Source organism: Streptomyces sp. NBC_00631, assembly GCF_045206895.1.
Lineage (GTDB): Bacteria > Actinomycetota > Actinomycetes > Streptomycetales > Streptomycetaceae > Streptomyces.
In genome coordinates this window covers 7,866,319-7,981,661 of record NZ_CP107734.1, presented here as the reverse complement: position 1 = coordinate 7,981,661, position 115,343 = coordinate 7,866,319, and the positions used below count along the sequence as shown (strand labels likewise).

At 70.9% G+C, this 115,343-nt stretch carries 93 protein-coding genes, 1 tRNA gene, 3 rRNA genes and 3 pseudogenes (1 of these 100 running past the window's edge); 38 read left to right on the top strand and 62 right to left on the bottom strand.

From position 1 onward, the window contains the following. Positions 1-69 precede the first annotated feature (69 nt). Positions 70-1,008, bottom strand: a complete 939-nt coding sequence (gene miaA / locus OHB00_RS36710; RefSeq protein ID WP_406441322.1) for a tRNA (adenosine(37)-N6)-dimethylallyltransferase MiaA — start codon at positions 1,006-1,008, stop codon at positions 70-72. A gap of 180 nt (positions 1,009-1,188) precedes the next feature. On the opposite strand from miaA, the gene OHB00_RS36705 reads away from it, so the two are divergent. Beyond that, complete coding sequence (locus tag OHB00_RS36705) at positions 1,189-1,488, top strand: hypothetical protein (protein WP_406441320.1); 300 nt, start codon at positions 1,189-1,191, stop codon at positions 1,486-1,488. Between the two features lie 33 nt (positions 1,489-1,521). Beyond that, a complete protein-coding gene (locus OHB00_RS36700; RefSeq protein ID WP_406441318.1) occupies positions 1,522-1,809 on the top strand; it encodes an antitoxin in 288 nt (95 codons plus the stop codon). Between the two features lie 107 nt (positions 1,810-1,916). On the opposite strand, the gene OHB00_RS36695 is transcribed toward OHB00_RS36700, so the two are convergent. The 4 genes from OHB00_RS36695 to OHB00_RS36680 form a co-directional block, all read right to left on the bottom strand. Next, positions 1,917-2,696: a class III extradiol dioxygenase subunit B-like domain-containing protein gene (locus OHB00_RS36695; protein ID WP_406441316.1), complete on the bottom strand. Its 780-nt coding sequence runs from the start codon at positions 2,694-2,696 to the stop codon at positions 1,917-1,919. A 10-nt stretch (positions 2,697-2,706) separates the two neighbouring features. Next, positions 2,707-2,997 carry a hypothetical protein gene (locus OHB00_RS36690; protein ID WP_406441314.1) on the bottom strand — a complete coding sequence of 97 codons (291 nt, stop codon included), beginning with the start codon at positions 2,995-2,997 and terminating at the stop codon, positions 2,707-2,709. 46 nt (positions 2,998-3,043) lie between these two features. Further along, positions 3,044-4,570, bottom strand: coding sequence for a tRNA (N6-isopentenyl adenosine(37)-C2)-methylthiotransferase MiaB (gene miaB / locus OHB00_RS36685; protein WP_406441313.1), 1,527 nt, complete (start codon positions 4,568-4,570; stop codon positions 3,044-3,046). 61 nt (positions 4,571-4,631) lie between these two features. Then, positions 4,632-5,684 (bottom strand): serine hydrolase domain-containing protein, encoded by a 1,053-nt coding sequence (locus OHB00_RS36680; RefSeq protein ID WP_406441312.1) that lies wholly within the window; start codon positions 5,682-5,684, stop codon positions 4,632-4,634. Positions 5,685-5,949: 265 nt separating this feature from the next. Here OHB00_RS36680 and OHB00_RS36675 point away from each other — a divergent pair, with 265 nt between their 5' ends. The 6 genes from OHB00_RS36675 to OHB00_RS36650 all read left to right on the top strand — a co-directional run bounded on the left by OHB00_RS36675 (position 5,950) and on the right by OHB00_RS36650 (position 11,402). Then, positions 5,950-6,618 carry a response regulator gene (locus OHB00_RS36675; protein WP_406441311.1) on the top strand — a complete coding sequence of 223 codons (669 nt, stop codon included), beginning with the start codon at positions 5,950-5,952 and terminating at the stop codon, positions 6,616-6,618. Further along, entirely contained in the window at positions 6,615-7,727 is a 1,113-nt protein-coding gene (locus OHB00_RS36670; RefSeq protein WP_406441309.1) for a sensor histidine kinase, read from the top strand. Before OHB00_RS36675 ends, OHB00_RS36670 begins: the two co-directional genes overlap by 4 nt. A gap of 185 nt (positions 7,728-7,912) precedes the next feature. Continuing rightward, positions 7,913-8,611 (top strand): histidine phosphatase family protein, encoded by a 699-nt coding sequence (locus OHB00_RS36665; RefSeq protein WP_406441307.1) that lies wholly within the window; start codon positions 7,913-7,915, stop codon positions 8,609-8,611. Between the two features lie 552 nt (positions 8,612-9,163). Then, on the top strand, positions 9,164-10,204 hold the full coding sequence (locus OHB00_RS36660; RefSeq protein WP_406441305.1) for a glycoside hydrolase family 25 protein: 1,041 nt from the start codon (positions 9,164-9,166) through the stop codon (positions 10,202-10,204). 221 nt (positions 10,205-10,425) lie between these two features. Continuing rightward, a complete protein-coding gene (locus OHB00_RS36655) occupies positions 10,426-10,977 on the top strand; it encodes a histidine phosphatase family protein (RefSeq protein ID WP_406441303.1) in 552 nt (183 codons plus the stop codon). A 65-nt stretch (positions 10,978-11,042) separates the two neighbouring features. After that, complete coding sequence (locus OHB00_RS36650; RefSeq protein WP_406441301.1) at positions 11,043-11,402, top strand: DUF6204 family protein; 360 nt, start codon at positions 11,043-11,045, stop codon at positions 11,400-11,402. 55 nt (positions 11,403-11,457) lie between these two features. On the opposite strand, the gene OHB00_RS36645 is transcribed toward OHB00_RS36650, so the two are convergent. Beyond that, positions 11,458-11,892 carry a MazG nucleotide pyrophosphohydrolase domain-containing protein gene (locus OHB00_RS36645; RefSeq protein WP_406441299.1) on the bottom strand — a complete coding sequence of 145 codons (435 nt, stop codon included), beginning with the start codon at positions 11,890-11,892 and terminating at the stop codon, positions 11,458-11,460. A 106-nt stretch (positions 11,893-11,998) separates the two neighbouring features. Here OHB00_RS36645 and OHB00_RS36640 point away from each other — a divergent pair, with 106 nt between their 5' ends. After that, positions 11,999-12,997 (top strand): TAXI family TRAP transporter solute-binding subunit, encoded by a 999-nt coding sequence (locus tag OHB00_RS36640; RefSeq protein ID WP_406441297.1) that lies wholly within the window; start codon positions 11,999-12,001, stop codon positions 12,995-12,997. A gap of 165 nt (positions 12,998-13,162) precedes the next feature. On the opposite strand, the gene OHB00_RS36635 is transcribed toward OHB00_RS36640, so the two are convergent. Next, positions 13,163-14,560 (bottom strand): ATP-binding protein, encoded by a 1,398-nt coding sequence (locus OHB00_RS36635; protein WP_406441295.1) that lies wholly within the window; start codon positions 14,558-14,560, stop codon positions 13,163-13,165. 9 nt (positions 14,561-14,569) lie between these two features. After that, a complete protein-coding gene (locus OHB00_RS36630; protein WP_406441293.1) occupies positions 14,570-15,262 on the bottom strand; it encodes a response regulator transcription factor in 693 nt (230 codons plus the stop codon). 315 nt (positions 15,263-15,577) lie between these two features. On the opposite strand from OHB00_RS36630, the gene OHB00_RS36625 reads away from it, so the two are divergent. The 8 genes from OHB00_RS36625 to OHB00_RS36590 all read left to right on the top strand — a co-directional run bounded on the left by OHB00_RS36625 (position 15,578) and on the right by OHB00_RS36590 (position 22,096). Continuing rightward, complete coding sequence (locus tag OHB00_RS36625) at positions 15,578-16,354, top strand: amino acid ABC transporter ATP-binding protein (RefSeq protein ID WP_406441291.1); 777 nt, start codon at positions 15,578-15,580, stop codon at positions 16,352-16,354. 131 nt (positions 16,355-16,485) lie between these two features. After that, complete coding sequence (locus tag OHB00_RS36620) at positions 16,486-17,322, top strand: glutamate ABC transporter substrate-binding protein (RefSeq protein ID WP_406441289.1); 837 nt, start codon at positions 16,486-16,488, stop codon at positions 17,320-17,322. Between the two features lie 109 nt (positions 17,323-17,431). Continuing rightward, positions 17,432-18,097, top strand: a complete 666-nt coding sequence (locus OHB00_RS36615; protein ID WP_406441288.1) for an amino acid ABC transporter permease — start codon at positions 17,432-17,434, stop codon at positions 18,095-18,097. Next, positions 18,094-18,996 (top strand): amino acid ABC transporter permease, encoded by a 903-nt coding sequence (locus OHB00_RS36610; RefSeq protein WP_406441286.1) that lies wholly within the window; start codon positions 18,094-18,096, stop codon positions 18,994-18,996. The genes OHB00_RS36615 and OHB00_RS36610 overlap by 4 nt, the downstream gene beginning before the upstream one ends. Positions 18,997-19,232: 236 nt before the next feature. After that, the gene (locus tag OHB00_RS36605; protein ID WP_406441285.1) at positions 19,233-20,900 is read left to right on the top strand and encodes an FAD-dependent monooxygenase; all 1,668 of its coding nucleotides are present in this window, start codon (positions 19,233-19,235) and stop codon (positions 20,898-20,900) included. A 63-nt stretch (positions 20,901-20,963) separates the two neighbouring features. Then, entirely contained in the window at positions 20,964-21,050 is an 87-nt protein-coding gene (locus tag OHB00_RS36600; protein WP_350779852.1) for a putative leader peptide, read from the top strand. Between the two features lie 72 nt (positions 21,051-21,122). Next, positions 21,123-21,671: a cysteine dioxygenase gene (locus tag OHB00_RS36595; protein WP_406441283.1), complete on the top strand. Its 549-nt coding sequence runs from the start codon at positions 21,123-21,125 to the stop codon at positions 21,669-21,671. Then, complete coding sequence (locus OHB00_RS36590) at positions 21,668-22,096, top strand: rhodanese-like domain-containing protein (protein ID WP_406441281.1); 429 nt, start codon at positions 21,668-21,670, stop codon at positions 22,094-22,096. The genes OHB00_RS36595 and OHB00_RS36590 overlap by 4 nt, the downstream gene beginning before the upstream one ends. A 52-nt stretch (positions 22,097-22,148) precedes the next feature. Here OHB00_RS36590 and OHB00_RS36585 read toward each other — a convergent pair whose 3' ends face one another. The 4 genes from OHB00_RS36585 to recA all read right to left on the bottom strand — a co-directional run bounded on the left by OHB00_RS36585 (position 22,149) and on the right by recA (position 27,914). Beyond that, on the bottom strand, positions 22,149-23,108 hold the full coding sequence (locus OHB00_RS36585; RefSeq protein ID WP_406441279.1) for a sugar ABC transporter substrate-binding protein: 960 nt from the start codon (positions 23,106-23,108) through the stop codon (positions 22,149-22,151). A gap of 226 nt (positions 23,109-23,334) precedes the next feature. After that, positions 23,335-25,863, bottom strand: coding sequence for an ABC transporter permease (locus tag OHB00_RS36580; RefSeq protein ID WP_406446153.1), 2,529 nt, complete (start codon positions 25,861-25,863; stop codon positions 23,335-23,337). 100 nt (positions 25,864-25,963) lie between these two features. Beyond that, positions 25,964-26,776, bottom strand: a complete 813-nt coding sequence (gene recX, locus OHB00_RS36575; RefSeq protein ID WP_406441278.1) for a recombination regulator RecX — start codon at positions 26,774-26,776, stop codon at positions 25,964-25,966. A gap of 4 nt (positions 26,777-26,780) precedes the next feature. Further along, positions 26,781-27,914, bottom strand: a complete 1,134-nt coding sequence (recA, locus tag OHB00_RS36570; RefSeq protein ID WP_406441276.1) for a recombinase RecA — start codon at positions 27,912-27,914, stop codon at positions 26,781-26,783. A gap of 597 nt (positions 27,915-28,511) precedes the next feature. Here recA and OHB00_RS36565 point away from each other — a divergent pair. The 4 genes from OHB00_RS36565 to OHB00_RS36550 all read left to right on the top strand — a co-directional run bounded on the left by OHB00_RS36565 (position 28,512) and on the right by OHB00_RS36550 (position 31,942). After that, entirely contained in the window at positions 28,512-28,784 is a 273-nt protein-coding gene (locus tag OHB00_RS36565; RefSeq protein WP_406441274.1) for a polyprenyl synthetase, read from the top strand. Then, positions 28,781-29,833, top strand: coding sequence for a polyprenyl synthetase family protein (locus OHB00_RS36560; RefSeq protein WP_406441272.1), 1,053 nt, complete (start codon positions 28,781-28,783; stop codon positions 29,831-29,833). Before OHB00_RS36565 ends, OHB00_RS36560 begins: the two co-directional genes overlap by 4 nt. 48 nt (positions 29,834-29,881) lie before the next feature. Next, positions 29,882-31,042 carry an oxygenase MpaB family protein gene (locus OHB00_RS36555; protein WP_406441270.1) on the top strand — a complete coding sequence of 387 codons (1,161 nt, stop codon included), beginning with the start codon at positions 29,882-29,884 and terminating at the stop codon, positions 31,040-31,042. A gap of 105 nt (positions 31,043-31,147) precedes the next feature. Beyond that, on the top strand, positions 31,148-31,942 hold the full coding sequence (locus OHB00_RS36550; RefSeq protein ID WP_406441268.1) for a hypothetical protein: 795 nt from the start codon (positions 31,148-31,150) through the stop codon (positions 31,940-31,942). 9 nt (positions 31,943-31,951) lie between these two features. On the opposite strand, the gene OHB00_RS36545 is transcribed toward OHB00_RS36550, so the two are convergent. Then, complete coding sequence (locus OHB00_RS36545) at positions 31,952-33,205, bottom strand: AI-2E family transporter (RefSeq protein ID WP_406441267.1); 1,254 nt, start codon at positions 33,203-33,205, stop codon at positions 31,952-31,954. A gap of 60 nt (positions 33,206-33,265) precedes the next feature. After that, positions 33,266-33,460, bottom strand: coding sequence for a DUF3046 domain-containing protein (locus tag OHB00_RS36540; RefSeq protein ID WP_355721338.1), 195 nt, complete (start codon positions 33,458-33,460; stop codon positions 33,266-33,268). An 80-nt stretch (positions 33,461-33,540) separates the two neighbouring features. Here OHB00_RS36540 and OHB00_RS36535 point away from each other — a divergent pair, with 80 nt between their 5' ends. After that, positions 33,541-34,485, top strand: a complete 945-nt coding sequence (locus OHB00_RS36535) for a hypothetical protein (RefSeq protein WP_406441264.1) — start codon at positions 33,541-33,543, stop codon at positions 34,483-34,485. Between the two features lie 36 nt (positions 34,486-34,521). Here the strand turns inward: OHB00_RS36535 and OHB00_RS36530 are convergent. Then, a pseudogene (locus OHB00_RS36530) lies at positions 34,522-34,840 on the bottom strand (AzlD domain-containing protein). A 256-nt stretch (positions 34,841-35,096) separates the two neighbouring features. Between OHB00_RS36530 and OHB00_RS36525 the strand changes: the two are divergent. From OHB00_RS36525 to OHB00_RS36515, 3 genes are all read left to right on the top strand, one after another. After that, positions 35,097-40,052: an ATP-dependent helicase gene (locus OHB00_RS36525; protein WP_406441262.1), complete on the top strand. Its 4,956-nt coding sequence runs from the start codon at positions 35,097-35,099 to the stop codon at positions 40,050-40,052. A gap of 107 nt (positions 40,053-40,159) precedes the next feature. After that, positions 40,160-41,002 (top strand): Fpg/Nei family DNA glycosylase, encoded by an 843-nt coding sequence (locus OHB00_RS36520; RefSeq protein ID WP_406441260.1) that lies wholly within the window; start codon positions 40,160-40,162, stop codon positions 41,000-41,002. A 32-nt stretch (positions 41,003-41,034) separates the two neighbouring features. Then, positions 41,035-41,799 (top strand): SDR family NAD(P)-dependent oxidoreductase, encoded by a 765-nt coding sequence (locus OHB00_RS36515; RefSeq protein ID WP_406441258.1) that lies wholly within the window; start codon positions 41,035-41,037, stop codon positions 41,797-41,799. A 327-nt stretch (positions 41,800-42,126) separates the two neighbouring features. On the opposite strand, the gene OHB00_RS36510 is transcribed toward OHB00_RS36515, so the two are convergent. The 9 genes from OHB00_RS36510 to OHB00_RS36470 form a co-directional block, all read right to left on the bottom strand. Then, entirely contained in the window at positions 42,127-42,597 is a 471-nt protein-coding gene (locus tag OHB00_RS36510; RefSeq protein ID WP_406441256.1) for a Dps family protein, read from the bottom strand. Between the two features lie 204 nt (positions 42,598-42,801). Continuing rightward, the gene (locus tag OHB00_RS36505; RefSeq protein WP_132894382.1) at positions 42,802-43,176 is read right to left on the bottom strand and encodes a helix-turn-helix transcriptional regulator; all 375 of its coding nucleotides are present in this window, start codon (positions 43,174-43,176) and stop codon (positions 42,802-42,804) included. 109 nt (positions 43,177-43,285) lie between these two features. Beyond that, positions 43,286-43,831: a CinA family protein gene (locus OHB00_RS36500; RefSeq protein WP_406441255.1), complete on the bottom strand. Its 546-nt coding sequence runs from the start codon at positions 43,829-43,831 to the stop codon at positions 43,286-43,288. Continuing rightward, positions 43,828-44,643 (bottom strand): CDP-diacylglycerol--glycerol-3-phosphate 3-phosphatidyltransferase, encoded by an 816-nt coding sequence (gene pgsA / locus OHB00_RS36495; RefSeq protein WP_406441254.1) that lies wholly within the window; start codon positions 44,641-44,643, stop codon positions 43,828-43,830. Before pgsA ends, OHB00_RS36500 begins: the two co-directional genes overlap by 4 nt. Continuing rightward, positions 44,640-46,112, bottom strand: coding sequence for a 30S ribosomal protein S12 methylthiotransferase RimO (gene rimO, locus OHB00_RS36490; protein WP_406441252.1), 1,473 nt, complete (start codon positions 46,110-46,112; stop codon positions 44,640-44,642). The genes pgsA and rimO overlap by 4 nt, the downstream gene beginning before the upstream one ends. A 92-nt stretch (positions 46,113-46,204) precedes the next feature. Beyond that, the gene (locus tag OHB00_RS36485) at positions 46,205-47,047 is read right to left on the bottom strand and encodes a RodZ domain-containing protein (protein ID WP_406441250.1); all 843 of its coding nucleotides are present in this window, start codon (positions 47,045-47,047) and stop codon (positions 46,205-46,207) included. 277 nt (positions 47,048-47,324) lie between these two features. Further along, a complete protein-coding gene (locus tag OHB00_RS36480; protein WP_406441249.1) occupies positions 47,325-50,069 on the bottom strand; it encodes a DNA translocase FtsK in 2,745 nt (914 codons plus the stop codon). A 124-nt stretch (positions 50,070-50,193) separates the two neighbouring features. After that, entirely contained in the window at positions 50,194-50,874 is a 681-nt protein-coding gene (locus OHB00_RS36475; RefSeq protein ID WP_406441247.1) for a two-component system response regulator, read from the bottom strand. 274 nt (positions 50,875-51,148) lie between these two features. Next, complete coding sequence (locus OHB00_RS36470) at positions 51,149-56,608, bottom strand: HAMP domain-containing protein (protein ID WP_406441245.1); 5,460 nt, start codon at positions 56,606-56,608, stop codon at positions 51,149-51,151. A gap of 397 nt (positions 56,609-57,005) precedes the next feature. On the opposite strand from OHB00_RS36470, the gene OHB00_RS36465 reads away from it, so the two are divergent. Further along, positions 57,006-59,762, top strand: coding sequence for a SpoIIE family protein phosphatase (locus OHB00_RS36465; RefSeq protein WP_406441243.1), 2,757 nt, complete (start codon positions 57,006-57,008; stop codon positions 59,760-59,762). Between the two features lie 60 nt (positions 59,763-59,822). Here OHB00_RS36465 and OHB00_RS36460 read toward each other — a convergent pair. The 8 genes from OHB00_RS36460 to thyX form a co-directional block, all read right to left on the bottom strand. Then, positions 59,823-59,898 (bottom strand) — tRNA-Thr (locus tag OHB00_RS36460). Between the two features lie 76 nt (positions 59,899-59,974). Beyond that, positions 59,975-60,637, bottom strand: coding sequence for a DegT/DnrJ/EryC1/StrS family aminotransferase (locus tag OHB00_RS36455; RefSeq protein ID WP_406446151.1), 663 nt, complete (start codon positions 60,635-60,637; stop codon positions 59,975-59,977). A 113-nt stretch (positions 60,638-60,750) separates the two neighbouring features. Next, positions 60,751-60,867: ribosomal RNA gene (gene rrf, locus OHB00_RS36450) — 5S ribosomal RNA — on the bottom strand. Between the two features lie 93 nt (positions 60,868-60,960). Beyond that, positions 60,961-64,067 (bottom strand): 23S ribosomal RNA (locus tag OHB00_RS36445). A gap of 290 nt (positions 64,068-64,357) precedes the next feature. Further along, positions 64,358-65,882: ribosomal RNA gene (locus OHB00_RS36440) — 16S ribosomal RNA — on the bottom strand. The 16S, 23S and 5S rRNA genes sit together here, the layout of an rRNA operon. A 478-nt stretch (positions 65,883-66,360) precedes the next feature. Continuing rightward, the gene (locus tag OHB00_RS36435) at positions 66,361-68,046 is read right to left on the bottom strand and encodes a ribonuclease J (protein WP_406441241.1); all 1,686 of its coding nucleotides are present in this window, start codon (positions 68,044-68,046) and stop codon (positions 66,361-66,363) included. A gap of 163 nt (positions 68,047-68,209) precedes the next feature. Continuing rightward, complete coding sequence (gene dapA, locus OHB00_RS36430) at positions 68,210-69,109, bottom strand: 4-hydroxy-tetrahydrodipicolinate synthase (protein WP_406441239.1); 900 nt, start codon at positions 69,107-69,109, stop codon at positions 68,210-68,212. Between the two features lie 243 nt (positions 69,110-69,352). Next, positions 69,353-70,093 carry an FAD-dependent thymidylate synthase gene (gene thyX / locus OHB00_RS36425; RefSeq protein ID WP_406441237.1) on the bottom strand — a complete coding sequence of 247 codons (741 nt, stop codon included), beginning with the start codon at positions 70,091-70,093 and terminating at the stop codon, positions 69,353-69,355. Positions 70,094-70,294: 201 nt separating this feature from the next. Here thyX and OHB00_RS36420 point away from each other — a divergent pair, with 201 nt between their 5' ends. Together OHB00_RS36420 and OHB00_RS36415 are read left to right on the top strand one after the other, a co-directional pair. Further along, on the top strand, positions 70,295-70,531 hold the full coding sequence (locus tag OHB00_RS36420; protein WP_406441236.1) for a hypothetical protein: 237 nt from the start codon (positions 70,295-70,297) through the stop codon (positions 70,529-70,531). A gap of 91 nt (positions 70,532-70,622) precedes the next feature. Further along, positions 70,623-71,177 carry a phage holin family protein gene (locus tag OHB00_RS36415; RefSeq protein WP_406441234.1) on the top strand — a complete coding sequence of 185 codons (555 nt, stop codon included), beginning with the start codon at positions 70,623-70,625 and terminating at the stop codon, positions 71,175-71,177. A gap of 65 nt (positions 71,178-71,242) precedes the next feature. Here the strand turns inward: OHB00_RS36415 and OHB00_RS36410 are convergent, their stop codons facing one another. From OHB00_RS36410 to rpsO, 5 genes are all read right to left on the bottom strand, one after another. Then, complete coding sequence (locus tag OHB00_RS36410) at positions 71,243-71,695, bottom strand: hypothetical protein (RefSeq protein WP_406441232.1); 453 nt, start codon at positions 71,693-71,695, stop codon at positions 71,243-71,245. Positions 71,696-71,709: 14 nt separating this feature from the next. Further along, the gene (gene dapB / locus OHB00_RS36405) at positions 71,710-72,462 is read right to left on the bottom strand and encodes a 4-hydroxy-tetrahydrodipicolinate reductase (protein ID WP_406441231.1); all 753 of its coding nucleotides are present in this window, start codon (positions 72,460-72,462) and stop codon (positions 71,710-71,712) included. A gap of 26 nt (positions 72,463-72,488) precedes the next feature. Next, positions 72,489-73,868 carry a pitrilysin family protein gene (locus OHB00_RS36400; RefSeq protein WP_362583131.1) on the bottom strand — a complete coding sequence of 460 codons (1,380 nt, stop codon included), beginning with the start codon at positions 73,866-73,868 and terminating at the stop codon, positions 72,489-72,491. Further along, a complete protein-coding gene (locus tag OHB00_RS36395; protein WP_406441229.1) occupies positions 73,865-76,090 on the bottom strand; it encodes a polyribonucleotide nucleotidyltransferase in 2,226 nt (741 codons plus the stop codon). The genes OHB00_RS36400 and OHB00_RS36395 overlap by 4 nt, the downstream gene beginning before the upstream one ends. Before the next feature lie 323 nt (positions 76,091-76,413). Next, on the bottom strand, positions 76,414-76,701 hold the full coding sequence (rpsO, locus tag OHB00_RS36390) for a 30S ribosomal protein S15 (protein WP_030177470.1): 288 nt from the start codon (positions 76,699-76,701) through the stop codon (positions 76,414-76,416). A gap of 270 nt (positions 76,702-76,971) precedes the next feature. Between rpsO and OHB00_RS36385 the strand changes: the two genes are divergently transcribed. After that, complete coding sequence (locus OHB00_RS36385) at positions 76,972-77,265, top strand: DUF397 domain-containing protein (protein ID WP_189263948.1); 294 nt, start codon at positions 76,972-76,974, stop codon at positions 77,263-77,265. 57 nt (positions 77,266-77,322) lie between these two features. On the opposite strand, the gene OHB00_RS36380 is transcribed toward OHB00_RS36385, so the two are convergent. Both OHB00_RS36380 and OHB00_RS36375 read right to left on the bottom strand, forming a co-directional pair. After that, complete coding sequence (locus OHB00_RS36380; RefSeq protein ID WP_406441227.1) at positions 77,323-77,601, bottom strand: hypothetical protein; 279 nt, start codon at positions 77,599-77,601, stop codon at positions 77,323-77,325. After that, positions 77,598-77,759, bottom strand: a complete 162-nt coding sequence (locus tag OHB00_RS36375; RefSeq protein ID WP_406441225.1) for a hypothetical protein — start codon at positions 77,757-77,759, stop codon at positions 77,598-77,600. Before OHB00_RS36375 ends, OHB00_RS36380 begins: the two co-directional genes overlap by 4 nt. Before the next feature lie 570 nt (positions 77,760-78,329). Between OHB00_RS36375 and OHB00_RS36370 the strand changes: the two are divergent. Beyond that, positions 78,330-78,458 (top strand): annotated as a pseudogene (locus tag OHB00_RS36370) (SCO5717 family growth-regulating ATPase); the annotation flags it as partial. A gap of 789 nt (positions 78,459-79,247) precedes the next feature. Then, positions 79,248-81,749 (top strand): MinD/ParA family protein, encoded by a 2,502-nt coding sequence (locus tag OHB00_RS36365; RefSeq protein ID WP_406446149.1) that lies wholly within the window; start codon positions 79,248-79,250, stop codon positions 81,747-81,749. An 89-nt stretch (positions 81,750-81,838) separates the two neighbouring features. Here OHB00_RS36365 and OHB00_RS36360 read toward each other — a convergent pair whose 3' ends face one another. The 9 genes from OHB00_RS36360 to rimP all read right to left on the bottom strand — a co-directional run bounded on the left by OHB00_RS36360 (position 81,839) and on the right by rimP (position 94,060). Continuing rightward, the gene (locus OHB00_RS36360) at positions 81,839-82,789 is read right to left on the bottom strand and encodes a bifunctional riboflavin kinase/FAD synthetase (RefSeq protein ID WP_406441223.1); all 951 of its coding nucleotides are present in this window, start codon (positions 82,787-82,789) and stop codon (positions 81,839-81,841) included. Between the two features lie 118 nt (positions 82,790-82,907). Further along, positions 82,908-86,660: a trypsin-like peptidase domain-containing protein gene (locus OHB00_RS36355; RefSeq protein ID WP_406441221.1), complete on the bottom strand. Its 3,753-nt coding sequence runs from the start codon at positions 86,658-86,660 to the stop codon at positions 82,908-82,910. 251 nt (positions 86,661-86,911) lie between these two features. Next, complete coding sequence (gene truB, locus OHB00_RS36350) at positions 86,912-87,817, bottom strand: tRNA pseudouridine(55) synthase TruB (protein ID WP_406441219.1); 906 nt, start codon at positions 87,815-87,817, stop codon at positions 86,912-86,914. Beyond that, positions 87,814-88,272 (bottom strand): 30S ribosome-binding factor RbfA, encoded by a 459-nt coding sequence (gene rbfA, locus OHB00_RS36345; RefSeq protein WP_351719886.1) that lies wholly within the window; start codon positions 88,270-88,272, stop codon positions 87,814-87,816. The genes truB and rbfA overlap by 4 nt, the downstream gene beginning before the upstream one ends. A gap of 39 nt (positions 88,273-88,311) precedes the next feature. After that, entirely contained in the window at positions 88,312-88,605 is a 294-nt protein-coding gene (locus OHB00_RS36340; RefSeq protein WP_406441217.1) for a DUF503 domain-containing protein, read from the bottom strand. Positions 88,606-88,853: 248 nt separating this feature from the next. Beyond that, positions 88,854-91,991: a translation initiation factor IF-2 gene (gene infB / locus OHB00_RS36335; protein ID WP_406441215.1), complete on the bottom strand. Its 3,138-nt coding sequence runs from the start codon at positions 91,989-91,991 to the stop codon at positions 88,854-88,856. Positions 91,992-92,145: 154 nt separating this feature from the next. Further along, positions 92,146-92,415 carry a YlxR family protein gene (locus tag OHB00_RS36330; RefSeq protein WP_406441214.1) on the bottom strand — a complete coding sequence of 90 codons (270 nt, stop codon included), beginning with the start codon at positions 92,413-92,415 and terminating at the stop codon, positions 92,146-92,148. A 146-nt stretch (positions 92,416-92,561) separates the two neighbouring features. Further along, on the bottom strand, positions 92,562-93,548 hold the full coding sequence (gene nusA / locus OHB00_RS36325) for a transcription termination factor NusA (protein ID WP_217554880.1): 987 nt from the start codon (positions 93,546-93,548) through the stop codon (positions 92,562-92,564). 2 nt (positions 93,549-93,550) lie between these two features. Beyond that, positions 93,551-94,060 (bottom strand): ribosome maturation factor RimP, encoded by a 510-nt coding sequence (gene rimP / locus OHB00_RS36320; protein WP_406441212.1) that lies wholly within the window; start codon positions 94,058-94,060, stop codon positions 93,551-93,553. A gap of 405 nt (positions 94,061-94,465) precedes the next feature. Here rimP and OHB00_RS36315 point away from each other — a divergent pair, with 405 nt between their 5' ends. The 3 genes from OHB00_RS36315 to OHB00_RS36305 are packed head-to-tail and all read left to right on the top strand — an operon-like array spanning position 94,466 to position 96,326. Continuing rightward, positions 94,466-94,909, top strand: a complete 444-nt coding sequence (locus OHB00_RS36315) for a hypothetical protein (protein ID WP_406446147.1) — start codon at positions 94,466-94,468, stop codon at positions 94,907-94,909. Continuing rightward, a complete protein-coding gene (locus OHB00_RS36310) occupies positions 94,906-95,406 on the top strand; it encodes a ferritin-like domain-containing protein (RefSeq protein ID WP_406441210.1) in 501 nt (166 codons plus the stop codon). The genes OHB00_RS36315 and OHB00_RS36310 overlap by 4 nt, the downstream gene beginning before the upstream one ends. Before the next feature lie 23 nt (positions 95,407-95,429). After that, positions 95,430-96,326, top strand: coding sequence for an aminoglycoside phosphotransferase family protein (locus OHB00_RS36305; RefSeq protein WP_406441208.1), 897 nt, complete (start codon positions 95,430-95,432; stop codon positions 96,324-96,326). 84 nt (positions 96,327-96,410) lie between these two features. Here OHB00_RS36305 and OHB00_RS36300 read toward each other — a convergent pair whose 3' ends face one another. From OHB00_RS36300 to dxr, 12 genes and pseudogenes are all read right to left on the bottom strand, one after another. Next, positions 96,411-96,611: a ferredoxin gene (locus OHB00_RS36300; protein WP_406441206.1), complete on the bottom strand. Its 201-nt coding sequence runs from the start codon at positions 96,609-96,611 to the stop codon at positions 96,411-96,413. A gap of 1 nt (position 96,612) precedes the next feature. Beyond that, on the bottom strand, positions 96,613-97,830 hold the full coding sequence (locus OHB00_RS36295) for an NADH-ubiquinone oxidoreductase-F iron-sulfur binding region domain-containing protein (RefSeq protein ID WP_406441205.1): 1,218 nt from the start codon (positions 97,828-97,830) through the stop codon (positions 96,613-96,615). Next, on the bottom strand, positions 97,830-98,405 hold the full coding sequence (locus OHB00_RS36290; protein ID WP_406441203.1) for a ferric reductase-like transmembrane domain-containing protein: 576 nt from the start codon (positions 98,403-98,405) through the stop codon (positions 97,830-97,832). The genes OHB00_RS36295 and OHB00_RS36290 overlap by 1 nt, the downstream gene beginning before the upstream one ends. Then, the gene (locus OHB00_RS36285) at positions 98,402-99,373 is read right to left on the bottom strand and encodes an FAD:protein FMN transferase (protein WP_406441201.1); all 972 of its coding nucleotides are present in this window, start codon (positions 99,371-99,373) and stop codon (positions 98,402-98,404) included. Before OHB00_RS36285 ends, OHB00_RS36290 begins: the two co-directional genes overlap by 4 nt. Then, positions 99,370-99,738 (bottom strand): hypothetical protein, encoded by a 369-nt coding sequence (locus tag OHB00_RS36280; RefSeq protein ID WP_406441199.1) that lies wholly within the window; start codon positions 99,736-99,738, stop codon positions 99,370-99,372. The genes OHB00_RS36285 and OHB00_RS36280 overlap by 4 nt, the downstream gene beginning before the upstream one ends. 123 nt (positions 99,739-99,861) lie before the next feature. Continuing rightward, positions 99,862-100,545, bottom strand: a pseudogene (locus OHB00_RS36275) (RNA-guided endonuclease InsQ/TnpB family protein); the annotation flags it as partial. Between the two features lie 56 nt (positions 100,546-100,601). Then, positions 100,602-102,308, bottom strand: coding sequence for a proline--tRNA ligase (locus tag OHB00_RS36270; protein WP_406441197.1), 1,707 nt, complete (start codon positions 102,306-102,308; stop codon positions 100,602-100,604). An 88-nt stretch (positions 102,309-102,396) separates the two neighbouring features. Then, a complete protein-coding gene (locus OHB00_RS36265) occupies positions 102,397-102,927 on the bottom strand; it encodes a GNAT family N-acetyltransferase (protein WP_406441195.1) in 531 nt (176 codons plus the stop codon). Positions 102,928-103,061: 134 nt separating this feature from the next. After that, positions 103,062-103,910 carry a GNAT family N-acetyltransferase gene (locus tag OHB00_RS36260; RefSeq protein WP_406441194.1) on the bottom strand — a complete coding sequence of 283 codons (849 nt, stop codon included), beginning with the start codon at positions 103,908-103,910 and terminating at the stop codon, positions 103,062-103,064. Positions 103,911-104,134: 224 nt separating this feature from the next. Continuing rightward, complete coding sequence (gene ispG / locus OHB00_RS36255; protein WP_406441192.1) at positions 104,135-105,292, bottom strand: flavodoxin-dependent (E)-4-hydroxy-3-methylbut-2-enyl-diphosphate synthase; 1,158 nt, start codon at positions 105,290-105,292, stop codon at positions 104,135-104,137. 183 nt (positions 105,293-105,475) lie between these two features. After that, positions 105,476-106,768: a M50 family metallopeptidase gene (locus OHB00_RS36250; RefSeq protein ID WP_406446145.1), complete on the bottom strand. Its 1,293-nt coding sequence runs from the start codon at positions 106,766-106,768 to the stop codon at positions 105,476-105,478. A gap of 8 nt (positions 106,769-106,776) precedes the next feature. Continuing rightward, positions 106,777-108,048, bottom strand: coding sequence for a 1-deoxy-D-xylulose-5-phosphate reductoisomerase (gene dxr, locus OHB00_RS36245; protein ID WP_406441191.1), 1,272 nt, complete (start codon positions 108,046-108,048; stop codon positions 106,777-106,779). 190 nt (positions 108,049-108,238) lie between these two features. Between dxr and OHB00_RS36240 the strand changes: the two genes are divergently transcribed. Further along, positions 108,239-108,697 (top strand): lamin tail domain-containing protein, encoded by a 459-nt coding sequence (locus OHB00_RS36240; RefSeq protein WP_406441189.1) that lies wholly within the window; start codon positions 108,239-108,241, stop codon positions 108,695-108,697. Positions 108,698-108,769: 72 nt separating this feature from the next. Here the strand turns inward: OHB00_RS36240 and OHB00_RS36235 are convergent, their stop codons facing one another. Beyond that, positions 108,770-110,704 (bottom strand): acyl-CoA dehydrogenase family protein, encoded by a 1,935-nt coding sequence (locus tag OHB00_RS36235; protein ID WP_406441187.1) that lies wholly within the window; start codon positions 110,702-110,704, stop codon positions 108,770-108,772. Between the two features lie 43 nt (positions 110,705-110,747). Further along, positions 110,748-111,338: a hypothetical protein gene (locus OHB00_RS36230; RefSeq protein WP_406441185.1), complete on the bottom strand. Its 591-nt coding sequence runs from the start codon at positions 111,336-111,338 to the stop codon at positions 110,748-110,750. Between the two features lie 230 nt (positions 111,339-111,568). Between OHB00_RS36230 and OHB00_RS36225 the strand changes: the two genes are divergently transcribed. The 3 genes from OHB00_RS36225 to OHB00_RS36215 form a co-directional block, all read left to right on the top strand. After that, positions 111,569-112,582: a LacI family DNA-binding transcriptional regulator gene (locus tag OHB00_RS36225; protein WP_406441183.1), complete on the top strand. Its 1,014-nt coding sequence runs from the start codon at positions 111,569-111,571 to the stop codon at positions 112,580-112,582. A gap of 65 nt (positions 112,583-112,647) precedes the next feature. Then, positions 112,648-114,708, top strand: coding sequence for a TIM-barrel domain-containing protein (locus OHB00_RS36220; RefSeq protein WP_406441181.1), 2,061 nt, complete (start codon positions 112,648-112,650; stop codon positions 114,706-114,708). A 132-nt stretch (positions 114,709-114,840) separates the two neighbouring features. Further along, positions 114,841-115,343, top strand: the beginning of a protein-coding gene (locus OHB00_RS36215; RefSeq protein WP_406441180.1) for a sulfotransferase family protein. The gene runs 679 nt beyond the window's last position; 503 of the gene's 1,182 nt are visible here — the first part of the coding sequence; the start codon lies at positions 114,841-114,843; its stop codon lies beyond the right edge, outside the window.

Genomic DNA, 115,343 nt, shown 5'->3' with positions numbered 1-115,343 from the left:
CGAAGCTCGATGATGGCACGGCACCGCAGGCCTCGATGACCGGTGGCGCATCCCGATGCCATGACGTGATCAGGCTGTGACCGGTCGTTCGACCAACGCCAGGGCCAGCCGCGGAAGTTCTTCGCGGTCCGCCGCGGCCCCACTCAACCAGTGCACCCGGGGGTCGCGCCTGAACCACGAATCCTGGCGGCGCGCGAAGCGCTTGGTGGCACGGACGGTCTCGGCCCGCGCTTCCGCTTCCGTGCATTCGCCGGCGAGCGCCGACAGGACCTGCTGGTAGCCGAGCGCGCGCGACGCCGTGCGGCCCTCGCGCAGCCCGTGCGCCTCCAGCGCGCGCACCTCCGCCACGAGACCGGCCTCCCACATCCGGTCGACGCGCAGCGCGATGCGCTCGTCGAGCTCGGGCCGGGCCACGTCGACGCCGATCTGGACGGTGTCGTAGACCGAGTCGTGGCCGGGCAGGTTGGCGGTGAAGGGGCGCCCGGTGATCTCGATCACCTCCAGCGCGCGGACGATACGGCGGCCGTTGCTCGGCAGGATCGCGCGGCCCGCCTCGGGGTCGGCCGCGCACAGCCGGGCGTGCAGGGCGCCGGAGCCGCGCAGGACGAGCTCCTCCTCCAGACGGGCCCTGACCTCGGGGTCGGTGCCGGGGAACTCCAGGTTGTCGACGGCGCCGCGGACGTACAGCCCGCTGCCGCCGACCAGGATCGGCCAGCGGCCCGCGGCGAGCAGGGCGTCGATCCGGGCGCGGGCGAGCCGCTGGTACTCGGCGACGGAGGCGGTGACGGTCACGTCCCAGATGTCGAGCAGGTGGTGCGGGACGCCGGCGCGCTCCTCGGGCGTCAGCTTGGCGGTGCCGATGTCCATCCCCCGGTACAGCTGCATGGAGTCGGCGTTGACGACCTCCCCGCCGAGCCGTTGAGCCAGGAAGACGCCCAGATCGGACTTTCCGGCCGCGGTGGGGCCGACGACGGCGATGACACGGGGGGCGGGGGGTGCGCTGCTCACCGCACCAGTCTCGCAAACCTCGGGAGCAGGTCTCGAACGAGTTACGTGACGGAGCGTGGCCGGCTTCGTTGCCCGTTGCGAGGTTCCCGCCGCCGACGAGAGGCGGCGACCGGTCCGACGCAATCGGACGCACCGGGGTCACGCGGGATTTCGCTCGCACGAGTAACGTATGGAGTGGATATGGGCGTTTTTGCACGGTTCCTTGGCAAGAAGCCGAAGACGTCGGAAGAGCCGACGACGTCGCAAGAGCCGGAGGCCAAGGCGCCGGCCGATGCCGAGCCTGACGGGCCCGGACCGGACGACGCCACGGAGGGGGCGGCCGAGGCGGCGGCGAAGGACTCGGGCGAGGACGGCCGGAGCGCGGACGCGAGGACGGAGCCGGAGCGCACCGCGGTCGCCGCCGAGAGCACCGAGATCCCCAAGCAGCAGTCCGCCAAGGAGGCCGCCGACAACGAGGCAGGCGAGGGCGCCCGCACGTAACGGCCCGCGAGGGAAGCCACAGGGAAGGTCACCATGGGTCTTTTGAACAATTTGAAGGCCAAGCTCGCCCCGGCCAAGGACAAGGCCTCTCACCTCGCGCAGCAGCACGAGGACAAGATCGACAAGCTCCAGCACGGCATCGACAAGGCCGCGCAGGTCGTCGACGAGAAGACCAAGGGCAAGTACAGCGACAAGATCCATACAGGCACCGGCAAGGCCAAGGGCGCCATGGACCGGTTTGTGCACCCGGACGCCATGGGCGGTACGGCACCCGGCCCCACCACCCCGACCCGGCCGGAGGGGCCGCCGCCGGCTTCCTGAGCCGGGCGGGACCCGGAGAAGATCGGCGGACGGCCGAGAGTCACCCGACTCCCGGCCGTCCGCCGTTTGGCACGCGTTCCGGAACCGGGGCGCGGTGCGGCCGGTGCTCAGGACCAGGTCGCCACCAGATAGCAGACGCCGTACGGGGCGTCGTCGTGGAGGAGGGCGCCGGCAAGGTCCGTGTCCTGGGCCGCGCCGGCCAGCACCTGCCAGGGGGCGCGGCCGGCGGCCTTGAGCTGGTACGCCAGGTCGGCGTCGAGTGCCTTGATCGCGGCGATGTCGGCCGCGCCGAGCGCCCGGGCGACCTCGGCGTCGAAGGGGGCCGCCCGTTCGTCGAGGTAGCCCGGCGCCTTGAGGGTGCGGCAGGCGCTGGCGTCGCCCATGACCAGCATCGCCACCCGCGCGGCCCGGCCGGCGATCTCCCGGCCGGCCCGGAGACACCGCTCGGCCTCCAGGGACTCGCCGACGCCTAGTCCCTCGATGGGGGCGTCGGCCCAGCCGGTGCGCTCCAGCAGCCAGGCGCCGACGGTGAGCGAGGGCGGCAGCTCCCGCTCCCCGGCCGCGTCCCGCTCCCCTGCCTCGTTCCGCTCCCCGGCCGCGTCCCGGCCACCGGCTGCGCCGCTGCCACTGACCGCGCCGCTGCCCAGCCGTACGTCGACCGCGGCCCCGAAGCCCCGGAAGGTGCCCCGGCTGCCCTGCGGGAACACGCCCCGCCCCGGCTGTTCGGCGGGCCCCACCACCACCAGGAGATCGGGCCGGGCAGCGGCGAGCACCCCGAGCGCGTCGGCGCAGGCGGCACGCGCGGCGTCCAGCTCCGGCGCGGCTCCCGCGGCGAGCTCGGGCACGAGCACGGGCGGGCAGGGGCAGACAGCGGCTGCGACAAGCATGATCGGCAGCCTACTGCGGGTACACGGGGGCGGCACCGGTGCTCCACGCCAGTTCCGCCAGCCGGTAGAACACGCGGTGCGTGGACACCATGCCGTCGATGTGGACGTAGTACGCGTCCCCGTCCCCCATCCGGAACACCTCGCGGCGCTGCTGGCGCAGACCGGTGCGCGGGCGGTGGGTACAGGCGACCTCGTACAGGGTGGCCCGGGCCTGCTCCGGGGTGCTCTCGAAGCGGGTGACCTCCTCGACCCTGTAGTACTCCCCGTTCCCGAACTGCACGACAACCACCCAGCGCGCCATGCTCCGCCCCCCGGCTCCTGATCGACGTGAGGAGTATGGCGCCGGTTCAGTGCGCCGCGCAGCCCCCGGTCGCCACCGGCAACGGCTCCGGGACCCCGATCTTCGGCAGCCCCAGCAGCACGCCCGCCGGCTTGGCCGCCTCGGCCGCGTTCCGCTTCTCCCAGGCGTCGCCGGCGCGGGTGCGCCGGACGGCGAGCGCCGGGCCCTCGGCGAGGAGGTGGTGCGGGGCGGCGTAGGTGATCCCGACCGTGACCACGTCGCCGGGGCGGACCTCCTGGTCCGGCTTGGTGAAGTGGACGAGCCGGTTGTCGGGGGCGCGCCCGGACAGGCGGTGGGTGGCGCCGTCCTTGCGGCCCTCCCCCTCGGCGACCATCAGGTCGAGCGTGCGGCCGACCTGCTTCTTGTTCTCCTCCCAGGAGATCTCCTCCTGAAGGGCGACGAGACGCTCGTAGCGCGCCTGGACGACCTCCTTGGGGATCTGGTTCTCCATGGTCGCGGCGGGGGTACCGGGCCGCTTGGAGTACTGGAAGGTGAAGGCCTGGGTGAAACGGGCCTCGCGCACGGCGTGCATCGTCTGCTCGAAGTCCGCCTCGGTCTCGCCGGGGAAGCCCACGATGATGTCGGTGGTGATCGCCGCGTGCGGGATCGCGGCCCGCACCTTCTCGATGATCCCGAGGTAGCGCTCCTGCCGGTACGAGCGGCGCATCGCCTTCAGGACCGTGTCCGAGCCGGACTGCAGCGGCATGTGCAGCTGCGGCATCACGTTCGGGGTCTCGGCCATGGCCGCGATCACGTCGTCCGTGAAGTCCCGGGGGTGCGGGGAGGTGAACCGGACCCGCTCCAGACCCTCGATGTTGCCGCAGGCCCGCAGCAGCTTGCTGAAGGCCTCGCGGTCGCCGATGTCGGAGCCGTACGCGTTGACGTTCTGTCCGAGGAGGGTGATCTCGGAGACGCCCTCGGCGACCAGGGCCTCGATCTCGGCGAGGATGTCGCCGGTGCGGCGGTCCTTCTCCTTGCCGCGCAGGGCCGGGACGATACAGAACGTGCAGGTGTTGTTGCAGCCGACGGAGATCGAGACCCAGGCGGCGTAGGCGCTCTCGCGGCGGGTCGGCAGGGTGGAGGGGAACGCCTCCAGCGACTCGGCGATCTCGACCTGGGCCTCTTCCTGGACCCGGGCGCGCTCCAGCAGGACCGGCAGCTTGCCGATGTTGTGCGTGCCGAAGACGACGTCGACCCAGGGGGCCTTGCGCACGATGGTGTCGCGGTCCTTCTGCGCGAGGCAGCCGCCGACCGCGATCTGCATCCCGGGCCGGTCCGCCTTCTTCGGCGCCAGGCGGCCGAGGTTGCCGTACAGCCGGTTGTCGGCGTTCTCCCGGACGGCGCACGTGTTGAAGACGACGACATCGGCATCGCCGTCGGCACCCTCGGGGGCGCGCACGTACCCGGCCTCCTCCAGCAGCCCGGACAATCGCTCGGAGTCATGGACGTTCATCTGGCACCCGTAAGTGCGCACTTCGTAGGTCCTGGGTTCCTGAACGTCCACTACCGGGCTCCGGTCGCTGCTGCTGGTCATGGGTCAAGGGTAGGCGGTCCCCGGAGACCCCTGGCCCGGCCCTTCCGGCGGGGGCGCACCGTCAGGCGAAGGCGAGTGAGCGGAACGCGTCGCGGACGTGGCCGAGGGGTCCGGGGTCCCTGGCGTAGTAGCGCTCGTTGGTCAGCAGGACCGCCCAGCGGCCCTGCTTCGGAGAGAGCCAGGCACCCGCTCCTGTGGAGCCGTGGGGCACCCAGACGTCGTCCGTCCCGGGAACGGTTTCCGGGGCCGGGCGCCAGAACAGTCCGCCGGCGGGCGTGAGGCCTTCGCCGGTCCGGATCCGCAGCGACTCCCGGGTCCAGGCGGGGCCGAAACCGGGTCGTCCGCCGTCGTGTCCCGGCTGCAGCACGTGGCGGAGGAAGGCCGCGAGGTCGGGGAGGACGGAGAACGCTCCGGAGCTGCCGCAGACTCCGCCCAGCAGCTGCGCCGACCGGCCGTGGGCGGTGCCTCGCAGGCGGGCCCCCGTGACGTCGTCGAGTTCGGTCGGTGCGCAGCGGGCGGCCGCTTCGTCGGGCAAGGGGCCGTAGCAGGTACGTGTCATGCCGAGGGGCTGCCACACGCGGGTGGCCGCGAGGGCGTCGAGACTCTGGCCGGAGAGTTCCTCGGCCAGGAAGCCGAGGACGAGGGCGGCGCGGTCGGTGTACTCCACGGCCTTCCCGGGCGGGCGGCGTACGGCCTCGTGGAGGATGCCGTCGCGGATGTCCCGGGGACGGGTGCCGTACAGGTCACCGAGGTCGGTGCAGGGCGGAGCGCCGGCGGTGTGGGTGAGCAGGTGGTGGGCGGTCACCCGGCCCAGGGGGTGGCCGCGCACCTCGGACCAGAAGTCGCCCAGTTGCTCGTCGAGGTGCAGCTTGCCGTCCTCGACGAGGGATCCGATGGCCGACCACACCGCGAGGATCTCCGTGAGGCCGCCGAGGTCGAAGACGGTGTCGTGCCGCATCGGTTCGTCGGGGCGGTCGGGATCCAGGACGCCCGGGGTGCCGATGGCCATGGTCGAGCGGTCGCCGACGGCCCAGACGGCGCCGGGGTAGACCTTGTCGCGAACGCCTTCGCCGACGAGCCGGCGGATGCCGTCGATGTCTAGGTCGAGGGCCATGGTCTCCCGATCTGTCCGTCCTGGGCCGTGTGGTCTCCCGTCGCTCAGCGTAGTGAGGCGCATGCGGAGGTGGTGGCTGCGCCACGGGTTGGCCGCGCGCCGCCCGCCGAGGCTGGTGGGCCTGGCGACATGGCGTTGCGCGGGTGGCGGGCGCCGCCGACCGGCTGAGGTCGCGCCGCCAACCGGCGGGATCTCGGTACCGGTCGCCGGGAGGACGGCTCCCGCGGGGTACGCCTCGACAGGGCATGCGAGGAGCGGAGCGCACGTGATCCGGGTACTGGTGGTCGATGACGAAGCCCTGATCCGCACGGGTTTCACGCACATTCTCGAAACGGCGGACGACATCGAGGTCGTCGCGGCGGTAGCGGGTGGCCAGGCCTTGCGCACGGTGCGGGAGCTGGGGCCCGACGTCGTCCTGCTCGACATCCGGATGCCGGACGTGGACGGGCTCACGATTCTGTCCGACCTCCGCCGCATGCCGCAGGCTCCGGTGGTCGCCATGCTCACCACCTTCGACACCGACGAATACGTGGCGACCGCTCTGCGCTCGGGCGCCGCCGGATTCCTGCTCAAGGACACCGACCCCGAGCAGCTTCCCCATCTGGTGCGCACCCTGGCCGAGGGCGGAACCGTACTGTCGTCCAAGGTCACCCGCCTGGTGGTGGGCGGCTACCTCGACAACAGCGTCCGCGAGCCCGCCGCCGTCCGTCTCACCACCCGGCTCACCGAGCGGGAACGTGCCGTGCTCGTCCTCATGGCCGAAGGGCTCGCCAACACCGAGATCGGCGAACGGCTGCACCTGAGCACCGGCACCATCAAGGGCCATGTCGCCAACGTCCTCGGCAAACTGCGGGTGAGCAGCCGCGTCCAGGCGGCTCTCATCGCGGAGCGCGCGGGCCTGCTCACCCCCTCTCAGGACGAGAGTGTCCGGTGAGTCACCGACAGCCGTCGGCCGTGCTCATCGACATCGGCATCGTCGGGATCGCGCTGGCGGACGCCTGGGCTCACGTCGGAGTCGAGGACCAGCCGGCCGCCGCGTGCGCGTTGCTCGGTGCCGTTGCCCTGATGCTGCGGCACCGGCTGCCCCTGACGACCTTCGTCCTCACGCTCCCGACCGCCCTGGTCACCGACGCGGTGGTCGCCCCCATGGCCGCGCTGTACACGCTCTCCTCCCTCAACCGCCACCGTCTCCTGCTGGCCGGCTGCGCGCTGGCCTACGCCATCATCGACTTCCTGCCGTGGCCGTGGTCGTCCCTGGACGCCACCGAGCTGTCCCAGACGAACAACCTGTTCCACCTCAGCTACACCCTGGCCACCGCTGCCGCTCCCGTCTTCCTCGGCCAGCTCGTCCAGGCCCGGCGTGAACTGTCGCTGCGGCTCGCCGACATCTCCGAGGCCCGCGAGCAGGAGCGGCTGCTGACCGCCCAGAGCGTGCTGGCGAAGGAGCGCGCCCAGCTCGCCCGGGAGATGCACGACGTGGTCTCCCACCAGGTCAGTCTCATCGCCGTACAGGCCGGAGCGCTCCAGGTGAGCGGCCGGGACGCCGAGACGCGACAGGCCGCGGCCACGATCCGCCGGCTGAGCGTGCAGACCCTGGAGGAGCTGCGGCACATGGTCGGCGTGCTGCGGGCCTCCGGCAGCAGGCCGACGGAGCTCACCCCGCAGCCGTCGCTCGCCGACCTGGAGCAGCTGGTCGGAGCCAGCGGCATCGAAGCGAAGCTGGAGACCGACCTGCCCGAGGAGCTTCCGCCGACGGTGCAGCGCGCCGTCTACCGCACCGTCCAGGAGGCGCTGACCAACGTCCGCAAGCACGCCCCCGGCGCCGCCGCGACCGTCCGCGTCACGCACCGGGACGGTGTCCTCCGTGCCACCGTCACCAACACCGTCCCCACCCGGCCGGCCTTCGCCCTGCCGAGCGCCCAGAACGGCCTGGTCGGCCTGGCCCAGCGGGCGGAGCTCCTCGGCGGCACCGTCGCATCCGGCCCCACGGCCCAAGGGGGCTACGAACTCCGCCTCGAACTGCCCGTCGAGCGGAACCGGTGAACGATGCCGGTTCGGCCCTGCCGCGGGGCAGGCCGGCCAGTCGGCGGGGTCGTTCCGGCCACCTGGCGGATGGCCCGGCCAGGGGGCCTGCACCGACTCTGGAACACGTGAGGCACCACGTGGCCTCAGCCGTTCCGTCCGAAGCCGTGCCGGGCCAAGGCCGGGCCAAGAAGGAGGCCGGTCCCATGTCGATCCACCTGACGCTTCTGTGCGCGCCCGGCGGTGACGCCACTCTGGATCCGCTCCTCGGCGACGCCCCACTGAGCGAGTGCGGCCTGCGACTGGCAGGCGACGCGAGAGCAGTGCTCTCTGTCTACGAGCAGGCCGTTCGAGCACCCTCGACCCGTTGCTCGCAGACCGCCGACGCCATCGGCCTGGCAGCGGTGTCCGAGCCCATGGTGCGCGATCTCGACGTGGGCAGATGGTGCGGCCGCACCGTCGGTGAAGTCGCCGCGAGCGACCCCGACGGGTTCAGCGCCTGGCGCACGGATCCGGATGCCGCGCCCCACGGAGGGGAGTCCGTACGCCAGCTCTGCCGCCGTTCGGCGGACTGGCTGGGCGGCATGGCGCCCGGCACGGGCCACGCGGTGGCGATCACCGAGGCGGCCGTTGTCCGAGCCGCGCTCATCCATGCCCTGGCCCTGCCGGCAAGAGCTTTCTGGCATGTCGCCGTGCCGCCCCTGTGCACGGTCTTCCTCACCTGGCGAGGCGGCTGCTGGGACGTCCAGTCCGGCCGCGTCCTCCCCCAGGAGCCCCGGCGACGGTTGCTCTCGCGGCCCCCCGCGCCCGCTGCCGTCCGCAGCGCCCGGCCGGCGACGGTCCGCCCGGACGGCGGGACAGGCTCCGCCTACCTGCCGGAATCGGCCCTCACCGGCTGCGGCTAGGACCTGACCGGCGCGCTCGGGGACGGCGCGCCGGTGAAGCCGTCCCCCGACTGTCCTGCCTGGCACAGGCCCACAACTCTCAGGGACCCCACCCTGCGCGCGGCGCGGGCCGAGTCGTGGCAGACCGGCCTCGTGCCGGCCCTCACCGGCGGGTCTGGACACCGGCGGTCGGCGACCCACGGGGAGCCGACGCGCGGGGGGGGCTCCGCCGGGCCCGGCGCCCGGCAGGGCGGGGTCAGGTGGGTGAGGGTCGTGGATCCGTACGGCGGTTCGGTGGCAGGAACTGCCGTGCGCCCTCGTCGCGTTGCCGCCGTCGCGACCCGCGCCACGGCCGACGGCCCCCCTCAGGCCGACGGCGCGGGTCGGCGGTACGCGCGCCCGACCGGAAGCCGTCCCCTCGACGCTTCCGGCCAGGTGGCGTGCCCCGAGCCGTGTCGTGCGGGCCCGAGGGGGCGGTCCGTTGAACGGAACAGCACATGACGGACCACGTCCGGCCTTTCACTCTGGTCACCCAGGCGTCAGCGAAAGGTCCATGAAAGGGGGCGGCGCGAGGTGTCCACATGCCGCGGAATCGACCTCTCCGTCTATCAGGGAGCCCAGGACTGGAAGGCCCGTGAGGCGGAGGGCGTGGTCTTCGCCTTCGCCAAGGCCAGCGAGGGCGAGCACACCCACGACCAGCACTTCGCCCTGCACATCGCGGGCATCATCGAGGCCGGACTGGTGCCCGGCGCCTATCACTTCGGCTGGCCCAACCAGGACGTGGCAGCGGAGGCCGCCAACTACGTGGCCGCCGTACGGCCGTACGCCCGCCGGGGCTTCGTGCACTGGCTGGACCTGGAACGCAGGTCGGACGGCGCGAACTACGCGGGGACGACGGCGGCCGGCATCCGGGCCTACGCCACCGCCTGGACCGCCAAGGTGCAGGCCGCGTTCCCCGGCCAGCGGGTCGGTGTCTACACCTCGGCGAGCGACCTGGCCGCCGGTCACGCGCCCGCCACCGTCCCCCTCTGGTACCCCGCCTATCCCTGGTCCGGGGCTGCGACCTACGCCCAGGCCGAGGCACATCCGAAGCCCGGCCCGTCCGGCAGATCACCGCTGTTCTGGCAGTTCACCTCGGCTCCCCTCGACCGATCCATCTGCTACCTGAGCGAGTCCGCGCTGCGCGCGTGGGCCGCCGGAACGGAGACAGACATGGCGCTCACCACGGACGACATCGACAAGGTCGCGGCCGCGGTCGTCGCGAAGCTGGTCGCGGGCGGCGGTGTGCTGGAGACGCAGGACGTCAGCAACGTCGCGTCGGCCACGGCCAAGGCGGTCCTGACCATGGACGGGGTGATCGCGGCCCCCGCCGACGCCCCGGACGCGAAGACCAACCAGTACTGGGCGCTCCAGTCCTACGTGAAGGACACCAATGCCCGGCTGCGGCTGGTGCAGGCGACGGAGGCGGCGCAGAACGCGGCCATCGCCCAACTGGCCACCGTCGTGGCGGCGTTCGACAAGACGATCGACGCCGCCGCGCTGGTCGCCTCGGTCACCGCGGCGATCGAGGCCGCCGTCCGCAAGGTCGTCATCCATCTCGACCCCGCTTCCTGACGCCCGGGCGGGCCCCCTCGGTCAGACGGCCGTGCGGTCGCCGTCGACCGGCAGGATCGCGCCCTGGACGAAGCTCGCCGCGTCGCTCACCGGTAGGCGATCTCGCGCGCGTCGCCGGGCCGGCCGGACCGCGTACTGTCGTGCGCGTCCGGCACCCGCCGCCGATGAACGCCCTGTGGACGACGGTGGACGACCGTGGACGACCAAGGAGGAACCGCCCCGTGACCTGCCGAGTCATCCTCATAGCCCCGGCCATGACCCCCTCGCTGCGGCGGGCCCGCTTCGACGACGGCGATTCGATCGAGAAGCCCGAGGCGGTGGCGCTCACTCTGCCGACTGCGGGCGAGGAGGTCTGCTCCCCCAGCGTGCGCTGCCGGGAGACGGCGGACGCGCTGGGCATCGACGCCACGGCGGAGCCCGAGCTGTCCGGCCTGGACGCGGGCCGCTGGCGGGGCCGGACGCTGGAGGAGGTCGGCACCGCCGAACCCGACGCGCTGCTCCGGTGGCTGACCGACCCGGCGGCCGCTCCCCACGGGGGCGAGTCGGTGCGGGAGTTGTGCGCGCGGGTCACCGGCTGGCTGGACCGGACGGGCCTGATGATCGGCAGGACGATCGCCGTGGTGGAGCCGGAGGTCGTGCGGGCCATGGTGCTGCACGTGCTCGGGGCGCCCGAGACCGCGTTCTGGCGCGTGGACGTCCCACCGCTGTCGGCGACGGAGATCACGGGCGGGCCGGGACGCTGGAACCTGCGGCTCGGCCAGGTCGGCGGCTAGGGGTGCCCGGCGGGGCACCGGAAATGCGGTGGAACGGTGCGCCCCGGCCTGCCTAGGGTCGCGCCATGACCACCCGCACCTTCCGCGTCACCGTCCGCGGCGTCTTCGACGGCCTCGACGCCGGACAGCGCGCCGAACTGCTCTCCCGGGCCGCCGACCACGACGTGCTGCGCGCCGCCTTCACGCCCGAGGGCCACCTCAGCTACGACATCACCGCCCGCCCGGCCTTCACCTTCCGCTTCCAGGACAGCGGGGAGGAAGAGGAGGACATCCTGGAGGCGACCGAGCGCGCCGAGGAGGCGGCCAGGGCGTGGCTGACCGAGCGCGGCTACGGCTACAAGAACCTCAGGTCCAGCGCGGAGGACCTCTCCCAGGCGCCCCTCGGCAAGCGGCAGCGCCGGGCAGCCGCACAGCGACAGGACTGACGGCCGGCGCCGGGCGGCACCCCCGGCCCCCAGCCCCCGGCCCCCGGCGCCCGAGTCAGGCCGCGCCCCCCGGTATCCACCCCTGACCGCGCAGCACCGCCGAGACGTCCGGCGCCCGGTAGTGCTCGCCCTTGAGCACCTTGCCGTCGGCCCGGCGGGCCACCTGCCCGCCGGGCCCCAGCTTGCTCATGTTGGACCGGTGGATCTCGGCGAGCACCGCGTCCAGGTCGATCCCGTGCACCAGCGCGGTGCCGTATGCCACGTAGACCACGTCCGCCAGCTCGTGCGCGAGCCGGTCGAGAGGCCCCTCGACCGCGACCTCGGCGACCTCCGCGGCCTCCTCCGCGAGCAACTCGCCCCGGTGCGCGGCCAGTTCGGGAGACACCTCGGTCGGCGTGGTGCGGGCGTCCAGACCGAAGGCCTGGTGGAACTCCCGGACGAGGCGGGCGGGCGAGGTACCGGTCGATCCACCGGGGGCGGAACTGGTCATGCGAACGACTCTAGCGGCCGCCACGGACAGTCCCGGTTCGCCGCCGTCCCTCTGACCCCCGCCCCGGCCCTGGTCAGGACGGTGACCGGCTGGCAGGATCGCGCGCATGCCCAAGGTGTTCCCCCGTCTCCGCAGCCGCCGCGCGCTCCAGTGCGCGGCGGCCGGCGTCGTCGCGTTCGGCCTGCTGCTGTGGTGGCTGCTTCCGCTGGGCGAGAAGCCTCCGACCGGGACGATCACCTTCAGCACCGGGACACTGCGCGGCGTCTACCAGGAGTACGGCGAACGGCTGCGCACCGAGTTGGGCAAGGACATGCCGGGGCTGAAGGTGAAGCTGGTGCAGAGCAACGGGTCGTACGAGAACGTACGGCGGGTGGCGACCGGCCAGGCCGACTTCACCATCGCGGCGGCCGACGCGGTGGAGACGTACGAACTGAACGACGGGCGGGGCGCCGGACTGCTGCGCGGAGTGGCGCGGCTCTACGACGACTACGTCCAGCTCGTCGTGGCGCGCGACTCGGGCATCACCGGCGTCGCGCAACTGCGGCACAAGCGGGTGGCGATCGGGCTGCCCAACTCAGGGGTGCGGCTGATCGCCAACCGGGTGCTCAAGGCCGCCGGTATGGATCCGGCGAAGGACATCACAGCGGTGTCCGACGGCATAGACACCGGCCCGGACCAGTTGCGGCGGGGCAAGATCGACGCGTTCTTCTGGTCGGGCGGGCTGCCGACCAAGGGGCTGCAGGACCTGGCGAAGAAGTTCAGCTTCACGTTCGTGCCGATCGACGGAAACCTCGTCACCCGGCTGCACACCGAGGGCGAGGCCGCGCTCTACTACCGGGCGACCAACATGCCGGAGTCGGCGTACCCGTCCGTGCAGCAGGGCACGACCGTACCCACGATCGCGGTCTCCAACGTCCTGGTGACCCGCAGGAACATCGACCCGCGCCTCACCGAATGGGTGACCCGCACCGTCATCAAGAGCCGCGACGACATCGGCAACCACGTCCACTCGGCCCAGTTGGTGGACCTGCGCACAGCGATCTACACGGACCCGCTGCCGCTGCAGGAGGGAGCCAGGCGGTACTACCGCTCGGTCAAGCCCTGAAGGGCTGTCGAGGGGAACGGCCCGTCGCGGTCGGGGCTCTTTGAGGAGCCTCAGCGGATGCGCCCCGAAAGGGGCGCGGGGCGGCACCACCATGCGGCTGTGCCGCGTGGGCACGACCAGCCCCGCCCGCCCGCGCACCTATGCACAACCGCGCCCACCCGTCCCTCACCCACCCCGCGGCACTGAAACCGTCACCCGCAACCCCCGCGGCTCATGGTGCTCACACGACAGCGACCCCCCGCCCGCCGCCAGCAGCGCCCGCGTGATCGACAACCCCAGCCCCGACCCCTTCACGTTCTGATGCCGCCCGCTCCGCCAGAACCGGTCCCCCACGCGCGCGAGCTCCTCGTCCGTCAACCCCGGGCCCGTGTCGGTCACCACGACCGTCGACACGTCACCCTCGGCGGTCACGGTCACCTCCACCACGCCCCCCTCCGGCGTGAACTTCACCGCGTTGTCGATCACCGCGTCCAGTGCGCTGGACAGCGTGACGGGGTCGGCCCACCCGGTGGTCGGCGTGCAGTCCCCGGTCAGCCGGACCCCCTTCGCCGCGGCGGCCGGTGTCCACGCGGCGATACGCTCCTCGGCCAGCCGCCCGATGTCGGTCAGCATCAGGTCCGCCTCGGCGTGCTCGGCCAGCGCCAGGTCGAGCAGGTCGTCCAGCACCTGCGCCAGCCGCTTGCCCTCGGTGCGGACCGAGGCGATCTCCTCGTTGTCCTCGGGGAGTTCGAGGGCGAGCAGTTCGATGCGCAGCAGCAGCGCGGAGAGGGGGTTGCGCAACTGGTGGGAGGCGTCGGCGACGAAGGCCCGCTGCTGCTCCAGCACGTCCTCGACGTTGTCCGCCATCTCGTTGAACGCGCGGGCCAGCCGTCTGAGTTCCGGCGGGCCGCCGGCCGCCGCGACCCGGGACTTGAGCCGGCCGCTGGCGATCGCGTGCGTGGTGGCGTCGAGCACCCGTACCGGCCTGAGCACCCACCCGGTCAGCCGCAGCGCCGCGCCGACAGCGAGCAGCATCGCTGCGGCTTCGCCGGCGCCGATGACCAGCCAGTCGCGCAGGGTGCGGGAGCGCATCGGGCCGGTGGGCGAGTCGGTGACCACCACGGCGACGACGTCACCGTCCCGGATCACCGGCGAGGCCACCACCAGCCGGCTGCGCTGCCAGGGCCACACCTGCGCGGGGTCGTGGCTGCGGCGGCTGAGCAGGGCCTCGCCGAAGGCCTCCCGGACCTCGCCGGTGGTCGGCAGCACCCAGTCCTCGGGCGCGTTGGCCATGGAGGAGGCGTTGCGGTAGAAGACGCCTGCGCGGATGCCGTAGACGCCGTAGTAGCTGGCGAGTTCGCGGCGGAGGGTCTCCAGCCGGTCGTCCGTGCTCATGGGGCGCGTGGTGGTGGGCGTGTCGGTCACGAACTGGGCCAGGGCCGCGAACCGCGCGGTGTCGTCGATGCGGTCGACGACGACCTTCTGCTGCTGCGCGGAGGCCGTGCTGACGGCGAGCGGTACGCCGAGCGCCAGCAGCACGGCCGCCATCAGGACGATGAGCAGCGGAAGGAGACGTGTGCGCACCCGTCCCCGCTACGCGGCCGGGGCGACGAGCCGGTAACCCACGCCGCGTACGGTCTCGATGAGCGCGGGCATGCGCAGCTTGGCGCGCAGGGAGGCGACATGCACCTCCAGGGTGCGGCCGGTCCCCTCCCAGCTGGTGCGCCAGACCTCGCTGATGATCTGCTCCCGGCGGAAGACCACGCCCGGCCGCTGGGCGAGCAGCGCCAGCAGGTCGAACTCCTTGCGGGTGAGCTGGACGACTTTGCCGCCCACGCTGACCTGACGGGTCGGCAGTTCGATGCGGACGGCGCCGAGCCGCAGCGCGCTGTCGCCGTCGGCGCCGACGGTGCCGTCCTCGTGGTGGGTGCGCCGGCTGACGGCATGGATGCGGGCGAGCAGCTCCCCCGTGTCGTACGGCTTCACCACGTAGTCGTCGGCGCCGAGGTTGAGGCCGTGGATGCGGGAGCGGACGTCGGAGCGGGCCGTCACCATGATCACCGGGGTGCTGGTGCGTTTGCGGATCTTGCCGCAGACCTCGTAGCCGTCCTGGTCGGGCAGGCCGAGGTCGAGCAGGACGACGTCGTAGCCGTCGCTCTCGGGGACGAGGGCCCGCAGAGCCTCCTCCCCGCTGCGGGCATGGGTGACGGAGAACCCGTGCCGCGCCAGGACCGCGGAGAGCGCGGCGGCGACGTGGTTGTCGTCCTCGACGAGCAGCACTCTCATCCCGGCCCCCCCGGTTCAACGGTCGTACGGTCATGGTTCGTCGTCGGCTTGTCTGTGGAAAGCCCGCGCATTGTAGAAAACGCGCACACGCGTGCGTGCACGAGGCAGTCACGCTGATGGACGCCGACGGCGTCAAGTGGGTTCCGGCGGCGGGCGGGTTCCGTTACGCGGCCGATACCCGGCAGCCGCCGGCGCTACGACGTGTGTCCGATTGCTATCGGATCGTGATGCTCAGATCTCCCTCAGATGTAATGACGCTGGTCACACGCGAAAACTACATTCCTCCGAAACCGAGGAGGACGGAGCCCGAAAGCGATGACCGAAGTATCGGTGGCCAAGGAGGACGTGGCCGCGACCGGCGAACTGGTCGTCCTGAAGAACGTCAACAAGCATTTCGGAGCGTTGCACGTACTCCAGGACATCGACCTGACGATCGCCCGCGGTGAGGTCGTCGTGGTGATCGGGCCCTCCGGGTCCGGCAAGTCCACTCTGTGCCGCACCATCAACCGTCTGGAGACCATCGACGCCGGAGCGATCACCATCGACGGCAGGCCGCTGCCCCAGGAGGGCAAGGAGCTGGCCCGGCTGCGCGCAGACGTCGGCATGGTCTTCCAGTCCTTCAACCTCTTCGCGCACAAGACGGTGCTGGAGAACGTGATGCTCGGCCAGCTCAAGGTGCGCAAGGCCGACCGGAGGCAGGCCGAGGAGAAGGCCCGTGCCCTGCTCGACCGGGTCGGAGTGGGCACCCAGGCCGACAAGTACCCCGCGCAGCTCTCCGGCGGCCAGCAGCAGCGCGTCGCCATCGCGCGGGCGCTGGCGATGGACCCGAAGGTCATGCTCTTCGACGAGCCGACCTCGGCCCTCGACCCCGAGATGATCAACGAGGTCCTGGAGGTCATGCAGCAGCTGGCCAGGGACGGCATGACGATGATCGTCGTCACTCATGAGATGGGCTTCGCCCGCTCGGCCGCGAACCGCGTGGTCTTCATGGCCGACGGCCGGATCGTCGAACAGGCCACGCCGGACCAGTTCTTCAGCAACCCGAGCAGCGACCGGGCCAAGGACTTCCTGTCGAAGATCCTGCACCACTGAGACGCGCAGGGCCCCCTTCCTTTTCACAGACGTCTCCGCAGGCGTCTCCACAGACGTCTCCACAGCCGTGCTCAAAGCCGTCCTCAAAGCCGTCCTCAAAGCCGTCTTCACCAGAACGAGGGATGTTCATCATGCAGCTCCGCAAGGTCACCGCCGCCTCCGCCGCCGTGCTCGCGCTCGCCCTGTCCGCCACGGCGTGCGGCAGTGGCGACAAGGACGACAGCGGTTCCTCGGGCGGCGGCAAGATCAAGGTCGGCATCAAGTACGACCAGCCCGGTCTCGGACTCCAGGAGCCCGACGGCTCCTTCTCGGGCTTCGACGTGGACGTGGCCACCTATGTCGCCGGGCAGCTCGGTTACAAGCCGAACCAGATCGAGTTCGTGCAGACCAAGAGCGCCGACCGGGAGAACGCCCTCGCGCGCGGTGACGTGAAGTTCATCGCGGCCACCTACTCGATCACCGACGAGCGCAAGGCGAAGGTGGACTTCGCCGGCCCGTACCTGCTGGCCCACCAGGACCTGCTGGTCAAGAAGGACTCGACCATCTCCAAGGGCACGGACCTCAACGGCAAGAAGCTGTGTTCCGTGACCGGTTCGACCTCGGCGCAGAACGTCCAGAAGACGCTCGCCCCGAAGGCGAACCTCAAGGAGGTGGGCACCTACTCCGAGTGCATCGCCGGCCTGCAGAGCGGCGCGGTCGACGCCGTCACCACGGACGACTCGATCCTCGCGGGCTTCGCCGCACAGGACAAGTACAAGGGCCAGTTCAAGCTCGCCGGCCTCAAGCTGAGCAACGAGAACTACGGCATCGGCGTCAAGAAGGGCGACTCCGCGACCATCGGCAAGGTCAACAAGGCGCTGGAGAAGATGGTCAGCGACGGCTCCTGGCAGAAGGCCGTGGACAAGAACTTCGGTCCGGCGAACTACAAGAACGAGCCCGCACCGAAGATCGGCGTGATCGTCAAGTAAGGCACGGTTCTCCAGGGGACCCTCTCGGGCGCGCCGCCCGCCACCGCTTCCCCGGCGGCGGCGCGCCCCGCCCTCCACGTACGCCACACACCCGGAAGCGCGGGAAAACGTGTTCGACTTTCTTCAAGGCTACGACGTCCTAGGGGCGTTCTGGACGACGGTGAAACTGACCGTCTTCTCCGCCGTCGGCTCCCTGGTCTGGGGCACCCTGCTGGCCGCCATGCGGGTCAGCCCGGTCCCGCTGATGCGCGGGTTCGGCACCGCCTACGTCAACATCGTCCGGAACATCCCCCTGACGGTCATCGTCATCTTCACCTCGCTCGGCCTCGCCGACATCTTCGGTGTGACGCTGGGCGCCTCCGACTTCAAGGTCCAGGGCTTCCGCCTCGCGGTGCTCGGCCTGACCGCCTACACCGCCGCCTTCGTCTGTGAGGCGCTCCGCTCCGGCATCAACACCGTGCCCGTCGGACAGGCCGAGGCGGCCCGCGCGATCGGGCTGAACTTCTCCCAGACCCTGCGGCTGATCGTGCTGCCGCAGGCCTTCCGGTCGGTGATCGGCCCGTTGGCCAACGTCCTGATCGCCCTGACCAAGAACACCACCGTGGCGGCCGCGATCAGCGTCGCCGAGGCCGCGGCCCTGATGAAAAAGATGATCGAGAACGAGGCCCAGACCGTGGCCATCGGCGCGGTCTTCGCCTTCGGCTTCGTGGTCCTGACCCTCCCGACCGGCCTGTTCCTCGGCCGGCTCGCCAAGCGCCTGGCGGTGAAGCGATGAGCTCCGTCCTGTACGACACCCCGGGGCCCCGCGCCCGACGGCGCAACCTGCTGCTCTCCATCCTCTTCGTGCTGCTCCTCGCCCTGCTGGCCTGGTGGGTCTGGCAGAAGCTGGACGACAAGGGCCAGTTGAAGTGGGCCCTGTGGCAGCCGTTCACCACCTCCGAGGCGTGGACCACCTATCTGCTGCCGGGGCTCGGCAACACCCTCAAGGCGGCCGCGCTCGCCATGGTGATCGCCCTCCCGCTGGGCGCGGTCCTCGGCATGGCCCGGATGTCCGACCACGCCTGGGTGCGGATCCCGGCGGGCTGGGTGGTCGAGTTCTTCCGCTCGATCCCGGTCCTGCTGCTGATGCTGTTCGCCCAGGAGTTCTACGTCCGCTCCACCGACATCGGCAGCGACGAACGGCCGCTGTACGCGGTCGTCACCGGCCTGGTGCTCTACAACGCCTCGGTGCTCGCCGAGGTCGTACGGGCCGGCGTCTTGGCACTGCCCAAGGGGCAGACGGAGGCGGCGTACGCGATCGGGCTGCGCAAGGGGCAGACGATGACCGGCATCCTGCTGCCGCAGGCGGTCACCGTGATGCTGCCGGCCATCGTCAGCCAGCTCGTGGTGATCGTGAAGGACACCGCGCTGGGCGGGGTGATGCTGCAGTTCACCGAGCTGCTCACGGCGCGCGGCACGCTGGCCGCCAACTACGCCAACGTCATCCCCAGCTTCGTCGTCGTCGCGGTCGTCTTCATCGTGCTGAACCTCGCGCTCACCACGTTCGCCTCCTGGCTGGAGCGCCGGCTGCGGCGCAGCAAGCGGGGCACGGGCGCGGTGCTCGGCGCCGAGGACGTCCAGGACCTGAACGCGGCCGAGGTGGCCGGCGCCTTCGGCTCGGGGGCGTCCGCCTGACCCGGAGTCAACCCGCGCACCTGGTACGGGGGCGGTGGCCGCACGGTCGCCGCCCCCGCCGCGTTCCACCGGCCCGACGGGCTCCGCGCGCCCGCCATGCTGACGTGTCCCCGGGTGCGCCGCTTGACCGGGTGGCGCCCAGTCTGTTGCATACATTCTGTGATCGTGCACCCTGCTCCACCCACCTGTTCACCCATCTCCGTCGGGACTCGCGTACGGGCAGGGGGCGCCGCGCCGTGGACCCGGTGATCATCGTCGGAGCGGGGCCCGTCGGGCTCACGCTCGCCCTGGCGCTGGCCCGCCAGGAGGTGCCGTCCGTCGTCCTGGACGAGGGCCCGGGCAAGGACGAACCGCGCCCGGCGCGCACGGTGGTGCTGCGCGAGGACACCGCCGCCCTGGTGACGCGGCTGAGCGGCGCGCCCCTGGACGACCTGGGCCTGCGCTGGACCGGCTGGCGGTCGGTGCGGCGCCGGCAGGTGATGCGCGAGGTCGTCTTCGACGACGCCGGAGAGCCCGCTCCGCTGCACATCGCGCAGCACGTGCTGACCAACGCCCTGCGTGCCGCGATCGCCGACGAACCGCTGGTCAAGGTCGTCACCGACAGCCGCCTGGACACCGCCGAGCAGGAGCGCTCCGGGGTCACCGCGCACACCCGGGGCCCCAGGGGCACCTGGTGGCGCGGCAGTTACCTGGTGGGCTGCGACGGCCCCCGCTCGACCGTGCGCAAGCTCCTGGACATCCGCTTCCCGGGCCGTACGGCGGTGGAACGGCAGGCGGTCGCCGCGCTGCGCACGGAACTTCCGTGGCCCGGTCAGGCGTTGCTCCATCGGGCACCGCCGTGGCGGATGTCCGGGCCCTCGGCCGGGGAGGTGACCGCCCGCCCCCTCCCGGACGGCGTGTGGCGCCTGGACTGGCTGCTGCCGCCCGGCAAGGACCTGGTCACGCCCGAGCTGCTCGTGACCCGGATCCGCGAGACCCTCGCGGGCTGGACGGGCGGCACCACACCGCCGTACGACCTGCTCGACACCGGAGTCCACACCGTCCACCACCGTCTCGCCCGCCGCTGGCGGGTGGGCCGGGTGTTCGTCGCCGGGGACGCCGCGCACCTGCTCGGCGCGCTCGGGACGCACGGGCTCGACGAGGGACTGCGGGACGTCGACAACCTCGCCTGGAAGCTGGCCCCGGCCTGGCACCACGGCCCGCACGAGGCGCTCCTGGACAGCTACCAGACCGAGCGGCGCGGGGCGGTGGCCGCCCGGCTGCGCGCCGCCGACCAGGTACTGCCGGTGCTGCGCGGCGGTGGCGGGCTGCGCGGGTTCGTCCCCGGCGCGTCCCGGGGGCACGACGCGCTCCTGACGGACGGTCACCTGGGGCACGGCTCGCTCGGTGCGCCGGGGGCGTACGCCGACTCACCCCTCGCACCCCGGCATCTGGAGCACGAGATCCCGGTCGACACCCCGCCCGGCACGCCGGTCACCGACGTCCGGGTCACCGCGGAGGACGGCACCTTCGTGCCGCTGCGCTCCCGGCTCGGCCGCGGCGCGCTGCTCGTCGTCCTCATCGCGCCCGGTACCGGTGTATGGGACCGCAAGCACTGGGTCTCCGCCGGGATCATGCCCCGCCTCGCGGCGGCCGTGACCGCGCTGCCGCATCCGGCCGAACTGCTGGTCGCCGAGGCCTACCCGGGCGCCCCGGCGCACACCGTGCTGCTCGTGCGCCCCGACGGCCATCTGGTCACCGCCCTCAACGGGGTCCGCCCGGCCGACCTCTACGCGGCGGCCGAGGCGACCCTGGGCGGCAAGGACCAGGAGCGCACGGAGCACACCGATAACGCGGAGAACGCGGAGAACACCGAGCGGACGAAGCAGCAGACGGGGGCGGAGGCCGGTTCCCCCGCCCGGTGACCGAGCGGTCCACTTGCTGACGCCGAGTTGACCGGCTTGCACCGGCATGGTGTACTCCGCATCGTGAACGACACCACTGTGCGCCTGTGGCGGAAGGTCCATGTGGACCTCGTCCGCTATGCGGGCTGCGTGTGTCTTCCGTCCTGCTGACTTCGCATTCCTCTTCTCTCTCAGGGCGCCGTCTGCGCCCGTTTCTGCGAACCCTCATCAGGATCGGTGCACGTGTCTGCCTCTCTCTCTTCCTCCTCCGTTTCCCCGTCCGCTTCCGCGCCCGGCGCCGCGCCCACCCAGGCGGACCTTCTCGACTTCGTCCGGCGTACGGCCGCCGACGCCGAGCTGATCGCCTCGCTCCCGCTCGACCCCGAAGGCCGCACCTGGGTACGGCTCGACGGTCCCGCCGGCAGCGAGGCCTGGCTGATCGGCTGGCCGCCCGGCACCGGCACCGGCTGGCACGACCATGCCGAGTCGGTCGGCGCCTTCCTCACCGCCAGCGGTGAACTCAAGGAATACTCCCTGGCCACCCGGCTGCCCACCGACGGCTGGAAGACCCTGGAGCTCTCCGAGGGCGTCGACCGCGAGCGCCGGCTGCCGGCCGGGAAGGGCAGGTCCTTCGGCCGCGATCACGTCCACGAGGTGCTCAACGGGTCCACCGAGCACCACGCGGTCTCCGTCCACGCCTACTACCCGCCGCTGCCGCGGATCCGCCGCTACAGCCGCACCGGACAGGTGCTGCGCCTGGAGCAGGTCGAGCGCCCGGAGGACTGGCAGTGAGCGGCACGGAACCGGTGGAGCCGCGCCCGGTCGGCATCGACGAACTGCTGGAGCGAGTGCGCGCGGGTTACCGGCGCGTCGCGGCGCAGGAGGCGTACGACGCGGCGCGCACCGGCGAGGCCCTGCTCGTCGACATCCGCTACGCGGCGCTGCGCGAGCGGGACGGGGTGGTACCCGGTGCCCTCGTCATCGAGCGCAACGAACTGGAATGGCGCCTGGACCCCCAGGGCAGCCACAGGATCCCGGAGGCCACCGGCCACGGCATCCAGGTGGTCGTGATCTGCAACGAGGGCTACGCCTCCAGCCTGGCCGCCGCTTCCCTCCACCAACTGGGCCTGCACCGGGCGACGGACCTGATCGGCGGCTTCCAGGCATGGAAGGCGGCGGGCCTGCCGGTCACGCCTCAGTCACCTCGGTCCTCCTAGTCGTCGTCCGGTCTCCTCCTGGTCGTCCGGTCGTCCTGGTCGTCCGGTCGTCCTAGTCGTCCGTCGGGCAGTACACCGGGGCGAGGTCCGCGTCGTCCTTGGTGACCAGCCGGATCCTCGCCTTGGCGATCTTTGCCACCTTCTCGTCACGGAGCAGAGCTATCGTGTCCTCCACCGCCAACTGGCCCATGTCGGCGGCCGAGTTCGAGACCGTGGCGGCGAACCGTCCGTCCTTGAGGGCCGCCAGCCCCTCGTCCGTGCCGTTGACCGTGACGATCTTCACGCCCGTGGCCCCGGCCGCGTCGAACGCCTTGCGCACGCCGAAGGCCATCTCCTCGTTGGCGACGAACGCGTAGTCCAGGTCGGGATGGGCCTTGATCATGTTCGCGGCGACGCTCTTCGCCTTGGCCGCGTCGAACATGCCCGGCTGGTCGGCGACCACCTTCGCGTTGGCCGGCAGCGCCTTGGTGAAGCCGCCGACGAGCAGGTCGGAGGCGGCACCGGGCGCCCCGGCGACCACTCCGACCCGCACCTGCCGCCCGGCCGCGGCGTCGGCGACCCATCCGGCGTCCAGTTCACCCACCTCCTTCAGGTCCACGACGACGGCCCCGAGGACGTCGTCGGTCTCGGCGTCGACCGAGGTCAGAAAGACGGGAATGTGCGCGCTCCGGGCCTTGGCGATGTCCTGCCGCAGGGCGTCGGTGCTGACCGTCTGGAGGATGATCACGCCCACCTTGCGCGCGATCATGCCCTCGATGTTGGACAGTTCCCGTGCCGCGTCCTGGTGCGAGTCGGCCGTGATGATCTTGGCGAAATTGTCCTTGGCGGTCCGCACCACGGCCCGCTGCAGACAGGTGTGGAACTGCGTGGACCCTCCGTTCACGAACCCGATCACCAGCGGACCGTCGGCATCGCTCGTCCGGGTCGAGTCGAACGCACAACCGCCCAGCCCCAGCCCGGCCACGAGCCCGAAGGCAGCCAGGACGCTTCGGGTACGAGCAGTTCCGGGCATGGCGGTGCCGCCTTTCGAGCGCACGAACTCGTCTGTTCCTGAGCGGAGTTGACGACATACGGAGATCCACGCGGGTGACGGGACCGGCCGAAACTACCGCCACTCCAAACAGAGCGAACCCGCCCGGGCGCGCACGCTAAGAGTGCGCACGCCGTAGCGATCCGCGCGGGAAGCCGCCCGGCCCCAGGCCTCCGGGCGTCCGAGACCTGGCCCTTCGGGGCGGGACCTAGTCCTTCACCGTCGCCGCCGTCACCACCGGCACCCGCAGCGCCACTCGTCCGGGAAGAGCCGCGGCCGCCAGCGCGAGCAGCGCGGCAGTCGCCACCACGGTCACGTACAGCAACGGTGTGACCGTCGGTGCGGCGTGGCCTGTCATGCCGACACTGAACGCGGTCAGTACGGCCAGCGCGATGCCGCTGCCGAGCGCCGTGGCGAGTGTCAGCACGGACAGCACCTCGGTGCGCAGCATCCGAAGCACCTGGGTGCGCGTGGCACCGGCCAGCCTGAGCAGCGCGAACTCCCGCACGCGGTCGGTGACCGACATGGCGAGCGTGTTCACGACGGCGATGGCGGTGAAGGCCAGGACCAGCCCCATGGCCAGGTAGTTGACCTCGGCGTTGTCCTGCTGACGCTCGACTCGGAGGGAGTCGACGGCGGTCCGCGAAAGAATGTCGAGCCCCGGGAACTCACGCAGCGTAGTTGCTAGTTGTGCATGTGTACGGGCGGTGCTGACGAGGACGGAGGAGGCGAGCGGGTTGTCCACGTGGTGCGAGACGAGGTCGTGGGCGAAGGTGAGGTCGCCGAAGCCGAGACCCCGGGCGTAGACGGCGGCGACGGTGAGGGTGGCAGGCGTGCCGTCGCCGAGGGTGAGTCTCAGGGAGCTGCCGGGCCTCAGGTGGTGCTGGTCGGCGGCCAGTTCACTGACGGCGACGGTGCGATCGGTGAGCCGGCCGAGGGAGCCGGCGGTGACGTCGGGGTCCCAGGTGCGGGTGAGGCCCTCGGGGGTGACGCCCTGGGCCGGGTACTTGTCGAGTCCGATGCGGACGGTCGTGCGGACCACCTCGGTGACGGCGTCGTGGTGCGCACGCAACCGCCGTGCCGCATCGGCCGGGACGCCCGGTCCCCGGGCGGTGACGACCCAGTCCGCGGTGACTCCGGCGCGGGCCTGGGCGCGGGCGGCGGCGTCGAGCGTGGACTGGACGAACAGCACGGTGCAGGTCATGCCGATGAGCAGGGTGAGGGGGGTGACGACGGAGGCCATCCGGGCGGCGTTGCCGCGCAGGTTGGCGGTGGCGAGCCGGCCACCGTGACCGGTGAGCCGCAGCGGGCCGGCGAGCAGCAGCGCGGCCGCCCTGACCAGCAGTGGACCGAGCAGGGCGACGGAGATGGCGAGGACCACGACGGCGAGGAAGGTGACCGGAGTCGAGGCGGGTTCGGTACGCAGGGAGGTGAGCAGCACGACGAGGACGACTCCACCGGCGAGCAGCAGCAGACCGGCGGCGATCCTGCCCCGGGCGGGCCGGGCGGGCTCGACGCGGGACTCGGCCAGCGCCTCGGTCGGCCGGATCCGGGTGATGCGCCGGGAGGCGATACGGGCGGCCGTCCAGGCCCCTGCCAGGGTGGCGGCGAGCGCGGCGAGGGGCGGGACGACACCGGTGGTGTGCTGAAGCGCGGCGGGTACGGCGCCGAGCGCGACGAACCTGGTGTGCAGCCAGGCGCCCAGAGGCAGGCCGAGGAGTGCGCCGAGCGTGCCGGCGACCGCTGCGACGACCAGGGCCTCGCGGCCGAGCAGGCGGCGGATCTGTCCCGGCGTGGCGGCGATGGCGCGCAGCAGGGCGAGTTCGCGGTGGCGCTGCTGGACGGTGAGCGCGAAGGTGCCGACGACCACCAGGACCGCCACGAGCAGAGAGGTCCCGCCCATGGCGCCGCCCATGCTGACCAGCCGGACCCGGGCGGCGGCCGCGTCCAGGAACTCGACGGGGCCACGGGCGTCCCCGGTGGAGACCTGGGCGGTGGTACCGCGCAGCGTGTGCGTCACGGCCTGTTTCAGCTGCTCCGGGTCGGTGCCGTGCGCGGGCAGCACGCCGAACGCGGTGACCTGCCCGGGGTGCGCGGCCAGCCTGCGGGCTTCGGCGGTGGAGAAGAAGAGGGCCGTCTGGTGGCGTACATCCGTGGCCGGGGCGGCGATTCCGGTGATCCGGTAGGCGCGCGGGGCCTGCGTCGACTGCACGGTGAGGGTGTCGCCGGGCCGCAGACGGGCCCGTGCGGCGAGCTCACGGTCGACCACCAGGTCGGTGGCGGCCTGCGGCGCGGTGCCGGTGACCAGCCGGTACGGGGTGAGTGCGGCGGACTCCCAGGCGTGCCCGTAGGCGGTACGGCCGCCGGTGCCCGCCGGGGTCAGCGGTTGGGCGAGGAAGGTCAGTTCGGGTACGACCTGGGCGACGCCGGGCGTGCGGGCCAGTCGAGTCTCCAGGCCGGCCGACAGCCAGGCGCGCTCGGCGATGGGTTTCGCCTTGTGCTTGACCTTGGTCTTGCCCTTCTTGTGCTTGACGGTGGTCCGGTGGACGTACTGGTCGGCGGAGACCACGACCGGGGTCCCCGCGTAGCGCTCGGTGCGGATCGTGCCGCGCAGGCCGGTGTCGAGGAGGGTGCCGCAGGCGGAGATCAGGGCGGCCGCGCAGAGCAGGGCGAGGAAGGCGCCGAGGAAACCGGCCTTGCGGGCACGGACGGTCTTGAGGGCGTAGCGCAGCAGCATCATGACGTACACCGTCGTCGACGCGCAGGGCCCGGGGCACTGCGGTGGTCCGGTGTCCTGACGGGGGGTTAGCCCCACCCCCTTCGAGGCTGTCGCCCCGTCAGAAGTCCCCGGTCTCCAGGAACTCCGTGTCCTCGCCCTCCTCCTCCAGGGCTCGCCGGACGACCCGGAGGGCCATGCCCTCGGGGTACCCCTTGCGGGCGAGCATGCCGGCGAGGCGGCGGATCCGCTTGTCGCGGTCGAGGCCCCGGGTGGAGCGGAGCTTGCGGGCGACGAGCTCGCGGGCCGTCTCCTCCTCCTGCTCGGAGTCGAGCTGGGCGACGGCCTCGTCGACGAGTACCGAGTCGACGCCCTTGGTGCGCAGTTCCTGGGCGAGTGCGCGCCGGGCCAGTCCCCGGCCGTGGTGCCGGGACTCCACCCAGGCGTCCGCGAACGCGCTGTCGTTGATCAGCCCGACCTCCTCGAACCGCGACAGCACCTCCTCGGCGACGTCGTCCGGGATCTCCCGCTTGCGCAGGGCGTCCGCGAGCTGTTTCCGGGTGCGCGGGGTCCCGGTGAGCAGGCGCAGACAGATCGCCCGCGCCCGCTCAGCCGGGTCCGCTGGAGGTTCCCCCTGCTCGGCCCTCGACAAGGAGGAGGAACCCCCGTCCTCACCGGACGGCTCCCCGAAGCCACGCCGACGGCGGGTTCCGGGCTTCCGCGAGCCACGGCCGGGTGATCCGTGCCCGCGGGGACCGCCCGGAGCGCCGTGCGTGCCGTCGTCGTACGCGCCGTCGCCCCGGTAGCTGCCGCCGCCCGTGCCGTAGGCCTCGTCGCCGCCCCCGGCGGAGCCCGGGTCGCCCCCGGTGCCCCTCCCCCGTGGGGCACCGGGGGACGCGTACTCGTGGTCGGCCCAGTCGGTTCGTCGTGTCACGGCGTCAGCTCTTGGCGGTGGTGGCCTTGGGCTTGGTGACCTTGGCGGCGGCCGGGGCGGGCACCGTCTTCGCCGCGTCGTCCGTGGCCGCGGCGGTGGTGACCGCCGCGTCCGCGCCCGGCTCGGCGGCGGGCGTCTCCGGGCGGACACCGACGCCCAGCTTCTCCTTGATCTTCTTCTCGATCTCGTTGGCCAGGTCGGGGTTGTCCTTGAGGAAGTTGCGCGCGTTCTCCTTGCCCTGGCCGAGCTGGTCGCCCTCGTACGTGTACCAGGCGCCGGCCTTGCGGACGAAGCCGTTCTCCACGCCCATGTCGATCAGGCCGCCCTCGCGGCTGATGCCCTGGCCGTAGAGGATGTCGAACTCGGCCTGCTTGAAGGGCGGTGCGACCTTGTTCTTGACGACCTTCACGCGGGTGCGGTTGCCGACCGCGTCGGTGCCGTCCTTCAGGGTCTCGATGCGGCGGATGTCGAGGCGCACCGAGGCGTAGAACTTCAGCGCGCGGCCACCGGTCGTGGTCTCCGGGGAGCCGAACATCACGCCGATCTTCTCGCGGAGCTGGTTGATGAAGATCGCGGTGGTCTTGGACTGGTTGAGCGCGCTGGTGATCTTCCGCAGCGCCTGGCTCATCAGGCGGGCCTGGAGACCGACGTGGCTGTCGCCCATCTCGCCCTCGATCTCCGCGCGCGGGACGAGCGCGGCGACGGAGTCGATGACGATGAGGTCGAGGGCGCCGGAGCGGACCAGCATGTCCACGATCTCCAGGGCCTGCTCGCCGTTGTCGGGCTGGGAGAGGATCAGGTTGTCGATGTCGACGCCGAGCTTCTGCGCGTACTCGGGGTCGAGGGCGTGCTCCGCGTCCACGAACGCGACCTGGCCGCCGGCCTTCTGGGCGTTGGCCACGGCGTGCAGGGTCAGGGTCGTCTTACCGGAGGACTCCGGTCCGTAGATCTCCACGACGCGGCCGCGCGGCAGGCCACCGACACCGAGGGCGACGTCGAGCGCGGTCGATCCGGTCGAGATGACCTCGATGGGCTCCTTCGACCGCTCGCCCATGCGCATGACCGCGCCCTTGCCGAATTGCCGTTCAATCTGTGCGAGCGCGGCGTCGAGCGCCTTCTCGCGGTCGGTTCCTGCCATGGGTTCCACCCGGTTTGCTTGAGTCGATCGCTTCACGTCAAAGACGCTAACGCCTGCCACTGACAATGCGTCCCGACGCCGGTTCGGCCTGTGGACAACTCGGGGACTTCTCCGCCGAAAACGTGTCGAAACGCCGCTGAAATCCCCACCCGGGCCCTCACCGGAGCTCCCATAAGAATGGATGTTCGATTTTCGTGTCAAGCGCACCACGCGGGACTCCCGCCACTTCCCCGCAGGGCGCTCACCCACCCCTCACCCACGGACTCGGGGCGGCACAGGCCCCGGGACGGCGCGCGCGAGACACGAGGACGGGGGCACGGAGAGACGGAACCGCGCGCAACGCACGAGGCAGGCACGCACCGGCGCGAGACGCGGCGGTCGGCGCCCGGGAGGCGGGCGTGCGCGGCACGTGGGCGGGAGTGCGCGGCGTGCTGGGGGTGGCAGCCTGAAGCGGGGCCGCGGGGCGGTACCCCGCACCACCCCGCACGACGTTCACCCGATCGTGAGTTTCCGCATGCCCACGCCGAGCGTGCCGCGATGCTCGAAGAGGCGGCCCGGGAGTGGCGCCGCTCCTGGGTGCCGTGGGTGGGAGAGTGCATGACAAGTGAGACGGGACGACGCGGTCTGGACGAGCAGGCCGTGCTGCTCGCGGCGGGGCTGGCCGACCTGGCGGTGAGCACGGTGGGCACCGCCTTCGGGACGTTACGGGGGCTGCTGCGCCGCTCCGACGCCGGCGCGCTGGCGGCGGAGGCCGAGCACGACCTCACCGCGCGGGGCCGCCTGGTCCTGGACCGGTACGCGGCCGTACCCCCGGCCCACCTGGAGATCCTCGCCCGGCACGCCCTCGCCCGGCGGGACCACCGCCGATGACTGACCGATGGGATCCGGCCGCCTTCAAGAACCGTGTCGACGAGGTGCTGCGCCGGTTCGTCACCGAGGAGGCCGACCTGTTCGCGGCGGTCGACCCGCTCCTGGTCCCGGTGGCCGAACAGCTGGAGGCGGCGGTCGCGGACGGCAAGCGGCTGCGGGCGGCGTTCTGCTACTGGGGCTGGCGTGCGGTGGGCCAGCCGGACAGCGACGCACTGGTGCGGGCGGCGGCCTCCATGGAGCTCGTGCACGCCGCCGCCGTCGTACACGACGACCTCATCGACGACAGCCCGCTGCGGCACGGGCGTCCCACCCCGCACATCGCCCTGCGCGCTGCCGTGCACGACCGTCCGCGCCCCGACGACACCGCGCGGTCGCTGGCGATGCTGGTGGGCGATCTGCTGATGTCGCTGGCCGGGCAGTCGTTCGCGACCTGCGGGCTGCCAGCCGCCTACCTCGCCCGGGCCCGTCCCCTGTGGTCGGTGCTGGCGAGGGAGCTGATCGCGGGCGAGTGCCTGGAGATCCTGCGCACCGGAGCCGGTCCGGACACCTCGGCCTCACTGAAGGTGATCCGCTACAAGACCGCCAAGTACACCGTCGAGCAGCCCCTGCTGATCGGCGGCGCCCTGGCCGGGGCCGGCGAGCGGCTGCGCGCGGGGTACTCCGCGTACGGGCTGCCGCTGGGCGAGGCCTTCCAGCTCCGTGACGACCTGCTCGGCCTGTTCGGGGCACCGGAGCACACCGGCAAGGCCAACGCCGACGACGTACGCGGCCACCGGCCCACCGCCCTGCTCGCGGAGACCTGGCGTCTCGCCCGTGCCGACGACCGGGAGCGGCTGGCCGCGTTGCTCGGCAGCCGGGATCTGGACGCGGACGGCCTGGACGCGGTCCGCGAGGTGATGTGCCGGCTCGGGGCACCCGACCGGATCGAGCACATGATCGGCGCGCGGGTCGCGGAAGCACTCGACGCGCTCCACGAACTGGACGTGCCGGCCCCCGCCGCCGGCGCTCTGACCTCGCTGGCCCACTCGGCCGCGGTCCGCCTGTCCTGACCCCCACGGGTGGCCCGGACCACACCCGCGATGACAAGGAGCCCTGCCGTGACCCACACCGAGGCCTCGATGGACACCCTGCGGCACGCCGGTGACGAACTCGCCGACGCCACGGTCGCCGCGCTCTTCGAGCGTGGGGAGGTGGGCACGTTCAACACCCTGATGCGTTACGTCTCCACCGCCGGCGCTCCGCTGCCGGACGGGCTGCCCGATGTCGCGCGGGAGTACCTGGAGGCCACCCGGACGCCGCCGTCCTGGGTGGACTGGGGCGAGATGGAGAAGGCCCGGCTGTTCTTCATCGACAACAACGTGCACATCTCGACCGCGCTGTCCTTCGCCGCCATGCCCGCCTGTTACCTCGTCCCGCGCGTGGCGAAGCTGCTGTCGGCCACCCACGGCCTGAGGTACCCGTCCAAGCGCATGGCGGAGACCGGTCAGTTCACCGTCTACCTCATGCGGCCCGACGCCTTCGAGGCCGGCAGCCGCTTCGTCCCGGCCGCCCAGAAGGTGCGTCTGCTGCACGCCTCCATCCGGCATCACCTCAGGCGCGAGAACCGCTGGGACACGGAGGCGCTGGGCACGCCGATCTGTCAGGAGGACATGATCGGCGGCCAGATGTTCTTCTCGCTGCTGGTCCTCGACAGCCTGCACCGGCTGGGCATTCACCTGTCCACGGAGGGGGCCGAGGCGTACTACTACGCGTGGCGGGTGGTGGGCGCCATGCTCGGCGTCGACCAGGAGGCCGTCCCGAAGACCCTCGACGAGGCGCGCGCCTTCCTCGATCTGTACATGGTCCGGTACATGGGCCCCTCCGAGGAGGGCGTGGTCCTGACCCGGCAGCTCATCGACCTCTACGAGGAGGTCGTCCCCGGCACCTTCTTCGATCCGGTCGTCTCCGCCCTGATCCGCCACCTGGTCGGCGACACCTGCGCCGACTGGCTGGCGGTGCCGCGCACCCCGTGGGACACCGTCGTCAAGGCCGTACCGCATCTCCTCGGCGTCCTGGAGACCATCGAGGACCGCTCCCCGCTGGGCGCCTGGGCCCTGGACCGCCTCGGCCACCTCACCACCGTCCTCGAACTGTCCTCGCTCACTCGTGGCCGCGTCATGCACTACGCCATCCCCGACCACCTCAAGAAGGACTACGGCGTCCCGGGCGCCGTGCCCCGCACCCGGCGCTGGACCCCGCCGGCCGCCACGGTCTCCTGACCACCCCTGCTCCCCTGCTCACCTGGTCCGCTACTCCGCAAGGCGTACCGCGGGTGTCTTCGGCCGGACGACGACCGCGCGGACCGCCCCCAGGAGGCTGGACCCATGTCCTCCTCCCTGAAGAGTCCGCCCCGGAAGCCACCGGCGAACCCCCTGGGCGGGGTGCGCCCCGCCGAGCGGCTCTGTCAGGCGACCGGTGCGCTCCTCGTCCTGTCCGGTCTGGCGCATCTGGTGGTGTTCGCGGTCGACGGCGGCCCCTGGTACGGCCCGGTCTCCTGGCGCAAGCCCGTCACGTTCGGGCTCTCCTTCGGGCTGACGCTGATGGCGGTCACCTGGATCACCTCGTATCTGAGGACCGGGGAGCGGCTGCGGACCGTACTGCTGCTCGTGTTCGCCGCCGACTGTCTGGTGGAGGTCGGCGGGATCACGCTGCAGGCGTGGCGCCGGGTGCCCTCGCACCTCGACATGGAGACGCCGTTCGACACGGCGGTGTCCATGGCGCTCGCGGTGGGCGGCGGGATCCTGGTGGTGCTGCTCACCGTCTTCGCGTTGGCGTCCTTCCGGCGGCGGCCGGCCGGTCCCGTGGGCATGGCGCTCGCGGTGCGTTCCGGGTTCGCGATCCTGCTGGTGGCGCTGGCCTCGGGAGCGGCGATGGTCGCGCGCGGGGTGGTGCTCGTCCGGACCGGGCACCAGGAGGCGGCGTACGCGTCGACGGCTCCGCTCAAGCCGCTGCACGGGGTCAGCCTGCACGCGGTGCTGGTCCTGCCGGCCCTGGCGTGGCTGCTGTCTTGCACCACGTGGAGCGAGGAGACCCGGTGGCGGGTCGTGGCCGTGGCGGTGGGCTGCTACGCGACGGCAGTCGCCGCGGCGGGGACGTGGGCGGTGCTCACCTACCGATAGCGGCGGCCGTCAGGACGGACCGTTTCCGGATTCCTCGGCCGGCCGCTGCCATATCAGCCGCCGCGCGCGCGTGAGCAGCCCGGAGCCGCCTGTGCCACGCCGGCGGTGGCCGTGCACCCGGGGGTCGTCCGTGACGTCGTAGCGCTTCACGTAGGCGCTCAGGAACGCCTGGAGCGTGGCGACCGCCGGGATGGCGATCAGGGCGCCGACCGCGCCGAGGAGCGCGGTGCCCGCGATGACCGAGCCGAAGGCGACCGCCGGGTGGATGTCGACCGACTTGGAGGTCAGTTTGGGCTGGAGCACGTAGTTCTCGAACTGCTGGTAGATCACGACGAACACCAGCACCCACACCGCGTACAGGGGGTTGACGGTGAACGCGATCAGCATCGGCAGCGCACCCGCGAGATAGGTGCCGATGGTGGGGATGAACTGCGAGACCAGCCCCACCCAGACGCCCAGCACGGGCGCGTACGGCACGCCCAGGGCCTCCAGCAGGATGTAGTGGGCGATGCCGGAGATCAGCGCCATCACACCGCGCGAGTACAGATAGCCGCCGGTCTTGTCGACGGCGATCTCCCAGGCGCGCAGCACCTCGGCCTGACGGGCGGGCGGCAGCACGGAGCACAGGGTGCGGCGCAGCCGGGGGCCGTCGGCGGCGAAGTAGAAGGCGAACAGGGTGATGGTCAGCAGCTGGAACAGGCCGCCGAGCACCTGCCCGGAGACGTCGAGCACGCCGGCCGCGCTGTTCTGCGCGTACTTGCGCAGCCAGTCGGAGTGCAGCAGGCCCTCCTGGACGTCGACCCGTCTCACGTGGGTGTGGAAGGTCTCGTTGACCCAGTTGATGACCGAGTCCAGGTAGTCCGGGAAGTCTTCGACGATCTTGTTGATCTGTCCGGCGAGCATCGAGCCGAGCAGGGTGACGAAGCCCGCGACGGCGATCGCCAGGCCGAGGAAGACCAGGAAGGTCGCGAAGCCGCGGCGCATGCCGCGGGAGGCCATCCAGCTCACCGCGGGCTCGATGGCCAGCGCCAGGAAGAACGCGATGAGGATGTTGATCAGCAGGCCGGTGAGCTGGTGGAAGGCCCAGCTGCCCAGCTGGAAGGCGGCGACGAGGGCGAGCGCCAGCACCATGGCACGCGGCAGCCAGCGCGGCATGCGGGCGCCCGGTACCGCGGCGCCGACGGCCGGCGATCCGGCGCGCGGCGTCGGGTCGACCGGGGATGCGTCCTGGGCGGTCCTCCCGCCCTCGTCAGTGGCTGCCACGGTGCAAGTCTCGCGCATGCCACTGACAACGTGTGGCCCGTGTCCGATCTTCGTGCACGGTCAGCGCCTCTCCCCCGGAACGTTCATGACCGTGCAGACCACGCGCCACACGTCCTTCGCCTCCCAGCCGGAGTCCAGCGCCTCGTGCACCGTCAGCCCGCCGAGCTCCGTCATCACATGATCGCGCGCGAAGGTGTCGGCGTAGCCGGAACCGAAGTGTTCCGCCATCCGCTGCCAGAAGACCGTCAACCGCATGACACCAGTATCCCGCCCCTGAGAGTGGGCCCTGCCCGGGAGCGCTTGCCGAGACCGCTTTCCGCCCTACGGTCTTTCGCATGGCCGAAACCGGAGCTTCCCCACTCCCCCATACGCCCCCGGCGCACTCCCCGCGCTTGCGCGCCGAGCAGTTCATGTGGCTCACCGCGCGCGTGCTGGAACAGCGTCTCTTCTCGTACCACTTCCTGAACGGCGGCCCCGACCCCGTGGAGCGGGCGCTGGACGCCTACCGCAACGAGGACGGCGGCTACGGACACGCGCTGGAGCCCGACCTGCGCGGCCCGGTGAGCCAGCCGCTGCACACCGGACGCGCGCTGCGCATCCTGGACGCCATCGAGCGGTGCGGCGGACAGCGGGTGGAGCGTGTGTGCCGCTATCTGACGGCCGTCTCCACGGCGGACGGGGCGCTGCCGGCGGTCCATCCGAGCCAGCGCGGCTATCCGGCGGCACCATTCGTCCCGATCGTCGACAACCCTCCCAGCGAGCTCCTCGCCACCGGTCCGGTGGTGGGCCTGCTGCACCGCAACGAGGTCTGGCACGCGTGGCTGTTCCGGGCCACCGACTTCTGCTGGCAGGAGATCGACCGTCTGGAGAAGTCGCACCCCTACGAGATCGAGGCCGCGGTCGCTTTCCTGGACACGGTGCCGGACCGCTCGCGCGCGGAGGCGGTCGCCGACCGGCTGGGCCGCCTGGTGCGCGAGCAGCGGCTGGCCGCGCTGGACCCGGAGCGCCTCGACGCGTACCCGGTGGCGCCCGGCTACGCCCCCCGCGAGCACCACTTCCCGCACGACTTCGCGAAGTCTCCGGACTCGCTCGCGCGCGCGTGGTTCACCGACGAGGAGATCACCCGCTCGCTCGACTTCCTCGCCGCCGAGCAGGAGGCGGACGGCGGCTGGCCGATCCGCTGGCACCGGTGGGCGCCGGCCGCCGCCCTGGAGGCCCGCCCCATGGTCACGATCGAGGCCCTGCACACGCTCAGGGAGTACGGCCGCTTCGTGGGGTGACGGAAGCGGGGTGCCGCAAGCCGAGTGACGGAGGTCTCAGCCGGTGACGGCGCGCAGCCCCGCCGTGACCAGCACGGTGACCCCGACGACCAGGAAAGGGCGCGCGCAGCACCAGCGCCACCGCGGCCGCCCCGAGCCCCGCGGCCCGGGCGTCCAGCACGAGCGCGTGCAAGTCGGCGAACGTCTGCTGGGCCGTGAGGGCCGCGAGCAGCGCCACGGGCAGCAGGGCGGCCAGCCGTCGCACCACGGGCCGCTTTAGCACACCGGCGGGCACCAGCAGCCCGGCGAGCTTGACGGCATAGCAGCCGAGGGCGGTCGCGCCGATCGCCGCAAGGCGGCAGGCGGCAGGCGGCAGGCGGCAGGCGGCAGGCGGCAGGCGGCAGGCGGAGCCAACACTCCAGTCCCGCTCTCCTCAAGCCGCTGATCCCCGCCGCCCCTTCCGGCAGCCGCCGACGGCGAGTCCGCCCCGCAGGGACCACCCGCACCCGACAACGAAACTGTCACGGGTGGTGCGGGCGGGAAACGACGGCCGAAGGCGGAGCCGAGACCTCTCGGCCCCCACATCTCCGCAGGTCAGACCAGTTGTCAGTGGCCGGGTGCAGGATGGACGCATGGCGAAATCCGCGCATCGGGCCCTCGACGGCTTCTCCCCCGCGACCCGCGGCTGGTTCACGGGGGCGTTTTCCGCGCCCACGGCGGCCCAGGCCGGCGCGTGGCAGGCCATCGGCGCGGGTTCGGACGTGCTGGTGGTCGCCCCGACCGGCTCCGGCAAGACCCTGGCCGCCTTCCTCGCCGCCCTGGACCAGCTGGCCTCCACCCCACCCCCGGCCGACCCGAAGAAGCGCTGCAGGGTGCTGTACGTGTCGCCGCTGAAGGCCCTCGCGGTAGACGTCGAGCGGAACCTGCGCAGCCCGCTGACCGGCATCCGCCAGGAGTCCGTGCGTCTGGGTCTGCCCGAGCCCGAGGTCAAGGTCGGCATCCGCTCCGGTGACACCCCGGCCGCCGAGCGCCGCGCCCTGTCCACCCGCCCGCCGGACATCCTGATCACCACTCCGGAGTCCCTGTTCCTGATGCTGACGTCGGCCACGCGCGACGCGCTGACCGGCATCGACACGGTGATCCTGGACGAGGTGCACGCGGTCGCAGGCACCAAGCGCGGCGCGCACCTCGCCCTCTCCCTGGAGCGGCTGGACGAGCTGCTGCCGAAGCCGGCCCGCCGCATCGGCCTGTCGGCGACCGTCCGCCCGGTCGACGAGGTGGCCCGCTACCTCTCGCCCCGCCGCAAGGTGGAGATCGTCCAGCCGAAGTCCGGCAAGGAGTTCGACCTGTCCGTCGTCGTCCCGGTGGAGGACATGGGAGAGCTGGGCGGCTCCCCTGCCACCGACGGCAACGAGGGCGCGGAGAAGCCGTCGATCTGGCCGCATGTGGAGGAGCGGATCGCCGACCTGGTGCAGGCGCACCGCTCGACGATCGTGTTCGCGAACTCGCGCCGCCTGGCGGAGCGGCTGTGCAACCGGCTCAACGAGATCGCCTACGAGCGCGCGACCGGCGAGCCGCTGGACGAGCACCACTCCCCGGCCGAGCTGATGGGCGGCTCGGGCGCGGCCCAGGGCGCCCCGCCGGTCCTCGCCCGCGCGCACCACGGCTCGGTCTCCAAGGAGCAGCGCGCCCTGGTCGAGGAGGACCTGAAGGCCGGCCGGCTGCCCGCCGTGGTGGCCACCTCCAGTCTCGAACTGGGCATCGACATGGGCGCGGTGGACCTGGTCGTCCAGGTCGAGTCCCCGCCGTCGGTGGCCTCCGGTCTGCAGCGCGTCGGCCGCGCGGGGCACCAGGTCGGCGCGGTCTCCACCGGCGTGGTCTTCCCCAAGTACCGGGGCGACCTGGTGCAGGCTGCCGTGGTCACCGAGCGGATGCGCACCGGTTCCATCGAGTCCCTGAAGGTCCCGGCCAATCCCCTCGACGTGCTGGCGCAGCAGCTGGTCGCGATGACGTCACTGGACACCTGGCAGGTCGACGACCTGCTCGCCACCGTCCGCCGCGCGGCGCCCTTCGCCTCGCTCCCGGAGTCGGCGTTCACCGCGGTCCTCGACATGCTCGCCGGCCGCTACCCCTCGGACGCGTTCGCGGAACTGCGCCCGCGCGTGGTCTGGGACCGGGTCGCGGGGACGGTCACCGGCCGCCCCGGCGCCCAGCGGCTCGCCGTCACCTCCGGCGGCACCATCCCCGACCGCGGTCTCTTCGGCGTCTTCCTGGCCGGCGCCGACCCCAAGAAGGGCGGCGGCCGGGTCGGCGAGCTGGACGAGGAGATGGTGTACGAGTCCCGGGTGGGCGATGTCTTCACCCTGGGCACCAGCTCCTGGCGCATCGAGGACATCACCCGCGACCGCGTGCTCGTCTCCCCCGCCCCGGGCGTCCCGGGCCGCCTGCCCTTCTGGAAGGGCGACCAGCTGGGCCGCCCGCTCGAACTGGGCCGCGCGGTCGGCGCGTTCCTGCGCGAGGTCGGCTCGCTTCCCAAGGACGACGCCCGGCTGCGCCTCCTCGCGGCCGGCCTGGACGCCTGGGCGGTGGACAACGTGCTGTCGTACCTGGAGGAACAGCGCGAGGCCTGCGGCCACGTCCCGGACGACCGGACGATCGTCGTGGAGCGCTTCCGCGACGAGCTGGGCGACTGGCGGGTCGTCGTCCACTCCCCCTTCGGCGCCCAGGTCCACGCCCCGTGGGCGCTCGCCCTCGGTGCCCGGCTCTCCGAGCGGTACGGCATGGACGCCCAGGTCATGCACGCCGACGACGGCATCGTGCTGCGGCTGCCCGACGCCGATCTGATGGGCCTCGACCTGCTGGACCAGGCGCCCATGAAGGCCGGCACGGAGTACGACGCCGATCAGGCGCCCGTCGGCGCCGCGGACGTCGCCTTCGACAAGGGCGAGGTCGACCAGATCGTCACCGACCAGGTCGGCGGCTCGGCCCTGTTCGCCTCCCGTTTCCGCGAATGCGCCGCCCGCGCGCTCCTGCTGCCGCGCCGCAACCCCGGCAAGCGCACCCCGCTGTGGCAGCAGCGCCAGCGCGCCGCCCAACTGCTCCAGGTGGCGAGCGAGTTCGGCTCGTTCCCGATCGTCCTGGAGGCGGTCCGCGAGTGCCTCCAGGACGTCTTCGACGTCCCCGGACTCGTCGAGCTGATGAGCGACCTCGAATCCCGTAAGGTCCGGCTGGTCGAGGTCACCACCCCGGAGCCGTCCCCGTTCGCCCGCTCCCTCCTGTTCGGCTATGTCGCCCAGTTCCTGTACGAGGGCGACTCGCCGCTCGCCGAGCGCCGCGCGGCCGCTCTCTCCCTGGACTCCCGGCTGCTGGCCGAGCTGCTGGGCCAGGCGGAGCTGCGTGAACTGCTCGACGCGGAGGTGCTGACCGAGCTGGAGCGCGAGCTCCAGTGGCTGGCCGAGGACCGCCGGATCAAGGACCCCGAGGGCGTGGCCGACGTGCTGCGGCTGCTCGGGCCGCTCACGGACGCCGAGTTGGTGGAGCGGGGTGCCGAGCCGCAGTGGGCCGCGGAGCTGGCCGGGGCACGCCGGGCGATCAAGGTGCGGATCGGCGGTGCCGACCACTGGGCGGCGATCGAGGACGCGGGCCGGCTGCGCGACGCCCTCGGCACGGCCCTGCCGGTCGGCGTCCCCGAGGCTTTCATGGAGCCGGTGAAGGATCCGCTCGGCGACCTCCTCGCACGGTACGCGCGCACCCATGGCCCGTTCACGTCGACCACCGCGGCCGCCCGCTTCGGGCTCGGGGTGGCGGTCACGGAGGGTGCGCTGCAGCGGCTCGCCGCGAGCGGGCGGGTGGTACAGGGCGAGTTCCATCCGGCGGGCATCGGCCAGGAGTGGTGCGACGCGGCGGTGCTGCGCAGGCTGCGCCGCCGTTCCCTGGCCGCGCTGCGGCACGAGCTGGAGCCGGTGGCACCGGCCGCGCTCGCCCAGTTCCTGCCGCAGTGGCAGCACATCGGCAGGGGGCACGGGCTGCGCGGTGTCGACGGACTGGTGCGCGCCGTCGAGCAGTTGCAGGGCTCGTCCGTGCCGGCCTCGGCCCTGGAGAAGCTGGTGCTGCCGTCCCGTGTGGCGAACTACTCGCCCGCGATGCTCGACGAACTCACCGCGGCGGGCGAGATCCTGTGGGCCGGCGCGGGCGCCCTGCCCGGCAAGGACGGCTGGGTCTCCCTGTATCTGGCGGACGCGGCCCCGGTGCTCCTCCCGCCGCCGCACCCGCTGGAGCTCACCGCCCTCCACCAGTCGGTTCTCGACGCCCTCTCCGGGGGTTACGGCCTGTTCTTCCGTCAGATCGCCGACCAGGTCCGCGCGACCACCCATCCCGACGCCACCGATCCCCAGCTGGCCGACGCCGTCTGGGACCTGGCCTGGTCCGGGCGGCTCACCAACGACACGCTGGCCCCGATGCGCTCCCTGCTGGGCTCGGGCCGTACCGCGGGTTCCACCGCCCACCGCGCCAAGCGCGCCGTCCCGCGCGGCCGTTACGGCTCCCTGTCGGCCGCCGCCCGCCCCGCCTCCCGTACCGGCCCGCCGACCGTGGCCGGGCGCTGGTCCCTGCTTCCGCAGCGCGAGCCGGACACCACCGTGCGCGCCCACGCGCTGGCCCGAACCCTCCTCGACCGGCATGGTGTGGTGACCCGGGGCGCGGTCGCGGCGGAGGGCGTGGAGGGCGGCTTCTCGGCGGTGTACCGAATCCTGTCGGCGTTCGAGGAGAGCGGTCAGGCGCGCCGGGGTTATGTCGTCGAGGGCCTGGGCGCGGCCCAGTTCGCGATGGACGGCGCGGTGGACCGGTTGCGCGCGGTGTCCAACGCCCGCGAGCGGGGCGAGGGCCTGCCGGGCACCGGCTTCGGCGGCACCGGCGCCGCCGCCGCGTTCACCGGCCCGAACGGCGGCCACAGCGCCGCCGCCCCGGCCGACCCGCTCGACCCCCTCGGCCCTTTCGACGCGGCCGGCTTCCCCGACCTGGACGACGGCTTCACCTGGCCGCCCGAGTCGCCGGCCGCTCCCGGCGACTACGTCTCCCCCAAGGACCTCGCCCCCACCGACCCCTTCGCCGCCCCCGGCTACGGCGGCCCCCGGGGCGGCAGCCCCGCGAACCCGTACGCCTATGGCAACCACCGCGGCCGCACTGCCACCGCCCCCGACCCCAGAGCCGTGGTCCTCGCCGCCGCCGACCCGGCCAACGCCTACGGCGCCGCCCTCCCCTGGCCCGAGCCCCCGACCGGCGCCGGGCACAAGCCGGGCCGGAAGGCGGGCTCGCTGGTGGTCCTGGTCGACGGCGAGCTGACCCTCTACATGGAGCGCGGCGGCAAGACCCTGCTGGCCTGGCCCTCCGCCCCGGACACCGCCGCCACCGACGACACCCGGCTCCGTACGGCGGCGGAGGCCCTCGCGGCCGCCGCCCGCGCGGGCACCCTCGGCACGGTCACCGTGGAGCGCGTCAACGGCGCCTCGGCCCTGACCTCTCCGCTGGGCACCCTCCTGGAGGGAGCGGGTTTCATCGCGACCCCGCGCGGCCTGCGGATCCGGGCGTGAACCGCCATGAGTACCGCACACCCGCCCACCCGCACCCACCACACGCCCGCCGCGCCCCCACGCGCCCTCCCCGGCCCGCCTCGCCTCCCCCGTGCCACCCTTGAGCCATGCCCGAAGGTGACACGGTCTGGCAGGCCGCGAGGCGCCTGCACGACGCACTCGCCGGCCAGACGCTGACCCGCAGCGACTTCCGGGTGCCCAAGTACGCCACGGTCGATCTCTCCGGCCGTACGGTCCTCGGCACCACCGCGCGCGGCAAGCACCTGCTCACCCGCTTCGAGGGCGACCTGACCCTGCACACACACCTGCGGATGGAGGGCGCGTGGAAGGTCTACGGCACCGGTGAGCGCTGGCGGGGCGGTCCCGCGCACCAGATCCGGGCGATCCTCTCCACCGCCGACCGCACGGCCGTCGGGTACCGCCTCCAGGTCCTGGAGTTCCTGCGCACCGGCGAGGAGGAGCGCGCCGTGGGTCACCTCGGCCCCGACCTGCTGGGCCCCGACTGGAACCCCGACCGCGCCCTCGCCAACGTCCTCGCAGACCCGGCCCGCCCTCTCGGCGAGGCCCTGCTCGACCAGCGCAACCTCGCCGGGATCGGCAACATCTACAAGAGCGAACTCTGCTTCCTGATCGGCGCGACCCCCTGGCTCCCGGTCGGCGCGCTCCCCGCCGACCGCGCCGCGATCCTCCCCGGCCTCGCCCAGCGCCTCCTGGAGGCCAACCGCGACCGCCCGGTGCGCCGGACCACCGGCCTGCGCGGCCACGACCTGTTCGTCTACGGCCGCGCACCCCGCCCCTGCCTGCGGTGCCACACCCCGATCCGGCTCGCCGACCAGGGCGACGGCTCCCGCGAGCGCCCCACCTACTGGTGCCCCACCTGCCAGACCGGCCCAGCCCCCGCCCCGGGTTCCAGACGCACCCGGGGAACCCGCCCACGTACGACTAATTGACGACCCGTCAGGAACGCTCGTACCGTCCCCTCATGCCCCTCACGGCGTACGACCTCAGCGGACGGACCGCATTCGTCACCGGCGCCGCCGGCGGTATCGGCCGGGCGTCGGCCGTGCTGCTCGCGGAGGCGGGCGCGACCGTGCACTGCGCCGACCGGGACGCGGACGGCCTGCACGAGACGGCGACGCTGATCAAGGGCCGGGGCGGCACCGCCCGCATCCACACCCTCGACGTCACCGACCGGGCGCGGCTCGGGCAGGCGGTGCGGTCCTGCGAGCGGCTGCACGTCATGGCGGCGATCGCCGGGATCATGCACCGCAGCCCGGTCCTGGAGACCATGGACGAGGACCTCGACCGGGTGCTGGGCGTCAACTTCAAGGGGGTGCTGTACGCCTGCCAGGAGGCGGCGCGGCTGATGGTGGCCGGGCGGAGCGGGGGCAGCATCATCACCATGGCCTCCGGCGCGATCGACACCGGCGGCCCCGGCCTGCTCTGCTACGGCGCGGCCAAGGCGGCCGTGGTCCAGCTGACGAAGACGCTTGCGGGCGAGGTCGGCCGGCAGGGCATCCGCGTCAACGCGGTCGCCCCGGGCTGGACCCGCACCCCCATGACCGACCGCGACGACAGCGCGGAGCAGCAGCGGACGGAGGCCCGGATGGCCCGGTTGTCGCCGCTGGGCCGGGTCGGCGAGGCCGAGGACGTCGCGCACGCCGTGCTCTATCTGGCGTCCGATGCCTCCTCGTTCACGACGGGCCAGATCCTGCGCCCGAACGGAGGGGTGGCGATGCCCTGGTAGCGCCCTGCGTCCGCCAGGCCGTCCGCCACCGCGCCGGACCCAGGGCTCCCGCCGCCCGGGACCTCGGCACGCAGTTCACCGGCAGCAGACTCAGCCCCCAGCCGCCGGCGGCCACGGTCCCCTCCAGCGCCCCGGCACCGCCGGTGCACACGATCCGCAGCACGGCCCACCACCACACCGCCGCCAGTCCCAGCGCAACCCCCCAGCGCACTATCCGCCCCACCATGGCCGTCACCTCCAGCCGGACGCTAGAACGCCGCCCGGCCCACCGGGGAGGCGCACCGAGGGCTCATCGATGCAACGGCCGTGGACCGGCATCGGCCTCTGTCACGCGTTCTCGGCCTGGAACATCCAGTGGTGTTTCTCCAGGTCCGCCGTGATCCCGATAAAGATGTCCTGGGAGACCGGGTCCGCCTCCGCGGTCGCCCGCACCCGCTCCCGCATCCGGGTGATCACCGCGCCGAGCGCGTCCACCAGGGCCGCCACCGCGTCCGAGTCCTTGACCCAGCCGCCGGGTACCGGCCCGATGCCGCTGCCGGCGGCCACGGTGGCCGCGCGCCCGTCCGGTGAGACGCCCAGCGCCGACGCCCGCTCCGCGACCGTGTCGGAGTGCACCCGGGCCGTGTCCACGACCTCGTCGAGCTGGAGGTGGACGGTCCGGAAGCGGGGCCCGACCACGTTCCAGTGGATCTGCTTGGCGGCCAGTGCCAGGTCCACCAGGTCGACGAGGGCGCCCTGCAGCGCCTCGGCCACGGTCTTCAGGTCCGCGTCGGACAGCGGGCTCTTCACGACGTACATGTGTTCTCTCCGGTCGTTCGCCCCCTGTCACGTCCCTCCCACCATGACCGGCCCCCCGGACACCGGCAAATGGGCGCACACCGTCCACAGACGCACGAAAGCCCCGGCCGCACCTCTCCAGGTCTTCCCGGGAAGGCCCGGCCAGGGCCTCGCACACTTCTTCGACGCCAGGTCGGCGCCGGTCGGTCTACGTCCGCGCAGGCGTCACGCGGCGACCACGTCCACCGCCTCGGCGGGCGCCTTGATGGTCACCCGTTCCGGTGGCACACCGGTCACCGAGACGGTACCCAGCATCGGGCGTACCGGCGTGGGCACGGACTCGGTTGCCTGGGCGGACTGGGCCAGCTCGGCGAGGGCGAGCTCGTCGCTCACTTCTCGCATGAGCTCGGACATCCGTACGTCCAGCGCGTCGCAGATGGCGGAGAGCAGCTCGGAGGAAGCCTCCTTCTGCCCCCGCTCCACCTCGGAGAGATAGCCGAGTGAGACTCGGGCGGACGAGGAGACTTCGCGCAGAGTACGGCCCTGGCGCTGGCGCTGCCGACGCAGCACGTCACCAAGCAGGCGACGGAGCAGAATCATCGGTGGCTCCCTCCTCGGACCGCGTAGCCGCATCCTTCACGCCCCACCGTACCGCCTTGCGCCGCGGCCGTGCGGGGAGCGATGTCGTGTTCACTCAGGGCTGCAAACATCAAAACCCCCCGTTCTGTTCCGTATCCTGTGTCCGCTCATTCCCGGTCTGTTCGCCCGCAAGCTCCCTCAGAAGCAGTGCGAGTACGCTCCGTACACTCTCTCTACGAATTTCCGCGCGGTCGCCGTTCAACCGCAGGGCCTCTACTTTTCCGCCAGCGGCAGAACCGGAACCAGGGCCGAACGGCCCGTCCACGGCCACGAAAACCGTGCCGACCGGCCGGCCGTCCTGCGGTTCCGGGCCGGCGACACCGGTGGTCGCGAGGCCCCAGTCGGCGCCCAGCGCCTTGCGTACTCCGGCGGCCATCTGGGCCGCGACCTGCGGATCCACCGCTCCGCGCTGGGCCAGCAGGGTGGCGTCGACGCCCAGCAGCTCGTGCTTCAGCTCGGTGGCGTAGGCGGTGACGGAGCCCCGGAACACCTTGGAAGCCCCCGGGACCGCGGTGATCTCCGCCGCGACCAGGCCGCCGGTCAGCGACTCGGCGACAGCGAGGGTCCACCCTCTCACTGTCAGTAGTCGCACCAGTTCGGCGGCCGTGGAATTCACGCTTCCGTCTCCTCCGACACCGCCGCGCGCTCGGCGATTCCCTGCCGCCGCAGCACAATGGCTTGTCTCACGTAGTCGAGGCCGCTGACCACGGTCAGGACGACGGCCGCGGCCATCACCCAGAACCTGAGGGTCGCCAGCCACCCCGTCAGTGCCAGCACGTACATCCCCACGGCGATGCCCTGGGTGAGGGTCTTGAGCTTGCCGCCGCGGCTGGCCGGGATCACGCCGTAGCGGATGACCACGAAACGCATCAGGGTGATGCCGAGTTCCCGGGCGAGGATCACGATCGTCACCCACCAGGGCAGATCGCCCAGCCCGGACAGACAGATCAGCGCCGCCCCCATGATCGCCTTGTCGGCGATGGGGTCGGCGATCTTCCCGAAGTCCGTGACCAGGTTGTAGGTGCGCGCCAGATGCCCGTCGAACAGGTCGGTGATCATGGCGATGGCGAAGGCCGCCCACGCGAGCGAGCGCCACGCCGGGTCGTATCCGCCGTCGGCCAGCATCAGCGCGACGAAGCCGGGGACCAGGACCAGCCGGAGCATGGTCAGCAGATTGGCGACGTTCCACAGGCTGGCCTGGTTGACGGCGGCAGCGGCGATCTTCCCGCCGCGCACGGGCCGCTCGCCGTCGTGAGAACCGGAGCCCTGGGAACCCGAGCCCTGGGAACCCGAGCCCTGGGAACCCGAGCCGTGAGAACCCGAGCCGTGAGAACCGGAATCCGGGGCGGCACCGGAGGTGGCGGCGGAGCCCGGGGCGCCGGGCGCGCCGGACGAGCCGCCCGCGGCGGACGCCGGGACTCCGGTCATCTGCCGGCCTCCTCACTCCATGCGGGCGAGCCCTGCAGCGGCTCGGCCACCAGGTCGACACCCTCCGTACCGACCACCTTCGCCTCGACCATACGGCCGACGAGCAGTTCCGCGCCGCTGGTGAGCAGCACCTGTCCGTCCGTCTCGGGCGCCTGGTGGGCCGCGCGGCCGTAGACGCCGTCCTCGTCGTCCACGGACTCCACGAGGACCTGCACGGTCTCGCCGAGGCGCTCCTCGGCCCGCTGCGAGACGAGTTCCTCGGCGAGCCGGGAGATGTGCGCCAGGCGGTCGGCGACGACCTCCTCGGCGAGCTTGTTCTCGTACGTCGCCGCCTCGGTGCCCTCCTCGTCGGAGTACCCGAAGACGCCGATGGCATCGAGCCGTGCGCCGTTCAGGAAGCGCTCCAGCTCGGCGAGGTCGGACTCGGACTCGCCGGGGAAGCCGACGATGAAGTTGGAGCGGACGCCGGCCTGCGGGGCCTTGGACCGGATGGTGTCGAGCAGCTCCAGGAAGCGGTCGGTGTCACCGAAGCGGCGCATGGCGCGCAGCACGCCCGGGGCGGAGTGCTGGAAGGACAGGTCGAAGTACGGGACGACCTTCGGGGTGGTGGTCAGTACGTCGATCAGGCCGGGGCGCATCTCGGCGGGCTGGAGATAGCTGACGCGCACCCGCTCGATGCCGTCGACCTCGGCCAGCTCGGGCAGCAGGGACTCCAGGAGGCGGATGTCGCCGAGGTCCTTGCCGTAGGAGGTGTTGTTCTCGGAGACCAGCATGATCTCCTTGACGCCCTGCTCGGCCAGCCAGCGGGTCTCGTTCAGCACGTCGCTCGGGCGGCGCGAGATGAAGGAGCCGCGGAAGGACGGGATGGCGCAGAAGGAGCAGCGCCGGTCGCAGCCGGAGGCGAGCTTGACCGAGGCGACCGGGGAGCCGTCCAGGCGGCGGCGCAGGGGTGCGCGCGGGCCAGAGGCGGGCGCCACGCCCTCCGGGAGGTCGGTGGGGCCGTGCCCCGGGAGCGCCACCGCAGCGGCGGAGTCCTGGCGCTGTGCCGGGCTGATGGGCAGCAGCTTGCGCCGGTCGCGCGGGGTGTGCGAGGCGTGGATGCCGCCGTTGAGGATGGTCTGCAGCCGGTCGGAGATGTCGGCGTAGTCGTCGAAGCCGAGCACGCCGTCCGCCTCGGGCAGCGCCTCGGCGAGCTCCTTGCCGTACCGCTCGGCCATGCAGCCCACCGCCACGACGGCCTGGGTTCTGCTGTGGCCCTTGAGATCGTTCGCCTCAAGGAGGGCGTCGACGGAGTCCTTCTTGGCGGCCTCGACGAATCCACAGGTGTTGACGACGGCGACGTCGGCGTCCGACGCGTCCTCGACGAGCTGCCAGCCGTCCGCCTCCAAACGGCCTGCGAGCTCCTCCGAGTCCACCTCGTTACGGGCGCAGCCGAGAGTGACTAGTGCGACGGTACGGCGTTCAGGCATGGGCTCAAGACTACTTTGTCTCACCGACAGCCCACGTCGAAGGGGCTGGCCGATCACGGCCAACCCCTTGTGTGCGTGCCTGATCCGAACGATTATCCGACTTCCGGGTCGCCCTTGGTGTACGTCAGGCGCTCCACCGCGCCGGGCTGGAACTGGTCCTCGATCTTCTTGCCGTTGACGTAGAGCTGGATGGCGCCGGCGTCGCCGAGGATCAGGTTGATCTTGGTGCTGTCCTGGAAGGTCTTGGAGTCGCCCTTCTTCAGGAGCCCGTCGAAGAGCATCCGGCCGTTGTGGTCCTTGGCCGAGATCCAGCTGCGTCCGCCCACCGCACTGACCTGGACGGTGACCTTGTCCTGGGGCGCGGCGGCGATCGCGCTGTCGGAGGGCTGGGGGGTCTTGTCGGGCTTGCTTTCCTTCGGGGTCGGCGAGACCGGCTTGCTGGTCGTCGGGGCCGGGCCCTCCGCGACCGACTGCTTGGCGTCGTCGCCGTTGCCGCCCTTGAAGGCGGTGAAGCCGACGAAACCGATCACGACGACGATCGCGGCGACCATCGCCGCCGTCCAGTTGGGCCCGCGCCGCTCGGGGCGGATACGTTCCGCCTCGAACAGCGGCGCGGCGGGCGTCGGCGCGGGCCGCCCACCGCCGTGCTCCGCCGCGAACTGCGCGAGCAGCGGCTCGGGGTCGAGGCCGACGGCCTTGGCCAGGGTCCGGATGTGCCCGCGGGCGTAGACGTCGCCGCCGCAGGGCGCGAAGTCGTCGGCCTCGATGGCGTGCACGATGGCGATACGGACCCGGGTGCTCCCGCTGACCTCGTCGACGGTCAGCCCGGCGGCGATGCGGGCCTGCTTGAGGGCTCGGCCTACGGAGGGGCGGTTTTCCTCGGACACGTCTGGGAAGGGACGCTCGTCTTCAGGGGAGTTGCTGCCGATGGACACGGGGGCGCCTTTCGAGCGTATAGCCACCTGTGCTGGAGGTTCAGTCTATGGGGGGTGCGAAAGGGTGAGGCAACCGGGCGGTACGACTTTGTACGCCATCGGTATGGCCCGACATCCCGATGACGGGTCAGGTGTGCGCCCCAGAATGGGGTGCACACCTTTCCTCTCGCTCAACTTGACGTACGTCCAAGGGAAACGGTTGCCCGACGGTCCCTAACGGGTGGATCACGACAATGACTCCACCCGGACTACAGGCGTCCGTGGCCCTGATACAGACCTACCCCTCGGACTCCCCACGGATCACAGCAAGCACCCCGTCCAGCTCATCGGGTTTCACCAGAACGTCACGTGCCTTGGACCCCTCGCTGGGTCCGACCACCCCGCGCGACTCCATGAGGTCCATGAGCCGGCCGGCCTTCGCGAAGCCGACGCGCAGCTTGCGCTGGAGCATGGACGTGGAGCCGAACTGGGTGGAGACGACCAGCTCGGCCGCCTGGCAGAGCAGGTCGAGGTCGTCGCCGATGTCCTCGTCGATCTCCTTCTTCTGCTTGGAGCCCACGGTGACGTCGTCCCGGAAGACGGGCGCCATCTGGTCCTTGCAGTGCTGGACGATCGCCGCGACCTCCTCCTCGGTGACGAACGCGCCCTGCATACGGGTCGGCTTGTTCGCCCCCATCGGCAGGAAGAGCCCGTCGCCCTTGCCGATGAGTTTCTCGGCGCCGGGCTGGTCGAGGATGACGCGGCTGTCGGCGAGCGAGGAGGTGGCGAAGGCGAGCCGGGAGGGCACGTTCGCCTTGATGAGACCGGTGACCACGTCGACCGACGGACGCTGGGTGGCGAGCACCAGGTGGATGCCGGCCGCCCGCGCGAGCTGCGTGATGCGCACGATCGCGTCCTCGACGTCGCGCGGGGCGACCATCATCAGATCGGCGAGCTCGTCGACGATCACCAGCAGGTACGGGTACGGCTGCAGCTCCCGCTCGCTGCCCTCGGGCAGCTTGACCTTGCCCTCGCGGATCGCCTTGTTGAAGTCGTCGATGTGCCGGAACCCGAACGCGGCCAGGTCGTCGTAGCGCAGGTCCATCTCGCGTACGACCCACTGGAGCGCCTCGGCGGCCCGCTTCGGGTTGGTGATGATCGGCGTGATGAGGTGCGGGATGCCCTCGTAGGCGGTCAGCTCGACGCGCTTGGGGTCGACAAGGACCATCCGTACGTCCTCGGGGGTCGCCCGCATCATGACCGAGGTGATCAGGCAGTTGATGCAGGACGACTTTCCGGAGCCGGTGGCGCCGGCGACGAGCATGTGCGGCATCTTCGCCAGCGAGTGCATGACGTAGCCGCCCTCGACGTCCTTGCCGAACGCGACCAGCATCGGGTCGTCGTCCTCGGCGGACTCGGCGAGCCGCAGCACGTCGCCGAGGTTGACCATCTCGCGGTCGGTGTTGGGGATCTCGATGCCGACCGCGGACTTGCCGGGGATCGGGCTGATGATCCGCACGTCCGGGCTGGCGACGGCGTACGCGATGTTCTTGGTGAGAGCGGTGATCCGCTCCACCTTCACGGCGGGGCCGAGCTCGACCTCGTAGCGGGTGACCGTCGGCCCGCGGGTGAAGCCGGTGACGGCCGCGTCGACCTTGAACTCCGAGAAGACGGTGGTGAGCGAGGCGACCACCCGGTCGTTGGCCTCGCTGCGCGCCTTGCCGGGGCCGCCGCGGGTGAGGAGGTCGAGCGACGGCAGCGAGTACGTGATGTCGCCGGAGAGCTGGAGCTGCTCGGCGCGCGGAGGCAGGTCGCGGGGCGCCGTGGGCGCCGGCTTGGTCAGGTCGGCGACGACCGGCTCGGCCTTGAGCTTCTCCTGCTTGGGCCGCGCGGCCGGGACCGGGCTGGGGCTCGGTGCCGGCACGGGCGTGGGCGTGGTGTCCTCGCGGTCGCCGACGCTGACGCCCTGGGTGAGGTCGGCGACGAGCGGGGAGGGCGGCATGCCGTGCAGGACGGCGCCGTCGAGCGCGGCCGCGGCGGCCGCCGCGACGTCCACGGCGTCCATCTGGCGGCCCAGCTCGGGCTGCGGCACGGCGGAGCGCCGCGGGCGGCCCCGGCGCTTGGCCAGGGCCTCCTGCTCGGCGCTGCCGGGGTCGAAGTCCTGGGGCGCGCCGGAGCGCCGGCGGGGGCGCGCGGGCAGCGCCTCGCGCCACTGCTCGTCGTAGCGCTCGTCGTCCTCGCTGTACTCCGGGTACTCGTCGGGCGCGGGGTCGTGCAGTAGCCCGAGGCGCACGCCGAGCGCCCGCAGCCGCTGCGGGACGGCGTTCACCGGGGTCGCGGTGACGACGAGCAGCCCGAAGACCGTCAGCAGCACCAGCAGCGGTACGGCGAGGACCTCCGTCATGGTGTACGTCAGCGGGGTCGCCGCCGCCCAGCCGATGAGGCCGCCGGCGTCTCTTATGCCCTGCATGCCGTCGCTGCGGGCGGGAGATCCGCAGGCGATGTGGACCTGGCCGAGCACGCCGATGACCAGAGCGGACAGGCCGATCACGATCCGGCCGTTGGCCTCCGGCTGCTCGGGATGGCGCATGAACCGTACGGCGATCATCGCGAGCAGTATCGGCACCAGCAGGTCGAGGCGGCCGAAGGCACCGGTGACCAGGATCTCGACCAGGTCGCCGACGGGACCGCGCAGGTCGGCCCAGGTGCCGGCGGCGACGATCAGGGCGGTGCCGAGCAGCAGGAGGGCGATGCCGTCCTTGCGGTGCGCGGGGTCCAGGTTCTTGGCTCCCTGTCCTATGCCCCGGAAGACGGCGCCGACGGCGTGCGCGAGGCCCAGCCAGAGGGCGCGCACCAGGCGGTAGACGCCCCCGGTGGGGCTGGGCGCCGGCTTGGGCGCCGGCGCGGACTTCTTCGCCGCGGTCCTCTTGGCGGGCGCCTTCTTGGCCGGGGCGTTCTTCGCGGCGGCCTTCTTCGCCGGAGCCTTCGAGGCAGCGGCCTTCTTCGCGGGCTGCTTCTTGGCTGCCGAGGGACGTGAGGCCATGGGTGTGAGGTTACCGGGGGATGCCACAGGGGACACGTGTGCCCACGGCTTCACCCGTTCGTGTCGCCCTTTCCGGGGCGCGGAACTGACGCACGCTCATGGGCAACTGTCTCCGCGGTCGCGGTCAGTTCTGCGACGGGAGCGATGGCGTGGAGCCGCCCGTGCCCGGTTCGAGAGCGTCGAGCGCCCGGCGCAGGCCGGTGAGTTTGCGCTCCAGGTGGGCCGCGGTAGCCACCGCAGCCGCGTCCGCGGACTCGTCGTCCAGCTGCTTGGACAGCGCCTCGGCCTGCTCCTCGACGGCCGCGAGCCGCGCGGAGAGCTCGGCGAGCAGCCCCGCGGACTCCTTGCCGGCGACCGCGCCCTTGCCACCGCCCTCCAACTGCAGCCGCAGCAGCGCCGCCTGCTCGCGCAGCTGGCAGTTCTTCATGTACAGCTCGACGAACACCGAGACCTTGGCGCGCAGCACCCACGGGTCGAAGGGCTTGGAGATGTAGTCGACCGCGCCCGCGGCGTAGCCCCGGAAGGTGTGGTGCGGGCCGTGGTTGATGGCCGTGAGGAAGATGATCGGGATGTCCCGGGTCCGCTCCCGCCGCTTGATGTGCGCCGCGGTCTCGAATCCGTCCATGCCCGGCATCTGGACGTCCAGCAGAATGACCGCGAAGTCGTCCGTGAGCAGTGCCTTGAGCGCTTCCTCCCCGGACGATGCCCGCACCAGTGTCTGATCGAGCGCAGAGAGGATGGCCTCCAGCGCCAGCAGATTCTCCGGCCGGTCATCGACCAGGAGGATCTTGGCCTTCTGCACCATGGCCCGCCCTCCTCGCCCCGGATGTGCACCGGGCGCCGCCCCAGGGGACGACTCCCTTTCGCCGCCCGTCCTTGTGCCGGTCATGGTAGCCGCACCCCGCCTGTCGCCACACCCTGTCACCGCGATGTCACTGTGCACGTAGCAGAAACGCAGCCGGAGACCAGAAGGTTCCCCCAATCCCGCACTTCTACACGGGTTCCGCCACCCTGAGTCAGCAACTCCGGGCGCTCACGGAAGGTTCCCACAACGTTCACACCACACCTGACCGTTCCGGTCACTCCGCGCGCATCCACTGCTCCATCACCGCCAGCAGGTGATCGGGGTCGACCGGCTTGGTGACGTAGTCGGAGGCGCCCGACTCGATGGCCTTCTCCCGGTCGCCCTTCATCGCCTTCGCCGTGAGCGCGATGATCGGCAGCCCCGCGAACTGCGGCATCCGCCGGATCGCGTTGGTCGTCGCGTAGCCGTCCATCTCCGGCATCATGATGTCCATCAGGACCACCGCGACGTCGTCGTGCTGTTCCAGGACCTCGATGCCCTCCCGGCCGTTCTCGGCGTACAGCACCGACAGGCCGTGCTGCTCCAGAACGCTGGTGAGCGCGAAGACGTTGCGGATGTCGTCGTCGACGATCAGCACCTTCTCACCGCCGAACCGCATGCCCCGGCGCGGCTGCGGGGACATCACCTCCTGCTCCGCCAGCACCGGCCACGCCTCGGCCACCGGAGCCCCCCGGCGCCGGCGCCGGAAGAGCGCGGCGGCACCGTTCTGGGTCTCCCGGTACGACTTCACCTCGGCCGGCGTCTCGATCTCCACGCCGGACAACTCCGAGGCGTGGTTCTGCGAGGCGACCAGGTCCCCGGCCTCCAGCTGGGGGACGGACTGCTGGTAGCCCTGCGGCGGCAGCTCGCTGGGGTGCAGCGGCAGGTAGAGCGTGAACGTGGAGCCGCGGCCCGGCTCGCTCTGCGCGTGGATCTCACCGCCGAGCAGCTGCGCGATCTCCCGCGAGATCGAAAGACCGAGGCCCGTACCGCCGTACTTGCGGCTGGTCGTGCCGTCGGCCTGCTTGAACGCCTCGAAGATCACCCGCATCTTGCTGGCCGCGATGCCGATGCCGGTGTCGGTCACCGAGAACGCGATCAGCGGCGCGTCCGGGTCACTGAGCGAACCGGCCTCCAGGAGCTGCTCCCTGATCCCCACCGGCACAGCGCTGCCGGCCGGCCGGATGACGAGCTCCACCGAGCCGGAGTCGGTGAACTTCACCGCGTTGGACAGCAGGTTGCGCAGCACCTGAAGGAGCCGCTGCTCGTCGGTGTGCAGGGTCGCGGGCAGCTCCGGGGAGACCCGCACCGACAGGTCGAGGCCCTTCTCCGCGGTCAACGGCCGGAAGGTGGCCTCCACATAGTCCACCAGCTGCACGAGCGCGATACGCGTCGGGGAGACGTCCATCTTGCCCGCCTCGACCTTCGACAGGTCCAGGATGTCGTTGATCAGCTGGAGCAGGTCGGATCCGGCGCCGTGGATGGTCTCGGCGAACTCCACCTGCTTCGGCGAGAGATTGCCCTCGGCGTTGTCGGCGAGCAGCTTGGCCAGGATCAGCAGCGAGTTGAGCGGGGTGCGCAGCTCGTGCGACATGTTGGCGAGGAACTCGCTCTTGTAGCGCATGGAGACGGCGAGTTGCTCGGCGCGCTCCTCCAGGACCTGCCGGGCCTCCTCGATCTCGGTGTTCTTCACCTCGATGTCCCGGTTCTGCTGGGCCAGCAGCTCAGCCTTCTCCTCCAGTTCGGCGTTGGACGCCTGGAGGGCCTTCTGCCGGTTCTCCAACTCGGCCGACCGCTCCTGGAGCTGCTCCGTCAGCTCCTGCGACTGCTTCAGCAGCACCTCGGTCTTGGTGTTGACGGAGATGGTGTTGACGCTGGTCGCGATCATCTCGGCGATCTGGTTGAGGAAGTCCTTCTGGATCTGCGTGAACGGCGTGAAGGAGGCCAGCTCGATCACCCCGAGCACCTTGCCCTCGAACAGCACCGGAAGCACGATCACCTGCGCCGGCGGGGCCTCGCCGAGGCCGGAGGAGATCTTCAGGTACCCGGTGGGCGCCTTCTCCACCAGGATCGTGCGCTTCTCCTGGGCGGCCGTGCCGATCAGTGCCTCACCGGGCCGGAACGACGTCGGCATGGAGCCCATCGAGTAGCCGTACGAGCCGAGCATCCGAAGTTCGTACGCGTCCTCGTTCTCGGCGTTCGTGTCCTTGCCGTCCACCAGGGGCATCGCCAGGAAGAACGCGCCGTGCTGCGCGGTCACCACCGGCGTCAGCTCGCTCATGATCAATGAGGCCACGTCCGCCAGGTCGCGGCGGCCCTGCATCAGCGCGGAGATACGGGCCAGGTTGCCCTTGAGCCAGTCCTGCTCCTGGTTGGCGACCGTGGTGTCACGCAGATTGGCGATCATCTTGTTGATGTAGTCCTGGAGTTCCTGGATCTCGCCGGACGCGTCCACATCGATCTTCAGGTTCAGGTCGCCGCGGGTCACCGCGGTCGCCACGCGCGCGATGGCCCGCACCTGCCGCGTCAGGTTCCCGGCCATCTCGTTCACGGACTCGGTCAGGTCCCGCCAGGTGCCGTCGACGTCACGCACGCGCGCCTGGCCGCCCAGCTGCCCCTCGGTGCCCACCTCACGGGCCACCCGGGTGACCTCCTCGGCGAAGCTGGACAGCTGGTCGACCATCGTGTTGATCGTCGTCTTGAGTTCGAGGATCTCCCCGCGGGCGTCAATGTCGATCTTCTTGGTCAGGTCACCCTTGGCGATGGCCGTGGTGACCATGGCGATGTTGCGCACCTGGCCGGTCAGGTTGGACGCCATCTGGTTCACCGACTCGGTGAGGTCCTTCCACGTACCCGCGACACCCGGTACGTGCGCCTGCCCGCCCAGGATGCCGTCCGTGCCCACCTCACGGGCCACCTTGGTGACCTGGTCCGCGAACGAACTCAGGGTCTTCACCATCGTGTTGATGGTGTCGGCGAGCTGCGCCACCTCGCCGCTGGCCTCGATGGTGACCTGCCGGGTCAGGTCGCCGTTGGCGACCGCCGCCGAGACCTGGGAGATGTTCCGCACCTGCATGGTCAGGTTGTTGGCCATCTGGTTCACGTTGTTGCTGAGGTCCTTCCAGATGCCCGTGACACCCGGAACCCGCGCCTGGCCGCCCAGGATGCCCTCGGTACCCACCTCACGGGCCACCCGGGTCACCTGCTCGGCGAAACTCGACAGTTGATCAACCATGGTGTTGACCGTCGTGACGAGCTCAAGGATCTCGCCCTTCGCGTCAACAGTGATCTTCTTCGAGAGATCACCCTTGGCGACCGCCGTCGTGACCTCGGCGATGTTGCGCACCTGGATGGTGAGGTTGTTCGCCATGAAGTTCACGGACTGGGTGAGGTCCTTCCAGGTGCCCGCGACCCCCTGCACCTCGGCCTGGCCGCCGAGGATGCCCTCGGTGCCCACCTCGCGCGCCACGCGCGTGACCTCCTGGGCGAACGACGACAGCTGGTCGACCATCGTGTTCAGGGTGTTCTTCAGCTCCTGGATCTCACCGCGCGCGTCCACGGTGATCTTCTGGGAGAGGTCACCGCGGGCCACCGCCGTGGCGACCTGCGCGATGTTGCGCACCTGGGCCGTCAGGTTCCCGGCCATGCCGTTCACGGAGTCCGTCAGATCCCGCCACACCCCGGCCACACCGGGCACCTGCGCCTGACCGCCCAGCCGGCCTTCCGTACCCACCTCACGGGCCACCTTGGTGACCTGGTCGGCGAAGGCGGACAGTTGATCAACCATCGTGTTGATCGTGTTCTTCAGTTCGAGGATCTCGCCGCGTGCGTCGACGTCGATCTTCTGGGACAGGTCGCCCCGCGCCACCGCCGTCGTCACCTGGGCGATCTGCCGCACCTGGGAGGTCAGGTTGCCGGCCATGAAGTTGACGGAGTCCGTCAGCTCCTTCCAGGTGCCCGACACGCCGTCCACACGCGCCTGGCCGCCCAGCCGGCCCTCGGTGCCCACGTCCCTGGCCATCCGCGTCACCTGGTCGGCGAAGCTGGAGAGCTGGTCCACCATCGTGTTCACGGTGTTCTTCAGCTTCAGCATCTCGCCGGAGACGTCGACCGTGACCTTCTGCGACAGATCACCGTTGGCCACCGCCGTCGTCACCTGGGCGATGTTGCGGACCTGACCGGTGAGGTTACGGAACGCGGTGTTGACGGAGTCGGTCAGGTCCTTCCAGGTACCGGCGGCCCCGGGCACCTGCGCCTGGCCGCCCAGCTCACCCTCGACCCCGATCTCCCGCGCGACCCGGGTGACCTCGGCACCGAACGACGACAGCTGGTCGACCATGCCGTTGACGGTGTTCTTCAGCTCCAGCATCTCGCCGGCCACGTCGACGGTGACCTTCTGCGACAGATCACCGTTGGCCACCGCCGTCGTCACCGCGGCGATGTCGCGCACCTGGGTGGTCAGGTTCCGGAAGACCGTGTTGACCGAGTCCGTCAGGTCCTTCCAGGTACCGGCCGCACCCGGCACGTTCGCCTGGCCGCCGAGCCGCCCCTCGCCGCCGACCTCGTTGGCCACGCGCGTGACCTCGTCCGCGAAGATCCGCAGCGTCTCGGTCATCTGGTTGATCGTCTCGGCGAGCTGCGCGACCTCACCACGCGCCGGAACGGTCACCTTCCGTGACAGATCACCGTTGGCGACCGCGGTGGTCACCTCCGAGATCCCGCGCACCTGGGCCGTCAGGTTGCCGGCCATGGTGTTGACGGAGTCGGTGAGCTCCTTCCACGTGCCCGCGACCCCGGGCACGTGCGCCTGACCGCCCAGGATGCCGTCCGTGCCCACCTCACGGGCGACCCGGGTCACCTCGGAGGAGAACGCCGACAGCTGGTCCACCATCGTGTTGACGGTTTCCTTCAGCTCCAGCATCTCGCCGGCGACCTGAACCGTGACCTTCCGCGACAGGTCGCCCTTGGCGACCGCCGTCGTCACCAGCGCGATGTCCCGCACCTGTGCCGTCAACCGGTACGCCATCGTGTTCACCGAGTCCGTGAGGTCCCGCCACGAACCGGACATGCCACGCACGCGTGCCTGACCGCCCAGCTTGCCCTCGGTGCCCACCTCACTGGCCACGCGCGTGACCTCGTCGGTGAACGTCGACAACTGGTCGACCAGGTTGTTGACGGTCCGGCCGACCTTCAGGAACTCGCCGCGCAGCGGATGCCCGGCGGCCCCGTCCGCCGACGGCGACCGCAGCTCCATGCGCGGCGACAGATCACCCTCGGCCACCGCCGTGAGGACCCGGCCCACCTCGGAGACCGGCCGTACCAGGTCGTCCACGAGCGCGTTGGAATTGTCGATGGCGGCCGCCCAGGAGCCCTCGCAGGCGCCCGTCTCCAGCCGCTCCGTGAGCTTTCCCTCACGTCCGACGACGCGCCGCACCCGCGACAGCTCACCCGTGAGGTGGAGATTTCGGTCGGCGACCTCGTTGAAGACCGCCGCGATCTCCGACACCACGCCGTCCCCGGACACCGTGAGCCGCTTGCGGAAGTTGCCGTCCCGCATCGCCACGAGCGCCGTCAGCAACCGGTTCAGGGAAGCCGTGTCCACCGCGGTGGTCCCGTCACCGCCCCGCTGCCTGCTCAGGGACGGTCCGCTCTTCGCGCGCGCCTTAGTGCCCCGCGCCGCTGCGCCAGACTCCACTGTGTCCCTCCCGCAGGGGTCGACCGTTACTGCTGTGCTCGCACACCGCCATACTCGGCGTACCGCTTACTTCGGCGTACCAGTTACTGCTGCGTATTTCTGCCAGACGAGACCCGGCCACACCAAGGGCTGCTGCCCGTCGTACACGGAACGCACTCGGGCTGACCGGACCTTCTTCAGAAGCTTGCCCAGTGTTTCACCCCGGCCGAACCAGGCCATAACAGTTCGGCAGCTTCGCACATCGTCCGCACACCCTTGGGCGTAAACACTGGCGACCGGCATCCGCTCGGACGGCGAAGGTAAGTAACCTTGCATGCGGCTGTCCAGCCGCACCGGTCCGTCCGGCCTGGGCGGTGGCACGAGAACGAGCGGGCATTCGGAGGGGCGGCCGCAGACCATGACCACCGGAGTGATCCCCGGGGGACACAACCCGGAGCCACGGCCCACGGGCGAGCTCATGCCGCACCAGCGGCATGAGCCGACCGGACAGGCAGGCCCGCATGTCGAGACCCGGACGAGGAGTGCTGTGATCACCGCGCGCGCGGCCGCCAGCTTCGAGCCCGTCGGGCGATCGGTCGCGACCGCCCGGGCCTTCGTCCGCGACACGCTCCAGGGCTGGGGCTTCGCGGACGTCGTCGACGACGCCGTGGTCCTCACCAGCGAACTGGTGACCAACGCGGTGGTGCACGCCGGCACCCACGCCGACGTGCTCTGCCTGCGCACGGACGACGGAGTGCGCATCGAGGTCGCCGACCGCTACCCGGAACGCGAGGTCCCGCTCCAGGGCTCCGCCGTCAACATGGGCAGCCCCGACCGCGAGGGCGGCCGCGGACTCCAGCTCTGCGCGGCTCTCGCCGCCCGCTGGGGTGTCGAGTACACGCCCACGTACAAAAATGTCTGGTTCCAGCTCGATCTCCCCGAGCGCCCGGTGGGCACCCGCGCCGCCGGCCCGTCCCTCCCCGCCGATCTGCTGCCCCTCGCCGACGGCCGGGTCCGGGTCGCGGTCGTCCAGATCGACCGCAAGGGCTCCGTCTCCGCGTGGAACGAGGACGCCGAGGAGATCTTCGGCCACACCGCCGCCGAGGTCACCGGCAAACCGCTCACCGACCTCGCCGCCTGGCCGCACACCCCCGGCACCGGCACCGGCATCGCCGAGGCCCTCCAGCTCTCCCGCTGGGAGGGCAGCTACGGCATCCGGGGCGCCGACGGCCGCGTGACCCCCGTCTACGCCTCGCACCTGAGGGTCCGTGACACCGGCGGCGAGCCCTCCACGGTCTGCCTCCTCGTACGCGACCACGAACGGGCCGTCCTCCAGACCCCGTTGCGCGTCCCCGCCTCCGACACCGGCGGCGCCTCCGACGGCCAGAGCAGCGACCCCTTCGAGGTGTTCATCGGCTCCCCGGCCCCGGACGACCTCGACGGACTCCTCCAGCGCACGGTCGAACGCGCCCGCGACATGCTCGACGGCGACTCCGCGTTCCTGCTCCTCGCGACCGACGACGAGACCGAGTTGGAGGTCCGCGCCTCCACCGGCCTCCCGTCCGCCCGTCAGCGCTTCGCGCGCGTCCCCGTGGAAGCCGGCCCCGGCCGCTACGGCTCGGCCCGTATGCCGGCCGTACACGACGATCTGGCGGCCGTCCCGGGCGCGGTCCCCCTCCTGGCCGGCACCGGCATGCGCTCGGTCGTCACGGTCCCGCTGAAGGTCGAGGGCCGCCTGACCGGCTCCCTTGGCGTCGCGGCCGAGGCACCGGGCAGATACTCCAACGAAGAGGCCCTGCGCCTCCAGTTCGCCGCCGACCGGATCGCCCTGGCCGTGGAGTCCGCCCGCCTGGGTGAGCTGGAACGGCTGCGCCGCGGCTCCCTCAGCTTCCTCGTCGAAGCCTCGGATCTCCTCGCCGGCACCCTGGACCGCGACCAGACCCTCGCCCTGATGGCGCAGATGACGGTCCCGACCCTCGCCACCTGGTGCGCGGTCTACACGATCGCCGACCAGGCCTCCGACCCGTACCTCTCGTACGTCCTGCACGAGGACGAGGAACTCATCGACGGCATCAAGTCGTTGCTCTCCAAGGTGCCCCCGCCGGACCCGGTGCCCACGCCCGGCGCCCGCGTCTGGACGGTCCCCGGCGAACACGCCCACCAGGCCGCACTGCGCAGCTCCATGCGCAGCCTCGGCCTGGCCGGCGGCCCCACCCGCCAGGTCTCCTCCGGCATCGGGCCGACGCTCGCCACGGCCTCCGCCGTGGGCGGCGAGACGGTGGTCCTCCCCCTGGTCGCCCGCAACCGGGTCATCGGCATGCTCACCCTGGGCAAGCCCACCGACGAACACTTCCGCCAGGAGATCCTGGAACTGGCCGAGGACCTGTCCCGCCGGGCCGCCCTGGCCCTGGACAACGCCCGCCTGTACTCGGAGCGCACGGCCATCAGCCAGGCCCTCCAGCGCAGCCTCCTGCCTCCGGGCACCCCCCACATCGAGGGCATGGAGGTCGAGGTCATCTACCGCGCGGCAGGCGAGGGCAACGAGGTCGGCGGTGACTTCTACGACGTCTTCCCGATCTCCGACAACGCGTACGGCTTCGCCATCGGCGACGTCTGCGGTACCGGCCCCAACGCGGCCGCCGTCACCGGCCTCGCCCGGCACGCACTGCGCCTGCTCGCCAGGGAGGGCCTCAGCGGCCCGGCCGTCCTGGAGCGCCTCAACTCGGCCATCCTCGACGAGGGAGCCCGCAGCCGCTTCCTGACCCTCCTGTACGGCGAGATGCGCCCCCAGGAGGACGGCAGCGCGGAGATGAAGGTGGTCTGCGCCGGCCACCCGCTCCCCCTGCGCCTGCGCCAGGACGGCACGGTGGAGGCCGCCGCCGAACCCCAGCCGCTCCTCGGTGTCATCGAGGACCTGGAGCTCTACGAGCAGACGGTCACCCTCGACCCCGGCGACGTCCTTCTCTGCGTCACGGACGGCGTGACGGAACGCCGGGAGGGCACGCGCATGCTCGGCGACGACGGCCTCGCGGACGTTCTGACGACCTGCACGGGACTGACGGCCGGCGCGGTCGCCGCACGCATCATGCGCGCGGTGGAGCGCTTCGCCTCGGACGCCCCGTCGGACGACATGGCGATTCTGGCGATGCGGGTCCCAGGCCTCCAGAAGGACTGACGGGGACGAAGAAAAAGGGCATGAAAAAGGCCCCGCCCTAGAGGGGCGGGGCCTTTTCGGTGGAGCCCCCAAACGGAATCGAACCGTTGACCTTCTCCTTACCATGGAGACGCTCTGCCGACTGAGCTATAGGGGCCTGTTGCCTTTTCGAGGTCTCCCCCGCGGCAACGGAATAGATCGTACCCCGAACGGACCCGAGTTCCCAAACTCGTTCAGAAGGCAGGCTGAAGCAGTCCACCGAGGGCATTGCAGGCGGAGACGACCCGCTGCATCTCCCGCTTCGTCAACGAGGCGTCCACGGGCAGCGCCAGCGTCTCGTCCGCGGCGACCTCCGTCTCCGGCAGCGAGACACAGCGCCGGTATTCGGGCAGGCGGTGCACCGGCGTCTTCACCGGCACCCGGCAGTCAACTCCCTTGCCCCGCAGCGCCCGAGCGAAGGCGTCCCGGTCGGGCCGGCCGTTCCCCGGCACCCGCACGACGTACTGCTGGTACGTGTGCCCGTCGCCACCGTCCGGCGTCCGCACACCGCGCAGCTTCGCGTCGAGATAGGAGGCCCGCTGCCGCCGCTGAGCGATCTCGTCGTACGGAGCCTCGGACTCGCCCTGCTCCAGCACCAGCAGCCCGTGCCGCTGCCCCAGCTCGCGCAACCGCGTGATGTCGGCCCACCGCCCAAACCGGTGTACGACAACCACCGCGGCGGAACGAGCAGTTACGGCCGCTTCCACCGCCGTCGCGTCGAGGCAGTAGGTCAGCGGATCTATGTCGGCGAACACCGGAAGCGCACCGGCCAGTGTCACGGCCTCGGCGACTTCGACGTTCCCGAAGGCCGGCACGATGACCTCGTCGCCCACTCCGACACCGGCGGCCCTGAGCATTGCAGCAGTACCCATGCTGGGATGCTCGGCGCGGAACGTGAACGACACGTTACGGAAACCAGAAAAGGGTTGGACCCGGAACCGAAGTTCCAGATCCAACCCTTTCAATATTTGTTCGGCGGCGTCCTACTCTCCCACAGGGTCCCCCCTGCAGTACCATCGGCGCTGTAAGGCTTAGCTTCCGGGTTCGGAATGTAACCGGGCGTTTCCCTCACGCTATGACCACCGAAACACTATGAAACTCTCAGCCGCACCACACCCCGGAAAAACGGGGCGTGGGGCTGTTCGTGGTTTCAGAACCAACACAGTGGACGCGAGCAACTGAGGACAAGCCCTCGGCCTATTAGTACCGGTCACCTCCACCAGTTACCTGGCTTCCAGATCCGGCCTATCAACCCAGTCGTCTACTGGGAGCCTTACCCCATCAAGTGGGTGGGAGTCCTCATCTCGAAGCAGGCTTCCCGCTTAGATGCTTTCAGCGGTTATCCCTCCCGAACGTAGCCAACCAGCCATGCCCTTGGCAGAACAACTGGCACACCAGAGGTTCGTCCGTCCCGGTCCTCTCGTACTAGGGACAGCCCTTCTCAAGACTCCTACGCGCACAGCGGATAGGGACCGAACTGTCTCACGACGTTCTAAACCCAGCTCGCGTACCGCTTTAATGGGCGAACAGCCCAACCCTTGGGACCGACTCCAGCCCCAGGATGCGACGAGCCGACATCGAGGTGCCAAACCATCCCGTCGATATGGACTCTTGGGGAAGATCAGCCTGTTATCCCCGGGGTACCTTTTATCCGTTGAGCGACGGCGCTTCCACAAGCCACCGCCGGATCACTAGTCCCGACTTTCGTCCCTGCTCGACCCGTCGGTCTCACAGTCAAGCTCCCTTGTGCACTTACACTCAACACCTGATTGCCAACCAGGCTGAGGGAACCTTTGGGCGCCTCCGTTACTCTTTAGGAGGCAACCGCCCCAGTTAAACTACCCATCAGACACTGTCCCTGATCCGGATCACGGACCCAGGTTAGACATCCAGCACGACCAGACTGGTATTTCAACGACGACTCCACACGAACTGGCGTCCGCGTTTCAAAGTCTCCCAGCTATCCTACACAAGCCGAACCGAACACCAATATCAAACTGTAGTAAAGGTCCCGGGGTCTTTCCGTCCTGCTGCGCGAAACGAGCATCTTTACTCGTAGTGCAATTTCACCGGGCCTATGGTTGAGACAGTCGAGAAGTCGTTACGCCATTCGTGCAGGTCGGAACTTACCCGACAAGGAATTTCGCTACCTTAGGATGGTTATAGTTACCACCGCCGTTTACTGGCGCTTAAGTTCTCAGCTTCGCCCCACCGAAATGGAGCTAACCGGTCCCCTTAACGTTCCAGCACCGGGCAGGCGTCAGTCCGTATACATCGCCTTACGGCTTCGCACGGACCTGTGTTTTTAGTAAACAGTCGCTTCTCGCTGGTCTCTGCGGCCACCCCCAGCTCAGGAAGTAAATTCCCTCACCAGGCATGGCCCCCCTTCTCCCGAAGTTACGGGGGCATTTTGCCGAGTTCCTTAACCATAGTTCACCCGAACGCCTCGGTATTCTCTACCTGACCACCTGAGTCGGTTTAGGGTACGGGCCGCCATGAAACTCGCTAGAGGCTTTTCTCGACAGCATAGGATCATCCACTTCACCACAATCGGCTCGGCATCAGGTCTCAGCCTTGATGTGCGACGGATTTACCTACCGCACGGCCTACACCCTTACCCCGGGACAACCACCGCCCGGGCTGGACTACCTTCCTGCGTCACCCCATCACTCACCTACTACCACCTTGGGTCAGCGGCTCCACCACTCCCCTCAACTCCGAAGAGATCAGGGCGGCTTCACGGCCTTAGCATTAATGGGTTCGATGTTTGACGCTTCACAGCGGGTACCGGAATATCAACCGGTTATCCATCGACTACGCCTGTCGGCCTCGCCTTAGGTCCCGACTTACCCTGGGCAGATCAGCTTGACCCAGGAACCCTTAGTCAATCGGCGCACACGTTTCCCACGTGTGAATCGCTACTCATGCCTGCATTCTCACTCGTCAACCGTCCACAACTCGCTTACGCGGCTGCTTCACCCGGCAGACGACGCTCCCCTACCCATCACAGCCTCCGTTGGGAGTATTGCTGCAATGACACGACTTCGGCGGTACGCTTGAGCCCCGCTACATTGTCGGCGCGGAATCACTAGACCAGTGAGCTATTACGCACTCTTTCAAGGGTGGCTGCTTCTAAGCCAACCTCCTGGTTGTCTGTGCGACTCCACATCCTTTCCCACTTAGCGTACGCTTAGGGGCCTTAGTCGATGCTCTGGGCTGTTTCCCTCTCGACCATGGAGCTTATCCCCCACAGTCTCACTGCCGCGCTCTCACTTACCGGCATTCGGAGTTTGGCTAAGGTCAGTAACCCGGTAGGGCCCATCGCCTATCCAGTGCTCTACCTCCGGCAAGAAACACACGACGCTGCACCTAAATGCATTTCGGGGAGAACCAGCTATCACGGAGTTTGATTGGCCTTTCACCCCTAACCACAGGTCATCCCCCAGGTTTTCAACCCTGGTGGGTTCGGTCCTCCACGAAGTCTTACCTCCGCTTCAACCTGCCCATGGCTAGATCACTCCGCTTCGGGTCTTGAGCGTGCTACTGAAACGCCCTGTTCGGACTCGCTTTCGCTACGGCTACCCCACACGGGTTAACCTCGCAACACACCGCAAACTCGCAGGCTCATTCTTCAAAAGGCACGCAGTCACACCACAAGGATGCTCCCACGGCTTGTAGGCACACGGTTTCAGGTACTATTTCACTCCCCTCCCGGGGTACTTTTCACCATTCCCTCACGGTACTATCCGCTATCGGTCACCAGGGAATATTTAGGCTTAGCGGGTGGTCCCGCCAGATTCACACGGGATTTCTCGGGCCCCGTGCTACTTGGGTGTCTCTCAAACGAGCCGTTGATATTTCAGCTACGGGGGTCTTACCCTCTACGCCGGACCTTTCGCATGTCCTTCGCCTACATCAACGGTTTCTGACTCGCCCTGCCGCCGGCAGACGACAGAAGAGAGATCCCACAACCCCGTATACGCAACCCCTGCCGGGTCTCACACGCATACGGTTTGGCCTCATCCGGTTTCGCTCGCCACTACTCCCGGAATCACGGTTGTTTTCTCTTCCTGAGGGTACTGAGATGTTTCACTTCCCCTCGTTCCCTCCACACTGCCTATGTGTTCAGCAGCGGGTGACAGCCCATGACGACTGCCGGGTTTCCCCATTCGGAAACCCCCGGATCAAAGCCTGGTTGACGACTCCCCGGGGACTATCGTGGCCTCCCACGTCCTTCATCGGTTCCTGGTGCCAAGGCATCCACCGTGCGCCCTTAAAAACTTGGCCACAGATGCTCGCGTCCACTGTGCAGTTCTCAAACAACGACCAGCCACCCATCACCCCGCCACACTCGGCGAGTTCACTGGGGCCGGCATCGAGGGAATTCATTCCCTCAGACACCCAACAGCGTGCCCGACACTCTCTCACCATCCACCCGTGTTCCACGCCGAAGCAGTACTAACAGGAGATATTGAGAGTGTGCCGAATAGTCAACGTTCCACCCATGAGCTGACCACCGTCGATCATTCGCCGACGTAGTGGCTCTGACTGCCTTACGGCAGCTAGATGCTCCTTAGAAAGGAGGTGATCCAGCCGCACCTTCCGGTACGGCTACCTTGTTACGACTTCGTCCCAATCGCCAGTCCCACCTTCGACAGCTCCCTCCCACAAGGGGTTGGGCCACCGGCTTCGGGTGTTACCGACTTTCGTGACGTGACGGGCGGTGTGTACAAGGCCCGGGAACGTATTCACCGCAGCAATGCTGATCTGCGATTACTAGCGACTCCGACTTCATGGGGTCGAGTTGCAGACCCCAATCCGAACTGAGACCGGCTTTTTGAGATTCGCTCCACCTCACGGTATCGCAGCTCATTGTACCGGCCATTGTAGCACGTGTGCAGCCCAAGACATAAGGGGCATGATGACTTGACGTCGTCCCCACCTTCCTCCGAGTTGACCCCGGCGGTCTCCCGTGAGTCCCCAGCACCACAAGGGCCTGCTGGCAACACGGGACAAGGGTTGCGCTCGTTGCGGGACTTAACCCAACATCTCACGACACGAGCTGACGACAGCCATGCACCACCTGTACACCGACCACAAGGGGGCGCCCATCTCTGAACGTTTCCGGTGTATGTCAAGCCTTGGTAAGGTTCTTCGCGTTGCGTCGAATTAAGCCACATGCTCCGCCGCTTGTGCGGGCCCCCGTCAATTCCTTTGAGTTTTAGCCTTGCGGCCGTACTCCCCAGGCGGGGAACTTAATGCGTTAGCTGCGGCACCGACGACGTGGAATGTCGCCAACACCTAGTTCCCACCGTTTACGGCGTGGACTACCAGGGTATCTAATCCTGTTCGCTCCCCACGCTTTCGCTCCTCAGCGTCAGTAATGGCCCAGAGATCCGCCTTCGCCACCGGTGTTCCTCCTGATATCTGCGCATTTCACCGCTACACCAGGAATTCCGATCTCCCCTACCACACTCTAGCTAGCCCGTATCGACTGCAGACCCGAGGTTAAGCCTCGGGCTTTCACAATCGACGTGACAAGCCGCCTACGAGCTCTTTACGCCCAATAATTCCGGACAACGCTTGCGCCCTACGTATTACCGCGGCTGCTGGCACGTAGTTAGCCGGCGCTTCTTCTGCAGGTACCGTCACTTTCGCTTCTTCCCTGCTGAAAGAGGTTTACAACCCGAAGGCCGTCATCCCTCACGCGGCGTCGCTGCATCAGGCTTTCGCCCATTGTGCAATATTCCCCACTGCTGCCTCCCGTAGGAGTCTGGGCCGTGTCTCAGTCCCAGTGTGGCCGGTCGCCCTCTCAGGCCGGCTACCCGTCGTCGCCTTGGTGAGCCACTACCTCACCAACAAGCTGATAGGCCGCGGGCTCATCCTGCACCGCCGGAGCTTTACAACCCGGGAGATGCCTCCCAGGCTCATATCCGGTATTAGACCCCGTTTCCAGGGCTTGTCCCAGAGTGCAGGGCAGATTGCCCACGTGTTACTCACCCGTTCGCCACTAATCCCCACCGAAGTGGTTCATCGTTCGACTTGCATGTGTTAAGCACGCCGCCAGCGTTCGTCCTGAGCCAGGATCAAACTCTCCGTGAATGCTTCTCACGGGAGCGGAACAGGCCGGAGGAATAATCCGACCGTTCACAGCGTCCTCGCTGTATTTTTCTTCAAAGGAACCTCGACCATCGGACAGTGTCCGACGGACGGGGTATCAACATATCTGGCGTTGACTTTTGGCACGCTGTTGAGTTCTCAAGGAACGGTCGCTTCCTTTGTACTCACCCTCTCGGGCTTTCCTCCGGGCTTCCCTTCGGTCTTGCGTTTCCGACTCTATCAGATCTTTTCTCGACCCGATTTCCTCGGTGCTTTCCAGGTTCCCGCTCTCGCGTTTCCCTTTCCGGCGGCTCCGACTTTATCAGAAGTTCTGAGTCGGAATTTCCACCCGGTCCGGGGCAACCGTGTCCAGTCCATGAAGCACTGGGGGTTCCCGGTCGGGCGGAGCCGTAAACGTACTGGAGCGGGGTGCCTCGATGCAAATCGAGGCACCCCGCTCCCTGTTCACGCTGACGAGGGGTCAGACCTCCACGACCACCGGGAGGATCATCGGCCTGCGCCGGTACGTGTCCGAGACCCACTTGCCGAGGGTGCGCCGGATGAGTTGCTGCAGCTGGTGGGGTTCCACGACCCCGTCCTGGGCCGAGCGTTCCAGGACCTCGGCGATCTTCGGGAGGACGTCCGAGAACGCGGAGTCCTCGATGCCGGAGCCCCGCGCCTGCACATGGGGCCCGCCCGTGATCTTGCCGGTGGACGAGTCGACGACGACGAAGACCGAGATGATGCCCTCGTCGCCGAGGATCTTGCGGTCCTTGAGAGCCGGCTCGCCGACATCACCGACCGAGAGGCCGTCGACGTACACGTAACCCGCCTGGACCTTGCCGGAGATCTTGGCCTTGCCTCCGACCAGGTCGACGACGACGCCGTCCTCTGCGATGACGATGCGGTCGTGCGGGACGCCGGTGAGGGCGCCCAGCTCGGCGTTGGCACGCAGGTGGCGCCATTCGCCGTGGACCGGCATCAGGTTCTTCGGCCGGCAGATGTTGTAGAAGTACAGCAGTTCGCCGGCGGAGGCATGGCCGGAGACGTGCACCTTGGCGTTGCCCTTGTGGACGACGTCGGCGCCCCAGCGGGTCAGGCCGTTGATGACGCGGTAGACCGCGTTCTCGTTTCCGGGGATGAGGGACGAGGCCAGGATGACCGTGTCGCCGTCGACGATGCGGATCTGGTGGTCGCGGTTGGCCATCCGGGACAGGGCGGCCATGGGTTCGCCCTGGGAGCCCGTACAGACCAGTACCACCTCGTGGTCGGGGAGGTCGTCCAGCGTCTTGACGTCGACCACCAGGCCCGGTGGGACCTTCAGGTAGCCGAGGTCCCGCGCGATGCCCATGTTGCGGACCATGGAGCGGCCGACGAAGGCGACCCGGCGGCCGTACTCGTGGGCCGCGTCCAGAATCTGCTGGATGCGGTGGACGTGGCTGGCGAAGCTCGCCACGATGATCCGCTTTCGGGCGCCCGCGAAGACCTGCCGCAGGACGTTGGAGATGTCGCGCTCGGGCGGGACGAAGCCCGGGACCTCGGCGTTCGTCGAGTCGGCCAGGAGAAGGTCGATGCCCTCTTCGCTCAGCCGTGCGAACGCATGCAGATCGGTGAGGCGGTGGTCCAGCGGAAGCTGGTCCATCTTGAAGTCGCCGGTGTGGACCACCATGCCGGCCGGGGTGCGGATGGCCACGGCCAGGGCGTCGGGGATGGAGTGGTTGACGGCGACGAACTCGCAGTCGAAGGGGCCGACGCGTTCACGCTGGCCCTCGGCCACTTCCAGGGTGTAGGGGCGGATGCGGTGCTCCTGGAGCTTCGCCTCGATGAGCGCGAGGGTCAGCTTGGAGCCGATCAGCGGGATGTCCGGCTTCTCGCGGAGCAGGAAGGGGACACCGCCGATGTGGTCCTCGTGGCCATGGGTGAGGACGATGCCCTCGATGTCGTCGAGGCGGTCCCGGATGGACGAGAAGTCCGGCAGGATCAGATCGATTCCGGGCTGCTCCTCCTCGGGGAAGAGCACTCCGCAGTCGACGATCAGCAGGCGGCCGCCGTACTCGAAGACGGTCATGTTCCGGCCGATCTCGCCGAGGCCGCCGAGCGGCGTGACGCGGAGGGCGCCCTCGGGGAGCTGGGGCGGTGGGCCGAGTTCAGGATGCGGATGACTCAAAAGACTCTCCTCACCACGCACGCCACGTACCGGTCGGGCACGTGGCGTGCGTGACGTTCGTGCATAAGCAGTTGTCGTTGTCTTCAGTGGGGTGCGGGCACCGGTGGTCCCGCTTATTCAGTTGTGAAGCGTTGCTGCGCGGACGGCCGCGCGAAGTCTGTTGTCAGAGTTGTACCCCGCCGGCGGCAAGATCGATCTTGAGCTGGCCGATCTCTTCGGGCGAGCACTCGACCATCGGTGCGCGCAGGGGTCCAGCGGGCAGTCCCTGCAGGGCGAGCGCGGCCTTGGTGGTCATGACGCCCTGGGTGCGGAACATCCCGGTGTAGACGGGGAGCAGCTTCTGGTGGATCTCGGTGGCCTTGACGACGTCACCGGAGGTGTACGCGTCGACGAGGGCCCGCAGGTCGGGGGTGACCAGGTGGCCGACGACCGAGACGAAGCCGACCGCGCCCACGGAGAGCAGCGGGAGGTTCAGCATGTCGTCGCCGGAGTACCAGGCGAGCCCGGACTGCGCGATGGCCCAGCTCGCGCGGCCGAGGTCGCCCTTGGCGTCCTTGTTGGCGACGATCCTCGGGTGCTCGGCGAGGCGGACGAACGTCTCGGTGCTGATCGGGACACCGCTGCGGCCGGGGATGTCGTAAAGCATGACGGGCAGCCCGGTCGCGTCGGCGACGGCCGTGAAGTGCCGGTACAGGCCCTCCTGCGGGGGCTTGTTGTAGTACGGCGTGACGACCAGCAGGCCGTGGGCGCCGTCGCGCTCGGCCTGGCGGGCGAGTTCGATGCTGTGGTGGGTGTCGTTGGTGCCGACACCGGCCACGACGTGGGCGCGGTCGCCGACCGCCTCCAGTACGGCTCGTACCAGGTCCGATTTCTCCGCGTCGCTGGTGGTCGGGGACTCGCCGGTGGTGCCGTTGATGATCAGGCCGTCGTTGCCTGCGTCCACCAGGTGGGTGGCGAGCCGCTGTGCGCCGTCGAGGTCGAGTGCGCCGTCCGCCGTGAAAGGCGTGACCATGGCGGTGAGGACCCGCCCGAAGGGGGTCTGCGGAGTGGAGGTCGGAGCCATGGGTTACACGCTACTCGCTGCCCACTGTGTGGTCTGCCCTCGGGGTGCGGGGAAAGTCATGACAAATGAGGAGCCCGGCACTGCCTGCTCGGGGGTTCAAGCAGTGCCGGGTCCGTTTGATCAGGCTAGATGAACTTCTCTAAATGCCGCAATACGGACACCTCACGAGGCTGATCCGTACATCTGTGCCGAGCACGTCAAGAAGGTGGCGCCAGGCCGCCGGAGCGTGGCACGGAGGCGGCGCTACGGCGCCATCCGGCCGTTGGCGTTGAAGGCCGCGTAGGTGAGCGGCATGAGCCTGGCCCACTCCGCTTCCATCTTCTCCCCGACCATCTCGATCTCCCGCTGCGGGAAGGACGGCACCTTGGCCAGCTCGTGCTGGGTGCGCAGCCCGAGGAAGTGCATCAGCGAGCGGGCGTTGCAGGTGGCGTACATCGAGGAGAAGAGCCCCACGGGCAGCACCGCCCGGGCGACCTCACGGGCGACACCGGCGGCGAGCATCTCCTGGTAGGCCCCGTACGCCTGCCGGTACGAGTCCTCCATCACCTGACCGACCAGCTCCTGCTGGGCCTGGGTGCCCTCGACGAAGACGTACTTGCCGGGTCGTCCCTCCTGGACGAGCTTGCGGGACTCGTCGGGCACGTAGAAGACCGGCTCAAGCCGGCGATACCTCCCTGACTCCTCGTTGTACGACCACCCCACCCGGTGCCGCATGAACTCGCGGAAGACGAAGATCGGGGCGCTGATGAAGAAGGTCATCGAGTTGTGCTCGAAGGGGCTGCCGTGCCGGTCGCGCATCAGGTAGTTGATGAGGCCCTTGGAGCGCTCGGGGTCCTTCTTCAGCTCGTCCAGGGACTGTTCGCCGGCGGTGGAGACGCGTGCGGCCAACAGCACGTCGGAGTCGGCCGCGCTGTGCTTGACCAGCTCGACGGTGACGTCGCTCCGGAAACTGGGCTTGAGGTCGTCGGCGGGGGTGTCGGTCACGGCTCGGAGGATCCTTCCATCACTTCTCTCGGGCGGCGCCCACTCTACGGCCCGGCACCGACATCGGGGCGTTCGGTGCCGGGGCGCTACATACGGCCGCGAATTTCTGTGAATTCGGTGAAACCGGGCACCTTTCGGGTCACTCGCCCGTCTGTGTAGATGACAGACAGTCGTTCGATCCCGAGAGGGGATGCACCGCCCATGTTCGGTCGGCGCGAACCGGTCCCGTTCGCCTTCCTCGCCGAAGCCGACAGGTTCCGCAGCAATGTCACTCCGCCGCCCCGCCAGCGGTCGTCCGTGAGTCAGATGGCCGGGCGGTGGCTGCTCGGGCTCACCATCGTGGCCGGACTCGTGGGCTCGCTGGTGCTCGGCATGCCGGCGCTGTCCACTCCGTCCGACACGCAGACCCAGCAGTCGCAGGCCTCTCAGGGGCGCTGAACTCGTCCGGACCCCCGTGAGTGGTGGGCGGGGACACGGGCGGATAGCCTCACCGGGCACAGCCCACGCATGGATTGAGTGAGGACCAGCCGTGCCCCTGCCCTTCCTGACGGCCGACCGCACCTATGACGCGGCACTCGACAACGCCCTGCCGTACGACGACCGGGACCGCTGGCGGCGTCCCTACCGGCCCGGCCCGTGGCGGGTCGGCGGGGCCGCCCTGTGGCTGCTGCTCGCCTCGTTCGTACTGTTCGCGGCGGTCGCGCTGGCCCTGACCGGCTCGCTGTCCGCCGCCGGGGCGGTCCTCGGCGTCGCGCTGCTGATCATCGCCGCCGCGCTGCGGATACTGCGCATGGGCGTGTGGGTGAGCGCGCACGGCGTGCGCCAGGTGGGTCTGCTGTTCACGCGGACGGTGCCCTGGAAGCGGGTCGCCTCGGTGCGGACGGCACAGCAGCCGGTGCGCTGGCTGGGCCTGCCCCGGACCGTGCAGGGACAGGCGCTGACCCTCGTCCGCAAGGACCGCGGCCCGGCGGAGACCGAGCCGCTGCTGACCACGCATGGCATGGACTTCGTGGGCCGGGCGTCGGCCTTCGACCGTGCGGCGGACGCGGTGGAGGCCTGGGCGGCGGAGTACCGGCACGGATAGCGGTATGTGCGAAGGGGGCCGGTCCGCGGTGCGCGGGTCGGCCCCCTTCGTCGTACGACTGCCGCTCAGGCCTCCACGAGCTTGCCGTCGTGCAGGGCGATGGCGCGCTGCATCGCCTTGCGGGCGCGCGGGGTGTCGCGGGCGTCGTGGTAGGCGACAGCGAGGCGGAACCAGCTGCGCCAGTCGTCGGGGGCGGCTTCGGTCTCGGCCTTGCGCTTGGCGAACACCTCGTCGGCCGAGTCCCGGTCGATGCGGCCGCCGGGCGTGCGCTTCAGCTCGTCCACGGGCAGGCCGCCCTCGGCGTCGAGTTCGGCGGCGAGGGCGTTGGCCCGGCGGACGAACTGGGTGTTCTTCCACAGGAACCACAGGCCGATGACCGGCAGGATCAGCACCGCCACCCCGAAGGTGACGGTGAGGACGGTGCCGGTCTGGATGAGCAGCACGCCCCGGCTGCCGACCAGGATGAAGTAGAACACCAGGACGGCGGCCGTGACGGCGTAGGAGATCTTCGCGCGCATGTCGTCGTACCGGCTCAGCTCAGGTCCAGGAAGTTCTCCAGGCCGAAGGTCAGGCCCGGAGTGGTCACCACCCGGCGGGCGCCGAGCAGGATGCCCGGCATGAAGCTGCTGTGGTGGAGGGAGTCGTGGCGGATGGTGAGGGTCTCGCCCTCGCCGCCGAGGAGGACCTCCTGGTGGGCGAGGAGGCCGCGCAGGCGGACGGCGTGCACGGGGACTCCGTCGACGCTGGCGCCCCGTGCGCCGTCCAGGGCCGTGACCGTGGCGTCCGGAGCCGGGGCGGTGCCGGCCGCGCGGCGGGCCTCGGCGATGAGCTGAGCGGTGCGCGTGGCGGTGCCGCTCGGCGCGTCGACCTTGTTCGGGTGGTGGAGCTCGACGACCTCCACCGACTCGAACAAGGGCGCGGCGATCTGGGCGAACTTCATCGTCAGCACGGCGCCGATGGAGAAGTTCGGGGCGATGAGCACACCGGTCTCCGGGGACTGGGCGAGCCAGCCCCTCAGCTGGGCGAGGCGCTCGTCGGTCCAGCCGGTGGTGCCGACGACGGCGTGGATGCCGTGGCGCACGCAGAAGTCGAGGTTGCCCATCACCGAGGCGGGGGTGGTCAGTTCGACCGCGACCTGGGTGCCGGAGGCCTCCAGCGCCTCCAGCTTGTCGCCCCGGCCGAGGGCGGCGACCAGCTCCAGGTCCTCGGCGGCCTCGACCGCCGCCACCGCCGCGGACCCGATCCGGCCCTTGGCGCCGAGGACCGCCACGCGCAGCTTGCTCATCTTCTTCGTTCCTTACCGGTGGTGTGTCAGGCGACGGCGTCGTGCAGGCGCGCGGCCTGCTTGTCCTTGAGCGGGCCGATGACCGACAGCGACGGGCGCTGTCCCAGGATGTCGCGGGCGACCGAGCGGACCTCGTCCGGGGTCACGGCGGCTATCCGGGCCAGCATGTCGTCGACGGACATCTGCTCGCCCCAGCACAGTTCGCTCTTGCCGATACGGTTCATCAGCGCGCCGGTGTCCTCCAGGCCGAGGACCGTGGAGCCCTGGAGCTGGCCGATGGCGCGCCCTATCTCCTCGTCCGGCAGGCCGTGCGCGGCGACCTGGTCGAGTTCGTCCCGGCAGATCTTGAGCACGTCGTGCACCTGCGAGGGCCGGCAGCCCGCGTAGACGCCGAACAGGCCGCAGTCGGCGAAGCCCGAGGTGTAGGAGTACACGCTGTAGGCCAGGCCGCGCTTCTCGCGGACCTCCTGGAAGAGCCGGGAGGACATCCCGCCGCCGAGGGCGGTGTTGAGCACGCCGAGCGCCCAGCGGCGGTCGTCGGTGCGGGCGAGGCCGGGCATGCCGAGGACGACGTGCGCCTGCTCGGTCTTGCGGCCGAGGAGTTCGACGCGGCCCGAGGTCCGGATGGTGCGGCTGCCGTCGCGCGGGGCGATGGGCTGCGCGTCGGAGCTCTTGAGGGCGCCGGACTTCTCGAAGGCGGCGCGGACCTGTCGTACGACCTTGTTGTGGTCGATGTTGCCCGCCGCCGCGACCACCAGGTGGGTGGGGTCGTAGTGCTTCTTGTAGAAGCGGCGGATGCGGTCGGCGGTCAGGGCGTTGACCGTGTCGACCGTGCCGAGGACCGGGCGGCCGAGGGCGTTGTCGCCGAACATGGTGTGCGCGAACAGGTCGTGCACGCAGTCGCCCGGGTCGTCCTCGGTCATCGCGATCTCTTCGAGGATCGCGCCGCGCTCGACGTTGACGTCGTCTTCGAGGATCAGGGAGCCCGTGAGCATGTCACAGACGACGTCTATGGCGAGCGGCAGGTCGGTGTCGAGCACGCGCGCGTAGTAGCACGTGTACTCCTTCGCCGTGAACGCGTTCATCTCGCCGCCGACCGCGTCGATGGCGGAGGAGATGTCCAGGGCGGAGCGGCGCGTGGTGCCCTTGAAGAGCAGGTGCTCCAAGTAGTGGGTGGCGCCGTTCAGGGCGGGGGTCTCGTCGCGGGAGCCGACGTGGGCCCAGATGCCGAAGGTCGCGGAGCGGACCGATGGCAGGGTCTCGGTGACGATGCGCAGGCCGCCGGGGAGGGTGGTCTTGCGGACCGTGCCGATGCCGTTCTCGCCCTTGATCAGGGTTTGGGTACGGGCGACGGCCCGCGCCTCCGAAGAGGTGCGGGCCGTCGTCGTAGAGCTGCTCGACGTCACTTGTCGGTGTCGTCCTTTGCGTCCTCGGAGGAGGCCTCTTCCTCGCCCTCGATCACGGGGATGAGGGAGAGCTTGCCGCGGGAGTCGATCTCGGCGATCTCGACCTGGACCTTCTGGCCCACGCCGAGGACGTCCTCGACGTTCTCCACGCGCTTGCCGCCGGCCAGCTTGCGAATCTGCGAGATGTGCAGCAGACCGTCCTTGCCGGGGAGCAGGGAGACGAAGGCGCCGAACGTCGTGGTCTTCACGACCGTACCGAGGTAGCGCTCGCCGACCTCGGGCATCGTCGGGTTCGCGATGCCGTTGATGGTGGCGCGGGCGGCCTCGGCGGACGGGCCGTCGGCGGCACCGATGTAGATGGTGCCGTCGTCCTCGATGGTGATCTCGGCGCCGGTGTCCTCCTGGATCTGGTTGATCATCTTGCCCTTGGGGCCGATGACCTCGCCGATCTTGTCCACGGGGATCTTGACGGTGATGATCCGCGGGGCGTTGGGGGACATCTCGTCCGGCTTGTCGATCGCTTCCATCATCACGTCGAGGATGTGGAGGCGGGCGTCCCGGGCCTGCTTGAGGGCGGCGGCCAGGACGGAGGCCGGGATGCCGTCCAGCTTGGTGTCGAGCTGGAGGGCGGTCACGAACTCCTTGGTGCCGGCGACCTTGAAGTCCATGTCACCGAAGGCGTCCTCCGCACCGAGGATGTCGGTGAGGGTGACGTAGTGCGTCTCGCCGTCGATGTCCTGGGAGATCAGGCCCATGGCGATACCGGCGACGGGAGCCTTCAGCGGCACACCGGCGTTCAGCAGCGACATGGTGGAGGCGCAGACCGAGCCCATGGACGTCGAGCCGTTGGAGCTCAGGGCCTCGGAGACCTGGCGGATCGCGTAGGGGAACTCCTCGCGCGTCGGCAGGACCGGCACGAGGGCGCGCTCGGCGAGGGCGCCGTGGCCGATCTCGCGGCGCTTCGGGGAGCCGACGCGGCCGGTCTCGCCGGTGGAGTACGGCGGGAAGTTGTAGTTGTGCATGTAGCGCTTGCGGGTCACCGGGGAGAGGGTGTCCAGCTGCTGCTCCATCCGGAGCATGTTGAGGGTGGTGACGCCCAGGATCTGGGTCTCGCCACGCTCGAACACCGCGGAACCGTGCACCCGCGGGATGGCCTCGACCTCGGCGGCGAGCGTACGGATGTCCGTGACACCGCGGCCGTCGATGCGCTTCTTCTCCTTGATCACGCGCTCGCGGACCAGCTGCTTGGTGAGCGAGCGGTACGCGGCGGAGATCTCCTTCTCGCGGCCCTCGAACTCGGGGAGCAGCTTCTCGGCGGCCAGACCCTTGACGCGGTCCAGCTCGGCCTCGCGCTCCTGCTTGCCCGCGATGGTCAGCGCGGAGGCCAGCTCCGGGCGGACGGCGGCGGACAGCGCCTCCAGGACGTCGTCCTGGTAGTCGAGGAAGATCGGGAACTCGCCGGTCGGCTTGGCGGCCTTCGCGGCGAGGTCGGCCTGCGCCTTGCAGAGGACCTTGATGAAGGGCTTCGCGGCCTCCAGACCGGCGGCGACGACCTCCTCGGTGGGCGCCTCGGCGCCGCCCTTGACCAGCTGGATGGTCTTGTCGGTGGCCTCGGCCTCGACCATCATGATCGCGACGTCGCCGTCCTCCAGGGCGCGCCCGGCGACCACCATGTCGAAGACGGCGTCCTCGAGCTCGGAGTGCGTCGGGAAGGCGACCCACTGGCCGTTGATCAGCGCGACGCGGACGCCGCCGATCGGGCCGGAGAAGGGCAGGCCGGCCAGCTGGGTGGACGCGGACGCGGCGTTGATCGCGACGACGTCGTACAGGTGGTCGGGGTTGAGCGCCATGATGGTGGCGACGACCTGGATCTCGTTGCGCAGGCCCTTCTTGAAGGACGGGCGCAGCGGGCGGTCGATCAGACGGCAGGTGAGGATCGCGTCCTCGCTCGGCCGGCCCTCACGGCGGAAGAAGGAACCCGGGATCTTGCCGGCGGCGTACATCCGCTCCTCGACGTCCACCGTGAGGGGGAAGAAGTCGAGCTGGTCCTTGGGGTTCTTGGAGGCGGTGGTGGCCGACAGCACCATGGTGTCGTCGTCCAGGTACGCCACGGCGGAGCCGGCGGCCTGCTTGGCCAGGCGGCCCGTCTCGAAGCGGATGGTGCGGGTGCCGAAGGCGCCGTTGTCGATGACGGCCTCGGCGTAGTGGGTCTCGTTCTCCACTAGTGTTTTCTCCGTTACTTTCGTCTGCGTTACGTCTTTTGTCCCGGTCTGCCCGTGTGGCAGGGGGACGGTTGCGGAGAAGCGCGCCGTGCTGTGCGGGCCGGTCTTCGATCGAAGCACCCGGGGCTCGCTTCCCCCGGGGGCCACTACCGAGGACCGGCGGCGGCTTGGGTGCGCTTCTCCTTCTTCGCTGTCGTGCTGTGTCCTGCGTGGTGCGTTGTGCTACCACACTACAAAGCGTGGGTGACACTCCGCACGTTTCCGCACGTACGGCAAAGGGAGCGGTCCCGGGTGTCTCCGGGAACCGCTCCCTCCACGGCGTCTTACTTGGCGCCCGCCGCACCGCGGCGGATGCCCAGGCGGTCGACCAGCGCACGGAAGCGCTGGATGTCCTTCTTCGCCAGGTACTGCAGGAGGCGACGGCGCTGACCGACCAGGATCAGCAGACCACGGCGGGAGTGGTGGTCGTGCTTGTGGGTCTTGAGGTGCTCCGTCAGGTCGGAGATCCGACGGGACAGCAGAGCGACCTGGACCTCGGGGGAGCCGGTGTCACCCTCCTTGGTACCGAACTCGCCGATGATCTGCTTCTTCGTAGCGGCGTCGAGCGACACGCGTACTCCTCATAGTCTGTGAGTGCCCACCGAGTGCCCCCGGTCTTCATCGCGGGAGAGCTTCCGTTACTCGGGAGGCGGGGATCCGCTGGGCGCTGCCTCCAGGGTCCGCGGGGACTCCGGGGGTGCGTACACAAACGGCCGTCGTCAAGGGTACCAGTGCCGATGAGGGGCTCTGTCCCGGGGATATGGAAGAAAGTACGAGCCCGGCACGACCGCCAGTAGTGTGACGGTCACAGCCCAGATTCGACGGGAAGGGGTCGCTGCGGGATGAGCGAGACGGCTGAGGAGATGAAGGCGCGCAAGGAGCGGGAACGGGACGAGCTCTACGCGCTCGACATCTCGGGCGTCGAGTGGCACTGCGCGCCCGGTACCGAGCAGGACGAGGAGCGGGTCGAGATCGCGTACCTGCCCGACGGCGCGGTGGCCATGCGGTCCTCGCTCGACCACGGCACCGTGCTGCGGTACACGGAGGCGGAGTGGCGGGCGTTCGTGCTGGGCGCGCGGGACGGCGAGTTCGACCTGGAGCCGAACGAGCGCAACGGAGGCCTGGCCGCCCAGTAGGCGACCACTGCGGGGCGGCACGCGCGCGTGCCGCCCCCTTCGCGGTCCGGCCACGGGTCAGCTGGTCTCGGCGCTGCCGATGCCGAGCACGGACAGGACGGCGTCCTTGGGGTGCTTGTCGTCGGCGGCGAGTTCCCGCTTCGCGAAGAAGACCCCGCCCTGTTCCACCACGATGTCCGACTGCGTCGCGTCGCCGAGCTCGGCCTCCCCGTCGGACAGGAGGTCGAAGAGCAGGTAGGGGGTCTGCCTGCCGGTACGCGGGTCCCAGCTCAGCACGGCGGAGCGTTCGATCTCGCTGAGGCTGGTGCGCAGGACGAGCAGCCGGTCACCGATCATCCGGAGCGGGGCGAGGCCGGGGCCTTCTCGACGGTCTGCCGTATCGCGTCCGCGGCGGGCGCGGCGGCCTGCCGGGCGGCGGACGACATACCGTCCCCCGCGGTCGGCACCAGCGCGCCGTCCGCGACCGCGGCGACGACCACGACGGCGGCCGCCACCACTCCGAACAGACGCCTGCGCCGCTTGCTGCGCTCGCCGTCGGCGGCCGGAGCGGCCTGCGTGCAGATGGATGGAGTGGGCCGAAGCTCACGCCGAACTCTCCCTTCCCTGTCTGCTTCGCGCTCCGCGTACGGCCCCCGTGGCATCCGCGCGCGATGTCCCGTTTTTCCGGGGCCAGTTCATCTCTTTCGTCTGTGCTCACGCGAACACGGCCTCACCCTGGCCCCGGCGCCACAGGGGGGTTCATCGCCAACTGGCACCCGAACTGACGGCACTTGCCCGTTTTGTTCATCGATTGTTCGGCAATACGACGGCCCCGCACACCACTTCCGGGCAAGGTGTGACCAGGTGGACCTCTGACGAGAGGCGGACGGGCCTGCCGAGGTGCGGCTCGTGGTGATTAGGCTGGGAGGGGGGCGCGACGTCAGGACCGTGAACACGGCGTCGGAGTCCCGAGGGGGAGAGCCGGTGGATCGGACTACCTCACACGAATACGGATGCTGAGAACGACACGACATGGTCGTCGCGCCGGCACGGCATGAGGGTGCTCGACCACACCAGGAGGAACTGTGAGCAGCGATCGGGACGGGATCCGCGGGGGCTGGGCGACACCCGGCGATGACCAGCCCGACGCGGAGTCCCTCAACGAGATGACGGGCGAGTTCACGATCGACTACGCGCCGCCCGCGTGGTACACGCAGAACGCGGCCGACGGTTCAGGTCCGCCGACCGGCGGACCTGACGGTCCGGGTGGCTCTGCCTCGGGCGGCTCGGGATCCGCGCACACGTCCGGCGCGTCCGGCGCGGAGAGCGGTCCGGGGGCAGGTGCGGCGGGGGCCGGTACGGGTCCTGCCGCTCAGCCTCGGTCGCCGTTCCCTCCGGGGGTGCCGATCCCCGGGCTGACTCCGCCTCCGCACGCCCAGCAGGGGGGTGCGAAGCCGGGTCCCGGGCTGCCCTTCACACCGCCGCCTCCGGCTCCGCCGGCCTCCGCTCCGGGCGCGCCGTTCACGCCCCCGCCCACGTCAACTCCGGGGTCCCCGTTCACCCCTGCGCCGCCGACCGCGGCGCCCGGGGCACCGGTCACGCCGCCGCCGGCTTCGACACCGGGTGCGCCCTTCACGCCGCCGCCCACGTCGACGCCCGGAGCGCCGTTCACTCCGCCACCCGCTTCGACACCGGGCGCGCCCTTCACCCCTGCGCCGCCAGCTTCGACACCGGGTGCGCCCTTCACGCCGCCGCCCGCGTCAACTCCCGGAGCGCCGTTCACTCCCGCGCCCGCGTCAACTCCGGGGGCTCCCTTCACTCCTCCGCCCACCGCTGCGCCGGCCGCCCCGCCCGCGGCACCGTTCACCCCGGCCGCGCCGCCCACCGACGGCCCGGCCGCCGTGCCGAAGCTGCCGGTCGGTTTCGAGCCGCAGCCGGTTCCCGCCGAGGAGCCGGCGCCGGAGCCCGAGCAGGACAACGGTGACCTGGAGAGCGGCGCGACGATGCGGTTCTCCGCCGTCGCGGTGAAGCGTGAGGTGGCCGAGGCCGCCGAGCGGGCTGCCGCCGAAGAAGAGGAAGCCGAAGGGGAGGCTGAGGCCGCCGCCCTTCCGGTGGATTCTGAGGCGGAGGCCGAGGAGGCCGAGGAGGAGGTCGCCGAGACCTCCGAGCCGTCGTCCACGTCGGTCGACGGGGACGCCTCGGACGCGGAGGCTCTGGACGAGCTCGGGGATGCCGACGCCAATACCGATGCCGACGCCGGAGCCGACGCCGACGCCGACGCCGACGCCGACGGTACGACCCCGACGGACGAGCCCGTCCAGGAAGCCGTCCCGGCGGACGCCACGGACGAAGGCGAGGCCCGGTCCGAGGACGCGGCCGTCGCCGACGCCGACGCCCACGACGACGAGGACATCCCTGACGACAACGACGCCGAGCCTCGCGACGAGGCCGACGAGGCCGACGAGGCCGTAGCCGTCGTTGACCACGTCGAGCCCGAGCCCCCCGCCGTGCCCGCGGCTCCGGCGCCGCCGCAGGAGGCGCCCCCGGTGCCCGAGGACGCGGTGCCCACCGCCTGGACTCCCCCGCCGACGCCTCCGGCGGTGGTCCCGCCGCTGCCGCCGTCGTACCAGCCCGCGGCCCCCGCGTCCGCCGCCCAGTGGCCGGTCCAGCCGGCCGCACCGGAGCCGGCGCCCGCTCAGCCGCAGCCTCAGCCCCCCACCGCGCCGGGTCCGCAGCCGTTCCAGCCGCAGGCCCCGCAGCCCGCGCCCGCCGCCTGGAACCAGCCCGCGCCTCCGCCGCCCCCCATGCCGGACGCGCAGGGCGGTTACGGCTTCCCGCAGCCGGGCGCCCCCCTCCCGCCGCCGCAGGCACCCGGCGGCTACGGCTTCCCGCAGCCCCCGACGCCCCCGGCCCAGCCCGGTGGTTACGGCTTCCCCCAGCCCGGGCAGCCCCAGCCGCCGCAGGCCGCCGTCCCTCAGGACCCACGCGCCGCGCAGGCAGTGCAGGCACCGCAGGCACCCGAGCCGCCGACCACGCAGCCGCAGCCACTGCCGCAGCCGCCTGTCGACCCCCGGGCCGGTGCCGCCTGGCCACAGCCCATCCAGCACGACCAGCGGCAGATGACCAACCCGGGGGCCGCGCCGCTCGGTTACACCGCCGCCGTGGAGCTGTCCTCCGACCGGCTGCTCAACAACAAGAAGCAGAAGGCGAAGAGCGGCCGTCCCGCCGCCGGGTCCTCCCGGTTCAAGATCGGTGGGAAGAAGGAGGAGGCCGAGCGGCAGCGGAAGCTGGAGCTGATCCGCACGCCCGTGCTGTCCTGCTACCGGATAGCGGTGATCAGTCTCAAGGGCGGCGTCGGCAAGACCACCACGACCACCGCGCTCGGCTCCACGCTCGCCACCGAGCGGCAGGACAAGATCCTCGCCATCGACGCCAACCCGGACGCCGGCACGCTCGGCCGCCGCGTGCGCCGCGAGACCGGGGCCACCATCCGTGACCTCGTCCAGGCGATCCCGTACCTCAACTCCTACATGGACATCCGGCGGTTCACCTCTCAGGCCCCCTCCGGCCTGGAGATCATCGCCAACGACGTCGACCCGGCCGTCTCGACCACGTTCAACGACGAGGACTACCGGCGCGCGATCGACGTGCTGGGCAGGCAGTACCCGATCATCCTCACCGACTCCGGCACCGGCCTGCTCTACAGCGCCATGCGCGGGGTGCTCGACCTCGCCGACCAGCTGATCATCATCTCGACGCCGTCGGTGGACGGGGCGAGCAGTGCGAGCACGACGCTGGACTGGCTGTCCGCGCACGGATACGCCGACCTGGTGTCGCGGTCCATCACCGTGATCTCCGGGGTCCGCGAGACCGGCAAGATGATCAAGGTCGAGGACATCGTGCAGCACTTCGAGACGCGCTGCCGGGGGGTCGTGGTCGTGCCCTTCGACGAGCACCTGTCCGCCGGGGCCGAGGTCGACCTGGACATGATGCGGCCGAAGGTGCGGGAGGCGTACTTCAACCTCGCGGCGATGGTCGCCGAGGACTTCGTGCGGCACCAGCAGATGCACGGCCTGTGGACCAGCGACGGCAACCCGCCGCCGGTCGCCGCCCCGCCGATGCCGGGCCAGCCCCTGCCGGGCCAGCAGTACCACGCCCCCGGACAGCCGCAGCCGTACGCACCTGGCCAGCCGCAGCCGTACGCGCCCGGACAGCCGTACCCGCAGCAGCAACCGTATCCGCAGCAGCAACCGCAGCCCCCGCAGGGACCGCCGCCGCAGCAGGAGCTGTACGGCCGGCCGCAGCCCGGCGCCCAGCCCTATCCGCCGCAGCCGGGACAGCAGCCGTATCCCCCGCAGCCGGGATACGGCTACCCGCAGCAGCCCCAGCCGCCCCAGCCGCCCCAGCCGGGATACGGCTACCCGCAGCAGCCCCAGCCGCCACAGGCCGCCCCTGAGCAGCCGCAGCAGCCGCCGCAGGGACCGCCGCCGCAACAGCAGCAGTAGCCGCAACGCCGAAGGGCGGCCGGTGCCTCACCGCACCGGCCGCCCTTCGGCGTACTACTGAGCCCTACGACGAGCTTCGACGGGCCGGATCAGGCGTCTTCGGCCGCCACCAGCTCCCGGCAGCGCTTGACGTCCTCGGCCATCTGCTCCAGCAGGGCGTCGAGGGAGTCGAACTTGGCCTGACCGCGTACGAACGCCAGGAAGTCGACGGCGACGTGCAGGCCGTACAGGTCCAGGCCCACGCGGTCGATGGCGTACGCCTCCACCGTGCGCTCGGTGCCGTCGAACTGCGGGTTGGTGCCGACGGAGATCGCGGCCGGCATCACCTCGCCCTGGGCGTGCAGGTAGCCGGCGTAGACGCCGTCGGCGGGGATGGCAGTGTGCGGGAGGGTCTCCACGTTGGCGGTGGGGAAGCCCAGCTCGCGGCCGCGCTGGGCGCCGCGGACGACCACGCCCTCCACCCGGTGCGGGCGGCCCAGGATCTCGCGGGCGCCCGCCATGTCGCCCTCGGCGACCAGGCGCCGGGTCAGGGTCGAGGAGAACGGCTCGCCGCCGCCCGCCTCGCCGCGCACGAACAGGTCGACGACCTCGACCTCGAAGTCGTACACCTTGCCCTGCTCGATGAGGAACTCGACGTTGCCCGCGGCCTTGTGGCCGAAGCGGAAGTTGGGGCCCTCGACGACGGCCTTGGCGTGCAACCTGTCGACGAGGACCTTCACCACGAAGTCGGCGGCCGACAGCTTCGAGAACTCGGTGGTGAAGGGAAGGATCAGCACCGCGTCCACGCCCAGCTCCGCCATCAGCTCGGCGCGGGTGTGGTGCGGGGCGAGCAGCGGCGGGTGGCTGCCGGGGCGGACGACCTCGCTGGGGTGCGGGTCGAAGGTGACGACGACCGCCGGGATCCCCAGCTCACGGGCGCGGCCCACGGCATGCCGGATGATCAGCTGGTGACCGCGGTGCACCCCGTCATAGGAACCGATGGTGACGACGCTGCGCCCCCAGTCCTCGGGGATGTCCTCCAAGCCACGCCAGCGCTGCACTGTGTCCGCTCCTCGAACCTGTGTCCGTTGTCCGTCTTACGCAGGTCTAAGGGTGCCATGTCCGGCGCACTCGGCTCACACCGGCACGGTCGCTGTGACCGGGCGCACGTGTCCGCGGTCACGCGGGGACCCGCACGCCCGCCAGGTTCCCGAGCATCCGCCGGGTGCTGGGGCCGACCACCGCGGCCCATTCCTGCGGGGTGTCGGCGAGCCAGCGGGCCATCAGGGCGGCGAAGCCGGGCACCTGCCGGCCGAGGTCGACCAGCCCGCGGTCGAAGCGGGTCGCCCCGTCCGGGGTACGGACGAGCAGCAGTCCGGTGCGCCTGACCAGCTCGCGCATGCCGTCGCCGTCGTCCTCACGCTGTGCGGCAGCCGCGTGCAGCAGTGCGTCGAGGACGCCCGGGTCACGCTCGCGGTCCAGCAGGAACTCCAGGAGTTCCTGGCGCAGCGGTCGCGAGGCGGGCGTGCCGGCCGCGCCGAGTACCGTCGCGAGGGCCGCCCGGACCGGCTCGGGACCGCCGTCGAGCAGCTCGGTGACCAGCGGCAGGAGGACGGTACGGGCCTCGGCGCCCTGGTCGAGGCGGCGCTCGACGAAGGCGGCCACCTGCCCGGCGAGCTCCGGTCGCAGCTCGGCGGCCTCCAGGACCAGCTCGGTGACCCGCTGGGCGAGGGTGGGTGCGGTGACGTGGGCGAGGGTGCGCAGCACCTGTCCGGCGTCCGGTCCACGCAGCCGGACGCGGAAGGCCTCCAGGACCTCGTCGGCGTGGGTGGCCAGGGCCGGGACCAGGGCGGCGGGCGTCAGCTGGTGGTCGCCGGCCGCGAAGTGCCCGAGCGCCTGCGGGAGATGGCGGGCGCGGGTCACCGGGTCGCGGACCAGCAGGGCGAGGGCACCGCCGTGCAGGGTGCAGTCGGCGGGGCGGGCGAGCAGGGCGAGCGCGGCGTAGCGGAGCAGTTCCCGGTCGGGGGCGCTGCGGACATGCGGGGCGGTACGCAGCCCGTGGGCCATGGCGGCCACCCGCCGGGCCGGCCGCTCGTCGTGCGCCCAGCGGTCCACGGCCCGGCACACCGCCGACGGCTCGTCCTCGGCGAGCACGGCGAGCAGCTCGTCGCCGCGCCGGTGGGCGGCGTCCACCAGCACCTCGGTCAGGTCGTCCAGGGATTGGTGCCGGTGGGTGTGCAGCAGCGCCTGGGCCGCCGTCGCCACGGTGGCGTGCGGCATCGCGGGCAACGGCCGCTCGTCGTCGAACCACCGGGTGAGATACGGCCGCAGGGCGGTGGGGTCGGCGGCCAGCAGTTCGGCCACCGCGTCCAGGTAGCGCGGGGCGGTGCCCTCGGGCGCCTCCTCCGGCACCGGCCGGGCCGGCGGCCGCGTCGGGGGCCGCGTGGGCCGGGCTCCGAAGCGGCCGATGCCCGAGGTCTCCGGCAGCGGCTCGTCGGCGAGGACCAGTCTGCGCAGCAGGTCGAAGAGGTCGGCGGCCGGCAGGGCGAGCGCGGTCCAGAAGTCGGGACCGAACTCGGCGGGCGCGGTGCGCTGTCGGCCCACCACCCGGTCGGCGAGCAGGCGCAGCACCCCGGTGTAGGGAGCCGCGTCGGGCAGCCGCAGCAGGGTCTGGGCGAGCAGGCGCGCCGCCCACCAGGAGCCGGGGTCCAGGTCGAGGGCGCGCACCAACTCGTCCAGACGTGGCGCGAGTTGCGTGGGCCCGTACTCACGGTCGAGCAGCAGCAGGGCCTGGACGACCGGGCCGGCCCTGTGGTGCGGGACGGGCAGGGGATGGACGCCCAGGGGGGTGCGGGGGCGGTGGACCAGGGCGTGCAGGGCCTCGTCCAGGTCCAGGTGCATGCCCTGGATCCAGTCGGCGAGCTCCTCGTGGGCGAAGCGGTAGCCGCCGCCGGCGGGCACCAGCAGGCCCTCGGTGAGCACGGCGGAGGCCCAGCCGGAGCCGCCGCCGAGGTGGGCGGGGACGGGCCCCCAGGGGAACACCGCTTCGAACGACTCCCGGTCCAGCTCGCCCTGGCCGGGGCCGAGGCTGCGCCGGGCGGCCTCGTGCACCTGGCCGGAGACCCGGGCGGCGAGGCGTCGGACCGCCGTGCCGCGCAGGCCGTTCTCGGCGGCCAGCCGGACCGCGATGCGCAGGCACATCAGGTCGAGGTAGGCGGCGAAGACGTCGTGCCGGTCGATCGGGTCGTCGGCCGGTGCGTCCGGGAGGGCGGCGCGGACCTCGGAGAGCAGGCGCAGGGCGAGGGGGTGGCCGGCGTCGCGGTCGATGAGGGCGCCGTCGGGGATGCCGTAACGGGATCGGGCGCTGCGGGCCTCGTCGGGGGTGAGGTCGGTCAGCCGGATGCACGGGGGGTCGCCGCCGGCGCCGTGGCCGTGCAGGAGGTCGGGCGGGAACTCGGCGCCGGCCCGCTCCCAGTACTCCTCCCGGCAGGCCAGGAGCAGTCGGGCGCCGGTGTCGCGCAGCCAGTCCGCGGTGCCCTCCGTCCAGGCGGAGAGCCGGTGCGCGAGGACGGGGGGCATCTCCTCGGGGCCGTCCAGCAGGAGGAGGAGCGGGCGGCCGGCGCGGGCGGCCAGGCGGGCCAGCCGTTCCACGGACAACTCACCCAGGTCACCGGGGAGTTGGGAACGGGAGGCGGCGACGATCCGGACCGCGCGTTCCAGGGAGCGGCGGGCGGCGGCGGCGATGGAGTCGTCGGCGTCCTTGAAGTCGGCGCCGCGGAGCCAGAGGGTGGGGGCCGGGTTCGCCTCGCGAGTGCGGCGGGTGGCGAGTGCCGCGAGTTCTGTGGTGCGGCCCGTTCCGGGGGCGCCGACGAGGGCCAGGACAGTGGCGGTGGCCTTTCCGGTGCCGGTGCCGGTGCCGGTGCCTTCGGCGAAGGCCGACAGTTCCTTTGAGATGGTCGCGCGTTCGACTGGCTGGACGGGATCGGTGTATCCGCCTGCGAGTGCCGTGAACTGTGGTGACGCGGCTGCGGGTGCGTCGTGGCTGGTCGCGCCCACGCGGCGGTGGCCGCATGTCTGATCCAGCCCCGCGCCCCTTTGGGGCGCTCCATTGGGACGCGATGACATGTGGGGGGCGGACATGCTCGGGGCCGTGCGGCCTACGTAACCGGCCAAGGCGCCCTGCGGGCCGTCCTGGCCCACGGATGTGGCCGTCAGTTCCAGTACGCCTGCCAGGTTGAGGTCGATGCCGTAGGCCGGGACCGTTGCCGCGTTGGTGGCCAGGAGGTCGGCCAGGGGGCCGCTGCCGGGGTGGTGGAGGGGGACGGCGAAGCCCACGTCCCGCTGGCCGGACTGGAGGGCGGTGCCGAGGACCGCCAGGACGGCGCCGGTCTCCGCGTCGAGGACCGGGCCGCCGGCCGCGCCGCCGCCCAGCCGGAGCGCGTCCCGGCCCGCCGTGCCGATCGCCAGCTCCAGGGCGTCTTCGAGGAGATGGAAGCGGTCGGTGGCGGTGTACGTCACCTGGGTCGCGGCCAGTACCCGGGCCTCGCGCCAGCGGTCTGCGGCGAGGCGTACGTAGGTGCCGGCCGGGATGCGCTCCCGCACGGTGATCGGCAGCGGGTCCACGGCCAGGCCCTCGGTGCGGACCAGGGCCAGGTCGAAGGCGGGCAGCGGGACGACGGCGTCCGAGCCGACCACGCAGGTGCGGTCACCGGCCGCGTGCAGCACGATCCGGGCGAGGCCGTCGACGGCCTCGTGACTCGTGATGAGCGTCCCGTGGTGATCGGCCAGGAAGCCGGTGCCGCGTGGGCGACCGGCGAGGTCGCGGACCCGGACCAGCCGCTCGTCGAGCCCTGGCGCCGTCTCCTTCTCCGCTTCCCGGGTCGCGTCCGCCGTCCGGCGACCACTCCCGGTCCGCGGGCCCCGTCCCGCCATGATCGAACCTCCCCGCCCGTACACCCGTGCCCTTGTCTCCGGCTGTCTTCGACCGTAGGCGCGAAATGATCAGCGGGACAGAGCGGGCCTCGAACGCGCCCCCCTCCGCTCCCCCGGTTCACTCCGAGCGCCTGCTCGGTCGGGTGAATAGCCCGGGGCGGGTGGATACACCCTAGGGGTGGGGGAACCGAGGGGGGACCGTGGAGCGGCGGCGGCGTCAGACCCCGTGGTCGCCGCTCCACGGGCAGGGCTCAGGTGAAGACGGCGAGGCTCTTCGCCTTACCCTTCTGCTCCTCGACGAGCGCCAGGAAGCGGCCCTCGGGGTCGAACACGGCGACGGGGCCGGTGCCCGCGTACTCGTCGGGCATCTCCAGGCGCACGCCGTTGGTGAGCAGCCGGGCCCGCCTGGCGTCAGCGTCCCAGCGCCGGAAGGCGGCCCCGGCGGCCTCGGCGATCGGCATCACGGTCAGCTCCTGCTGGAGCTGGTCGAGGGTGCGCGCGGAGTCCAGCTTGTACGGCCCGACGCGGGTGCGGCGCAGCGCGGTGAGGTGGCCGCCGACGCCCAGGTCGGCGCCGAGGTCGCGGGCGAGGGCGCGGATGTAGGTGCCGGAGGAGCAGACGACGGAGACGACCAGGTCGAGAACGGGGGTGCCGTCCTCGGCGACGGCGTCCCGCACGTCGTACACCGCGAAGGAGGAGACGGTCACCGGGCGGGCCGGGATGTCGAAGTCCTCGCCGTCCCGGGCGCGTTTGTACGACCGTACGCCGTCGATCTTGATGGCGCTGACCTTGGAGGGGACCTGCATGATGGCGCCGGTCAGCTTGGCGATGCCGGCGTCGACGGCCTCACGGGTGACCTCGGAGGCATCGGTGGACGAGGTGATCTCGCCCTCGGCGTCGTCCGTGACCGTGTTCTGGCCGAGGCGGATCGTCCCCAGGTACTCCTTCTCGGTGAGGGCGAGGTGCCCGAGGAGCTTGGTCGCCCGCTCGATGCCGAGGACGAGGACGCCCGTGGCCATCGGGTCGAGGGTGCCGGCGTGCCCGACGCGCCGGGTGCGGGCGATGCCCCGCATCTTGGCGACGACGTCGTGCGAGGTGAAGCCCGACGGCTTGTCGACGATGACAAGGCCGTCGGGCGGGGTGGGCTTGCTGGTCATTCGGTGGCGTCGTCCGTCTCGTCGGCGTCGTCCTCGCCCGGCTTCTTGTACGGGTCGGCCTCACCGGCGTAGGCGGCGCCCGCGGAGGCCTCGCGGACCTTCGCGTCGGACTGGCGCGCCCGGTCGAGGAGGTCCTCGATGTTCCGGGCGGTGTCCGGGAGGGCGTCCGCCACGAAGGCGAGGGTCGGCGTGAACTTCACGCCGGCGGCGCGGCCGACCTCGGACCGGAGAATGCCCTTGGCGCTCTCCAGACCGGCGGCGGCGGCCTTCCGCTCCTCCTCGTCGCCGTACACCGTGTAGAAGACGGTCGCCTCCCGAAGGTCACCCGTGACCCGGGTGTCCGTGATGGTGACGTGCGAGCCGAGCCGCGGGTCCTTGATCCCGCGCTGCAGCTTCTGGGCCACCACCTCTCGGATGAGGTCCGCCAGCCTTTTCGCCCGCGCGTTGTCGGCCACTGGTCCGTCTCCCGTTCTTTCTTCTTGTCGTTCTCAGGTCTAGTCGTCGTCGCCGTGGAAGCGCCGTCGGACCGCCAGCAGCTCCACCTCGGGGCGGCCGGCGACCAGCCGTTCGCACCGGTCGAGTACGTCGGTCAGGTGCGCGGCGTCGCCGGAGACCAGGGCAAGGCCGATACCGGCCCTGCGGTGAAGGTCCAGGTGGTCCACCTCGGCCGCGCTCACGGCGTACTTCCGCTGGAGTTCGGCGACGATCGGGCGGACGACGGAGCGCTTCTCCTTGAGCGAGTGGATGTCGCCGAGGAGGAGGTCGAAGGACAGAGTCCCCACGTACATGTGTGTCCGGTTAACCCGCCGGTACGGGATCGATGGCCCTGCCAGGAACGGTACCCCGTCCCTGCCGGGGGCTCGACCGACTTTCCCCAGCCGTCACAGGGGCTCGGCCGCGGCCCGGGCCTAGAGGTGGCCGACACGGGGCTCCGCCCCGCGGCGGGGCCTCTCGGCCCACCGGGTCGGGCGGGTGGGTGGGAAAAGTGCCGGCCGACGGCACCGAAGTCCCGTCGGCCAGCTACCAACCGTAGGCCTTACACCCGCGGCTTCTCGCGCATCTCGTACGTCGCGATGACGTCGTCGATCTTGATGTCGTTGAAGTTGCCGAGGTTGATACCGCCCTCGTAGCCTTCGCGGATCTCGGTGACGTCGTCCTTGAAGCGGCGCAGGCCCTCGATGTTGAGGTTCTCCGCGATCACCTTGCCGTCGCGGACGAGGCGTGCCTTCGTGTTGCGCTTGACCTCGCCCGAGCGGATGAGGACACCGGCGATGTTGCCCAGCTTGGACGACTTGAAGACCTCGCGGATCTCCGCCGTACCGAGCTCGACCTCCTCGTACTCCGGCTTCAGCATGCCCTTCAGGGCCGCCTCGATCTCCTCGATCGCCTGGTAGATGACCGAGTAGTACCGGACGTCCACACCCTCGCGCTCGGCCATCTGCGCCGCGCGGCCGGCCGCGCGGACGTTGAAGCCGATCACGATGGCGTCGGAGCCCATCGCCAGGTCGATGTCGGACTCCGTGACCGCACCGACGCCGCGGTGCAGGACGCGGATGTCGACCTCTTCGCCGACGTCCAGCTGGAGCAGGGAGGACTCCAGGGCCTCGACGGAACCAGAGGCGTCACCCTTGATGATCAGGTTCAGCTGCTGGACCTCGCCGGCCTTGAGCACCTTGTCCAGGTCCTCCAGGGACACGCGGCGCGTGCGCTTCGCGAAGGCCGCGTTGCGCTCGCGGGCGGCGCGCTTCTCCGCGATCTGGCGGGCCGTACGGTCCTCCTCGACCACGAGGAAGTTGTCGCCGGCACCCGGGACGTTGGTCAGACCCAGGACCTGCACCGGCGTGGAGGGGCCGGCCTCGGCGACGTTGTTGCCGTTGTCGTCGAGCATGGCGCGGACGCGACCGTAGGCGTCGCCCACGACCATCGTGTCGCCGACCCGCAGCGTGCCTCGCTGGACGAGGACCGTCGCCACGGCACCGCGGCCGCGGTCGAGGCGGGACTCGATCGAGATGCCCTGCGCGTCCTGGTTCGGGTTGGCCCGCAGGTCGAGCGAGGCGTCGGCGGTCAGGACGACCGCTTCCAGCAGCTCGTCGATGTACAGACCCTGCTTGGCGGAGATGTCGACGAACATGGTGTCGCCGCCGTACTCCTCGGCCACCAGGCCGTACTCGGTCAGCTGACCGCGCACCTTGGTCGGGTCGGCGCCCTCGACGTCGATCTTGTTGACCGCGACGACGATCGGGACGTCGGCCGCCTTGGCGTGGTTGAGCGCCTCGACCGTCTGCGGCATGACGCCGTCGTTGGCCGCGACGACCAGGATCGCGATGTCGGTCGACTTCGCACCACGGGCACGCATGGCGGTGAACGCCTCGTGACCCGGGGTGTCGATGAAGGTGATCTTGCGCTCTTCCTCGTTGACCTCGGTCGAGACCTGGTAGGCACCGATGTGCTGGGTGATGCCGCCGGCCTCGCCCGCGATGACGTTCGTCTTGCGGATCGCGTCGAGCAGTCGGGTCTTACCGTGGTCGACGTGACCCATGACGGTCACGACCGGCGGACGGACCACCAGGTCGTCCTCGCCGCCCTCGTCCTCGCCGAACTCGATGTCGAAGGACTCAAGCAGCTCGCGGTCCTCCTCCTCGGGGCTGACGATCTGAACCGCGTAGTTCATCTCGCCGGCGAGGAGCTGCAGGGTCTCGTCGGAGACGGACTGCGTGGCCGTGACCATCTCGCCGAGGTTCATCATGACCGCGACGAGGGACGCCGGGTTGGCGTTGATCTTCTCCGCGAAGTCGGTGAGCGACGCGCCGCGGGAGAGACGGATGGTCTCGCCGTTGCCGCGCGGCAGCATCACGCCGCCGACGCTCGGGGCCTGCATGGCCTCGTACTCCTGGCGACGCTGCCGCTTCGACTTGCGGCCGCGACGCGCCGGACCGCCGGGACGGCCGAAGGCGCCCTGCGTGCCACCACGGCCGCCGGGACCGCCCGGACGTCCGCCGAAGCCGGGACGACCGCCGCCGCCAGCGCCGGGACCGCCGCCGAAGCCGCCGCCACCGCCGCCGGGGCCACCGCCGCCGGGACGACCGGCGAAGCCGCCGCCACCGCCGGGACGGGCGCCGCCGCCACCGCCGCCGGGACGACCGGCGAAGCCGCCGCCACCGGGACGACCGGCACCGCCGGGACGACCCGCACCGCCGGGACCGCGACCGCCGCCACCGGGGCCGGGACGCGGGCCGGCAGCGGGACGCTGCGGCATCATGCCGGGGTTCGGACGCGGGCCCGCGGAGCCGCCGCCGGGACGCGGACCGCCCTGCGGACGGGGCATGCCGGACGGGCTCGGACGGGAACCGCCGGGAGCCTGCGGACGCGGACCGCCACCCTGGGCGCCGGGCGCCTGGGGACGGGGACCGCCGCCGGGGGCACCGGGGCCACCCGGACGCGGACCACCCTGCGGGCGCGGGGCCTGCGGGCGGGCCATGCCGGTGGAGCCACCGGACGTGAAGGGGTTGTTGCCGGGACGCGGGCCGGCCGGACGGGCACCGCCCGGACGGGGGGCCTGGCCGCCGGGACGCGCGGCACCCTGACCCGGACGCGCATCGCGCTGGCCGGGGGCCGGACGGCCACCGGGACGCGGGGCACCCTGGCCGGGACGCGGACCGCCACCCTGCGGGCGCGAGCCCTGCGGGGCGGCCGGGCTCTGCGCCGCGGCGGCCGGAGGCGCCGGCGGTGCCGTGAACTCGGGCGCGGCCGGAGCCGGACGCGGCGCGGGCTTCGGACCCGGGACCGGACGCGGGCCGGAGGCGGCCGGCGCAGGGGTGACCGGAGCCGGTGCCGGAGCCGAGGGCGCCTGCGGAGCCGCGGGCGCCGCCGGAGCCTGGGCCTCGGCCTGCGGCTGCGGGGCGGCCGGACGCGGGGCGCCCGGCTTGGGGGCACCCGGACGGGCCGCCTGCGCCGGAGAGGGCGCGCCGGGCCTGGGTGCAGCCTTGCGCGGGGCGGGCTTGCCCGCGGACTTGCCACCGCCCTGGAAGGCGTCTGTCAGCTTGCGTACAACGGGCGCCTCGATCGTCGAGGACGCCGAACGGACGAATTCACCGAGTTCCTGGAGCTTGGCCATGACGACCTTGCTCTCGACCCCGAACTCCTTGGCGAGTTCGTATACCCGGACCTTAGCCACTTCGCTCCTTTTAGGTCCGGGTGTGTCCGGACCGTCGCTACTTCATGGGCGTACTCATCGCGTGCTCATCGAGTGCTCATCGCAATCTCGACCTACTTCCAACTCGCGGGGTACCAGAGCCGCACGGACGTTCCGAACGACGCTTCTTACGGTGTTACTGCTCGACGTACCGGCGCAACGCCTTTACGTCCAGCGGGCCCGGGGCGCGCAGCGCCCGCGGGAGTGCCCGGCGGCGCACCGCCTGGTCCAGACAGACCTGGGCGGGGTGTACATATGCACCCCGGCCGGGCAGCGTACCGCGAGGATCAGGGACGCATTCGTCCCCGACCGCCACGATCCGCAGCAGTTCGGTCTTGGCCGCTCGCTGCCTGCACCCCACACAGGTGCGCTCAGGGCATGCGCGGGCACGCGTCCGGCCAGACACTGGTAAGTCTACCTCCCCGCACCGACCTCACCCCTTCGGGGCAAAGATCGAACGGCTGTTGTCGTAATCCAAGCCACCTGCGGCTGGGAACTATTCCCCTCGTCCGAGTGAACCCCGGAGGAGGCGAGGGGCACCTGCCCGGCTAGCTACTCGGACACCTGTTCGGTGTCCGGGCGGATGTCGATGCGCCAGCCGGTGAGCCGGGCGGCCAGCCGGGCGTTCTGTCCCTCTTTGCCGATCGCCAGCGACAGCTGGTAGTCAGGCACGGTCACCCGGGCGGACCGGGACGCCAGGTCCACGACCTCCACCTTGGAGACACGGGCCGGGGACAACGCGTTCGCCACCATCTCCGCCGGGTCGTCCGACCAGTCGACGATGTCGATCTTCTCACCGTTGAGCTCGCCCATGACGTTGCGGACCCGGCCGCCCATGGGGCCGATACAGGCGCCCTTGGCGTTCAGACCCGAACGGGTGGAACGGACCGCGATCTTCGTACGGTGACCCGCCTCGCGGGCGATGGCGGCGATCTCGACGGACCCGTCGGCGATCTCCGGCACCTCCAGCGCGAAGAGTTTCTTCACCAGGTTCGGGTGGGTGCGGGAGAGCGTGACGGAGGGGCCACGGACGCCCTTCGCCACTCGCACCACGTACGACCGCAGCCGCATCCCGTGCGGGTAGGTCTCACCGGGGACCTGCTCCTGCACCGGCAGGATGGCCTCCAGCTTGCCGATGTCGACGAGCACGTTCTTCGGGTCGCGGCCCTGCTGGACCACTCCGGTGACGATGTCGCCCTCGCGGCCGGCGTACTCGCCGAGCGTGGCGTCGTCCTCGGCGTCGCGCAGCCGCTGCAGGATCACCTGTTTGGCGGTGGTGGCGGCGATCCGCCCGAAGCCCGACGGGGTGTCGTCGAACTCACGCGCCTCCTGCCCCTCCTCCAGGTCCTCGGGGTCCTCCTTCGCCCACACGGTCACGTGCCCGGTGTTCCGGTCGAGCACCACGCGCGCGTGGCGGCGGCTTCCCTCGGTGCGGTGGTAGGCGATGAGGAGGGCCGACTCGATCGCCTCGACCAGCAGGTCGAAGGAGATCTCCTTCTCCCGCACCAAGCCCCGCAGGGCGCTCATGTCGATGTCCACGGCTACGCCTCCTCCTCTTCCGTCATGTCCTTCTTGTCCTTGCGGTTGAACTCGACCTGCACACGCGCCTTGTCGATCTCGGCGAACCCGAGTCTGCGGCTGGTGGCCTTGCGGCCCTTGACGCCGGGCACCTCCAGGTCGAGGCCCGCGTCGTCGACGTCCAGGATCCTGGCGACCAGTTCCCCGCCCTCGGCCAGCTGGAACAGCACCAGGCGGTCCACGGCGCGCAGGTAGTGCCGGTGCTCGGTGAGCCGGCGCTCCGCGCCGGGGGTGCCGACCTCCAGGGTGTACTCCCCCTCGCCCATCGCGTCCGTCTCGTCGAGCTTCGCCGAGAGCTCACGGCTCACATCGGCGATCCGGTCCAGATCCGCCCCGGTGTCGGAGTCGACGACGACGCGCAGCACACGCTTGCGTCCGACGGAGTCCACGGCGATCTCTTCGAGATCCAGTCCCTGGGAGGTCACGAGCGGTTCCAGTAGCTCTCGCAGCCTCTCGCTCTGGGTGGTGCTCATCCGGGTGACTCCTCGGCCGCGTGTGCTGTTGTGGGATGGGTCGTGTGTCTGGTCAAAGGGTATCGGGTCGCGGGGGGTGTTGCGTGCGGGTGCCTCCGGCGGTGGGGCCGGGCGCCTGAGGGGGCGGGAGCTGTGGTCATCAGGCGGGTGCGGGTGGTTTGTGGCTGGTCGCGCCCACGCGGCGGAGCCGCACACCGATACGGCCCCGCGCCCCTTTGGTCGGCTGCAGCGGGGGGCGTCGAGGCGGTGACGTCAGTTGCGGGGGTGCACGGGTAACGTGATCACAGTCGGGTGCATGTGCGCCCGTGTGTTCGTACGAGCCCCCTGAGGACGTCTGCCGTGTCGTTCCCCTCGCTGTTGCGCAGAAGGAGCCTGATCGTTTCGGTGGCCTCGGCTTCCGTGCTGGTGGGCTGCTCCACTGATTCGGACTCTGCCGGGAGCGGCGGGAGTACGTCGGTGTCCGCGCGGGCACGAGCGCGTGCGGCGCGGGACAGCCGGGGGCTGTTGCGGCAGTACGACGCCGTACTCGCCGCCCACCCGGCGCTCGCGGAGCGGTTGCGGCCGCTGCGGGCGGAGGTGGCGGCACACGCGGTGGCGTTCGAGGAGGGGACGGCCTCGCCCACGGCGACCGGTTCGCCGTCGGCCACGGCGTCCGCGTCGCCCTCGCCGACCGTGCCCGCCGACGAGAAGTCCGCGCTCGCCGCGCTGGCCACCGCCGAGCGGAGCCTTGCCGACCAGCGGGCCAAGGCGCTGCTGGACGTGCCGGGCGAACTGGCGCGGCTGCTGGCCGGAGTGGCGGCGGCCGGGGCCGGGCACGCGTACCTGCTGACGACGAAGGGGGACCGGTGAGCGACGAGGCGAAGGCGGGCCTGCTCCGGGCGCTCCAGGCGGCGCTGGCCGCCGAACACGCGGCGGTCTACGGCTACGGCGTCGTCGGCGGCCGGATCGGCGGGCAGCGGCAGGCCGAGGCGCGCTCGGCGTACGACGCGCACCGGGCCCGCCGGGACGCGCTGGTCCGCGAGGTACGGGACCTGGGCGGTACGCCCGTCGCCGCGAGCGCGGCGTACGCGCTGCCGTTCGCCGTCACGGACCCGGCGACGGCCGTACGGCTCGCCGCCGAGCTGGAGGAGCGGGTGGCCGACGTGTACTCCGACCTGGTCCGGGCATCCTCCGGCGAGCGGCGCGGCGCGGCGGCCGCGGCGCTGCGCGAGGCCGCGGTGCGGGCGGTGCGCTGGAGCGGGGAGAGCGTAGCCTTCCCTGGGCTCGCCGAGCGGGCGGGCTCCGGGGCGACGGCCGGTGGGTCGGCCTCGCCCTCGGTCTCGGCTTCGGCTTCGGTGACTCCCTAGAGCTGGAAAGGAACGACTCGCGTATGGCTTTCGAACCGCCGCGGCGCCTGGTGAGGGCGCTCGGTGAGACGGCGCCGGACGGTGACGAGTGGCTGGAGAAGCTGCCGGGTGCGGTGGAACAGGCCGTTGCGCTACGCGAGTTGACCGTGGAGCGGGTGCAGGTGCCGGGTGGGCGCAGCAGTGTGGTGCTGCTGGTGCGGCGGGCGGACGACACGCCTGCCGTGCTGAAGCTGGCGCCGCGACGGGCCCGGCCGGAGAGCGAGGCCGCGGCGCTGGCGCACTGGGGTGGGCTCGGAGCGGTACGGGTGCTGGAGGCCGACGGGGCCGCGGGGGTGCTGCTGCTGGAACGGCTGCATCCGGAGGTGTCGGTGCGGTCGCTGCCCGAGGCGAAGGCGTTGCTGGAGGCGGCGGGGACACTGCGGCGGCTCTGGGTGGACCCGCCGTCGGGGCACGCGTTCGAGACCGTGGCCGAGCGCACCGGGCGGCAGGCCGCGGCGATGACCCGGTCGGCCGCCGACACCGAGGTAGCGCCGCTGGTGTCGGCGGCGGTCGCGGCCCGGGAGGAGTTGCTGGCCGCGCCGCCCGAGGGACGGCTGCTGCACGGCACGTTCCGGCAGAGCAAGGTACTGGCCGGGGAGCGGATGCCGTGGCTGGCAGTGGGGCCGGATCCGGTGGTCGGGGAGTGCGCGTTCGATCTGGCGCGGTTGGTGCGGGACCGGGTGGAGGATCTGATCGCCTCGTCGTCCGGGGCGTCGATCACGCGGCGGCGGATCAAGCGGCTCGCGGAGTCGCTTGAGGTGGACCAGGAGCGGTTGCGGGGGTGGACGCTGTTCCGGGCGGTGGAGTCGGGTGTGCGGGCGCTTCGGGTGGGGCGGCCGAGGGATGCGGAGCTGTTGCTTGAATTCGCCGGGTGGGTCTGACGTTTTCGGCTGCGGGTTCGGTGGGGCTTGGCGCGCCCACGCGGCGGAGCCGCACATTGAACACAGCCCCGCGCCCCCGGGGAATTACTCCTCCCCCAGTTTCAAGGCGAGGACCGGACAGTCGGCCGCTGCCCTGCGCGCTCGTTTCCTTGTGCGGGGTGGTATCGGCCGACCGTCCAGCAGCGGGTAGCCCCATTCGTCCAGGCTGATGTGTTCCGGGAGGAGTTCCGCGCAGAGGCCGTGGGCCTGGCAGGAGGTCCAGTCGATGGTGATGTGCTGGTCCATGTCAGATCCGCTCGGTCGGGACGGGGAGGAGAGGGGTGCGGTCGGTTGCGGTGCAACGGCCGTTCGCATGGGCGTCGAGTTCCGTCGCGAACGTCGTGAGTGCGCTGCGTACCAGGCGGATCGTGCCGTCGGGGTGGTGGCAGGCTCCTCTGCCCTCGACCAGGCCTGCCCAGCGGGAGATGTCGGTGCGGGTGCTGCCCTGCGGGCCGGGTTCGGCCAGGGTCTGGAAGGCGGCGGCGATGCGCGGGAGGCCGTTGAGGCAGGGGCCGCACTGGCCCGCCGACTGCAGGGCCAGGTAACGGAGGATGCGGGCGGTCTCGGTCACTCCGCAGCGGTCGGTGGGAAGGGCGGCCAGCACGCCCGCGCCCAGGTAGGCGGAGGACAGCGGGACCTGGGCGGCCTCGGCGGCCGGGATCCAGGTGCCGTGGTAACCGCCGAGCAGGACCGCGGACGCCCCCTCCAGCGGCAGGAGCCGGCCGACGGGAATGCCGAACGGCGCCTCCGCGACCCGGACTTCGCGGCCCGGCACATGCAGGGTGCACAGGGCGCTGCCGGGTTCGCCGGGGGTGCCGGCCGAACGGAACCAGTCGGCGCCGTAGCGGGCGATCAGGGCGAGGTGGGCGAGAGTCTCGACGTTCTGGACGAGGGTGGGGGCGCGCCGCACCCCGCGTTCGCGGACCGGCGGGTCCGGGTGGGTGGGGCGGGCGTGGCCGCCGGAGAGGTACTGGACGAGGGCCGAGGCCTGGCCGGCGAGGAAGCGGGCGGGCAGGCGTACGACCTGCACGCGCACCGGGTCGCGGCGTTGGGCCACCGCCTTCTCCAGGTAGGAGGCGCCGTCCTCGACGGCGAGGTAGGCCTCCGCCGCGCCGATCGCCTCGGCCGCCGACTGCAGCCCGTCCAGGACCAGATGGGGCGACAGCCGGAGCAGGCTCTTGTCCTTGTGGCTGGCCGGCTCGCTCTCCGCGCCGTTCGCGACGACGATCGGCGCGCGTCCGGCGCGGCGGGCCGCGTCGGCGACCGCGACGAACTTCCGGTACGCCGGGAAGCCCGCCCCGCCGCGTCCGGTGAGCCCGGATTCGGCCAGGGTACGGAGAAGGGCCGCCGGATCGCCGTACGCGAGGGGGCCGTAGCGCTGTTCGTGCGTGGTGAGGTCGGCCGGGGCGCCGCCGGGGGCCAGCAGGCGCGGCGGCATGTGGACGTCGGTGAAGAGCATGGTCATCAGTGGGCGCCTTCGGTGTGCAGGAGTGCGGCGGGGCTCCGGCGGGCGGCTCGGACGGCCTGGGCGGTGCGCAGGGCGAAGGCCGTGAGCACCGTCGCCACGCAGGTGACGGTCAGCCAGGTCATCCAGTCGGTACCGGCGTCCGTGCCGATGCCGATGCCATGGACCAGGGCGACCGGCCAGGAGGCGTACGCCAGCCAGTGCACGGCCCGCCAGGTGCGGTGGCCGAGGCGGTCGCGCAGGAGGCTGGTGATCACGACGGCCAGCATGAGGTCGAAGGCGACCGTGCCGAGGCCGAGCCAGAGCGGCTGGTAGTCGGAGACGAAGGGGACGACGGCGTCCAGCGCCGTGATGTTCACATAGCCGTCGACGATCGCCACGGTGATGTGCAGGGCCAGGAACGCGGTGGCCGAGAGGGAGAGGGTGCGGTGGAGGGCGACGGTGCCGAAGCGCGGCAGGCCGGGCAGACGGGTGCGCAGGCGGACGGCGATGCCGAGGAGGACGACCACCGTGAAGAGGACCAGGCAGACGGCGCCGGTGGCGCGGTTGGCGTACCAGAGGGTCTCGGAGGTCACGCCGCCGCCTCCAGCGCCGCGCGGGGGGCGGGCCAGCCGGGCGTGGTGACGACGGTGCCGTGGTGCGCCACCAGGCGGGCCGGCAGACCGAGGCGGGTCAGCCAGCGTTCCGCGCCCACGCCCTTGACCAGGGCCGCCGTGCTGGCCGCGTTGGCGTCGGCGCAGGTGTCCGCGGCCACCGAGACCGTACGCCACGGCGAGCGGACCGGCAGTCCGGTGCGCGGGTCGACGATGTGGTGGAGGTCGTAGCCGCCGCGCTGCCAGCGACGGGCGCCGGTGCCGGAGGTCGCGAGGCCTCCGGAACGCAGACCGACAGTGTCGTACGACCCCTGCGCGGGCGTCTCGTCCACCGGTCCGGTGACGTCCTGAACCCGGATCTGCCAGCCGTCCGCCGGGGGTGCGCCGGCGACGGCGGTGTCGCCGCCGAGGCTCACCAGCACCCCGCAGCCGGCCGTGTCGGCCAGCATCCGCGCGGCCCGGTCGGCGGCCCAGGCCTTGGCCGTCGCGCCCAGGTCGAGTCGCACGCCCTCGGGGACGGTGACCGTGCCGGTCGCGCGGTCGAGGGTGACCCTGCGCCAGCCGGGGGCGCGGCGCACCCGCAGGGAGACCGGGCGGTCGTCCTCGCGGACGAGGGTGAAGTCGCGGTCGTAGCCGATCGCGTCCATCGCCGAGCCGACCGTGGGGTCCACCGCGCCGTCCGTCGCCTCGGCGGCGCGCAGGGCGACGGCGAGGGCCTCGGCGAGCAGCGGGCTGACCCGGACCGGGCGGCCGTGGGCGGTGTCGAGGGCGGCCAGTTCGGAGTCGGCGCGGAACCGGCTGCAGGCCGCGTCCACCTCGGCGAGCTGCCGGGCGAGGAGCAGGTTGCAGGAAGCCAGCAGAGCCGGGTCGGTGAGGACCAGGCGGACGGTGGTGCCGAGTGCGCGCCACTCGGCGGCGGCCGTCGGCCGGGGGGCGACGGTGGGGGTCATGACGCCCCCGAGGTGGAGTCGGTGGAGCCGCTGCCGGAGGTGAGGCCGCCGGAGGAGGACTGGAGGTCCGAGCTGGACGAACTGGACGAGTCCGTCGACTTGGAGGACGAGGAACTCCCCGTGCCCGACGTCGAGTTGGAGCTGTCGCCGGAGCTGCTGGAGCTCGACGTCGTACCGCTGCCGCTGCTCGCCGTCGTCCCGGCGTCCGACTGCATCGTGCCGACCAGGGCGAACACCCCGGCCGCCGCGGCGAGCGTGACCGCCGCCGCCAGCGCCGCCGTACGCCGCGTCCCCCGGCGGACCGCCGCGACGGCGCCCCGTTCCCGCCGGTCCCCCGGCTGGCTGCCTTGCACTCTCTCGGCCATGACCGATCCCCTCCTGCGTGACTTTCTGTCACGCATTACGTTCGGGTATCGACCTGAGAGAAGTCTGTGAGGAGTCCATACGGATCGGAAGAACTGTCTGAGACGTTCGTCAACGACCCGGGACTAATGTCCCCGGCTTGCACAACGGGCGCCACTGGCCGTGGTGCTGCGCTTGCGTCCTGTCCCACGCCCGGGTCCGGGAGGTGGGTCTGGGGCGGTTGACTGCGCCCCGCGTCGCCACAACTCCCACGCTCTGGCGCGGATGTTGCGGGAGCCGTTCCGGTCCGCGTGATCAACGAATCCGCAGGACCGACACGCGAACCAGGCCTGCGAGACCCGGTTCGCCCTGTGGACGTGCCTGCACTCGGCGCAGGTACGGGAGGTGTACGCCGGATCGACGTACACCACCGGCACCCCGGCCTTGCGAGCTTTGTACGCGATGAACTGCCCCAGCTGGGCGAAGGACCAGCTGGAGTGGGTGGCCCGTTGGGGTTTGCGAAGCCGTACCCGTTCGCGGATGCCCGTAAGGTCCTCCAGGGCGATCCCGCGACCGGTGCGTTCTGCCTCGGCCACCACATGCTTAGCGATCTTGTGGTTGATGTCCTTCGCCCGCCTCGCCTCCTTGTGCCCCCGTTTCTTCAAACGGCGCTTGGCGGACGGGGTGTTCTTCTTCTGCAGCTTGGTACGCAGCGCGCGCTCCCGGACGCGGATGCGGTTGAGCTCCCGTCCGGCCATGATCTCGCCGTCGCTGGTGGTGGCGATGTTGACGATACCCAGGTCAATGCCGAGGAAGTCCACCGGATCGGTGGCGGACGACGACGGCCGCCGGTGGGTCACCGGCGGCCGCTGTGGCAGGAGTTGGGTCAGTTCGCGGTCACGCGGGCGATCGCCTCGTCCACCGTGAGCTCCTCACGCTCGCCCGTCTTGCGGTCCTTGAGCTCCAGGACGCCCTCGCCCGAGCGGCGGCCCGCGATCAGGATCTGCGGAACGCCGATGAGTTCGGCGTCGGTGAACTTCACGCCCGGGGAGACCCCGGCCCGGTCGTCGACCAGGACGCGCAGCCCGGCCGCCCGCAGCTTCTCCGAGACGTCCAGGGCGAGTTCGATCTGCAGGGCCTTGCCGGCGGCGACGACGTGCACGTCGGCCGGGGCGACCTCACGAGACCAGACCAGGCCCTTCTCGTCGGCGGTCTGCTCGGCCAGGGCGGCGACGGCGCGGGAGACGCCGATGCCGTAGGAGCCCATCGTCACGCGGACCGGCTTGCCGTTCTGGCCGAGGACGTCGAGCTTGAGGGCGTTGGTGTACTTCTGGCCCAGCTGGAAGATGTGGCCGATCTCGATGGCGCGGTCCAGCTTCAGGCCGGTGCCGCACTTCGGGCAGGGGTCGCCCTCCAGCACGACCACGACGTCCACGTACTCGTCGACCTCGAAGTCACGCCCGGCCACCACGTTCTTGGCGTGCGTGCCCGCCTTGTTGGCGCCGGTGATCCAGGCCGTGCCCGGGGCCACCCGCGGGTCGGCGATGTACTTCACCTTCTCGCCGAGGCCCTGCGGGCCGACGTAGCCGCGGACCAGGTCGGGACGGCCCGCGAAGTCGGACTCGGTGACCAGCTCGACGGCGGCCGGGGCGAAGTGCTCCTCGACCTTGCCCATGTCGACCTCGCGGTCACCCGGCACGCCGATGGCCACGATCTCGCCGTCGACCTTCACCAGGAGGTTCTTCAGCGTGTCGGAGGCCTGGACGCCGAGGTGGGCGGCGAGGGTCTCGATGGTCGGGGTGTCCGGGGTGGGGATCTCTTCGAGGGTGGGCACGCCGGTGGCGTCGACCGGCTTCAGCGTGTACGAGATCGCCTCGGTGTTCGCCGCGAAGTCGCAGTTCGGGCAGTCGGCGAAGGTGTCCTCGCCGGCCTCGGCCGGGGCCAGGAACTCCTCCGACTTCGAGCCGCCCATCGCGCCGGCGGTGGCGGCGACGATGCGGTAGTCGAGGCCGAGGCGCTCGAAGATCCGCTGGTAGGCCGCGCGGTGCAGGGCGTACGACTTGGCCAGCCCCTCGTCGTCCAGGTCGAAGGAGTACGAGTCCTTCATCAGGAACTCACGGCCGCGCAGGATGCCGGCGCGCGGGCGGGCCTCGTCCCGGTACTTGTTCTGGATCTGGTACAGGATGACCGGCAGGTCCTTGTAGGAGGACGCCTGGTCCTTCACCAGCAGGGTGAAGATCTCCTCGTGGGTGGGGCCGAGGAGGTAGTCGCCGCCCTTGCGGTCCTGGAGGCGGAACAGCTCCTGGCCGTACTCGTCCCAGCGGCCGGTCGCCTCGTACGGCTCCCGGGGCAGGAGGGCCGGGAGCAGCACCTCCTGGGCGCCGATCGCGTCCATCTCCTCGCGGACGATCCGCTCGATGTTGGACAGCACCTTCAGGCCGAGCGGCAGCCAGGACCAGATTCCGGCCGCGGTACGGCGGACATAGCCGGCGCGGACGAGGAGCTTGTGGCTGAGGACCTCGGCGTCCGCCGGGTCGTCACGCAGCGTCTTCGCCATCAACTGGGACATGCGTTGGACCGGTGCGTTCGCCATGGTTCTCGTACTCCTGCCGGAAAAGGTTGATGGCAAGGAGGTTAGCCGGGCTTGCTGTGCCGGTGGAAATCCGTTAACGGCGACGGGGTCACTTACGGCGCAGCGGCAGGGGCGCGCCCATCACGGCGTACGGCTTCGGGGCGCTGGGGAAATGCACCCGGCGGGCCAGGTCGACGTAGCCGAGGGAGTGGTACAGGCCGCGGGCCGGGCTGTCGGTGTCGATCGCGGAGAGGATCGAGCGGGGCTCGGTGGCGCCGTCGGTGATGAGCGTGATCAGCCGGCGGCCGATGCCGCGGTTCTGGTGGTGCGGGTGCACGTGCAGTTCGGTGATGACGAAGGAGTCGTCGAGCCAGTCGGCGTTGCCCTGGGCGCGGAGGTAGGGCTCCACGACGGTGGACCACCAGTGGGTGCGGGAGTTCGGCATGCCGTAGACGAACCCCACGAGCCGGCCTTCGGCCGTGGCACCGAGGGCCCTCGCCCCGGGGTACTGCATGTGGCGGAGGACGATCTGGCGGCGGACCGCCACCTCGTCGGGGCCCAGGCCGAAGGCGATCGCTTGGACCGCCAGGGCCTCGTCCACGTGGGAGGGGAGGTCCAGGGGGCCGATCACGAGGTCCATGGGGGGAGGTTACAGGGGGCGGAGCGTCGCCGTCCGGGTGCGGGTGGGTTGTGGCTGGTCGCGCTCACGCGGCGGCAGCCGCATGTCGAATACAGCCCCGCGCCCCTTTGGGGCGCGTTCTCCCCTGGTCCCGGTCAGAACAGCACGCTCATGAACGCGCCGACCTCCTGGAAGCCAACCCTCAGGTAGGTCCTTCTCGCGGCCGTGTTGAAGTCGTTGACGTAGAGGCTGGCGACCGGGGCCACGTCGGCCAGGGCGTAGCGCAGCACCGCCGCCATTCCGGGGGCCGCCAGGCCCATGCCCCGGTACTCGGGGGCGACCCACACGCCCTGGATCTGGCAGGCCTCGGCCGTCGCCGCGCCGATCTCCGCCTTGAAGACGACCTTGCCGTTGTCGTCGAGCCGGGCGAACGAGCGGCCGGAGCCGACGAGTTCGGCGACCCTCGCCTGGTAGAGGAGGCCGCCGTCGCCGGCCAGCGGGGAGACGCCCACCTCCTCCGTGAACATCGCCACGCACGCCGGCATGATCGCCTCCATCTCGTCCTTGCGGATGCGGCGGACGTACGGATCCGGGGCGATGCCGGCGGGCATGCGGTCGGTGACCATCAGGGGCTGCCGTCGGCGTACCTCGCGGGCCGGGCCCCAGTGCGGTTCCAGGAGGCGCCACAGTTGGGCGGTGGCCTCGGCGGGGCCGACGATCGAGGAGCAGCGGCGGCCGGCCCGGCGGGCCCGGTCGGCGAAGGCGCGGACGGCGCGCGGAGTGGTGCAGATCGGGACCAGGTTGGCGCCGGCGTAGCAGAGGGACGTGAGCATGCCGTCCTCGTACCAGCCCCACATCTCGCCGCCGAGGCGCCAGGGGTCGAGGCCGGCCACCTGGACACGTGAGGTCACGAAGGCGTTCGCGACCGGCTCGCGGTCGAGTACGGCGAGCGCGGCGTCCAGGTCACTCGGTTCGAGCACCCGTGAGGTGGTCTGCGTCAACACGTGCGGGGCCTCACGCTGAGGGGTTCTGCTGATCTCCGCACTGTACCTGCGGAAGCTTTGCCGTGCCGCCCAGTGTCCGTGAAGTGGCCGCCGGCTGGGGTTCCGCCCTGGGGGCTGCCGCCCCCGGACCCCCGCTGTCGGCCTCCGGCCTCGTCCTCAAACGCCGGACGGGCTGAAGGAAGAAACCTCAGCCCCTCCGGCGTTTGAGGAGCCCGCAGACGGCCTCAGCCCGCCACCGAAACCGACGGCTCCCCCGACTCCGTGCCCGCCGCCTCCATCTGCTCGGCCAGCTTCATGGCTTCCTCGATGAGGGTCTCGACGATCTTGGACTCGGGGACGGTCTTGATGACCTCGCCCTTGACGAAGATCTGGCCCTTGCCGTTGCCGGAGGCGACGCCGAGGTCGGCTTCGCGGGCCTCGCCGGGGCCGTTGACGACGCAGCCCATGACGGCGACGCGGAGGGGGACCTCCATGCCGGTGAGGCCGGCGGTGACCTCTTCGGCGAGCTTGTAGACGTCGACCTGGGCGCGGCCGCAGCTCGGGCAGGAGACGATCTCCAGGCCGCGCTGCTTGAGGTTGAGGGACTCCAGGATCTGGTTGCCGACCTTGACCTCCTCCACCGGGGGCGCGGAGAGGGAGACGCGGATCGTGTCGCCGATGCCCTGGGAGAGCAACGCCCCGAAAGCGACGGCCGACTTGATCGTGCCCTGGAACGCCGGGCCCGCCTCGGTCACGCCGAGGTGGAGGGGGTAGTCGCACTGGGCGGCCAGCTGCCGGTACGCCTCGATCATCACGACCGGGTCGTTGTGCTTGACGGAGATCTTGATGTCCCGGAAGTCGTGCTCCTCGAAGAGGGACGCCTCCCACAGGGCCGACTCCACCAGCGCCTCGGGGGTCGCCTTGCCGTACTTCTGGAGCAGGCGACGGTCCAGGGAACCGGCGTTCACGCCGATGCGGATCGGGGTGCCGTGGTCCTTGGCGGCCGCCGCGATCTCCTTGACCTTGTCGTCGAACTGCTTGATGTTGCCGGGGTTGACGCGGACGGCGGCGCAGCCGGCCTCGATCGCGGCGAAGACGTACTTCGGCTGGAAGTGGATGTCCGCGATGACCGGGATCTGGGACTTCCTGGCGATGGTCGCCAGCGCGTCCGCGTCGTCCTGGGTGGGGCAGGCGACCCGCACGATCTGGCAGCCGGAGGCGGTCAGCTCGGCGATCTGCTGCAGGGTGGCGCCGATGTCGGACGTACGGGTCGTGGTCATCGACTGGACCGAGACCGGGGCGTCTCCGCCGACCGCCACGGAGCCGACCTGGATCTGCCGGCTCTTCCGGCGCTCGGCGAGCTTGGTCGGAACGGACGGCATGCCGAGAGAAATCGCAGTCATCTGCTGTGCAACCCCAAGTCGTGGATCTAGGTCCAGGTCCGCCCGTCGGAGGCGGATTCCGGCGGGTTCCAGGCTTCGAGATTACGGCACCGGCACAGGAGCCAGCACATCCCCCATCCGTAAACCCACTCAATGGAGGCGGCCCGGAACAGAGTGTTCCGGGCCGCCTCGAACATCGTATGGCTAGGAGATTTTCACCGGGTTAACCACGTCGGCGATCAGGACGAGGAGGGTGAAGCAGACGAAGATGCCCGCCACCACGTAGGCCACCGGCATCAGCTTCGCCACGTCGAACGGACCGGGGTCCGGGCGGCGCAGCACCTTCGCCAGGTTCCGGCGCAGCGACTCCCACAGGGCGCCCGCGATGTGCCCGCCGTCCAGCGGCAGCAGCGGGAGCATGTTGAAGAGGAACAGGGACAGGTTGAAGCCGGCCACGAGCATCAGGGCCATCGCCAGTTGCTCGGTCGGCGGGATGTCCAGGGTGAAGATCTCCCCGCCGACCCGGGCCGCGCCGACCACGCCCATCGGGGAGTCCGGCTGGCGGGGGGCGCCGTCGAAGGCCGCGTCCCACAGGGCCGGGATCTTGCCGGGCAGGCTCGCGATGGAGTCGACGGCCTCACCGAGGCGGTCGCCCATCCAGGTCACCGAGTCGCCGAAGTCCTGGCGGACGATGCCGGTGGCGGCACTGAAGCCGAGGAAGCCGGCGGTGACGTACTGGCCCGAGACGATCTGGCCGCTGGAGTCCTTCTTGGCGACCTGGTTGGTGGCGATCTTCGCGTGCAGGGTGACGTCCTGGCCCTTGCGGTCCACGACGATCGCGACCTCCTTTCCGGGGGTGGACCGGATCAGGTCGGAGAGCTGGTTCCAGCTGGTGGTCTCGACACCGTTGAAGGAGAGGATCTTGTCACCGGCCTTGAGGCCCGCGGCGGCGGCCGGGGAGGCGGCGTCGGTCTTCTTGCAGGTGTCGCGGTTCTCGCTCTGCGCGATCACGCACTGGGAGACCGAGCTGACCGTGGTGGTCTGCTGGCTGATGCCGAAGCCCATCAGGACGGTGAGGAACAGCGCCACCGCCAGGATCAGGTTCATGAAGGGGCCCGCGAACATCACGATCACCCGCTTCCAGGGGGCGCGCGTGTAGAAGAGGCGGGTCTCGTCGCCGGGCTGGAGCTCCTCGAAGGCGGCCGAGCGGGCGTCCTCGATCATGCTGCGCCAGGGGGAGGTGGAGCGGGCGCTGATCCGGCCGTCCGCCCCCGGCGGGAACATGCCGATCATGCGGATGTAGCCGCCCAGCGGGACGGCCTTGATGCCGTACTCCGTGTCGCCCTTGCGCCGCGACCAGATGGTCGGGCCGAAGCCGACCATGTACTGCGGGACCCGGATGCCGAAGAGCTTGGCGGTGGAGAGATGCCCCAGCTCGTGCCAGGCGATCGAGACCAGCAGGCCGATCACGAAGACGACTATGCCGAGGATCATCATCAGGGCTGTCATGCACGCGCCTCCGCGGTCGCCTTCTGCGCTGTCAGTTCCCGGGCCCGGACCCGTGCCCAGGTCTCCGCTTCGAGTACGTCCGGCACGGTGAGCGAAGTTCCCGTACGAGGGGTGCCGTGCTCCTCGACCACCCGGGTCACGGTCTCCATGATGCCGTTGAAGGGCAGCAGACCGGCCCGGAATGCCTCGACGCACTCCTCGTTGGCCGCATTGAACACCGCCGGCGCGGTGCCCGCGAGCTCACCGACGTGCCGGGCCAGGTTCACGGACGGGAAGGCCTCGTTGTCCAGAGGGAAGAACTCCCAGGTGGACGCCTTGCTCCAGTCGAAGGCGGGCGCCGCGTCCGGGACCCGTTCGGGCCAGCCGAGACCGATGGCGATCGGCCCCCGCATGTCGGGGGGCGTCGCCTGCGCGATCGTGGATCCGTCCGTGAACTCGACCATCGAGTGGACATACGACTGCGGGTGCACGACCACCTCAATGCGGTCGAAGGGAATGTCGTAGAGGAGGTGCGCCTCGATGACTTCCAGCCCCTTGTTGACCAGGGTCGCGGAGTTGATCGTGATGACCGGTCCCATCGCCCAGGTGGGGTGGGCGAGTGCTTCCGCGACGGTCACCTGGGCCAGGTCGGCCTTGCCGCGGCCCCGGAAGGGTCCCCCGGAGGCCGTGACGACCAGCTTGCGGACGTCGGCCCGCGTCCCCGCGGCCAGCGACTGGAAGAGCGCCGCGTGCTCCGAGTCCACCGGGATGATCTGGCCGGGCTTGGCCAGCGCCTTGACCAGCGGACCGCCGACGATCAGCGACTCCTTGTTGGCGAGCGCGAGGGTGCGGCCCGCCTCCAGGGCGGCCAGCGTGGGCGCGAGGCCGATGGAGCCGGTGATGCCGTTGAGAACGGTGTGGCAGTCGGAGGCGGCGACCCGGGTGGCCGCGTCGGGTCCGGCGAGGATCTCGGGGAGCGGCTCACCGGGGCCGTGGAGCGCCGTGAGCGCCTCGCGCAGCGCCGGTACGACGTCCTCGCGGGCGACCGCGACGGTGCGCACCCGCAGCCGGTGCGCCTGCTCGGCGAGGAGGGCGACCCGGCCGCCGTGGGCGGACAGGGCGGTGACCCGGAAGCGGTCGGGGTTGCGCAGGACGAGGTCGATGGCCTGGGTGCCGATCGATCCGGTGGAGCCGAGGATCACCACGTCCTTGGGGCCGTCGCCCGCGAGCGGGTCGTACACGAGGTGCGGGTCGGCGAGGGGTGCCGGACTGGCGGGACTGTCGGTCATCCCCCCATTGTGGCCGCATCCGGCGGGCGGGAGGACAGCGCGTCCCGCCCGCGGGTGCCTTATCAGTTCTTGGCGTCGTATGGAGCGGAATTCCCCTTGTGAGACTCGCGTGAAGATCATGTGATAACACTTCTGTCGGGTCGGCGGGGACGACCGGCCCGACCGGAAGACATCCTGGGGGGATATCTCCATGCGTACTGCGCGCATACGTGCCGCTCTGCCCGCGCTCGCGGGCGCCGCCCTGCTCACCGGCACCGTGTTCAGCACTCCGGCCCAGGCGGCCGGCGGCGTGACCATCTACCACGTCTGGTTCGACAGCCCGGGCAGCGACAACCGCTCCAACGCCAGCCTCAACGGCGAGTGGGTGCAGATCAAGAACACCGGCGGCTCGGCCGTCTCGCTGGGGGGCTGGGTCCTGAAGGACGCCTCCAACCACCGCTACGTCTTCAAGAGCGTCAGGATCGGCGCCCACAAGACGATGAAGGTGCACACCGGCCGGGGTACGGACACCGCGTCGGACAAGTTCCAGAACCGCCGTGCCTACGTGTGGAACAACACGAGCGACACGGCGACGCTGACCAAGGCGAGCGGCGCCAAGGTCGACTCCTGCTCCTGGACGACGCGGGATCCGAGCGACAAGTACTGCTGAATCGCTACTTCAGCGGCCTCACCGGATGAGGCCGCTGAAGTGTGCGAAGCGGCTCCGCCGTGCGAAGCGGCGTCACGCGAAGGGGCGCCGGACGTTGTCCCGCTGCGAGGGCCCGGGGGTCGCGTCGGCGATCCACGGGCCGTCGCCCGACGGGTCGACGATCCCGCGCTCCAGCCATTCGAAGGAACCGCCGAGCACTCCCTTGACGACCTTGCGGTCCAGGTCGTCGGTGTTCGACCACAGGCGGGTGAACAGCTCGTCGACGCGGATGCGGGCCTGCCGGCAGAACGCGTCGGCGAGCAGGTAGGCCTCGCGGCCGTGGTCGCCCTGGCGGCGCAGCAGTTCGGCGCGCACGCAGGCCGCGCTCATCGCGAACAGCTCGGCGCCGATGTCCACGACCCGGCCCAGGAAGCCCTGCTTGGTCTCCATCCGGCCCTGCCAGCGGGACATGGCGTAGAAGGTGGAGCGGGCCAGCTTGCGGGCGTGCCGCTCCACGTAGCGCAGGTGCGGGGCGAGGTCCACGCCGTGCCTGAAGTCGCCGTACGACGTGGGAAGCTGGCCCGGTCCCGCGACCAGCCTGGGCAGCCACTTGGCGTAGAAGACGCCCGCGTTCGCGCCCGCCCTCGCCTTGTCCTGGAGGGACTTGTCGGGGTCGATGAGGTCACCGGCGACCGAGAGGTGGGCGTCGACGGCCTCGCGGGCGATCAGCAGGTGCATGATCTCCGTGGAGCCCTCGAAGATGCGGTTGATGCGCAGGTCCCGCAGGAGCTGCTCGGCGGGGACGGCGCGTTCGCCGCGCGCCTGCAGTGACGCCGCCGTCTCGAAGCCGCGGCCGCCGCGGATCTGGACCAGCTCGTCGGCCATCAGGCAGGCCATCTCGGAGCCGTAGAGCTTGGCGAGGGCGGCCTCGATGCGGATGTCGTTGCGGTTCTCGTCGGCCATCTGGGAGGACAGGTCGACGACCGCCTCCAGGGCGAAGGTGGTGGCCGCGATGAAGCTGATCTTGGAGCCGACCGCCTCGTGCAGCGCGACCGGCTTGCCCCACTGCTCACGCGCCGCCGACCACTCGCGGGCGATCTTCAGGCACCACTTGCCGGCGCCGACGCACATCGCGGGCAGCGAGAGCCGCCCGGTGTTGAGCGTGGTGAGGGCGATCTTCAGGCCCGCGCCCTCGGCGCCGATGCGGTTGGCGGCCGGTACCCGGACCTGGTGGAAGCGGGTGACGCCGTTCTCGATGCCGCGCAGGCCCATGAACGCGTTGCGGTTCTCCACGGTGATGCCCGGCGAGTCCGCCTCGACGACGAAGGCCGTGATGCCGCCCTTGCCGTCCTCGGTCTTCGGCACGCGGGCCATGACGACCAGGAGGTCGGCGACCACGCCGTTGGTGGTCCACAGCTTCACGCCGTCGAGGACGTAGTCGTCCCCGTCCGGTACGGCGGTGGTGGCCAGGCGCGCCGGGTCCGAGCCGACGTCCGGCTCGGTGAGCAGGAACGCCGAGATGTCGGTGCGGGCGCAGCGCGGCAGGAAGGCGTCCTTCTGCTCCTGGGTGCCGAAGATCTTCAGCGGCTGCGGCACGCCGATGGACTGGTGGGCGGAGAGCAGCGCGCCGACCGCCGGGTTCGCGGAGCCGACCAGGGAGAGGGCCCGGTTGTAGTAGACCTGGGTGAGGCCGAGGCCGCCGTACTTGGTGTCGATCTTCATGCCGAGGGCGCCGAGCTCCTTGAGGCCGGCGATCACCTCGTCCGGGATACGCGCCTCGCGCTCGATGAGCGCCGAGTCGATCTTCGTCTCGCAGAACTCGCGCAGCCGCGCCAGGAACTCCTCGCCGCGCTGCACGTCGTCGTCCGCCGGGAGCGGATGCGGGTGGATGAGGTCGAGCCGGAGGCGCCCGAGGAACAGTTCCTTGGCGAAGCTGGGCTTGCGCCAGTCCTGTTCCCGGGCGGCCTCCGCCACCTGGCGGGCCTCCCGCTCGGTGACGGTGGGTTTCTTGGTGGTGGGGGCGGACATTAAGGCTCACCTCGCCACAAAAGGGGTTGTTGAGGACTGTTCGTTACCGACCAGTGCTACTGGATCGTTGGTACCCGAAACGGGCCGCCCCTACCAGCCCTCGCGGTCCGATCGGCTGACGGTCCGGCGGTTCCGAAGCGCCTGTCAGCCGATGTCGACGGAGTACGACGTGGTGTCCAGCCGGCCCGAACCCCTGAACACCTCGGCGCCGGACTCGATGCCGGAGAGGTACTTGTCGTTGCATCTTGCCGTCGCCGACCCGGATCGGCAGTCCGGTGGACGCCTTGTCCGGCTTCCAGCCCCAGTGCCAGCCGAGGACCGTACTGGCGTACGACTTGACGTCCGAGTCGCTGCCCTTGTTGTTGTTCGCCCAGGTGTGCGACGTTCCCCAGGAGATGGTGGAGGCCGACCGCGAGTTGTCCCAGACGCACTGGGTACCGGTGCCCTTGTCCTGACCCCAGAGGTTGTCGTTCAGGTAATACTTGCCGAGCGCGATGGTGTCGAAGGCGGTGCACTTCCTGCTCGACTCGCCGGCCTGCGCCACGGTGACACCCGCGGCGGCGGCGAGCGCGACCGAGGCGGCCAGCAGCGTCTTCGCCGTCCGGGACAGGCGCGGTCTGCGGTGTTGCGTCAAGGGGTCCTTCCGGGGGACGGTTCGGGGTACGACCCGTCAGACGGCCGTACGACCTCTTTGTGGCCGCCGCCCCTCCGAAAGGTTACCGAGGGCGCCTCATCAATTCGCTGTCGAAGCGCTTCGACAGCCTATGGACACCTACCCGCACTGAAGCTACTGTCGAACCACCCTCACTCGCCCCTGTCAGCAATGCGCACTGTCGAAGCGCTTCACAAAGCTTGGAGAGCTGGATGGTCACCCTCGCCGAGGTCGCCCAGCACGCCGGAGTCTCGGCGAGCACGGTGAGCTATGTCCTCAGCGGCAAGCGGTCCATCTCCACCACCACCCGGCAGCGGGTCGAGCAGAGCATCCGGGAGCTGGGCTACCACCCGAACGCGGGCGCCCGCGCCCTGGCCAGCAGCCGGTCGAACATCATCGCGCTGATGATCCCGCTCCGTACCGACATGTACGTGCCGGTGATGATGGAGATCGCGATCGCGGTGGCCACCACGGCCCGCCTGCACGGCTACGACGTCCTGCTGCTCACCGGCGAGGAGGGCCCGGACGCGGTACGCCGGGTCACCGGCAGCGGGCTGGCCGACGCCATGATCCTGATGGACGTGGAGCTGGAGGACGAGCGGCTGCCGCTGCTGCGGCAGACCGACCAGCCCTCCGTGCTCATCGGCCTGCCCGCCGCCACCTCGGGACTGACCTGCGTCGATCTCGACTTCGGGGCGACCGGCGCGCTGTGCGTGGAGCATCTCGCGAAGCTCGGTCACCACGACATCGCTGTCATCGGCGAGGCCCCGGCCGTCTACGAACGGCACACCGGCTTCGCCGAGCGCACCCTGGACGGACTCCGGTCCCGGGCCCGGGAGCTGGGCCTTCGGGTGCTGCACCGGCCGTGCGAGGGCGGGTACGACGCGATGACCGTCACGCTGGCCCGGATCTTCGACGAACGCCCGGGCACCACGGGCTTCGTCGTCCAGAACGAGTCCGCGGTGGAGCCGCTGCTCGCGCTGCTGCGCCAGCAGGGCCGGGCCGTGCCCGAGGACGTGTCCGTGGTCGCCGTCTGCCCGGACCAGGTCGCCGTCCAGGCCTCGGTGCGGCTCACCTCGGTCGCCATCCCGGCACAAGAGATGGGCCGGTACGCCGTGGAGCACCTGGTCGCCAAGCTGGACGGCCGGGGAAGCGACGAAGTCGTGCTGATCGCACCCGAGTTGACGGTACGGGCGAGCACGGGACCGGCGCCGGCCGGGTCCTGACCCCATTGCAGTGCCCCGCCCTTGCCGGGCACCCCTCTGTCTGCACTCCTCCAGGAGCACGTGACATGAATCAGCCTGCCGAAATCCAGTCCGCGCAGAGCGGGCCCAAGGTCAGCCTCGCACAGTCCTCCCCCACCGTCGGCACGTTCCGCGAGCGGGACGGCGCCCTGGAGTGGAGCGGCCGTCAGGAGACGCTGCGGATCGAGCCGTGGGGTCCGGACGCGGTCCGGGTGCGGGCCAGGCTCGGCGGGCCCGTCCTCGACGGTCTGCCGGGCGCCCTGCTCGACGAGCGCCCGGCCACCGCGTCGACGGTCAAGATCGGTGACGGAGAAGCCCAGTTGACGGTGGGAGCCGTCACCGTCGAGGTGTCCGCCGAGGGCCTGGTCCGGTTCCTGCGCACCGACGACCGCTCGGAGGTGCTGGCCGAGGAGCGCGCCCATTTCTGGTGGCCCGGACCGCGCCTGTACACCGCGGTCGGCAACGGCTACCACCGCCTGGAGCAGCGGTTCGCCGCCTACGAGGGCGAGAAGCTGTTCGGCCTGGGCCAGCACCAGCACGGGCGCCTGGACCAGAAGGGCCTGGTCGTGGACCTGGTCCAGCGCAACGCCGAGGTCTCGATCCCGGTACTGGTCTCCAGCCGCGGCTACACGCTGCTCTGGAACAACCCTGCGATCGGCCGCGTCGAGCTGGCAGGCAACGGCACCCGCTGGGTGGCCGACTCGGCCCGCCAGCTCGACTACTGGATCACGGTCGGCGACCCGGCCGACGGACAGCGCAACTACAGCGCGGTGAGCGGCCGTTCGCCGATGCTGCCGGAGTGGGCGGCGGGCTTCTGGCAGTGCAAGCTGCGCTACCGCACCCAGGACGAACTCCTCGCCGTGGCCCGGGAGTACAAGCGCCGCGGCCTGCCCATCTCGGCGATCGTCTGCGACTTCTTCCACTGGACCCACCTGGGCGAGTGGAAGTTCGACCCCAAGGAGTGGCCGGACCCGGCCGCGATGGTCCGCGAACTGGACGAGCTGGGCATCAAGCTGGTGGTGAGCGTCTGGCCGTCGGTGTCCCCGCTGAGCGAGAACCATCCGGTGATGGAGCAGCGCGGCTACTTCATCGGCACCCAGTACGGCCCGACGGCGCACGCCGACTGGCCGGACAAGGAGGTGGCGTCGACCGTCCAGGTGGGGTTCTACGACGCCACCAACCCGGACGCCCGCGAGTTCGTGTGGTCCAAGGTCAAGGAGAACTACCTGGACCCGTACGGCATCACGGCCTTCTGGCTGGACGCCTGCGAGCCAGAGCTGAAGCCGGGCTTCCAGGAGAACCTGCGCTACTGGACGGGCCCGGGCCTTGAGGTCGGCAACAGTTACCCCGCCGAGAACTCCAGGACCTTCCACGAGGGGCTGCGGGCCGAGGGCGAGGAGGTCGTCACCCTCAACCGCTCGGCGTGGGCGGGCAGTCAGCGCTACGGGGCCGCGCTGTGGTCCGGTGACATCGGCACCGACTTCACGACCCTGCGCCACCAGATCGCGGCCGGTCTCAACACGGCCCTGTCCGGCATCCCCTGGTGGAACACCGACATCGGCGGCTTCCACGGCGGTGACCCGGACGACCCGGCGTACCGCGAGGTGATGGTCCGCTGGTTCCAGTTCGGGGCGCTCTCCCCGCTGATGCGCCTGCACGGATTCCGCGACCCGGGCATGCCGCTGGGCCCGGACATGACCGGTGGCCCGAACGAGGTGTGGTCGTACGGCCCGGAGGCCGGCGCGATCCTGGAGAAGTACCTGCGGCTGCGCGAGCGCCTGAAGCCGTACGTCCTCGATGTCATGCGGGAGGCCCACGAGGAGGGCCTGCCGGTGCTGCGGCCGCTGTTCCTGGAGTTCCCCCAGGACCAGGCGTCCTGGGCGGTCGACGACGCCTACCTCTTCGGCCGTGACCTCCTGGTGGCGCCGGTGCTCACCGCGGGTGCGACGGCCCGGACGACGTACCTGCCGGCGGGCGCCCGCTGGACGGACGCGTGGACGGGTCAGTCGTACGAGGGCGGAACGGCGGTGACGGTGGACGCCCCGCTGGATCGCATTCCGCTGTTCCTGCGGGACGACGCGAGGCTGCCGGTGGCTGCGGAGGAGTAGCGCGGCCGGATTGCGACGCCCCTGGGTTACCGGCCGGTAAATGTCTCAACTCGGCCGTGCGGGCGGGTGGTTGGAGGGGGTAGGCAGTATCCCCTCCGCTGTCCCCCCACGAAGGGTTCCGCTGCCGTGCCCATGGACCCGTTCCCTCTCACGATCGCCAACCTGCTCCTCAGACCCGGCTTCCGCGGCCGCCGCACCGCTGACCGGGCCTTCGACCGGCTGCTCGGCGCGGCCGGGCCGGCGGAGGGCGACGAGCGGTTCACCGACGACTTCCGTCACCTTCTGCGATGTTGGGCGGAGGCCGAGCATCTCACTCCGGTCGGCTGGCTGTCCGCGCGCGGGCACGTCGGCCGGCATCTCGGCAACCGGGCCCGGATCCGCCGGCTGCTCGCCGAGCACCCCGAGATCGAGCGGGAGCCCGTCGAGCGGCCGGTGTTCGTGGTGGGCCTGCCGCGCACCGCGACCACGCTCACCCACGGCATCCTCTCCCTCTCCGCGGACCACCGCTGCCCGCTGCTCTGGGAGTTGCTCACCCCCGACCTCGACCTCGCGCCGGCGGAACGGGCGAAGGCGATCACGACCGCCCGTCGCCTGGTCGGCGGCATCAACCTCTTCTCGCCGGGGTTCCGGCACAT

What these genes read in the sequence shown, in the direction of transcription:
- OHB00_RS36705 (WP_406441320.1), top strand. Translation starts at nt 1,189, where the DNA reads ATGGGCGTTTTTGCACGGTTCCTTGGCAAGAAGCCGAAGACGTCGGAA.
- OHB00_RS36700 (WP_406441318.1), top strand. Translation starts at nt 1,522, where the DNA reads ATGGGTCTTTTGAACAATTTGAAGGCCAAGCTCGCCCCGGCCAAGGAC.
- OHB00_RS36695 (WP_406441316.1), bottom strand. Translation starts at nt 2,696, where the DNA reads ATGCTTGTCGCAGCCGCTGTCTGCCCCTGCCCGCCCGTGCTCGTGCCC.
- OHB00_RS36690 (WP_406441314.1), bottom strand. Translation starts at nt 2,997, where the DNA reads ATGGCGCGCTGGGTGGTTGTCGTGCAGTTCGGGAACGGGGAGTACTAC.
- miaB (WP_406441313.1), bottom strand. Translation starts at nt 4,570, where the DNA reads ATGACCAGCAGCAGCGACCGGAGCCCGGTAGTGGACGTTCAGGAACCC.
- OHB00_RS36680 (WP_406441312.1), bottom strand. Translation starts at nt 5,684, where the DNA reads ATGGCCCTCGACCTAGACATCGACGGCATCCGCCGGCTCGTCGGCGAA.
- OHB00_RS36665 (WP_406441307.1), top strand. Translation starts at nt 7,913, where the DNA reads ATGTCGATCCACCTGACGCTTCTGTGCGCGCCCGGCGGTGACGCCACT.
- OHB00_RS36650 (WP_406441301.1), top strand. Translation starts at nt 11,043, where the DNA reads ATGACCACCCGCACCTTCCGCGTCACCGTCCGCGGCGTCTTCGACGGC.
- OHB00_RS36645 (WP_406441299.1), bottom strand. Translation starts at nt 11,892, where the DNA reads ATGACCAGTTCCGCCCCCGGTGGATCGACCGGTACCTCGCCCGCCCGC.
- OHB00_RS36640 (WP_406441297.1), top strand. Translation starts at nt 11,999, where the DNA reads ATGCCCAAGGTGTTCCCCCGTCTCCGCAGCCGCCGCGCGCTCCAGTGC.
- OHB00_RS36630 (WP_406441293.1), bottom strand. Translation starts at nt 15,262, where the DNA reads ATGAGAGTGCTGCTCGTCGAGGACGACAACCACGTCGCCGCCGCGCTC.
- OHB00_RS36625 (WP_406441291.1), top strand. Translation starts at nt 15,578, where the DNA reads ATGACCGAAGTATCGGTGGCCAAGGAGGACGTGGCCGCGACCGGCGAA.
- OHB00_RS36620 (WP_406441289.1), top strand. Translation starts at nt 16,486, where the DNA reads ATGCAGCTCCGCAAGGTCACCGCCGCCTCCGCCGCCGTGCTCGCGCTC.
- OHB00_RS36610 (WP_406441286.1), top strand. Translation starts at nt 18,094, where the DNA reads ATGAGCTCCGTCCTGTACGACACCCCGGGGCCCCGCGCCCGACGGCGC.
- OHB00_RS36585 (WP_406441279.1), bottom strand. Translation starts at nt 23,108, where the DNA reads ATGCCCGGAACTGCTCGTACCCGAAGCGTCCTGGCTGCCTTCGGGCTC.
- OHB00_RS36580 (WP_406446153.1), bottom strand. Translation starts at nt 25,863, where the DNA reads ATGCTGCTGCGCTACGCCCTCAAGACCGTCCGTGCCCGCAAGGCCGGT.
- recA (WP_406441276.1), bottom strand. Translation starts at nt 27,914, where the DNA reads ATGGCAGGAACCGACCGCGAGAAGGCGCTCGACGCCGCGCTCGCACAG.
- OHB00_RS36565 (WP_406441274.1), top strand. Translation starts at nt 28,512, where the DNA reads ATGACAAGTGAGACGGGACGACGCGGTCTGGACGAGCAGGCCGTGCTG.
- OHB00_RS36560 (WP_406441272.1), top strand. Translation starts at nt 28,781, where the DNA reads ATGACTGACCGATGGGATCCGGCCGCCTTCAAGAACCGTGTCGACGAG.
- OHB00_RS36550 (WP_406441268.1), top strand. Translation starts at nt 31,148, where the DNA reads ATGTCCTCCTCCCTGAAGAGTCCGCCCCGGAAGCCACCGGCGAACCCC.
- OHB00_RS36540 (WP_355721338.1), bottom strand. Translation starts at nt 33,460, where the DNA reads ATGCGGTTGACGGTCTTCTGGCAGCGGATGGCGGAACACTTCGGTTCC.
- OHB00_RS36535 (WP_406441264.1), top strand. Translation starts at nt 33,541, where the DNA reads ATGGCCGAAACCGGAGCTTCCCCACTCCCCCATACGCCCCCGGCGCAC.
- OHB00_RS36525 (WP_406441262.1), top strand. Translation starts at nt 35,097, where the DNA reads ATGGCGAAATCCGCGCATCGGGCCCTCGACGGCTTCTCCCCCGCGACC.
- OHB00_RS36520 (WP_406441260.1), top strand. Translation starts at nt 40,160, where the DNA reads ATGCCCGAAGGTGACACGGTCTGGCAGGCCGCGAGGCGCCTGCACGAC.
- OHB00_RS36515 (WP_406441258.1), top strand. Translation starts at nt 41,035, where the DNA reads ATGCCCCTCACGGCGTACGACCTCAGCGGACGGACCGCATTCGTCACC.
- OHB00_RS36510 (WP_406441256.1), bottom strand. Translation starts at nt 42,597, where the DNA reads ATGTACGTCGTGAAGAGCCCGCTGTCCGACGCGGACCTGAAGACCGTG.
- OHB00_RS36505 (WP_132894382.1), bottom strand. Translation starts at nt 43,176, where the DNA reads ATGATTCTGCTCCGTCGCCTGCTTGGTGACGTGCTGCGTCGGCAGCGC.
- pgsA (WP_406441254.1), bottom strand. Translation starts at nt 44,643, where the DNA reads ATGACCGGAGTCCCGGCGTCCGCCGCGGGCGGCTCGTCCGGCGCGCCC.
- rimO (WP_406441252.1), bottom strand. Translation starts at nt 46,112, where the DNA reads ATGCCTGAACGCCGTACCGTCGCACTAGTCACTCTCGGCTGCGCCCGT.
- OHB00_RS36480 (WP_406441249.1), bottom strand. Translation starts at nt 50,069, where the DNA reads ATGGCCTCACGTCCCTCGGCAGCCAAGAAGCAGCCCGCGAAGAAGGCC.
- OHB00_RS36475 (WP_406441247.1), bottom strand. Translation starts at nt 50,874, where the DNA reads ATGGTGCAGAAGGCCAAGATCCTCCTGGTCGATGACCGGCCGGAGAAT.
- OHB00_RS36465 (WP_406441243.1), top strand. Translation starts at nt 57,006, where the DNA reads ATGACCACCGGAGTGATCCCCGGGGGACACAACCCGGAGCCACGGCCC.
- OHB00_RS36455 (WP_406446151.1), bottom strand. Translation starts at nt 60,637, where the DNA reads ATGCTCAGGGCCGCCGGTGTCGGAGTGGGCGACGAGGTCATCGTGCCG.
- dapA (WP_406441239.1), bottom strand. Translation starts at nt 69,109, where the DNA reads ATGGCTCCGACCTCCACTCCGCAGACCCCCTTCGGGCGGGTCCTCACC.
- OHB00_RS36420 (WP_406441236.1), top strand. Translation starts at nt 70,295, where the DNA reads ATGTTCGGTCGGCGCGAACCGGTCCCGTTCGCCTTCCTCGCCGAAGCC.
- OHB00_RS36410 (WP_406441232.1), bottom strand. Translation starts at nt 71,695, where the DNA reads ATGCGCGCGAAGATCTCCTACGCCGTCACGGCCGCCGTCCTGGTGTTC.
- dapB (WP_406441231.1), bottom strand. Translation starts at nt 72,462, where the DNA reads ATGAGCAAGCTGCGCGTGGCGGTCCTCGGCGCCAAGGGCCGGATCGGG.
- OHB00_RS36385 (WP_189263948.1), top strand. Translation starts at nt 76,972, where the DNA reads ATGAGCGAGACGGCTGAGGAGATGAAGGCGCGCAAGGAGCGGGAACGG.
- OHB00_RS36380 (WP_406441227.1), bottom strand. Translation starts at nt 77,601, where the DNA reads ATGATCGGTGACCGGCTGCTCGTCCTGCGCACCAGCCTCAGCGAGATC.
- OHB00_RS36365 (WP_406446149.1), top strand. Translation starts at nt 79,248, where the DNA reads ATGCGGTTCTCCGCCGTCGCGGTGAAGCGTGAGGTGGCCGAGGCCGCC.
- OHB00_RS36355 (WP_406441221.1), bottom strand. Translation starts at nt 86,660, where the DNA reads ATGGCGGGACGGGGCCCGCGGACCGGGAGTGGTCGCCGGACGGCGGAC.
- truB (WP_406441219.1), bottom strand. Translation starts at nt 87,817, where the DNA reads ATGACCAGCAAGCCCACCCCGCCCGACGGCCTTGTCATCGTCGACAAG.
- OHB00_RS36340 (WP_406441217.1), bottom strand. Translation starts at nt 88,605, where the DNA reads ATGTACGTGGGGACTCTGTCCTTCGACCTCCTCCTCGGCGACATCCAC.
- rimP (WP_406441212.1), bottom strand. Translation starts at nt 94,060, where the DNA reads ATGAGCACCACCCAGAGCGAGAGGCTGCGAGAGCTACTGGAACCGCTC.
- OHB00_RS36305 (WP_406441208.1), top strand. Translation starts at nt 95,430, where the DNA reads ATGGCTTTCGAACCGCCGCGGCGCCTGGTGAGGGCGCTCGGTGAGACG.
- OHB00_RS36300 (WP_406441206.1), bottom strand. Translation starts at nt 96,611, where the DNA reads ATGGACCAGCACATCACCATCGACTGGACCTCCTGCCAGGCCCACGGC.
- OHB00_RS36295 (WP_406441205.1), bottom strand. Translation starts at nt 97,830, where the DNA reads ATGACCATGCTCTTCACCGACGTCCACATGCCGCCGCGCCTGCTGGCC.
- OHB00_RS36285 (WP_406441201.1), bottom strand. Translation starts at nt 99,373, where the DNA reads ATGACCCCCACCGTCGCCCCCCGGCCGACGGCCGCCGCCGAGTGGCGC.
- OHB00_RS36280 (WP_406441199.1), bottom strand. Translation starts at nt 99,738, where the DNA reads ATGGCCGAGAGAGTGCAAGGCAGCCAGCCGGGGGACCGGCGGGAACGG.
- OHB00_RS36270 (WP_406441197.1), bottom strand. Translation starts at nt 102,308, where the DNA reads ATGGCGAACGCACCGGTCCAACGCATGTCCCAGTTGATGGCGAAGACG.
- OHB00_RS36265 (WP_406441195.1), bottom strand. Translation starts at nt 102,927, where the DNA reads ATGGACCTCGTGATCGGCCCCCTGGACCTCCCCTCCCACGTGGACGAG.
- ispG (WP_406441192.1), bottom strand. Translation starts at nt 105,292, where the DNA reads ATGACTGCGATTTCTCTCGGCATGCCGTCCGTTCCGACCAAGCTCGCC.
- OHB00_RS36250 (WP_406446145.1), bottom strand. Translation starts at nt 106,768, where the DNA reads ATGATGATCCTCGGCATAGTCGTCTTCGTGATCGGCCTGCTGGTCTCG.
- dxr (WP_406441191.1), bottom strand. Translation starts at nt 108,048, where the DNA reads ATGACCGACAGTCCCGCCAGTCCGGCACCCCTCGCCGACCCGCACCTC.
- OHB00_RS36240 (WP_406441189.1), top strand. Translation starts at nt 108,239, where the DNA reads ATGCGTACTGCGCGCATACGTGCCGCTCTGCCCGCGCTCGCGGGCGCC.
- OHB00_RS36235 (WP_406441187.1), bottom strand. Translation starts at nt 110,704, where the DNA reads ATGTCCGCCCCCACCACCAAGAAACCCACCGTCACCGAGCGGGAGGCC.
- OHB00_RS36225 (WP_406441183.1), top strand. Translation starts at nt 111,569, where the DNA reads ATGGTCACCCTCGCCGAGGTCGCCCAGCACGCCGGAGTCTCGGCGAGC.
- OHB00_RS36220 (WP_406441181.1), top strand. Translation starts at nt 112,648, where the DNA reads ATGAATCAGCCTGCCGAAATCCAGTCCGCGCAGAGCGGGCCCAAGGTC.